Source organism: Janthinobacterium sp. TB1-E2 (genome assembly GCF_036885605.1).
Lineage (GTDB): Bacteria > Pseudomonadota > Gammaproteobacteria > Burkholderiales > Burkholderiaceae_D > Janthinobacterium > Janthinobacterium aestuarii.
This window is the reverse complement of record NZ_CP142523.1, coordinates 3500552-3613764: the sequence shown is the minus strand read 5'-3', so window position 1 is coordinate 3613764 and position 113213 is coordinate 3500552. Positions and strand designations below refer to the sequence as shown.

The window sequence follows — 113213 nt, the reverse complement described above, 5'->3', positions numbered from 1 at the left end:
CCGGGCGGCGCATCCTGCTGGTGGAAGACAATGACGATGCGCGTGAAATGACGACGGAAATGCTCAATATGCTGGGGCACACCGTGCACGGCGTGGCCAGCGCGGAAGCGGCCATGCCGCTGTTGGCCATGCCGGGCCTGGACGTGCTGGTGACGGACATCAGCCTGCCCACGATGTCCGGCCTGGAACTGGCGCGCCATGCGCGCGCACACTGGCCGCAGCTGGACGTGGTGTTTGCTTCCGGCCACGACTGGGGCGCCAGCCTGATGCAGGACGCCAGCGCCCGTTTCCTGCGCAAACCGTTTGGTCTGGAAGAGCTGGCCGGCGCACTGAAGGCGCGCCGGCTCGACGTCTACTAACTTAGAGGCTTACTCGGCTGGCGCCAGCAAGGCTTGCTGCAATTGCTTGACGGTAAATGGTTTCACCAGGAAGCGCGCTTGCGGGTCCAGCACGCCGGAATTGGCCGGTGCATGGCCGGTGGAAAATACCACTTCCAGCTGCGGATAGTCGCGCGCCGCCAGTTCGGCCAGCTCGGCGCCCGACATGCGTGGCAGGCTGATATCGGTCAGCAGCAAGTCCAGTCCCGGCGTGCACAGCAGGGGCAAGGCTTCCTCGGCCGTGCCCACGGCCAGCACCGTATGGCCGAGCATGGCCAGCAATTCGCTCGTCATGGCGCGCGCGTCCGCATTATCTTCCACCAACAGGATATGCCTTCCCTCCGGCCGCGCCGGTGTGGGTTGCGGCGGCGCCAGTTGCGCGCGGTACTGGTGCAGGGCCGTCACGTGGCGGCCATTGGCCAGCAGGTGGCGGATGCGCCGCGCCAAGTCTTCGCGCCGGTACGGTTTGCTCAACAACTCCACGCCCGGTTCCAGCCGGCCGCCCTGCATCATGGCGTCCTGCGTGTAGCCCGAGGTAAACAACACGGCCAGCTGTGGCAGCAGCACGCGGGCCTGGCGCGCCAGCGCCGTGCTGGCCACCTTGCCTGGCATCACCACGTCCGTAAACAGCAGGTCGATGGGCACGCCGCTGCCGATGACGGCCAGTGCGCTTTCGCCATCGCTGGCGCGCAGCACGACGTAACCGAGGCCGCGCAGCATGTCGACCACCGTCGTCTGCACCTGCACGTCGTCTTCCACGACGAGGATGGTTTCCTTGCCGCCCAGCACGGGGCCGTCCAGCTGCAGCGGCAGTTCCGTTTCCGCTTCCAGCGAGCGTGGCAGGTAGATGCGGAAGGTGCTGCCATGGCCAGGCAAACTGTCCACCGTCAGGTGGCCGCCGCTCTGGCGCAGGAAACCATAGGCCATGGACAGGCCCAGGCCCGTGCCTTCGCCTTCTTTCTTTGTCGTGAAGAACGGCTCGAAAATCTTGTCCAGCAGCTCGGCCGGAATGCCCGCGCCCGTATCCGAGACGGCCAGCAGCACGTAGTCGCCGGGCGCCACGTCCGCATGGCGGGCCGCGTAATCGCTGTCCAGCACGATGTTGCTCAGCTCGATGGTCAGCTGGCCCTGGCCATCCATGGCGTCGCGCGCATTGATGGCCAGGTTGAGGATGACGTTTTCCAGCTGGTGCGGGTCGACCAGGGCACGCCAGCAATCGTCGGCCAGCAGCCAGCGCGTTTCGATGGTTTCGCCCGTGGCGCGCCGCAGCAGCTCTTCCGTCGAGCGCAGCAGCTGCGCCAGGTCCGTCACCAGCGGTTTCAATGGCTGGCGCCGCGCAAAGGCCAGTAGCTGGGCCGACAGCTTGGCACCCCGTTCCACGGCGGCCGAGGCGCTGGCGATGCGCTTGGCGGCCAGCGGGTCGTCATCCAGGCTCAGCTGCAGCAGCTGAAGATTGCCCGAGATAATTTGCAGCACGTTATTGAAATCGTGGGCCACGCCGCCCGTCAACTTGCCCAGCGCTTCGAGCTTTTGCGATTGCAGCAGGGCCATCTCGCTGTGGCGCAACGATTCCTGCATGAGGCGCAAGGTGTTTTGCGCCTCTTTTTCCACGGTGACATGGCGCCCGGTGGCAAATATCAGGTCGCCTTCGGTGGCCGTCACCCACGACAGCCAGCGGTGGCCGCCATCGCGGTGCCGGTAGCGGTTTTCAAAGCTGGGCCTGGCCTCTTGCGTCACTTGCGCCAGCGCCTGGCGCGTGGCGGCCGCATCTTCGGCCAGCACGAAGTCGAAGATGCTGCGGCCCAGCATTTCCTCGGGCAGCCAGCCCAGGATGGCGCCGGCGGCCGGGTTGACGGCGGCAAAGCAGCCTTCGGCATCGATGGCCACCATCAGGTCTTGCGCGCTGCGCCACAGGCGCTCGCGCTCGCCGTTGCGCGCGGCCAGTTCCGCTTCCAGCTTCTTTTCCACGGTAATGTCGCGCGCGCTGCAATACACCTTCTCGCCCTCGGGCACGGCCACCCACGACAGCCAGTGCCAGCCGCCCAGCTTGTGGCGGTAGCGGTTTTCGAAGCGCAGCGCCGGCTGGCCCTGGTTGGCCGCATCCCAGGCCGCATAGGTGCGCGGCAAGTCGTCCGGATGGATCAGTTCAAAAAATTTCGTCGTGCGGATTTCCTCCACGGACCAGCCCAAGGTGGCTTGCCAGGCGGGGTTCGAGTGTTCGAAATAGCCGTCGAGGTTAAGCACGCCCAGCAAGTCGGGGCTGACGTTCCAGGTGCGGCCGAATTCGCGCGTGCGCTCTGCCACTTGCGTTTCCATGCTGGCAGTCAGGGCGCGCAAACGCGATTCCGCCCGGGCCCGCAAAATGGTCGACCAGACGCGTTCCGACACTTGCACGGCCAGTTCGATCTCGTCCGCATGCCACAGGCGCGCCGCGCTGCTGTGCACGACGAACAGGGCCGCCAGTTGGCCATCCTTGGCAATCGGAATGTTCAGGAAGGCACGGATGCCCAGGCGCGCGAACGCGGCCAGCGCGGCCGGCATGGCTGTGCGCGGGTCGCTTGCCACATCGCTGACGGCGAGCGCCTGGCCGGCGGCAAGCGCATCGGCCAGGCCTGCCGCGTAATCGCCGAGGAAATACTCGCCGGCGGCGCCCGGCGCCAGGCCATCGCTCCACGCATGCTGCAAGGTGGGGCACTGCAGGGTCTGGTCGATATCGAAACAGGCCACTTGCTGGGCGCCCAGGCGTTGTCCCAGCAGCTGGGCCGACAGGGAAAGAATCTCGCCCGTGTCTTGCAACAGGCGCAGCCGGCGTTCCAGTTGCAGCAAAAAGGCGACGCCGCTGGCGCCGGCCTGGCTGCGGGGGACGGGTGTGCTGGTCATGCCGGCCTCAGCTGCCGGCCAGCGGCAGGGTGACGCTGAACAGGGCGCCATTACCGGGCTGGCTTTGCAGGGTGATGGCGCCGCCATGCGCATCGACCAGCTGCTTGGTGATGAACAGGCCCAGGCCCAGTCCGCCCGTGCGGTCCTGGTGCATGACACGCTCGAACGCGTCGAAAATGCGTTCCTGGTCGCGCGCATTGATGCCGATGCCATGGTCGCGCACTTCGATGACGGCGCTGTTCTGCGTGTGCGCCAGGCTGATTTCCACGGGCTGGCCCTGGCCGTAGCGCACGGCGTTGCTGATCAGATTGACAACGATCTGTTCGACGCGGAAGGCGTCCCAGAAACCGTGGATGGGCTCGAAGGCCATCACTTCCAGCACGCTGCCCGTGGCGGCCGCATACGGGCCCAGGTCGTCTGCCACGCGCCGCACGAGGCAGGTCAGGTCGACGGCTTCGCGGCGGATCGACAGCTTGCCGCTGGTGATGCGCGACACGTCGAGCATATCGTCGATCAGGCGCACCATGCTGCGGATTTGCCGCCCGTCGCGCGCCACCATCTTGCCCAGCTTGTCCGGATCGAAAGCGGCCAGGTTGCCCCGTTCCAGGTTGACGGTGCGCATCTGCGTTTCCAGGAACAGCGTGTTCAACGGCGTGCGCAGTTCGTGCGCCACCATGGACATGAATTCGTCGCGCAGGCGCAGCGAGCGCTGCAGTTCAGCCTGCGTGGCGCGCAATTCCTTCAATAACGCTTCCTGCTGCTGGCGGCTGTGCTCGAGCGCCTGCACCTGGCGCCGTGTCTCGCTGCGCTGCTGGTGCAGGGCGACAAACACGTTGACCTTGCTTTGCACGGCATTGATGTCGAGCGGCTTGTGCAGGAAATCGACAGCGCCGCTTTCATAGCCCTGGAAGGAAAAATTCATTTCCTTGCCGGCCGCCGTGACGAAGACGATGGGGATGTGGCGCGTCTTTTCCGTGCCGCGCATCAATTGCGCCAGTTCAAAACCATCCATCTCCGGCATTTGCACGTCGAGGATGGCCAGCGCGAAATCGTGCTCGAGCAGCAGGGCCAGCGCTTCTTCGCCGGACGAGGCCTGATAGACGCTGCGGTCGCTCTCGCGTATCAGCGCGTTGAGCGCGCGCAAGTTCTCCGGCAAGTCGTCGACGATCAGCAGTTTGGTGCTTGTTTCATTCATCATGTTTCATTCCTGGCATGTGCCGTCCAGCGTAGTGGGAAGCGGCGTGCGACGGCGCACGCTTGCGGTAGAGCTTTTCAGGACCCGGCAATGGCTCGAAGTCGGGGGCAAAGCGCGTGAAATGCGTGCTTTCCTTGCTGCCCAGTCCCAGGAAGCCCCGGTGGCACAGCGAATCGTGGAACAGGCCCAGGGCCCGTTCCTGCAAGGTTTTATTAAAGTAAATCAAGACGTTACGGCACAAAATCAATTGCGTTTCAATAAACACGCTGTCCGTGGACAGGCTGTGGTCGGCAAAGTTGATCTTGTCGAGCAGACGCTGCTGGAAACGTGCCGTGGCATGCTCGACCATGTAATAGTCGGCCAGCTGGCCCAGGCCGCCCGCGGCCAGGTAGTTGGCGCCATATTCTTCAAGCCGGTGCAGCGGATAGGCGCCGCGTGCGGCCGTGGCCAGCGCTTGTGGATTGATATCGGTGGCGTAGATCGTGCTGCGTTCGAGCAAGCCTTCCTCGTGCAGCACGATGGCCAGCGACAGCGCTTCTTCCCCCGTGCAGCAGCCGGCCACCCAGATGGTCGGCGACGGGTAGGTTTTCAGCACGGGCACCACGTGTTCACGCAAGGCGCGGAAAAATGCCGGGTCGCGGAACATTTGCGTGACGGGCACGGTCAAAATCTGCAGCAGGTCGCCAAAGGCGGCCGGGTCGTCCAGCACGCGCTGCTGGAGGGCAGGCACATCTGCACAATGCAAGCGGTCTAGCGCATGATTGAGGCGGCGCCGCTGCGAGGGCAGGGAATAGTCGCGAAAATCATAGCTGTAGCGCTGGTACAGCGCTTCCATCAGCGCGTGCAGCTGCGCGTCCGTGGTGCGCTGGGACATCAGATGCGTTCCATCTTCGGCATCCACACGCGCAGCAGCGAATACAAACGATCAAGGTCGATCGGCTTGGCCAGGTAGTCGGACGCGCCCGCCTGCAGGCATTCTTCCTGGTCATTCTTCATGGCCTTGGCCGTGATGGCGATAATTGGCAGCTTGTTGTAGCGGCCATCGGCGCGGATCAGGCGCGTCGCTTCCAGGCCATCCATGCCCGGCATCATGACATCCATCAGCACGAGGTCGATATCGTCCACGCTGTTGAGCTTGCTGATGGCTTCGAAGCCGTTGCGGCCGATTTCCACCACCACGCCTCGCTGTTCCAGCGCATTCGTCAGGGCAAAGATATTGCGCACGTCGTCGTCCACGAGCAAGATCTTGCGCCCTTCAAACACGCGTTCGCGGCTGCGCACCTGCTGCAGCATGCCCTGGCGCTCGCTCGACAGTTCCGATTCCACCTTGTGCAGGAAGAGAGTGACTTCGTCGAGCAGGCGTTCGGGCGAACGGGCGCCCTTGATGATGATCGAGCGCGAATACTTCATCAGGTCCGCTTCTTCCTCGCGGCTCAGGTTGCGGCCCGTGTAGACGATGACGGGCGGGAACGAGCATAGTTCTTCATGTTCCATGCGTTCGAGCAATTCGTTGCCCTGGATATCGGGCAGCTTCAAGTCGATGATCATGCAGTCGAAAATCTGCGTTTTCAGTAATTCCAGCGCCTGCTCGCCCAGCGCCACGGCCGTGATTTCCACGTCGTCGTCGCTGATCAGGTGCACCACGCTTTCGCGCTGGCGTTCGTCGTCCTCGACCAGCAGGATGCGCTTCATCTGCTGCGTGAATTTCGATTCGAGCTTGCGGAACACTTCCTTCAGCTGCTCGCGTGTGCGCGGCTTGGTGGCGTAGCCGATGGCGCCCAGCTGCATCGCTTCCTGGATCTGGTCGTTGCCAGACACAATGTGCACGGGAATGTGGCGCGTCAGCGGGTTTTCCTTGAGCTGCTGCAAGACCAGCAAGCCCGGACGGTCCGGCAAGCCCATGTCGAGCAGGATGGCGTCGGGCAGGAATTCCTCGGCCAGGCGCAAGCCTTCATCGGCGCCGTGCGCCACCAGGCAGCGGTATTGCATTTCATGCGCGAGGTCGAACAGGATGCCGGCAAACGACGGTTCATCCTCGATCACCAGCACGGAACGCTGGCCCGTCTTGGCGGCCGGCACGCTGTCGCGGTCATCCTGGAAGGTGGGCAGCGGTACGGGCTTGGCGGCGGGCGCCGGCTTGGGCGCGGCGGCCGTGATTTTTGCAGGCGCTTGCGGCACTGCGGCCGGGGCCGGCTCCGCTTCCACGGCGCGCTCCGGCATGACGGCCGGCAGTACCAGGGTAAACGTGCTGCCCTGGCCTGGCGTGCTGGCCAGCTCGATGCTGCCGCCGAGCAAAGCGGCCAGGTCGCGCGAAATCGACAGGCCCAGTCCCGTGCCGCCATAGCGGCGGCTGGTGGTGCCGTCGGCCTGGTGGAAAGCGTCGAAAATCTTGTGCTGCTGGTCGTCGGCAATGCCGATGCCCGAATCCTGCACCTGGAAGCGCACCTGGCCATCCGCGCCGCTGCTCACGTGCAAGCTCACGGTACCCGTATCGGTAAACTTGATGGCGTTCGACAGCAGGTTTTTCAGGATTTGCTCGAGGCGCTGGCGGTCGCTGACGAGCGACGGCGGCGTATCCGGCGCTACCTTGACGCTCAGTGTCAGTTTCTTTTGCTGGGCCTGGGCGCCGAACAGCATTTTCATGCTGCTGAGCAGTTCGTCGAAAGGCACGCTTTCCGGCGTCAATTCCAGCTTGCCCGCCTCGACCTTGGAAATGTCGAGGATATCGTTGATGAGGGTGAGTAAATCGTTGCCGGCCGAATAGATGGTTTGCGCAAACGTCACTTGCTCCGGCGTCAGGTTGCCGCTGGTGTTGTCCGACAGCAGTTTCGACAGGATCAGCGAGCTGTTCAGCGGCGTGCGCAGCTCGTGCGACATGTTCGCCAGGAATTCGGACTTGTAGCGGCTGGCCCGCTGCAGCTCTTCCGCGCGCGCTTCTAGTTGCGCGTGCGCCTGGACGATGGCCATGTTTTTCTGGTCCAGCGACAGCGCCTGCACGGCCAGCTGCCCGTTCGACTGCTCGAGCGCCGCCTTTTGCTCTTCTAGGTGGGCTTGCGACTGTTCCAGCACGCGCGACTGTTCGCCCAGCTCTTCATTGGCCGTGCGCAGTTCTTCCTGCTGCACTTCCAGTTCTTCATTCAATTGCTGGGTTTCTTCGAGCACGTTTTGCAGGCGCTGGCGGTACAAGGCCGCTTCCAGCGAGGTGCCGACGTTTGCCGCAATCAGGTTCAGCCATTCCTTGGCGCGGGCGCTGACGGGATGCGTAAAGCCCAGTTCGATGACGCCGTTGACGACGCCTTCATTGTTGACGGGCGCCAGGACCAGTTCCAGCGGCGCGCCGCGGCCCAGGCTCGACGTCACGGTCAGGTAGTTCTCGGGCACTTGCTGCACATGCTTGAGGCGCTTTTCGCGTGCCGTCTCGCCCACCAGGCCTTCGCCCACCTTGAACACCTGTTTTTCCTTGACGCCCTGTTCGTTGAAACCGTACACGGCCGTGCGGCGCAGGCTGCCATCCTCGTCGACGACGTACAGGGTGGCGATGGCCACGTCGAGGCGGTGGGCGAGGAAATCGAGCACGTGGCGTCCCAGTTGCGGCAAGCCCAGCTGGCCGCTCGTGTGGGCCGCCAGTTCCGTCTGCCCCGTGCGCAGCCACGCTTGCTCCTGCAGCACGTCGTTGTCCTTGCCGCGCTGCTCGAGCGCATCGTTGTAGATATCGGACAGGCGCAGCAGTTCGCGCCGTCCCAGGTAGGCGAGCAAGCCCGACAATCCCAGGCTGAGGATGAGGAATACGACGACGGCCAGCATGGTGCGGCTTTCGGCCGTATCGGCCCGTTCCTGGCGCAGCCGCTGTTCCATGGACAGGAAGGCGAGGAATTCGCGGCGGATTTCGTCAAACTCCAGCTTGCCTTCGCCCTGGCGCACGCGCGCGAGGAATTCCTGGTTGTTGCGGCGCTGTGCGATCACGCCTTCGGCGTAATCGAGCCACTGGCCTTGCAGCGCGCGGATGCGGCGCAAGCGGTCCACCTGGATGGGGCTGTCGGACACCAGGTCCAGCAGGGTGGTCATTTCCACGGCGATCTTGGCCTTGCCCGATTTATACGGCGCCAGGAAAGTTTCATCGCCCGTCAGCAGATAGCCGCGCATGCCCGTTTCCAGGTCGACCGACAATTTCATGACTTCATTCGCGTTGCCGATCACCCGTTCGGAATGCTCGACCGAGCGCAAGGCCGAGAGCAGGTAGGCGATCAGGGCGACGAACACGAGGGCCGTGACGACCCCAATGACCAGCGGCAAGGTCACGTTGCGGGCGAGGATGCGGCGAAAGCTGAAGGAGTCGATCGGGGTCTTGGTATTCATCATGTCCGTGTAAGGCTGTCGCGAAAAAATCAATTTTAATTGAAATGCAAGATTTCTGATGGTCAAGCATAGCGTGCGCTAGCATAACAGCCTTGGGGCATTTTTCGCAGGCGCAAGGTAGTGCAATGCGGGGCAGCGCACAGATGAAGGTAGAGGAAAAATCAAGCTGGCCACGATTGAGGCAGATCAAAGAGATTGGTTGTTGACATCCTAAGATGCAAGAGGTGGCGACGTCCAAGCGGACGGCCGCCGTGTGCAAACCAGCCCATGCAGGAGGACATCATGGCTAATCAACTGATCCGTCGCGATCCGCAAAACCCGCTGGCACGTTTCGACCCGTTCAGCGACATGGAAGAATTCATGCACGACTTTTTCGCGCCCGCCTTGCGCTTGCGCGATGGCGGTTCGGCACGCATGCGTGTCGACATTTCCGAAACCGAACAAGCCTATCAGGTGCAGGCGGACATTCCCGGTGTCAACAAGGACGATATCAAAGTCTCCATCGACGGCAACCGCGTCTCCATCAGCGCCGAACTCAAGGATGAGCGAGTGACGCGCGACGGCGGCGGCAAGACCGTGCGCAGCGAACGCGAGTACGGCCAGCAGTACCGCAGTTTTGTGCTACCGCACGAGGTGGACGAGGCAGGCGCGCAGGCCCGCTATGAAAATGGCGTGCTGCTGCTGAACTTGCCGAAGAAGGAAGGCACGGGTGGGCGGCAACTGTCGATACAGTGAGCCGGGCCGGGTTTTAGCTGCGTAGGTGAGATTAGCGCAGCGCAATCCGGCAATCTTCGTGGCGGCGCCTGTCGGCTTACGCCCTGCGGGCTAAGCCGACCTACGAAAAAACGCCGGACGGTGCCGGCGTTTTTTGGGGTGTTCCGGATGGCGGGGCGCTGCCACCCCAGTTGCCTCTCTATATATATGTCAAGTTTTAGCTGCGTAGGTCAGATTAGCGCAGCGTAATCTGACAGTCTTCGTGGCGGCGCCTGTCGGCTTACGCCCTGCGGGCTAAGCCGACCTACGAAAAAACGCCGGACGGTGCCGGCGTTTTTGGGGTGTTCCGGGTGGCGGCGCGCTGCCACCCCAGTTGTCTCTCTATATATATGTCAGTTTTAGCTGCGTAGGTCAGATTAGCGCAGCGTAATCTGACAATCTTCGTGGCGGCGCCTGTCGGCTTACGCCCTGCGGGCTAAGCCGACCTACGAAAAAACGCCGGACGGTGCCGGCGTTTTTGGGGTGTTCCGGGTGGCGGCGCGCTGCCACCCGGATTGCTTCTATATATATGTCAGTCTATATGTCAGTCGCGGATTTCCAGCGCCCGGTTCAGGCTCAGCGCGGCCAGCGAGGCGACGGCACCCGACAGCAGGTAGAAGCTGACATAGGCGAGGCCGAAGTTGGCCGACAGGCCCAGCGCCACGAGCGGGGCGAAGCCGGCACCGACCAGCCAGGCCAGGTCGGACGTCAGGGCCGCGCCCGTGTAGCGGAAGCGGGCAGGAAAGTTGGCCGTCACGGCGCCGGCTGCCTGGCCGTAGGACAAGCCCAGCAGGCTGAAGCCCACGAGGATGAAGACGTCCTGGCCCGTATTGCCGCCACCCATCAGGGTTGGCACGAAGGCGCTGAAGATGGCGATCAGCACGGCCAGCACGCCAAGGGTGGTGCGGCGGCCCACTTTATCGGCCAGCACGCCGGAAATCACCACGCCGACGGCGGCCAGCACGGCGCCCAGCATCTGGATTTGCAGGAAGTCCGAGGCGGAACGCGTCTGGTAGACGGAAATCCACGACAGCGGGAACACGGTGACGAGGTGGAACAGCGCGTAGCTGGCCAGCGCGGCGAGGGCGCCGATCAGCACGTTACGGCCTTGGCCGCGGCTCATTTCAAACACGCTCACGGGCTGCAGTTCGCGTTCGTCGAGCAGACGCGCATATTCATTCGTCGACACGAGGCGCAGACGGGCAAACAGGGCCACGACGTTGATGGCGAAAGCCACATAGAAAGGATAGCGCCAGCCCCAGTCGAGGAAGTCTTCATCCGTCAGGGTGGTCAGCATGAACCAGAACAGGCCGGCGGCGATCAGGAAGCCGACCGGTGCGCCCAGCTGGCCCAGCATGGCGTACCAGCCGCGCTTGTTTTCCGGCGCGTTCAGGGCCAGCAGCGAAGGCAGGCCATCCCACGAACCGCCCAGCGCCACGCCTTGGCCGATGCGCAGCACGGACAGCCAGATGATGGCGGCAAAGCCCAGGTGGGAATACGTCGGCAGGAAAGCGATGCCGGCCGTCGACACGCCCAGCAGGAAGAGGGCGAACGTCAGCTTGGCGCTGCGTCCCATGCGGCGCTGGATCTCCATGAAGATCACGGTGCCGAACGGACGGGCGATGAAGGCGAACGAAAAGATCAGGAATGCATATAATGTACCCTCCAGGCGTTCTTCAAACGGGAAGAAGACGCGTGGAAACACCAGCACCGAGGCGATGGCGTAGACAAAGAAGTCAAAGTATTCGGAAGCGCGGCCGATGATCACGCCGACGGCGATCTCACCGGGGTCGATATGCGATTCGACCGTGCCGGCCCCGCGTGCGTCGCGCAGGGAGTGGGGGGAAAAGTCGGCGGGTACATCCCCGCTGTGTATGCGCGTGCTGGACATGATGATCGTCTCCAATATAGTTTCGAGTTCGGCCAACGCGTAACATACCCCGGGTGTCTCACGCCCGGAGTAGGACTATTCAATAGATAGCTGTAGGAAAACTCCGCAGCCACCCAGTGAAAATCCGAGCAAGGGGGTGGACAAAACGTCCAATTGCCAACGCGCTCCAGTGAGAATACAGTACCATATCTTCATCCCCTGTACTGGACTTTCCTGTATGTTTTCATTAAAAGTTCGTCGCGGACTGCTTCTTTTACCTCTCGCATTGTTGGCTGGTTGCAATACGGTGGTACTGAATGCGTCTGGTGACATCGCAGTTCAGCAAGGCAATTTGATTGTCATCTCTACATTGCTGATGCTGTTGATTATCGTTCCGGTAATCGCCCTGACCCTGCTTTTCGCATGGCGCTATAGAAAAAACAACACCGCGGCCAAATACGAGCCGGACTGGGACCACTCGACTCGCCTCGAGCTGATTATCTGGGGCGCGCCCCTGTTGATCATTATCGTGCTGGGCCTGCTGACCTGGATCAGTACCCACACCCTCGATCCTTACCGCCCATTGAGCCGTATCGACGCGAACCGTCCTATTCCTGCCAGCCACAAGCCGATGATCGTCGAAGTCGTGGCCCTGGACTGGAAATGGCTGTTCATCTACCCGGAGCAAGGCATCGCTTCCGTGAATGAACTGTACGCGCCTGTCGATCGTCCAATCCGCTTCAAGATCACCGCGTCGTCCGTCATGAACTCGTTCTTCATCCCCGCACTGGCAGGTCAGATCTACGCCATGCCGGGCATGGAAACGCAGTTGAATGCCGTCATCAACAAGCCTGGTGTCTACAAGGGCTTCTCCGCGAACTACAGCGGTGCCGGTTTCTCGGGCATGCACTTCAAGTTCCACGGTGTCAATGATGCGGACTTCGACAAATGGGTGGAATCGGCACGTGCCGGTGGCGGCGCGCTGAACCGCGACGACTACCTGTCGCTGGCCCAGCCTAGCGAACGCGATCCGGTCCGCCGCTACAGCGCCGTGCCTAACGACCTGTACAAGGCAATCCTGAACCGCACCATCGTTTCCGACGCCCTGTGCGTGACGCCGGTCCAGCCATATAAGTTGACGATGGCAAATAGCCCGGTAGCGGCCGTAACGGCAGTAGTCGCTAGCGATGCAGTGGTTGAAAAGGGCGTTCAAGCCAAGTAACAACTGCATGAATCCCGCAGCGCATTGCGCTGCAGATACTGGCGCCGTTTGCCTGGCGCCTCCCTTTTTTCTCTGAGAGTAACAATGCTAGACCATATTGATCTGACGAAGCTTATATTCGGCCGTCTGACTTGGGATGCAATTCCATTTCACGAACCTATCCTGCTGGTGACCTTTGCCATGGTTGCCCTGGGCGGTATCGCACTCGTTGCGGCACTGACGTATTTCCGCGTCTGGGGTACCCTGTGGCGCGACTGGATCACCAGTATCGACCATAAAAAAATCGGTATCATGTACATGATCCTGGGTCTTGTCATGCTGCTGCGCGGCTTTGCCGACGCGCTGATGATGCGTACCCAGCAGGCTGTCGCCTTTGGCGACAATGCCGGCTTCCTGCCACCGCATCACTACGACCAGATCTTCACCGCTCACGGCGTGATCATGATCTTCTTCGTCGCGATGCCTTTCGTGACGGGTCTGATGAACTACGTGGTGCCGCTGCAAATCGGCGCGCGCGACGTGGCTTTCCCATTCCTTAACAACTTCAGCTTCTGGATGACCACCATGGGCGCCGCCCTGGTCATGGCGTCGCTGTTCGTCGGCGAATTCGCCCGCACGGGCTGGCTGGCGTATCCACCGCTGTCGGGCATCGTCGGCAGTCCGGACGTGGGGGTAGACTATTACATCTGGTCCTTGCAGATTGCCGGGGTCGGGACGCTATTGTCCGGTGTCAACCTGATCGCCACCATCGTCAAGATGCGCGCGCCAGGCATGACCTGGATGAAAATGCCCGTCTTCACCTGGACGGCACTGTGCACCAACATCCTGATCGTCGCCGCTTTCCCGGTGCTGACGGCTGTGCTGGCCATGCTGTCGCTGGACCGCGTTGCAGGCTTTAACTTCTTCACGACGGAACTGGGCGGCAACGCCATGATGTACGTCAACCTGATCTGGATCTGGGGCCACCCAGAGGTCTACATCCTGATCCTGCCGCTGTTCGGCGTGTTCTCGGAAGTCGTCGCCACGTTCAGCAGCAAGCGTTTGTTCGGCTACGCCTCGATGGTGTACGCCACGTGCGTCATCATGATCCTGTCGTACCTGGTATGGCTGCATCACTTCTTCACCATGGGTTCGGGCGCCAGCGTCAACTCCTTCTTCGGCATCACGACGATGATCATCTCGATCCCGACGGGCGCGAAGATCTTCAACTGGCTGTTTACCATGTACCGCGGCCGCATCCGTTTTGAACTGCCCATGCTGTGGACGATCGGCTTCATGGTCACCTTCACCATCGGCGGCATGACCGGCGTATTGCTGGCCGTACCACCAGCTGACTTCGTGCTGCACAACAGCCTGTTCCTGATCGCCCACTTCCATAACGTGATTATCGGCGGCGTGGTCTTCGGTGTCTTCGCTGCGATTAACTACTGGTACCCGAAAGCCTTCGGCTACAAGCTCGATGTGTTCTGGGGCAAGTGCTCGTTCTGGTTCTGGTTCGTCGGCTTCTACCTGGCCTTCATGCCGCTGTACGTGCTGGGCCTGATGGGCGTGACCCGTCGTGTCAATCACTTCGAAGATCCATCGTTGCAAATCTGGACCATCATCGCCTGGTTTGGCGCTGTCTCGATCGCACTGGGTATCGCTTCCATGCTGATCCAGTTCTTCGTCAGCTACCGTAACCGTCACGCCCTGCGCGACGTCACCGGTGACCCATGGGGCGGCCGTACGCTGGAATGGTCGACGTCGTCGCCACCGCCAGACTATAATTTCGCCTTCACGCCACAAGTGCACGAACTCGATGCATGGACTGACATGAAGAAACACGGTTACCAGCGTCCGACGTCCGGTTTCACGAAGATCCACATGCCGAAGAACACCTGGGCTGGTTTCGTGATCGCCGCACTGTCCGCACTGGTCGGTTTTGGCCTGATCTGGCAAATGTGGCTCGTCGCCAGCATTGGCTTCGTGATCATGATGGTTACCATCATCGTCCATACCTTCAACTACAAGCGCGATTACTACATTCCTGCGGAAGAAGTGGTCCGTACCGAAGACGCTTATACTAAATTGCTGAGCAGCCATGTCTGATACCATCGCCCATAACACCGGCGCCGCTGGCGCCGCACCAAGCACGCGCAGCTACTTTGTGCGCGAGCACCACCCGGAAAACGGCAGCCTGCTGGGTTTCTGGCTCTACCTGATGAGCGATTGCCTGATCTTCGCCTGTCTGTTCGCCACGTACGCCGTGGTCGGCCGCAGCTACGCGGACGGCCCGACGGGCGCCGCGCTGTTCGACCTGCCGCTGGTGGCCGTCAACACGGCCATGCTGCTGCTGTCGTCGATCACCTACGGCTTCGCCATGCTGGCCATGCAGCGCAAGCAATTGCGCAGCACCCTGGTCTGGCTGGGCATCACGGGCCTGTTCGGCCTGGCCTTCCTGTCGCTGGAAATGTATGAATTCATTCATCTGATCCACGAAGGTGCCGGTCCGCAGCGCAGCGCGTTCCTGTCGTCGTTCTTCGCCCTGGTCGGTACCCACGGCTTGCACGTGACGTTCGGCGTGATCTGGCTCGTGACCTTGATGTTCCAGTTGAACAAGCATGGCCTGACCCCGGAAAACGGCCGCCGCATGATGTGCCTGTCGCTGTTCTGGCACTTCCTGGACGTCATCTGGATCGGCGTCTTCACCTTTGTCTACCTGATGGGAGTGCTGCCATGAGCGACCACCACACACACGGCGATAGCCACCACCATGACAACCACGATCATGGCAGCCTGAAAAGCTACACGATCGGTTTCATCCTGTCGGTGATCCTGACGGCCATTCCTTTCTGGCTGGTGATGACGAAAGCCATCACCAACTCGGGCACCATGGGCCTGGTCCTGCTGGCGTTCGCGGCTGTTCAAGTGGTGGTACACATGGTGTACTTCCTGCACATGAACACCAAGTCCGAAGGCGGCTGGAACATGATGGCGCTGATCTTCACCATCATGATCGTGGGCATTGCCATGGCCGGCTCCCTGTGGGTCATGTACCACATGAACCACAACATGATGCCGGATCTGATGCCTGAGTACATGCATACGAAAACGGCTCCATGATGAGTAATACGCGCCCAAGCAACACCGGGCGCGCCCCTGGCGCCGCATCGCAAGATGCCGCGCCAGGCCCACGCGGCATGGCTGTGCGCTACGCATTGGCCTTGCTGGCGGGGATCTTGTTTGCCGGTTTCTGTGCCTTGGGCACCTGGCAAGTCAAGCGCCTGTTCTGGAAGCTTGACCTGATCGAGCGCGTCGAACAACGCGTACATGCGCCCGCAACGGACGCACCTGGACCCGCAGCCTGGGCCAGCATCACGCAGCAAACGGATGAATACCGCCATGTGCGACTCTCCGGTACCTATCTCCCCATTTTCAATACCCTGGTGCAAGCAACGACGGCACTGGGCAGCGGTTACTGGCTGATGACGCCCTTGCGTCTGGCCGATGGCAGCACCGTGCTGGTCAACCGCGGCTTCGTGCCGAAACGCGAAGGCATCGCCGCCAGCACGCCGGCCGGCATCGTGCACGTCGACGGCTTGCTGCGCGTCAGCGAAACGGGCGGCGGTTTTCTGCGCGAAAACAGTCCTGCCACGCAGCACTGGTATTCGCGCGACGTGGCCGCCATCGGCGCCTCGCACATGCTGACCAACGTGGCGCCATATTTTGTCGACGCAAAGGCCAAATCGGAAACGGCCAGCGACGCTCCCGTCGGCGGCCTGACCGTGATTTCCTTCCACAACAACCACCTCGTGTACGCCCTGACGTGGTTCGCGCTGGCCCTGATGGTGGCCGGCATCACGTGGTGGATCGTGCGCGAAGACAAGCGCCGCCGCGCGCGCCGTCGCGCCGGCACGCAAGAGAGTGACCATGCCGGGCAGGATTGAAATCCTGCCCAACCGCGAAGTGCTAGAGCGCGGTGCGGTGGCGGCCGAGATGGAACATCCGGCCGGCCACCAGAACATGAAGCTGCTGATCCAGCTGCGCTGGCTGGCCGTGATCGGCCAGATCAGCACCATCTTCGGTGTGGGCGTGGGGCTGGGCATCGCCTTGCCCGTGCCCTACATGCTCGAAGTGCTGTCCTGCCTCATCGCCTTCAATCTGGCCAGCCTGTTGCGCTGGCACGAACGCCAGCCCGTCTCCAACACGGCGTTGTTCCTCGCGCTGCTGGTCGACGTCACCGTGCTGACGGCCCAGCTCTACCTGAGCGGCGGCATCAGCAACCCGTTTGCCTTCCTGTACTTACTGCAAGTCATCCTCAGCGCCGTCCTGCTGGAAGTGTGGTCGACGTGGATCATGGTCGCCATCACGAGCCTGTGCCTGGCCGGCCTGGCCTTGCTGCCCGGCCCCTTGATCCTGCCGATCGACCCCGAGCGGGGCTTTTCCAGCCTGTACGTGCAGGGCTTGCTGATCTGTTTCATCCTGAACGCCGCCTTGCTCGTGGTGTTCATCACGCGCATCAACCGCAACCAGCGCGCCGGCGACGCCAAGGTGGCGGACTTGCGCCAGCGCGCGGCGGAAGAAGAGCACATCATCCGCATGGGCTTGCTGGCATCGGGCGCCGCGCACGAGCTGGGCACGCCGCTGGCGACCCTGTCCGTCATCCTCGGCGACTGGCGCCGCATGCCGGAACTGAGCAAGAACAGCGAATTGCTGGAAGAAATTACGGAAATGCAGGCCCAGTTGCAGCGCTGCAAGAGCATCGTCAGCGGCATTTTATTGTCCGCGGGCGAGGCGCGCGGGGAATCTTCCGTGAAAACGACGATCAATACCTTCCTCAACGACCTAGTCGACGAGTGGCGCACCAGCCGCCCGATCCAGGATTTCGAGTACGATAACCGCATCGAGCACGACGTGCCCGTCGTCTTCGATTCAACCCTGAAACAGACCATCTGCAATGTGCTCGACAATGCGCTGGAAGCGTCGCCCGAGTGGCTGCGTTTCGAAGCGACGCGCGAAGCGGACGCCTTGCACCTGGTCATTACCGATGCGGGACCCGGCTTCGAGCCGTCGATGCTGACGCACCTGGGCAAGCCATATCAAAGCAGCAAGGGCAAGCCCGGCGGCGGCCTCGGTTTGTTCCTGGTGGTCAATGTCGCGCGTACCCTGGGCGGCACGGTGACGGCACGCAACCGGGTGCAGGGCGGGGCGGTGGTGCACCTGGCCTTGCCGCTGGCGGCCATCAAACTGGAAAGAGAAAGCGACCACCATGCAGGATGACCGTCTGTTACTGATCGTGGAAGACGATGCCGCGTTTGCCCGCACCCTGGGCCGCTCGTTCGAACGGCGCGGCTACCAGGTCATCCTGGCCACCAATTTCGACGAAGCGAGCGCCTTGCTCGAGCAGCATTGCCCCGACTATGCCGTCGTCGATTTGAAGTTGAATGGGAACACCTCGGGCCTGGCCTGCGTGCAGATGCTGCACCAGCATGACCCGGACATGCTGATCGTCGTGCTGACCGGCTACGCCAGCATCGGCACGGCCGTCGAAGCCATCAAACTGGGCGCCTGCCAGTACCTGGCGAAACCGTCGAACACGGACGACATCGAAGCGGCCTTTGGCCACGTGGCCGGCAATGCCGACATCGAACTGACGAACCGCGCTACCAACATCAAGACCCTGGAATGGGAACGCATCCACGAAATGCTGGCCGAGACGGATTTCAATATCTCGGAAACGGCCCGCCGCCTCGGCATGCACCGGCGTACATTGGCGCGCAAGCTGGAAAAGCAGCGGGTGAAATAATCACCGCGCAGCTTGTTCATTATCGAACGTCAGCTCGACAACGCTGTCATCGCTCCAATCCTGCTCCCGCAACGGTGGCGTGAACGACGAACCGCTGAAGGGCACGGGCGCGCTTTTGCCGTTGTAGCTGATGGTCGCGGCCGTGATGCGCCGTGGTTCGGAAAAGCTGTAGGTGCCCTTTTGCGACACGAAATTGCAGGGGCCGCCCAGTGCGCCCATCGCCGTGCGCATCGCAAAAGGCAAGGTGTCCTTGTCGATGGCCCAATGCACTTCGCACGCCAGCCGCAGGTCGCCCAGGCGGCGGATGGTGTCGCTGGCCGCCGCGCTCCTGACGTAGGGAATCCACCTGACCGAGCCCGCCCCGCGGTTCACGGTCAGCTCGGCCTTCTCATACAGCAGCCCCTGTTCGACGGGCAAGGTGAAGATATTGCGCTCCCCCAGCGGTATGGCCATAGCCGCGTCATCGCTTTCCAGCCGCAGCGCGATGGCGTGCATGTCGACGTCGGCACGGCGCGGCTCCAGGATGAAGCGCAGCTGCGCGCCTGGCGCCAGCGCATGTTTTTCCTCGAAGCGCTTGACGCCCTTGAGCATGGCACTGTAGGGCTTCCAGTCCGGGTCGCGGATGCCCTTTACATTGACGGACGCCGCGACATCCTGAGCGGATGGCTCCGTGGCTTGCGCCGTATCCGCCTGGGCCTGTACCGCGGCGCCGTATAAACACAGCATAAGACCAGCTATTGCACGCATATTCATCCTGTTCATTTGAATCCCAAGTAATCTCACCTTGGCAGAGTGTAGAAAAAAACACAGGCGCCAGGTGGTTTTTAAGACAGGATGTCAATCGGGATGAATGGAGTGCTTGAAATCGCGTTTATCCGGATTCACCATCAATGATCCGCAGCTTGCACGGCGGCGCCCGATGTGACCAGGACTTCATGTTCATAGGCGCCCAGATGGCCGTAATGGCCTTTGGGACTGAGATAACCGGCAATATGCACGCGCGGCTGCTCATAGCTTGAATTGGGCGCCACCAGGCCGACGTCCCGCCACGCGACGCTGCCGAAGGAGTTGAACCACCATGCGCCGGCGTCAAGGTCGAGATCAGTATGGGCCGGTTGGAAAACGCTCTTTTCAAAGCCCCGCGACCAGACGCCATCGCGCTCGATGGCACGGTAGCCATAGCCTGCCATGATGTTGGTCCGTTCGGACGGATGATCGCGCCAATAGCGTTGGCCATTCACGTAGGCATCACGCATGGCGGCCGATTGCGTCACGATGCCGCCTGAGGGATGGGTCAAGCCTTGAAAGAACCATTGCGCGTAGTCGGCTGGCGGCGTGGATGCTTGCTTGTCCGCCGCCTGTGTTTGCGCAAACGCATGGGCATATTCAAGAACGATATCGGGAATATTCGCTGCGCTCGCCTTGCCGGCAAGGGCGGTCAATATCAGGAGTGTGGAAATAGATCGCAGCATCACTTTGCACCTTTCTACTGATTAATACCTATGCCGGCGCCAGCCACTCCATCTTCTGCACCTGGATATGCGGATGGCTTTCCAGCGCTTCCCACTCCGGCAAAAAGACAAAGCCCTGTTTCCGGTAAAACGCGGCGGCGCGTGCATTTTCCGGCGCCACGTCGAGCACCAGGCGACGATGGCCATTGCCGACAGCGCATTGTTTCACGGCGTCGACCAGGCCCTGCGCCACGGCCATGCCCCGATATTCGCGATGCACCCACATGGCGATCAGGTGGCACTCGCCATTGCCGGCCACCACTTGCGCGGCCAGGCCGATGGGGTGTTCTCCGCCAAAGGCGAGGAAAAACGTGCGCTGGGGCGTGCTGGTGGCGCGCTGCTGCCAGTCGGCATCGGAAAAACCGGCGGCGCTGGCGTGGCTGGCGCCAAAGGCCGTGGGCGCGTCGAGCAGGGCGGCCAGACGCGTGGACTTCAGTGCCGGCCAATCGGCGGCGGTGGTGGTGCGTATCAGCATACTCAATTGAAGACGATCGCCGTCTTGTGCTCGATGCTGAGCCGGCATGCCTCGTACGCGGCCAGCCAGGCGACCAGTTCGCGTTCCAGGCCGTCCTCCGCGTCGATGCGCGCATTGATGCGGGCCGCTTCTTCATCGCTCAGTTCTTCGCCCAGCAGAAATATGCCCAGCGCGGGCGCGACCGTGACCAGTTCAGCGCGCAGGCTGTACGAGGAGCCCAGCATGCCACCCAGCAGCGCGTGTTCCTTATCGGCAAAAATGACTTCCTCGAAGACGAGGGGGAAATAAAAACCTTCGCAATCGGAATGGCAGATCAGGTGGCTGTCAAAGTCATCCTGCGCGGCATCGAGCACCGGATCCTCCGTTGCATCCTCGCCGTCGGCCAGTGGCGTGGCACGCCATTGCGCATCGAGGCGCGCATGGGCATACGCGCGGCGCAGCGTGTGCAGGAAGCTGTATGGAAAGGAATCGAGCATGACGCGCGAGTCCAGTTGCGGCAGCGTGGCCGGTTCGTTGTGCTGTGGCAGCCCCGCCTTTTGCAGCAGCAGATTAGCTTCTTCCAAAGCGGTGACGAGCCACTGCGCGCCTTCCGGGTCTTCTTCCTGCAGGTCGGCAAGGGCGCCGACCGAAATTGCCAATCCCATCATGAACTCCTCTAGTTGCAGCTGCGCATCAGTCTAAACCATTTGCCTTTGATCATCATTTACGATTGATCCCACACTTCGATGGTCAGCAGTTGACCGGGTTCACAGGCGGCGATGCGGTCCTGGTGCACGGTAATGCAGCCGGGCCAGCCTGTGAGCCGGTCCTGCGGAAATTCGCCATCCTGCGCTTCGGCGATGCCCGCCTGCAGCAGGGGCACGACGACGTTCGCCAGCGCCGTGTAGCGGTTGGGAAAGCCGTTCGACGACAGCTGAGTTGCCTTGCCATCGTGGCACAGCTGGGCGATCCAGTCGGCGCCGAACAGGCCCGCTTCCCACGTGGCGAGAAAAGCGTCCTTGTTGACTTTCGTCATGTCGGTCATTTGCTCCGGCGTGTCTGTCGAGATAATGGTCCACCAGCCTGACATGGGTTTTCCTTGTGAAAAGTAAAAAATTAACGGGTCATCGCGCGGCGCAGCAGGTAGCTGAGGCCATCGACGGCGGCCACCATCAGCAGCATGGCGACGATGACGGTAGCGGCGTTCTGCATCTGGAACAGCGACAGATGGTATTTCAGCATTTGCCCCAGGCCGCCAGCACCGACGACGCCGAGGATGGCGGCGGCGCGGATATTGTTTTCCCAGCGGTACAAGGTGTACGACATCATCTGCGGACCGCACTGGGGCAAGGTGGCGTACAGGAACGCCACGGCAGGACGCGCGCCATTGATGCGCAAGGTGGCGGCCGGCAAGGGCGGGCAATTCTCAAACGCATCGGCAAACAATCGGCCCAGCACGCCCATCGTGTGCAGCGCTAGCGCCAGGGTGCCCGCGAACGGGCCCAGGCCGGCGGCGATCAGCAGAATCGAAGCCCATACCAGTTCGGGAATCGAGCGCAGCACGTTGAGCACCGCGCGCGTGGCATTGCGCGCCAAGCGACCAAAGCGGCCGCTGGCGGGCAGGGCCAGCAGCGCGCCCACGAGTGCCGCGATCACCGTGCCGATGGCCGACATGGCCAGGGTCTCGAACGTGGCGACGCCCACTTTCATGAGGAAGTTCGGCGCCAGTTCGGGCGGGGCGAAGCCGTGCAGGAAGTCGGCGCTCGTGCGCACGGCGTCGGCGCTGAAGAATTCGCCCCATTTCAGGGGCAGGGTGGCGAAGCTGGCGATGACCAGCAGCAGCAAACCGGCCAGCAAGGCCCAGGTCGACCACCGCACGGGTGCAGGCGCGGGCATCGCGCCGAAATTCGGATGCTTCATGCCAGCCTCCGGCGCAGCATGGCGGACACGGCGTCGGCGCCCGCCACCAGCAGCACGAACACCATCAGCATGGTGGCCAGTTCACTGCCCGCCATCATCTTCATCGATTCATCCATGCGCTGGCCCAGGCCGCCCGCGCCGACAAAACCCATGACGACGGAGCCGCGGATCGCGCATTCCCAGCGGTAAATCGTGTATGACACCAGTTCGGCGGCCGATTCGGGCAGGGCGCCGTACAGCAAGGCTTGTAATCTGCCGCTGCCATTGTGGAGCAGGGCGTTGCAGGCGGACGCATCCGACGATTCAAGGATTTCCGCATACACCTTGCCCAGCATGCCGCAATAGGTGAGGGCAATGGCGATCACGCCCGCCGTCGGTCCCAAGCCGACGATGCGCACTAATAATAGAGCCCAGACCAGTTCCGGCACGCTGCGCAGCAACACCAGCAGCGCACGGACTGCGTGGCGCACGCTGGCAGCCAGCGGCGACACTCGGCCTGAACCGATGCGCGAAATCGACAGGCGCTCCGTCACCAGCAGGGTCAATGGAATGGCGCCCAGCATGGCCAGCGCCATGCCGGCCGTGGCCATGGCTATGGTTTCCCAGCTGGAAATAGCTACCAGTTGCAGGAATTCCAGCGAGTGGGCGGGCGGCACGAAGCTGGCGATGAATTGCCAGGTGGCGGCCAGGCTTTGCGCATCCCATAAGATCCACGGCTTGAATTCGGCCTGCACCAGCATCGGCCACAGCACGAGCAGCACGACGGCAGCGCCGGTCAGGCGGCCGCGCCAGGCGGGGTCGCGCGGCATGGCGCTGCTCTTCAGCAAAGGGGCCTCGCGGCGTCCAGATTTGTTTCCACGGCCTCGAATTGCAGCGCGTGGTCGGCCTTGTTGCGGTACAGCGCTGCGATCATCGCGTCGCTGACCTTGGCGCCAGGCAAGTCGAAGACAATCTCGCCATCGCGCAGGGCGACGATGCGCGTAAAGCAGGCGCGGGCGATTTCCACCTGGTGCAGGCTGCAGATCAGGGTAGCGTTGCGTTCCGTCGCTTCGGCCTGCAGCACATGGATCGTCTGCAAAGCCAGTGTGGGATCGAGCGCGGACAAGGGTTCGTCGACAAGGAACACTTCCGCGTTCGACACGAGCGCGCGGGCCATACCGCAGCGCTGGCGTTCGCCGCCGGACAGGCGGTCGACACGCGCATACAGTTTGTCTTGCAAGTTGAATTTACCGAGCGCTTCCCACGCGGTGCGCGGGTCGATGGGCGCCAGCAGCGAGCGGATGGCCGTCCACAAACTCCATTGCGGCAAGCGGCCCGCCAGCACGGCGTTGACGACGCGCTGGCGCGGCGGCAGCGGCGGCGTCTGCGGCGCCAGGAACAGGCGCGCGCGCAAGCGGTGGCGCTCGGCGCTGGCGACTTGCCAGGGGGAAGTGCCAAGAATGTTCAATGTACCCGATTCCGGGCGCAGCGCGCAGGCCAGGGTGTGCAGCAAGCTGGTCTTGCCAGCGCCGGAAGGGCCGATCAGGGCGATCTGTTCACCTTGGGCCACGTCCAGGCTGAGTTCGCGCAGGGCCAGCGCATTGCCGGGCGCGCCCGCGTGGTGGACGCTGACCTTGTGAAGTTGGAATGTCATGCGATGTTTCGGTTTTTTTTGGGGCGGTGTCGGATTACGCGGCTGCGCCGCTAATCCGACCTACGCCATACAACGGACAGCGTAGGTCGGATTAGTCCGCAGGACGTAATCCGACAGGTTCGGCAATAAAGTTACTTCAACAGCTTCGCATCGCGCGCGGCCGCTTCGATATCCGTGTAGTTTTCGGCCTTGGTCGGGATGAACTTGGTGGCGCGCTGCAATTCGAGGATTTCCTTGCCTTCGGCCGTCGATGGGTCCAGCGCCAGGAAGGCGTCCGTCAGTTTCTTGCGCACGGCGGGGTTCATGTCGGCGCGCACGCTCCAGTTGTAATCGTAGTAGCCTGGTGTCGTGTAGAACACGCGTACCTTGCTTGGGTCGACCTTTTTCGCTTCGACCAGTTTTTCCCACACGGAGATATTCAAGGTGCCCGCATCGACCTTGCCGCCGGCCACTGCCGCCACGGTGGCGTCATGCGCGCCGGAAAACGCGATGCGCTTCATGTCCGTGTCCGGGTTGATCTTGGCGGCCAGCAAGTAGTAGCGCGGCATCAAATGGCCCGAGGTCGACGATTCCGAACCGAACGTGAAATTCTTGCCTTTCAGGTCCGACAATTGATTGATGTCCTTGCTGGTGGTCACAAAAACCGAGCGGAATTTCGTGTCTTCCTCGCGCTGTACCAGCGGCACGATCTTGCCGCCGCTGCGCACGTTCGCTTGCACGAAAGTAAAACCGCCGAACCAGACCATGTCGAGCTTGTTATTGATCAAGCCTTCCACGGACGCCGCGTAATCGGTGACGGGCGTAAATTCAACCTTCATGCCCAGCTTTTTCTCCAGGTAGCTGCCCAGCGGCTTGAACTTTCGCTGAAGTTCCGTCGGCGCTTCGTCGGGGATGGCGGACACGCGCAACACTTGCTGCGCTTGCGCCAGGCCGCTGTGGATGGCCAGGGTGGCGGCGACGGTGGCCAGGATGGCGGGGAATTTCGAGAATGTGGTCATGGGACTGCCTTTAAAAAATTATTCATTAAAATACGGAAACCCCGGTCGTGCCTTCCTGCATCTCGCCGATGACGACGGCGTCGCCAAAACCTTCTGCGCGGAAAATCGCCAGCACTTGCTCGACGGCTTCCGGCGCGCAGGCCACCAGCAGGGGGCCGGCCGTTTGCGGGTCCGTCAGAATGGCCCTGTCGATGGCGCTCAGGCTGTCGGCCAGCGCCACTTGCGCGCCGTAGCCTTGCCAGTTGCGGCCGGAGGCGCCCGTGATGTTGCCGTTTTGCGCCAGTTGTTGCACTTGCGGCAGCAGCGGCACATCATTCATGGCGATACGCGCCTGCAACTTGGCGCCGCGCGCCAGTTCCAGGGTATGGCCCAGCAAGCCGAAGCCCGTCACGTCCGTCAGCGCATGCACGCCATCGAGCAGGGCCAGCTTCTTGCCCGGGGTATTCAATTTGGTGGTGTTGTCGATCAGGGAAGCGTAACCGCCCGCATCGAGCGCATTCTTCTTCAGCGCGGCCGACAAGATGCCCACGCCGATCGGCTTGCCCAGTACCAGTTTGTCGCCGGCGCGCGCGCCCGCATTGCGTTTTACCTGCGACGGGTGGACCAGGCCCAGCACGACGAGGCCATAGATCGGCTCGACGGAATCGATGGTGTGGCCGCCCGCGATGGGGATGCCGGCCTGGGCGCAGATGGTTTCGCCCCCTTTCAAGATGAGGCCGATGGTTTCCACGGGCAGCTTGTTGATCGGCATGCCGACCAGGGCTAAGGCCATGATGGGCGTGCCGCCCATGGCGTACACGTCGGAAATGGCGTTGGTGGCGGCGATGCGGCCGAAGTCGAACGGATCATCAACGATAGGCATGAAGAAATCCGTCGTGGCGATCAGCGCCTGCTCGTCGTTGAGCTGGTAGACGGCCGCGTCATCCGAGGTTTCTATGCCGACCAGCAATTCCTTCGGCAGGGGAAAGCCGCCGCTGCCCTTTAAAATGTCGGCCAGCACGCCCGGCGCAATTTTGCAGCCGCAGCCGCCGCCATGGGCAAATTCGGTCAATCGGATCGGTGTATTAGGTGTTGCTGCGCTATCGGACATGGTCTTCATCCTGCTGAAATAGGTAATTGGGTGGCAAGCCAGGCATCACGCGGCGCTGGCGGTACGGTTGCCGCCGACGATAGCACATAATGCACGCGCGGCTTGCTCAAAGGCATGTTCTGAAATGTCGGGCAGCACCAGCGGCGTCGCCTGGGCGTAGCGGCTGAAGTTGCGGGCGATCGACTGGCGGTAGACGGGGTCGTAATGCTGGACCAGCAATTCTTCCACCAGCTCGGCCATGCGGCCCGAGGTGGCCAGTTGCTGCCAGTGGGCAATTTTTTCCTTGCCATGCAGCTGCGTCAGCAGGGCCAGCTGCACGTTCAGGCGGGCCGGGTCGCCGACGAAATGCGCATAGTCCTGCATCAGCAATTGCACGCGCTGGTCCGTGGCCAGGAGCACGTCCGTGCAATCGGCCGCGCGCATCTTGTCCATCAGCGCATCGGGCACGCGCAAACGGCCCACTTTCTTGCTTTCCGATTCGATGAACACGGGCAGTTGCGGGTCGAAAGTGCGCAGTTGCTGCCATAGCGCGCTTTCAAACGCTTTTTGCGATGGCTGGTCTTCCTCGGGCAAGCCGCCCAGCACGGAACCGCGGTGGGCCGCCAATTGCTCCAGGTCGATCACTTGCGCGCCTTGCGTGTCCAGCACTTGCAGCAAGCGGCTCTTGCCGCTGCCCGTGGGGCCGCACAGCACATTGATGAAGTCGAAGCGCTCGGGCAGGGTGGCCAGCTCGGCGTTCACGTGGCGCCGGTAATCCTTGTAGCCGCCCTCGAGCTGCGTGACGGGCCAGCCGATGCGCGCGAGGATGTGCGCCATGGCGCCGCTGCGGTTGCCGCCGCGCCAGCAATAGACGAGCGGTTTCCAGTGCTGCGGATGACCGAGCAAACCGTCTTCGATATGCCGCGCAATATTCTTCGCCACCAGCGCCGCGCCCAGCTTCTTCGCTTCAAACGCGCTCGTCTGCTTGTATAAGGTGCCCACGCGCACGCGCTGTTCGTCGTCGAGCACGGGCAGGTTGATGGCGCCCGGCAAGTGGTCTTCCGCGAACTCGGACGGGCTGCGCACATCGATGATGGCATCGAACTCGCTCAAGCGGGGCAGGATGTCGCTGAAAGGCTGAACTGCGGGGTATTTCATCGTGGCGCGGGTGCTGGCAAGGGGAAAGACGTATTATCCCCGATAAACGCCCGTGCCGTCAGTCCCTGCAAGCAATGGACCTCAGGCGGCTCAAGCCGCATCCGTGCCCAGGGTGGCCAGTTCCGTGCTGGCGGCCGTCGCCATCAGGGCAATGACGACCGCGGCGTCGCCCGCGTCCAGGTCGCCGCTGACCTCGAGCAAGTCGCTGACGAGAAAATTGACGGCATTGCGCACGTCTGAAATGCTGGCGGCGAGGCCCTGGCAATCCGCGCCCAGTTGCTGGCACGCCGCCTTCATGCCATTGAAGGCGCCGATCTGGCCGTTCAAGCCGCCGATCTGGCCTTGCAGGTCGCTGACATCGGACTTCCATTTCAAGTACAGGCCCAGCGCCACGGCCAGGCCGACGAGGCCGAACGGACCTAGCGCCAGCAGATAGTAATAGCGCTTCTGCGCCGCATCGAGTTCGCTTTGCGCGTCGCCCAGTTGCCCCTGCAAGGCCGTGACCTGGCTTTGCAAGCCCGCTTCGACACCGGCAAGCTGGTTGAAATAGCCCATCAATTGCGCCGTTTGCGCCGTCAGCGTGCCGGCCGTGCCATTGGCCGTGCCCTGCAGCTGCCGTGCCTGCTGCTGCAGGGCCGACATCGCCGCCTTGATATCGGGCAGCGGCGCCTGCGCCGACAGCATGCTTTGCACTTGCGCCAGCTGCGGCGTTGCCGCCTGGACGAAGGCGGCAACAGCCTGTTGCAGCGTTCGCGTCTGCATCACCATGGGCTGGATCAAGGCATTGCATCCGGCCTGGATCTGCTGGGCAGCTGGCGGCAAGCCACCAAGGGCCGCGATCTGCTGTTGCGCGGCCAGCAGGTTGGCGAGGGTTTGCGTCAGCAGGCCGGCCATGGCGCTCACGCCGCTGCGGCAACGGCCGCTTCGCCCACCGTCTGGCCCTTGGGCGCGACGATGCTCGTGACGCCCGTCATCTGGCCCTTGATGGTGGTGATGTCCGTGGTGACGGCTTGCATTTCCGTGTTGGCGGCCGTCAGGAACAGGGTGCGGATGGTGTCCGTGTTTTGTATGCCTTGCTGCAGGTCGCTGATCAGGCTGCCCAGGTCGCTGCTGAGGAATTCCCACGCGTTTTCCATCTGCGTGGCCGATTGCACGGCCGCCTGCACCTGGTTCGACAGGCTGGCATAGCCGCTGCTGATGCCGGTGGCCAGCTTGACTTCGGCCGTCAGCGACGCTTCCTGTCCCAGCAGGGTCGCCTTTTCATCGTTGAGGTTTTTCAGGGTGATGGCCGACGCCACTTCGCCGCCTATACCGGCGGCCACGACGGCAACACCGGCCACCACGAGCGGCGTCGACGTGCCTGCCGTGACGAAATCGGCCACGCCGCCGACGACGACCATGAAGGTGCCGCCCACGATGGCCAGCCCGCTCAGCACGGTGCCGGCAATGGCGCCGTCGATCTGTCCCTGGATGGTACCGAGCTGGCTGTTGATGGAGCTGAGCACGCCATTGTCGCCATTCACGGCCGCGTTCAAGTCGCTGACGGTGGTGGAAAACGAGGCGGAATCCGTGGTCAGGTTGTCGTGCAAGGTCTGCAGGGCGCTGACGACGCCATTCGCGGCCGTCTGGTATTGCTGGGATTGCTGTTGCAGCGCCGTCAGGGTAGCGATCCATTGCGCCTCCGTCGAGCCGGTTGGCAAGGCCGTCAGCACGGCGTTGTTGAGCGCGTAGTAATTGCCGATATTGGCGATGTTGGCAATGATCGTGGGCTGTATCACATTCAGGTAGGCCGTGGCGTGGGTTTGCGCCTGGCCCAGGCCATCGTTGATTTGCGACTGGTATTTCAGCAAATTGGCGTCGCCCGAAAAATCCACGCTGGGCTGCTCGTTGATGCTGTTGGCGTAGGTTTGTATCAGCAGTGCTTGTGAACATTGCGCTTTGTTGGCGGTGCTGATGCCTTGTGCGGCCTGGTTTTGATTCGACATGCGCGGCTCCTGGTCGGATGGTTCATTGTGTGAGCGGTCGGATAAACAAGCGGTGGCGCACCGTTCAGGAAGCGCCTGTCATGGCTTGCTCCAGCGGCGCCAGGCTGGCGGCCAGCAGCTGCCACGCCGTGTTGGCGTAATCGAGCTGACCGCCCAGCGTTTCGGCGTCGGTGCTGCTGGCCATGCCGGCGACGGCATCGGCAAAGGCGGCCAGACCGGCGCTGATGCCCGTCGCTGGCGGTGCTTGCGGCGACTGGCCCCAGTCCTCGGCCAGTACCTGGGCCGTGTCGAGTGCGTTGTGAAAGGCGCTGCTGAACTGGCTGTTCTGTACCTGCACCACCTTGGCCACGGCCACCAGCGCATCGGCGCCGGCCAACTGCTGGTAGGCGCTGGCCAGCCGGGCATTGTTGGCGTTCAGGGCCGCGCGGGCCTGGGCCGTCTCGGCCACGCCCTGTTCCGCCGCATCGATGCCTTGCACCACGAAGTCGCCCGATGGCGCGGTCTTTCCATCACCCTGGGCATCGCTGATGGTGGTCATGGTCTTGACGATCAATTCCGTGACGGCAGCGCCCGTCTTGTTGGCGCCGGCGACGATATCGGCGATATTCGTGTTGATGGCGGCTTTCAGCTGGTCGATGCTGGCCGATGACGCGCTGGCGGCGGCGCCGAGGGCGGCGATGGTGGCGGACAGCGCCGTATTGAAGCCCGCGTTGAGCGGCGCCAGTTCGCCGGCGATGACGCGCATGTCGCCCGTCAGCGCCTGGGCTTGCTGGTTGATGTGCCCCGATTGCACGGCCAGTTGCCGGTAGACCTGCGCGATGTCGGCGCGTGTGCCGGCATCCAGCGCCGCTTGCGCCAGCCGGGGCCGTTGCAGCTGGTAGGCGGCGTTCCATAGCGCGGCAAAGGCCGTCGCCTGGCTCAGCAAACCGATGTAGGCGGGCAAGATGCGGTCGCCGGCGGTCATCGCGCGGCTCTTCATTTGCGACTGGAACTGGCTGACCTGGTAGGCCAGGCCGGCATCGACTTGGGCATCAAGGTCGAGATTGGCCTGCTGCTCCAGCAGATCGGCGGCCGTCTGCGTGAACAGGAACTGGTCGCTGGCGGAAAAATAGTCGACTTGCAGGGCCTGCGGCCCTGGATTGGATGTGCTTGCCATAGGGTTTCCGGGATGGTGGGCGAACGGGACTCCGCACACTATCGCCCAACCCGCACTTGCCGCTTTGACCTGTCGCAATCGCGCCGAGGGAACCCTAGCCCAATAACCTGCCCAGCAGCGGCGCCAGCAGCACCGTCACGACACCGGAAAAAATCATCGTCAGGCTGGCCACGGCGCCTTCTTCCGTGCCGACCCGGCGCGCCACGGACAGGCCAAAGCCGTGCGCGGCGGCGCCATACGGGGCGCCACGGGCGATGCGCATGCGCAAGGGCAGCAGTTTCAGCAGCGGTTTGCCCAGCATCAGGCCGAACAGGCCCGTCATGACGACGAAGATGCCCGTCAGCTGGGCCGAGCCGCCCATATGGCGCGACGCTTCCAGCGCGAACGGCGTCGATACGGAACGGGCCAGCAGGCTGCGCGCCATGTCGCCATGCACGCCCAGCAAGCGGTCCAGCAGCAGGGTGGCGGCGACCGACGCGACGATGCCGGCGCAGCTGCCCAGCGACAGGGCCAGCCAGTGCTTGCGGATCAGCTTGCGCTCCTGGAAGATCGGGAGCGCGAAGGCGATGGTGGCCGGTCCCAGCAGCCACGGCAGCCAGTGCGTCTCGCTGAAATACGTGGCGAACGGCGTCGAGGTGGCCTGCACGATGACGATCAGTAACGCCGAGGTGCAGATGGCGGGCGTGAGCAAGAAGTGCGGATGGCGGCGATGCAGCGCCTGGTTGGCGTAGAACAGCACCAGGGTCAGCAGCAAGAACAGCAGGGACAGGAGCACGGTATTCATGCCTGCGCCCTCGCTGCGCGCTGGCGCAGCAGTTTGTGCAGGCGCAACTTGCGTTCATAGCGGCACACCCATTCCACGGTGAAGGCCGTGGCCAGCATCACGCTGGCAAAGCCCAAACCGATATTTACGAACAGCATTACACCCTGTGACTTCAACAGCTGAGTAAATTGCACCACGGACACGACCAGCGGGATAAAGAACAGCAGCATATTGGCCAGCAGCCAGTTCGCGCCCAGTTCGATGGCGGCAGGCCGCACCCAGCCCGCCAGCAGCAAGGCCACCAGCACGAACAGGCCCACGACGCCGCCGGAAAACGGCAGGTGCAGGGCGGAGGCGGCCCCGTCGGCCAGCCACCAGGCGGCGATCAAGATGCCCACTTGCCACACGGTCTGCGCGGGCTGGCGCCAGGCAGGGACGGAGAGTGGGGCGGTGGTGGAATAAGGGACGGCTTTCACGGCAGGCTTTCTAGCGGCAGGGGAAAGGTTTCATTGTAGGGACCCCGCATCAAAAGATAAAATGACTTAAACTCATGATTATCATTCGAGTTTGGAATGCATCATGGATATCCGCTCCTTGCGCTACTTCGTCGAAGTCGTCGAGCAAGCCAATTTTACGCGCGCGGCCGCCAGGCTGCACGTGACGCAACCCACCGTCAGCAAGATGGTCGCCCAGCTGGAACAGTCGCTGGACCTGGCCTTGCTGGACCGGGCCGGTAAACGTTTTACCCTGACGGACGCGGGCAAGGTGGTGCTGTCGCGCGCGCATGAATTGCTGGCCCTGCACGCGGAACTGAAAGTGGAATTGCGCGACCTGCAGCAGCTGGAACGGGGGGAACTGAGAGTCGGCGTGTCGCCGCAAACGCACTCGACCCTGGCGCCGTGGCTGGCCGAGTACCACCAGCGCTATCCGGGCATCGAGCTGAAGATGTACGAAAGCGGCACGCAAGCGATCGAGCGCGACTTGCGCACCGGCACGGTAGAACTGGGCACCATGCTCGATTACCCGGGCAATGCGGCCACCTGGCAGGATTTCGAAGCCTTGCCCCTCGTGCGCTCGCCGCTGTGCCTGCTGGCCGCGCCCGGCTCGCCGTGGCAGGGGCGCGCTTCCGTGGCCCTGGCCGAGCTGGCCGACAGTCCCTTCATATTCTACGGCGCCGCGTTTGCCCTGAACGACATCGTGCTAGATGCTTGCCAGCGGGCCGGTTTCGCCCCGCGCATCACGGGCCGCAGCGGCCAGTGGGATTTTATTGCCTCGCTGGTACAGCTGGGCGTGGGCATCTGCCTGCTGCCGAAGATGTATTGCGATACCCTGGATCAAACGCAATTTACAGTCATTCCCCTCGATGGCCCGCCCGTGGAGTGGAATCTGATGCTGGCCTGGCGCCGCGGAGGGCGGCTGTCGTTTGCCGCCCGGGCCTGGCTCGAGCTCGTCAGGGCGCGCATGGCGCAGCCCGGGCGATTACAATAGCCGCTCGCCAACCACCGCCAAGCATATGAAGAACACAGGTAAAACCAGACTGAAACGCACGGCAGGCTCGCTGCTGCTCGGATTGTTATGCACGGTGGGACTGATGAGCGAAATGGGCTATGCCCAGGCCGCCATTCCTGTGTATGGCTATTTCGTCAAGAATACCTATCCGCACGACCCTCAGGCATTTACCCAGGGTTTGCTGTTCAAGGATGGCCATCTGTATGAAAGCACAGGCCAGAACGGCCAGTCTTCCTTGCGCAAGGTGGAACTGGCGACGGGCAAGGTGCTGCAGAAAAGCATGCTCGACAAAAAAGTGTTTGGCGAAGGCATCACGGACGTGGGCGATGAAATCCTGGGCCTGACCTGGGTGTCGAAGACCGGCTATGTGTTCGACCATAAAACCTTCAAGCTCAAGCGCACCTTCAGCTACCAGGGCGAAGGCTGGGGCCTGGCCAGCGATGGCAAGTTCGTCTACATGAGCGACGGCAGCTCCGCCATCCGCGTGCTCAATCCGAAAACCCTGGCCGAGGTGCGCCGCTTCGAGGTGAAGGCGGAAGGCCGTGCCATCGAGCGCCTGAACGAACTGGAAATAGTCGACGGCGAGCTGTACGCCAATGTATGGGGCGCGGACGTGATCGCCCGCATCGATCCGGCCAGCGGTAAAGTTGTCGGCTGGATCGACCTGACAGGCTTGCTGCCGCCGGAACAGCGGGGCACGGCCAATCCCGATGCCGTGCTCAACGGTATCGCCTGGGATGCACGGGGCAAACGCTTGTTTGTCACGGGCAAACTGTGGCCGAAGCTGTTCGAGATCGAGCTGATCGAAATCCAGCGCCGTTGATGTTTCCAATTGGGCAGTGTTGCTGGCGAGGAATCGTTTAGAATTCTGATTCTTCGCCCAGTGCGACCTTTACAGGATGCCATGCTGTCCCTCTCTTTATGCCGCCTGGCGGCCGCCGCCAGCCTGCTTGCCGCCATCTGGCCCGCCGCACAGGCGCAGACGCCCAACATGCCGGTGGTCAGGCAATACGGCGACTTTGCCGTCACGAATGGCCGTTACGACGCTCTCGTCACCTTGTCTTTCCGCCGGCACGGCTACTGGCCCGGCGGCGCGCGCGAAGTGGTGGAAGTGCGGCCCATCAAGGCCACGCGCGAAGGCCAGCCCATGCTGCTGGCCTTTACCAAGGGCTATACGGGCCAGGGCACGATACTGATCGGCGTGCAGAATGGCGAACCGCTGATGCGCCCCATCAGTCCCTTGCAGCGCGACAACATGGTGCGCACGGAACGCGACCCTGAATGGGGCGTGCCGCAGCCTGGTCGTCCCGAAGTGCTGCTGTTTTCCCGCGACGGCCGCGCGCTCGATACGGGCACGGGCGAACTGCTGTGGTTTGACGTGCCGGGCAACGTCAGCGGCGACTACCCGCATGCCATGCTGGTCTCTGTCTCGCCCGACGGGCGGCGCGGCGCTTATCTGACGAATGCGCTGACGAAGGTGGGGATCATCGTCGCCACGCGCGACGACGGCGTCGCCGGCGTGCTGGCCTTGCCGCCCGATACCTATCAACGGTGGTTGAAACCCTTGTCGGAGACCGCTTCCGCGCAGGCGAGCGCCGCCATCAAGGCGGGCAAGGGCCGCACGGATTCGATCCGCATCCGGCGCGAGCTGGAACTGGCCTGGTTCGGCCAGCAATTTGAATGGAAACAAGGCAAGAACGGCTTGCAAGTGACGGGGCTGGGCCTCATTTCCGCGCCGCCGGAAGGAAAACAGCCATGACAATATCTCAACTGATCGCCGGCTGCTGCGCCGCCTCCTTGCTGGCCGGCTGCGTGCACGGCGAAACGTTCCCCAAGGATTATCTGGCGCAAGACATCGACAAGCAACAAGCTTTGCTGGAACTCGACGTGGTCTTCGGCAAAGAGCCCGATGACAAGCTGACGTCGCGCACGACGGCGCGCAATACCGTCGAGTACACGGGCGCGCCGCACATCGTCGTGCCGTTTTACCAGAAGGGACTCGGCTTCGATCAGGGGTTTGCCGGCACCTATATCTTTGGCGTCGTGTATCCGGTTGCCAAGGTCGAGACGGCCACGGCCAGCAGCCGCGTCTTTGGCCAGAAACTGGATGGCCAGCAGGCGGGCAACCCGCGCTACCGCTTCCGCGTGCCGGGCAAGGCGCAGTGGAACAGCAATGAAACCTTCATGCTGAGCTTTGAGCGCAAGGGCCGCCGCGAAGAAATCACTTTCCGCTTCAGCAACGAGCAAAGCTGCTCATCCGCCTTCCTGGCCACCACGCCACACTATGGTTTTCCCATCAAGGTCGTCGCCACGTTCAAGGACAACAAAGGCTGCCTGAAAGTGTGCGACAGCCGCGAGCAGTGGCCCGGCTTTTGCGCCTTCCAGCCGCCGCCGGCCGCCTGACTATCACCATGCAAGCCACGCGCCGGCGCCTGCCGGTGCGGCGCTTATACACGCACAGCTTTTGCCGATTCTATTCAATTGTCATCGAATGGGCGCTGAAAACGCCTATTTTCACGGTGTAAGGCGGTCTGCATTGACCCTTGATCAGCGCATAAATCTTGCCGCAAAAGTATCTTTCCCAGGCGTATGATTTCTTGCCGTAATCAGCGCGCGCAGATGGCGCGGTGCGGCCCGATATCCGAAACGCATCCTTCCTGTGGAGAGACAGAATGAAAATGCCCGTTTTAGGAAGCACCCAGCCCGCCATCAGCAACCGTCCGCTCGACATGCTGGCCACCGATACGGCGGCCGTGCGCGCCATCGCCCAGGCGGCCGTCAGCGTGGAACTGTTCACCATTCCCCTGTACATGGCCACCATGTATTCGATCCAGGGCACGCACCAGATCAACTCGAAAGGCATCACGTATTACGAAGGCCGCCAGTGGCCGGGCATGGGCACGACAGCCCGTCCCGAACTGGCCGAGCAGAAAGCCTTCAATATCATCTTCAGCGTCTTCATCCAGGAAATGCTGCACCTGCAGATGGCTGCCAACCTGGCCACGGCCATCGGTACGGCGCCATGCTTCACGGGGTCGGAGCTGCAATCGCAGGAACATGGCTGGACCTGCTACGGCGAGCACTGCACCGTGATCCCGCACATCGTCGACTTGCAGGACACATCCGGCTATCGCCACGTGCGCGTCAACCTGGAAGAACTGAACGACAACCAGTGCGACCTGTTCCTCGCCATCGAGCAACCGGAACAGCAGGCCCGCGCGCAACTGGCCGAGTTCGACAGCCAGGACCACACGAAATACTTCCCGGAAGTGCCCCTGCCGGGCTGGACGCCGGGCAAGCACGTGCACGATCTGCCCCTGTTCGGCACCATCGGCTACATGTACGAATGCTATGCGCGCTACATCAGCATCGAATACACGGATGGCCAGACCCTGTGGCAAAAACTGTTCGTCAACGGCTCGGTGCAGCAAGACATGTTCAACAGCCGGGTCCAGGGCCATGCGCGGGCGGAATTTCCCTGCTTCGACACCTGCTTCGGCCCGCAGGACCAGGATAGCGGCCAGACGGGCTCGTTCAACAAGGCCATCGACATGATGGCGGCCATCACGGACCAGGGCGAGGGCAGCGAAGCGGCCATCCAGCGCTACCGGCGCGACGCGGCGCAGCGCCTGATGGCCGTGCAGCCCGACTACCGCGAAGACCTGGCCGCTTTGCAGTGCGATTACCCGTCCTACGCGAACAACGGCAAGGACGCCGAATCGCGCGACGCGCAGGCGCGCCACGACAGCGCCCCGTTCGATCATTACGAGCGCTTCGGCCAAGTCAAGTCCATGCTGCCCGTGAAGACCTGGGCCGGCTGGCACAGGGACGGCCAGCGCTGGAGCGAAGCCATGCTGACCAACGAACGCTACAATCCGGCCACCGCACCGAAGAACATCCCCGCGCCGGCCGACGTGGCGGGCGCCCTGAACCGCCTGAAGGATACCAGCGGCACCTTGGGAATGCTGAGCACGGTGGCAACGGGCGCCATCTACGGCATCACTTCCGTGCTGGACCAGTACTGGCTGAACCAGCAACTGGACTTCCCGTATCCGTCGATGGTGGGCGCGGGCGACCGCATGGCCATCTGCTGGGCCGTGCTGGGCCAGGCGCCGAACCTGGCGACGGGTGTGCCGCTGGCCGACAAGAGCGTGCTGTACCACGCCTGCCAGGGCATGCACCTCGAGGGCGAAGCGTCGTCCACCTGCGCCGCGCTGGCCGTCTACCATACGTGCCGCGGCTCCAACGGCTGCCACGCCCAAGGCGGCTGCGGCTTTGCCCAGGCCGACACGGGCGGCTCGTCCTGCGGCCATTCGGTCAAGGCCGCCGCGTCGCCGGGCACGCCGTGCTATGTGCCGCCACCTCCACCGGCGGACGATAAAGTCTACAGCGCGCCCAGCGACAACAAATGCGCGAGCTTCGGCGGCTGCGCCGTGCCGATTTCGGCCTCGCAGCTGTATCCGAACACCACGGGCAAGGAACCGCCCGAGCCCGCCACCATGACCCTGTACGATTTCGGCCCCGCGCCCGAGCACCGCAGCAAGCCGCTGGGCCAGACCATGAGCTTTACGCTGGGCGACAACGTCTACGACAAGGCCTGGGAAGCCTACGGCAAGGTGATGGCGGCGCGCGGCACGCCGGTGGGAGCGCCGCCGGCGCCCACCGACCTGCGCCTGGCCTTGCCGCCGTCGACCTGATGCGGGGCATCCTGCACGAGGCGCGGCCGCGCCTGGGCTTGCCGAACCTGGGCCTGGGCGTGGGGCTGCGCCCGCCGCACTACGAGCACATCCTGCGCCACGGGCCGCAGGTGGACTGGTTCGAGATCATCAGCGAAAATTTCATCGACAACCACGGCTATGCGCGCCACGTGCTCGAGCAGGTGGCGGCGCAGGTGCCCATCGTCATGCATGGCGTGTCGCTGTCGATCGGCAGCAGCGATCCCCTAAGCCTGGCCTACCTGCGCAAGCTGCGCCAGCTGGCCGCCGAGATCCGGCCCATGTGGATTTCCGACCACCTGTGCTGGACGGGCGCCGCCTCGCTCAACAGCCACGACCTGCTGCCGCTGCCGCTGGACGAGGCCAGCCTGCGCCACGTGGGCGCGCGCGTGCGGCAGGTGCAGGAATTCCTCGGCCGGCCCCTGATCCTGGAAAACCCCAGCACCTACGTGGAGTTTGCCCAGTCCAGCATGCCGGAATGGGAATTCCTGGGGCGCCTGGCCGAGGACACGGGCTGCGGGCTATTGCTCGACGTCAATAATGTTCACGTCAGTGCGCATAACCACGGCTATGACGCGGCCGCCTACATCCGCCAGCTGCCGCACGACCACATCGTGCAGATCCACCTGGCCGGGCCGACCGTCTGCGGCGCGATGCTGATCGATACCCACGATGCGCCCGTGCCGGCCGCCGTCTGGCGCCTGTACGCGCTGGCGCAGCAGCTGACGGGCGGCGTGTCGGCCCTGCTGGAATGGGATGCGGAGATTCCCCCGTATCCGCAACTGCTGCTTGAACTGGACAAGGCGCGCGCGGCGGTGCGGGGCGAATTTACGGACGCCGCGCCAGCCAAGGTTGCCGCCGCCGTCTCCACGCCGCTGGGCTTTCACCTGGAGGCGGCCCATGCACGGTAATGGCGCGCCGCTGGCGCAATTGCAGGCGTGGTTCCTGACGGCCATGACGGCGCCCGGCGGCGCCGTGCACGGCGCGCAGCTGGCCAGCGAGCGCCACGGCCTGACGCAGGAGCAAGTGCTAAAACGGGCGCGGGGCGGGCCGGCGCCGCTGCACATCCATGCGGACGGCTACGTGCAGCGCCTGCTCGAATGCCTGCAGGCCGACTATCCCGTCTTGCGCAAGGTCATGGGCGACGAGCTGTTCGCGTTCTTTGCCCGCGCCTATGTGTGGCGCCACCCGTCCGCTTCGCCCACCTTGTATGACCTGGGCGGCGGCTTCGCGGACTTTCTCGCCGCCAGCCAGCGCGGCGCCGGGGCACAGGGAGACGCCTTGCGCTTTGCCGTCGAACTGGCGCAGCTGGAGCGGGCGCGCAGCGAGGCCGGCAGGGCGCCGGGGCTGGAAAAACTGGCGCCATCCCTGCTGCCTTCCGGCTTGGAATTGATGCTGGGAATGGCGCCGGTCTGGCGCCTGGCGCCGTGCACGCGGCTGCTGGCCCTGTCGTTCCCCCTGTGTGCTTTCTGGCAGCAGGCGCAAGCGGCGCCCGACGGCGCCGTGCCGGCCCAGCCCGTGGCCGCTCCCGCCTTTGTCGCCATCTCGCGCCTGCATTACAGGCTTGCCATGCAGGAGTTGCCGCCGTGGCAGTTCTACTGCCTGCAAGCGCTGGCCGACGGCGCGCCGCTGGCGCAATGCGCGCGGCAGGCGGCGCAGTCCAGTGGCAGGGCACCGGACGAAGTGCTGGCCGACACGATGCTGTGGCTGCCAATGGCGGCCGCGGCGGGGCTGGTCACCACCGAAGCGTGAGCGGACGGCGGCGCACGCAAAAAAGGCCGATGAAAATCGGCCTCGATGGTCAGTACAAGTATTGCCTAACGGTAAAACGCTTCGACTTTGCCCTTGAGCTTGATCTGCAGCGGACGGCCGCGGCGGTCGAGCGACTTGGTGGAAGCGACCTTGATCCAGCGTTCGCTGATGCAATATTCTTCCACGTCAAGACGTTCCTTGTCGTTGAAGCGGATGCCGACGTCGTTCTCGAACACGGCTGCAACGTGATAAGGGCTGCTAGGGTCGATCGACAGGCGATCGGGCAATGGGGGTAAGGTGGTGGTATCGTTCATGGCCGTCATTATCGCCCAGAATGCGGTTACAGACAACGGCCTTTCGCGTGCTGGCTATCTGGCCGGACGCGAAATGGCGGGTTCGGCCGTGTGCGTGGAGGGTGACGGTAGTGATGAGGAACCGTGCTGCGTTCCCGTCGGGTCGGCCAGCTGAATGGTCGTGCCGTGCTGCCAGGCATCGGCACCGTCCATGATGGCTGGCGCGGGGATATCGGCCCGCTGGCGGCGTTTTTCGGCCGAATCGATGCGGAAACGGCGGTCGCGCGCGGCAACCATGGCGGCGTCGGCCTGGCCATCGTTTGTGAATCCCATCATCAGTTGCGGCACGCCCAAGGGCAAGGTCTTGTGTACATCCGTGTGCCAGGTATGCCAGGTCTTGCCATACGTGGCGACGAGTTTTTGCATCAAGGCCTTCTCGGCCACGGCGGGAATGCCGGGGGCGATCAGCTGGCCTGATTTGACTTCATGCACATGGCTGTGCCACAGCGCTTTTTCCGCCGCGGGCAAACCTTCGTACAGCCTGGCGCTGACGATGTATTCGACGCCCATCAGCTTGGCATCCTTGACATTGCCATCGTAGATCACGCACTGGATCAGCTCTTCATTGACGATGGCGCAATAATGGTGCGCTTCCATCTGGCCGCGCAGATTGCCATTGTAGAAATGAAAACCGTCAAGATAGGCGTTCAGCGCCGCAATCGGCGGCCGCGCTTGCAATGCGTCGGCACCCGCGTCCAGCACGCGCGTGGAGACCCCGGCCGGTGCGCCCGGAGCCTCCACGTTTGATGCCGTATTCCTGGCGCCGCAGGCGGCAAGGCCCATGGCCAGCCCGGCGCACAGCATGGCCGTCAGTGCTTTCATGTTGAGAAGGCGCCTCTGGCCATGTCCCCGGGATCAGGATTTGTCGTCATTCTTGTGGCTTTGACGTCCCGCTTCCACGTGCTGCTCATGCGTGCCGCCGCGCGTGCCGGTGCCGGAACCCGATTGCTGGCCCGACTGTTGGCCCGATTGCTGCGAGCCCGATTGCTTGTCGCCGTCATTCTTGTGGCTTTGGCGGCCCGCCTCGACATGCTGCTCGTGCGTGCCGCCCTGGGTGCCGCCCGACGATTGGCGGGTGCCGGACTGTTTGTCCGACTGCTGGCTGCCCGATTGGCCCGATTGCTGTTTGTCCGATTGGCCGCCCGATTTGTCGTTGCTGTTCGAAGTCATGGTCATGTCCCCTATGGTTGGTTTGCGTAATCATCCGGTTCAACATTGGCTGCACCGTTGAGACCATTCTCGCTGCCTGCGTCGGGCTTAGCCATAGGGACACGACTTGTCGCCACGTAGGAAAACTCCGTGGTGGATGACAACCATTTCTAGATTGCTACTAGAGATGCCGCGTTTCCTGCGGCGGCGCATTCCACTCGTCATGCCGGCCATCGACAAAGGTGACGGGCACTTGCGCCAGTTCGGCCGCCGAGGCGTCATCGAGGCAGTTGACGCCGATGCCGACGAACGGGCCGCTGCGGGGCGAATCGCCGCAGCCAAACGGGCGCACGCCGCAATGGCGGCAAAAATAATGGCGCTCGCGGCGAGCGCCGAAACGGTATTCGCTCAGCTCGCCTTCACCGGCCAGCAGGCGAAAATCCGCGGGCGGGACCAGGCTGGCCCAGCAGCGGATTTTCAGGCAGTAGGAACAGTTGCAGCGCAGGCTGGGGGCCGCCAGGTCGATCTCGGCCGCAAAGCGCACGGCGCCGCAGTGGCAACTGCCATGGTAGGTTTTTTTCATCTGGCCCACTTTACAGGGTTGCCGTACTGTCATGCAACTGCTGGAATTGCGACAGCTGCTGCTGCATCAACCGCGCATACTGGCCGCCCGCGCGCAGCAGCTCGGCGTGCGTGCCTTGCTGGCAAATCCTGCCCTTGTCCATGACGATGATGCGGTCCGCTTTCACAATCGTCGAAAAGCGGTGGGCGATGATGATGGTGGTGCATCCTTGCATCAGGGTATCGAGCGCGAGCTGCACCTGCTGTTCGCTGGCGGCGTCGAGCGCGCTCGTCGCTTCGTCCAGGATGAGGATTTTCGGCGCGCGCAGGATGGCGCGGGCAATCGCGATGCGCTGCTTCTGTCCGCCGGACAATTGCACGCCCCGTTCGCCCACGAGGGTCTCGTAGCCGTCCGGAAAGGCCGCAATGAAATCATGGGCATGCGCCAGGCGCGCCGCCGCCACCATCGCTTCGCGCGCCACTACCCGGTCCGGCACGGCAAAGGCGATATTGTCGGCGATGCTGCCGGAAAACAGGGCCGGTTCCTGCTCCACCACGGCCATCTGGCGCCGCAGCTGCGTTACGCCCAGCACGTGCGCATCGATGCCGTCGAACTGCAGGCTGCCCGCGTCTATCTGATAGTGGCCCAGCACCAGGCTGGCGATGGTGGACTTGCCCGCGCCCGAAGCGCCGACGAGGGCGATTTTTTCGCCCGCGCGGATGGACAGGCTGACGCCGTCGAGGGCCGTCACCTGCGTGCGTTCGGGGTAGGAAAAACGTACGTCGCGCAGCGCGATATGGCCGGCCAGCGGCGGCTGCGGCGCCGCCTCGGGCACGGCGCGGTGGCTGCGCAGGATCTCGAAGATGCGGTCGGTCGAGCCCATTGTGCGCATCCACGTGTTCCAGAATTCGCTGATGGAGCCGGCCGTGTCCGTTACCATGCTGGCATAGATGACGAAGGCCGTCAGCTCGCCCACGCTCAAGCGGCCCTGGCCGATCAGGTGGGCGCCGAAGCACAAGGTGGTCAGCAGGGCAACGAAGGCGAGCAAGCCTTGCGCGCCCTGGAACACGGCCAGCAGCCGCGTGCCGGCCAAGGACACGCCCAGCAGCTCGCGCATCGCTTGCGCGTAGCGGGCCATGGCGCCGCCTTGCTGGTTGAACGCCTGCACCAGGCGCGCATGGGCAAAGTATTCCTGCGCCACCTTGCCGCTGGCGGCCAGGGTGGCGGAAATGGCCCGCGCGCGCTGCCGGTAATTACTGCCTGATAACTTGCCCAGATACAGGCTGATGGGAATGAACAGGGCCAGCGGCAAGCTCAACATGGGCGACAGATGCAGCAGCATGGCGATGCCGCCCAAAAAGACACACAGCGAGCGCAAGGCATTGGCCGCGCCGATCGTCAGGCTTTCATGCAGGGCCGACACGTCGGACGTGAGTCGGCTGTTCAGCTCGCCGCCATGGTGCTTGTCGAAAAAGGCGATGGGCTGGTTGATTACCACGTCGAACAGGCGCCGGCGCACGCCCATGACGATCATGTGGCCGCCCGATTGCAGCAGATAGAAGCGGGCGGCAGAGGCCAGCGCATACAGCAGGCTGAAGGCCAGCATGGCGCCCACCATGCCCGGCGTGACGCCGCGCCGCGTCAGTTCCGCCACGTTATCGATGAAATACGCGATGGCTTGCGGAAAGGCCAGCTGCGCACCCACGGTGAGGGCCATGCACAGCAGGCCGGCGGCGATGCGCCAGCGCACCGGGTACAGCAGGCGCAGGCGTTCCAGATGGGGGCCGATGTTTACATGGTTCATGCGGCGCGCTCCTGCGACGGTTCGGCGTTCAATTGTTCGGCCAGGGCCAGCCAGTCTTCATCGCCGATCAGGCCGGCCGCTTCCACCGTGCCCTCGTGATTGACGAACACATAGGAAGGCGAACTCATCAGCGGGTTCACGCACCGGTAATCGCGTAGCGTCAGCCGCGCCGTGGCTTCCCGCAAGATGCTACTGGGCAAAAAGGCGCGCAGCCGGCGGGCCGGTTCTTCACTGATCAGCCACAGGGCCAGGCCGGCGTCCCGCGCCAGCGGCAGCAGCTGTTCGATACCAGCCAGCTTTTCCGCGCATTTCGGACAACGGCTGGCCAAAAACAGCAGCACGGCCGCCTGGCCCGCGGCACCCGGCTGGAAACGCGCGCCGCCAGCCAGGGGACGGGCTTGCACTGCCGGCAAGGGCTCGCCCGGCACCAGCGCCGTGGGCGCGATGCGTTCGCGGCGGCTGGCGCGCAGCACGGCCAGGGTCAGCCAGATATTGCCGGCGACGGCAAAGGCCAGCGCTGCCAGCACAAGTTGCAAGGTCGTATCATCCATCAGCCTGCCTTTGCCAACGTGGCGATGTCGTGCAGGGAAATCACGGCCACGCAGACGATGGCCGCCAGTCCGGCGGCCAGGACCGAGGTGGCGACGGGCAAGGATGCCGTCTGCTCGGATGCGAAATAGGCGCCGTTGATGCCGACCGCCAGCACGTTGCGCAGCAGGTCGTATTGCGAGACGGGCCGCGCCGCTTCGCCAAAGCAGCTGCAGCGCACCACGCTGTGCGTAAAGTAGCGCCAGGCCAGGACGGCCGTGAGGGTACTCAGCAGCAGCAGTGACAGCAGCATGGGCAGCTGCGTGCCGCCCGCCAGCAGCCAGCCGGCCAGCAGCAGTTCCGCCGCCACCAGGGCCGGTGCGGCAACAGTGGCTACAGCGGGCGCCACGCCGAACGAGGTGGCCAGGTTGCGGCGAAATTCCCCGTAGCTGCGCAGCTTGCCCACGCTGGCCGCCAGCAACAGCAAGGCGATGACATAGCGTGCGATATCGGACAAAAAGGGGAGTGCTGTCAGCATTGCGTGCTCCACAGCGGCGCAAAGCCGCCCGGACGCTGGCGCCGCAGCTGCACGCCGTCGCGCGACGCCAGCAGGGCATCGTTCCACGGCTCGTCGGGCGCGCTGCGCAAGGCGCCGCCTATGCTCGCCTGCAATTGCGTCGAGATGGCCCAGCCCAGCCGTTCGGCGTGGGCATCGCGCGCCATGTTTAAGCCCAGCTTGGCCAATTCCTCGCGCGTCAAGGCATAGTTGTGCGAGTGGTAGCCCGTCACCAGTTGTGCGACGATGGCGCGCCGGGCCTCGGGTGTGGCATCAGGCAATTGCCAGGCCAGCAATTCCTCGCCGATCTGCGCCAGCTCCAGGGTGGTGCGGTAAAAAGCCGTCAGGGAAGGGGGAAAGATGCTGCCGCACAGCAAGGACAGCGATTGCTGGCGCGCCTCGCTGGCATCCACGCCGAACCACTGCTGCGCCATGTCGCCGAAGACCTTGATGTCCAGGCTGGACATGGAGCCGCCGTCGGCGCCATCGAGCTGCGGGTCGATGGGCGAGAACAGGGCCAGGTCGCTGGCGATGATCTCATCGGCGCCCAGGGTCAGCAGGGTGGCGGCCGACTGGCAGTGGAAGGGCACGATAAAGCTCAGGTGGCGCGCATGCTGGCGCAGCAGAAGGGCGATGCGCCGCGCCGCGTTGACGATGCCGCCACGGCTGTGCAGCACCACGTCGAGGCGCGCCACGGACCCGATGCCTTGGCACAGCTCGTACAGGGCGGGCAGCAGCTCCATGTCCAGGTGCGAGGCGGCCAGGACGATGGCGCGGCTGTCGCGCGCCTGCTCCAGTTCGCGTAGCCGGAGAGGGATCTGGCTCAGGTCTGGCTGCGGCATACGGCTCCTTCGATCAGGGTTGTGGCCACGCTTTCCAGCATGGTCAAGGCAGGCACCAGTTGTTGCACATACAAAAATTGACCAACAGGGTTGTTTTCCAGGAAAACGTACTCGCCGTCGGGCGTGACGATGAGATCGAGCGCGCCATACTCGAGGCCATAGCTGTGCACGAAAGCGAGGCAGCGCTGCTGTATTTCCGCTGGCAAGGTGCATGCTTCATAGCGGATGGGGGCTGACATATCGCGCGAATCGATGGCCGTGCGCGCATCATCCTGGGAATACAGACGCGCGGCAAACAGTTGCTTGCCGATCACGGTGATGCGCAGTTCGTATTGCTTGGCGATATATTCCTGGAACTGGCAGCTCAGTTCGCTGACCGCGTCCAGGCTGTCCAGCATGGCATCGTCGACAATGGTGGTGCCGATGCCGGCGCTGACCCTGTCAACGTCCTCGACGGCTTCGGCAGCCAGGCTGGGCGTGGACATGGATTTGAAAATGATGGGGCCGCCGACGGTGGCGCGGAAAGCGCGCACGTCGTCGGGTACGTTGGTAATCACGGTGGCGGGCACGCGAAAACCCATGCGCGCGGCCCGCGCCAGCTGTTCACCTTTCCATTGGGCGCCGCGCAGGGCCAGCGGATGGCTGAGCCAGTAGCAATCGAGACTGTACAGCACGCTGAAGATCGCTTGCTCCGTTTCCAGCTGGGCGTAGGCGCGTTCCTGCGGCGTCAGGTCGGCGCTGGCGTAGGCATAGTCGGCCGGTTTGCGCAGCCAGACGGCGCCCACTTGCTGCAAATCTATCCAGTCGCCATCGGGCAAGCGGCGCAGGCGCGCGCTGGCGCGGCCGTCCAGCAGGCGCTGGCACAGCTGGTAATCGCGGGGAAAGGCGTCGAGATCGATACGGAAGGGGGTATGGCCGCGCTCGGCGAGGATGGCTTCGACCAGGTCGGCGTGCAGATCGCCGCTATGGCTGATAATCAATACCTTTTTATGCATTCAGGGGCCTGCGGGGAAGGAAAGTAAAAGGCCTTGCCGTGGCAAGGCCTTCAGTTGGCTAGGGTATCAGCAATACACGCCCGTATCGTTTGGGGAAAAACGCGAACTGTCGCGCAGATTGTAATCTTCCGGATCGCCGTAATACGTGCAGCCGGCCACGGCTACGCCATCGCGCACCTGCCATGGTTGCTTGACTTCCTTGTCTGCTTCTTTCTCCGCCAGTTTGAAAGCAAACAGCTTGGTTTGATTCTGTTTTTGCATTGTCATCCTCTTGTCGTGGTTAAGTGCCGCTTATTGAGTATCCAGTGGCGCCGGTTTTTAAATGCCGGATTTTAAAATTCTTCGTCGATAAAGAATCAGTTAATGTTGGTATTTATTATGAATGCCGCGCGCAGAAATATACTGCGCCGCAATTGGCGCCAATTCATCAAGTCGGGATTGGAATAAAACCCCGCCAAGGGCGAGGTTCCAGGGTGCTGCGAAGATCAGCAATACTGGCCGCTGTCGTTCGGCCTGAGGCGGGAAGAGTCACGATATTGATCATTCGTGCCCACGGCGGTGCAACCGGCCACGGCGACGCCGTCGCGCACTTTCCAGGCGGTGGCGGGCGCCGCCTGTTTCTGTACCTGTTTTTCAGCCAGTTTGAATGCGAACAATTTGGTTTGATTTTGCATTGTACTATCCTCTTGTGATGGTTAAGTACTGCTTGCGCTGTATGCCATGGTATATGGCCATTCGATATTAGCGCCGAAATAAATAAGCGTCAATTGAAAATCAATCGTATTCGAGATTATCTTTTAGGAATACTCACAAAATATCACGCGGTCCATTTATATTATTGCAGTGCGATAAACAATAAGCATGGAATTTTAAATGAGCGGAAAGCCGTTTGATTATGGATGGCAAACGGATAGCCTAGGCGCGCGGCCACGCACTATAATGGCGCCTGTTGAATGGACAAGGCAGGAGCCACATGATGGAAATGGCAGTTACCGACAGCCTGCGTCAGCTGGCATATGCGCAAGCCGCGGCCTTCGTGCAGACGCTCGACGGGCGCGATCCTGTTGCGCTGCAACGCGACTGGGGCCTGTCGCCGGCCGTGGCCGACGAGGTCTTCGAGATGCTCGACAGCTATTTTGCGGCGAGCCAAGCATTGTCCCTGCCGCCGCTGGCGCAAGCCTTCGTGCCGGGCAAGGGTGGTCGTCCCGGCGTCGACGTGTATGCCACCGACGCTGGAGCGCTGGGCCTGGAGTGCCGGCTGCTGGCCGATGGCAAGCCGGGCGAAGCGATCCTGCACCTGGAAATGTCCGGTCACGATGGCGCGCTGCGCCTCCACTACCAATATATCGGATCCTGAAGACCCTATGACTGAACTGATCAGCGAAAAACAGCAGCGCATCTGCGACAAATTCGGCCTGCCGGCGCAAGCGCCCGAACCCATGGTGGCCCTGGCCATCGGCAGCCTGGCGCAGTCGCCCATCTACGGCACGCGCATCGAGCTGCCGGAAAATGGCACGATCAGCTGGTTTATCCATTGCGGTGAACACGACGACGCCAGCGGCTTTTACCAGCCCCTGCATGCGGAACACCTGCACGAGATGCTGCCGCAGGTGGTCGATTACCTGGCCTTGCCCAGCGGTGCCAAGTTCATTCTCGACCGGGAAGGGTACGAGGATGTGTGGCTGGACGAGTAACTTTCTTACTGGCAAGATTATCGTTGACGTTGACAAATAGGTATGGGATGCTGCAGTTCCGTTTTCTCTTGCCGAAAGCCGCATCGTGAAGCCATGCCTGCCATCCGTCCTGCTCGTCATGGCGCTTGCCGCCGTTCCCGCCAGCCATGCGCAGGCGTCCCTCGCTGAACACGATGTTGCCGCCTTCGTGCGCAGCGAAATGCAGGAGCGCCAGATTCCCGGTTTGCAACTGGCCGTGATACAGCATGGCAAGGTTGTGTTGAAGCGCAACTTCGGCCTGGCCAGTCTGCAATACGAGGTGCCCGTGACGGACACGAGCCTGTTTTCCATCAACTCGGCAACGAAAGCGTTTGCGGGCGTGGCCGTGATGCAGCTGGTGCAAGAGGGCAAGATCGACCTGGCCGCACCGGTCGGCCAGTACCTGACAGACTTGCCTGTCGCCTGGCAAGCCGTGACGGTGACCCAATTACTCAACCATACCTCGGGCTTGCCCGACGTGCTGGACCAGCGTAGCGGCAAGCTCGTGGGGCCGCAGCCGGACGATGCCGATGCGGCGTGGACCGCCGTGCAGGCACTGGCCGTGGAAGCTCCGCCTGGCCAGCGCTACCGCTACAACCAGACCAATTACGTCTTGCTGGCGCATTTGGTCGAGCGGCTAGGCGGCCAGCCCTTTACTACTTTTATCCAGCGCCGGCAGTTCGACGTGGCGGGCATGCGGCACAGCGGCTTTGGCGACGCGAAGGATGTGGTCGCCAACAAGGCCAGTTCCTACGTGCTGGAACGGGGCGGCAAGGGCTACCGCAACGTGATCGAAGACTTTCCCGTGTTCATGCGCGCCGGGGCCGGCATCAACAGCAATGCGGGCGAACTGGCCAACTGGCTCATCGCGCTGCAGTCGGGACGCTTGCTGGCGCCCGCCGGTGTGGAGCGGCTGTGGCAGCCGACCAGCTTGAATGACGGCAAGCCGGCGCCGTGGGCGCTGGGCTGGCCCACCATCGGCCGCGATGGCCACCGCGCCGTGGCCGGCATCGGCGGTGGCCGCTCGGCCTTTTATGTGTATCCGAACGATGGCCTGGCCGTCATTATCCTCAGCAACCTGGCCGGCGGCCAGCCGGAACAGCTGATCGATACCGTCGCCGGCTTCTATCTTCCCGCCCTGCGCCAGCAGCGCGGCGGCGCGTATGCCGCGCACTTGCTGCGCAAGCAGGCGGCCAGCGCCGGTTTCGACGGGCTGGACAAGAAACTGGCGGCCATCCTGCGCCAGCACGGCTTGCCGGAACCCACGGAAGACGACTTGAACGCCTGGGGCTACCGCCTGCTGGGGCGGCAGCAGCCGAAACAGGCCGTGGCCGTCTTCCAGCTGGGTGTGCAACTGTACCCGCAAGGGGCGAATGGCCACGACAGCCTGGCCGAAGCGTACGAGGCGGACGGCGCCACGGCGCTGGCCGTCACGCATTACCGCCGTTCGCTGGAACTGGACCCGGGCAACACGCACGCCGTGGCGCGCCTGCGCGTGCTGGGTGCCAATTAGCGGGCTGCCTGGCCGTGCTCGGCCCCGTGCATGGCCAGGTAAGCGGCCAGGTTGTCATCGGCGATGCCCAGGGCGCGCAAGACTTCCCTGGTGAAGGTGACAGGCGCCGTGCCCGGTGCCGTGATGACGCGCTGGTCGGCCACGGCCCACGGCACGTCCTGGTACAGGGCCGCGCCCGCATAGCCTGTATCCATCAGGTTCTCGGCCGAATTCGAGGTGTGGCGCACGATGTCGAGCACGCCAGCCTGCGCCAGCACGCGCGTGCCGTCGCAAATGCCGGCCAGCACCACGCCCTTATCGCGGGCCGCGCGCAGCAGCGGGCCCAGGTCGGGCGCCTTGCCGCTTTGCCAGAAGCTGCCGCCACACACCATCAGCAAGTCGAGTTCGTCGAGCACGATTTCTTCGAGCGCCAGTTGCGGCGTGACCAGCATGCCGCCGGACGAGGTGACGGGCAAGCCGCCCGGCGTGGCGAACTGCGTGTAAAAGCCGTAGTACAGCCGCGCCGTGGAATTGAGCAGGGCGGTTTCCCAATCGGCAAAGTTCTCGGTCAGAATGGTGATGGCACGTGTCATGAAAAGTCCTGTCGCAGATGGAGATATCAATAGTACTGGCTTGCTAGCCAGCGGGTGCCGAAATCATAATAAAAAGTACTGACAATTTCTGTCAGGAGCGCGCAGGAAATGATGGCACAAGTTGATGGCACAAGTTGCAATGAAAAAGCCCGGCGCCGCCGCGGGAAGCGGCGGGGCCGGGCCCCTGTATTTGCTACGAGTTTGCTGCCGATTACTTCTCGGCGAACGCGCGCTCGACAACGAAGTCGCCAGGCGTCGAGGTATTGCCTTCCTTGAAGCCACGCGCTTCCAGCATTTCCTTCAGGTCGCGCAGCATGTCCGAGCTGCCGCAGATCATCACGCGGTCTTCGGCAGGGTTCAATGCCGGCACGCCCAGGTCTTCGGCCAGCTTGCCGTTTTCGATCAGTTCCGTGATGCGGCCCATGTTGCGGAAGTCTTCGCGCGTCACGGTCGGATAGTAGCGCAGCTTGTCGCTGACCATTTCGCCCAGGAACTCATGCTTGGGCAAATGCTCTTCCAGCAAGTCGTGGTAAGCCAGTTCATCGACCTGGCGCACGCCGTGCACGAGGATCAGCTGGTCGAAACGCTCGTAGATGTCCGGATCGCGCACGATGCTGAGGAAAGGCGCCAGGCCCGTACCCGTCGACAGCATGTACAGGCGCTTGCCTGGCAGCAGGTAATCGGACACCAGGGTACCCGTCGGCTTGCGGCCGACGATGACGGTGTCGCCCACTTGCAAATGCTGCAAACGCGACGTCAATGGACCGCCCGGCACCTTGATGCTGAAAAATTCCAGATGGTCTTCGTAATTGGCGCTGGCGATACTGTAGGCGCGCAGCAATGGCTTGCCGTCGACGCGCAGGCCGATCATGGTGAAATGGCCATTCGAGAAACGCAGCGACGGGTCGCGCGTGGTGGTAAAGGAGAACAGGGTATCCGTCCAGTGGTGCACGCTTAAAACGCGCTCTTCATTCATCGAACTCATAGTATTTGTTGGCTGGTCAAAAAAATGGTTAGTTGCTGGCAACTGCTGGCAAAAGTGAAACCCTGTGTAGGCCCAGACGCTATTGTACCGGCCTCCACACGAAATTGTTACCGTCTATCGCCGCCAATGCTGCCGCACACGGTGCCAACATTATAGTGCGAATGGCAAGGCGGGGCTGGAATTGGCCCGGAAACGGGCCGTGGACATGCGCTCTCTTGACCTGGCTCAGTTTTTTGCAGGGCGCGTCAAGACGCGGCCCGGCGCTGCCAGAACGGCGCATCGCGCCAGCGCTGCTCGGCGCCGTAGAAGCCGCGCCGCATCTGCAGATAGGTTTCAAACGCGGCGAAGACGCTGCGCCGGTAACCGGCCGCCATGCCCCGCTCGTCGGCCAGGAACGCTTCCGCCACCCGCGCCGCATGGATGCCGGAAGCCATGGCCTGGCCGATGCCCAGCGACGAGATCGGGTCGAAGCAGGCGGCCGCGTCGCCCGCCGCCGTCCAGTTTTCATCGGCCGGCAGCGACGCCACCCGGCTGTGGATGGCGTAATGGCGCAGCGCGCTCGGCGGGGGCAGGCGCGCGAGGATATCGCCCACATGGCGCGTGCCCATGCCGGCCTCGCGCCAGGGCGCCGCTTCCTTCAGCCGCAGGCGCTTGAGGATGTCGGCATCCGTGATGAAGGCCAGCGCCACGCGCTCGCCCGGCAGGGGCGCGGCGTAATACCAGCCATGTTCCGTCGTTTCCACCAGGGTGCGGTGCGGCAGGAATTGCGGCTCGTCCAGCTGATAATAGGCGTACAGCGCCACCAGCGAGTCTTCCGTGTGGATCGGACGCTTGCGCTGGCGCACGATGGCCGCCTGCTTGCCGCTGCAATCGATCAGGTAGCGGGCCGTCAGGTCCGTTTCCTGCCCCTCGCTCGCCACGCGCAGACGCCACGGGTCGCCGTGTTCGAGCTGTACCAGTTGCGCCGGACGCAGCAACGCCACGCCCGCCAGGCGCGCCTGTTCGAGCAGGATGGCGTCATATTGTCGGCGGTCCAGGTGCAAGCCGTGGCCGTGGCTGCTGAAGACGGCCTCGCGCGACATCAGCTCCGCGCTGCCCCACGCGGCCGCATGGGAAAACGCGGGCAGCTGGGCGCCGTCCAGCAGGTCGCGGCCGACGCCCAGGAAGTCCAGCATCGAAAAGATGGACGACGATACCGTTTCGCCGGCCCGGTAATCGTCGAACAGCTGCTTTTCCAGCAAGGCGATGCGCAAGCCCGTGTAGCGGGCCAGGGTCAGGGCGGCGGCAGTGCCGGCGGCACCGCCGCCGACAATGACGACGTCGTAGTCGCGCGATGACGACGTGCTTGGCGTGACACTCAATGGGAAAACCGGCGCCGGTTGGCAGGCTGGATTTTCTTCGGCGTGTCGTGCACGGCCACTTGCGCGCCGCCGCTGGCAAACAGTTGCGATGCCTTCTCGGGCGCCGTCTGCGGATCCTCGTCCTTGAGGAACCACGCGGGCAGGTAGTTCGAATCGTCGCCCGTGATGAAGCTGCTGGCATTGCCGACCCCGACGCTGGCGGCCACGAACTTGGCGTGATTGCGCTCCTTTTCCACAAAATACGGGTACTGGCGGCCCGACTCGGCATCCTGGTTCTGGTTCACGATGAAACCGAGGTAGTGCCATGAGCTGATCATCTGCGAAAAACTGTTCATGCCGCGGCTGTACATCACCTGCATGCCGGCCGGCACGCCGGCAAGCGCCTGTTCTTCCTTGGTGGTGGCGCCATTGATCACGTTCCACGGGCTTTGCGGCGGCCACCAGTAGGCGTAATAGGTGGGCGGTACGGGGATGAGCGTGTCGGGATTCTTGACGAGGTCCGGATTGTCGAAGTTGATCATCTGCACGGAACAGTCATAGAAGTCGGCCTGCCACGGGATGGCCATGCGCTTGGTCAGGTCGCCCGGTTCGCAGCCGGTGCCGACGGTCGGGTCGTTCCAGTCCAGCGGTTCGCACTCGTCGCGGCCCGCCGACAGGCCGTTTTTTGCGTAATCGGCATCCACGCGGTGCAGGATGGCGTACGGTTTCGCATAGATGATGGGATTGCGCACGCTCCACGTCACTTCGATGCCGGGGCACATGGGTTCGCCCACGCAATTGCCGATGGCCGCCTGATCGAGCGGGTCGATGCCGGGCAAGGCCAGGCCCGGCGCATCGGCGGCGAATTTGCCGGCCGCCCATTGCTGCAGGGCAAAGTATTGTGTATCCGTCAGTACGGAAAACTTGCTGATGACGTTGTTGCGCACGGAATTGCTGCCCGAATTCAAGGGCACGAGAGGAATGCCGGCGGCGGGGTTCTCCGTGGTGGCTTCGCTGAACAATTGTCCGCCCTGGCCACCGGTGAATCCGGGCGCCTGTTCCTCCGTGCCGGGCTGGATGGCCGACGGCTTCCTGAAATAGCTGAAGAATTTTTCGCGCTGCGGCCGGTTCGCTTCCGACGCATCGGCCACGTCGAAGTTGGGACGGATGAAGGCCGTCATCGACGGCACCGTCGCCACCCACTGGTAATCGCCTATCCTGGCGAGGAAGGGCTGAATGTCCTGCCCGTAATTGACGACGTAGTCGGGGTTCCAGCCATCGCTGCCGCTCCAGCGGGCCGTGTCGTAGGCCTCGGGCAGCGCGTTCTTGTATTTGATGGCCATGTCGGCCACGACGTCATCCCAGGTGGAAATATTCACCAGCTCGGGCGCGAACTTCGGCGAGCCGATAACCACCCACGCTTTCAGTTCCACGGACGGGCTGCCATCCGTGAAATGGATGGTCGCGCTGACGGGGCCATCGCCCACGTCGTCATTCCACGTATCGCCGCCGCCAAAGCCCGTGATGCTTTCGGAGCCGCCCGCGCGGCCATAGGCGCCGATCACCAGCAGGTTGCCGCGTGAATCCGTGCGCATTTCACCGAGCGTGCGCACCGGATAGCCTTGCGTGATGGCGTGCGGATCGGGGAAGGACACGTGCGCATAGGAACCGGCGCCATCCTTGTCGAAATGGGCCTTGCCCAGCGGCGCATCGAGTGTGCGCGGTCCCGGATCGACGATCAGTTTTTGCCGTGCCTCATCTCCCTTGACGGTGTCATTGCGCAGATTGGTCCAGGACGTGGGCGTCAGATTCCAGGCGGGCGGCGTCTTTTCCCAGGTTTCATAGCTGTTGTATGGGCCGAACATCAGGTCGCCCAGCAGGGGAATGAAGTTCCACCACGCTGCCTTCTTGTTTGCCACGTGCACCGTCCACTCGATCTTGGCAATGTTCGGGTCCTGCAGGTCGACGAGGACTTTTTCGCCGGGACGTCCCGCCACGGACTTGTAGATGCGGAAGCTGGCTGCCTGGCGCCGCACGCGGCCGGCCGCATCCTTGAATTGGGCAACGCGGACCGGCTTGCCATCAACAAGCAGCGGATCGTTGTTGCTGTCGACTTCGATCGGCAGCCCGCCGATCGTTTCCGGCGCCAGATAAAACGAATCATGGCTGTTGCCCACGCGGGCAACGCCGATCGATGGATGTATCGAGTACTGTTCCGTGCTATTCATCAAGTTTTCCCCTGAAAGGTTGGCAATCCTGGTGGCATATCTGGCGGCAGCTACGGGGAAAGATACAGAGAAAAATTGACAAAAAAGTCACCCATTGTCACTGCTCAACAATATTTACCGGCACTCTGATACCGCTCAAGTCAACGATTCGGAAATTTCCTGGCACGCGCAGGCGTAACGGAGCAGGGTAGTGGCGCATGAGCTTGTATGATGTTGCTAAAAAGAATTATCACCAATCCACGCGGGCGACCGCCCGCCAGGATGCCTGTCCAGCAAAGGAAATCATGATGTATAAAACAGTGCGCGACCTGTTCCTGCATTTCAAGGAAGCCGTCCCATTCCGCCTCGTCCCCGCCCTGATCTGCACGGCCTTGCTGGTGAGCATGCTATTGCTGCCGGCACCCGATGGCTTGACGCCCAAGGCCTGGGGCCTGGTAGCGATTTTCCTCACCACGATTCTGGCGATCATCCTGAAAGTCATGCCGATCGGCGTGATGGCCATGATGGCCATCGTCATCGTTTCGCTGTCGCAAGTGACGTCGACCTCGTCCAAGGGCGCCATTACGGATGCGCTCAGCAGTTTTTCGAATCCCTTGATCTGGCTGATCGTCGTGGCGATCCTGATTTCGCGCGGCCTGAAAAAGACGGGGCTGGGCAGCCGTATCGGCCTGCTGTTCATCTCGCTGCTGGGCAAGCGCACCATGGGCATTGGCTACGGCCTGGCCATCTGCGAACTGGTGCTGGCGCCCTTTACGCCCAGTAACACGGCGCGCGGCGGCGGCATCGTCCACCCCGTCATGAAATCGATCGCCAACGCCTTCGATTCCGACCCGGCCAAGGGCACGGAAAAGAAGGTCGGCACCTACCTGGCCCTCGTCAACTACCACGCCAACCCGATCACCTCGGCCATGTTCCTCACGGCGACGGCGCCCAACCCGCTCGTGGTCGACTTCGTGGCCAAGGCCAGCGGCCAGAGTTTCCACCTGACGTGGACCACCTGGGCCCTGTGCATGCTGCTGCCGGGCCTGGTCTGTCTGCTGGTGATGCCCCTGATTATCTACTGGCTGTCGCCGCCGGAACTCAAAGCCACACCCGACGCCGTCACCTATGCCAAGGCGGAATTGAAAGGCATGGGCCCGCTGTCGCCGTCGGAAAAAGTCATGCTTGGCACCTTCGCCCTGTTGCTGCTGCTCTGGGCCAACGTGCCGGCCATGCTGTTCGGCCCCGCGTTTTCGCTCGATGCGACGGTGGTCGCCTTTGTCGGCTTGTTCGTGCTGATCATTACCGGCACCATCGACTGGGATGACGTGCTGTCGGAAAAGAGCGCCTGGGACACTCTCGTGTGGTTCGGCGCGCTCGTCATGATGGCCGAGCAGCTGAACAAGACGGGCGTGATCGCCTGGTTCTCGGCCGGCATGAAGGCGGCCATCGTTGCCAGCGGCATGGACTGGCTGCCGATCGCCGGCGTGCTCGTGCTGGTGTTTGTCTTCTCGCACTACTTCTTCGCCAGCACGACGGCCCACATCAGCGCCATGCTGCTGGCCTTCCTGACGGTGGGCCTGCACCTGATCCCGGCCGAATACCACGTGCCGTTCATGCTGATGATGACGGCCGGCTCGGCCATCATGATGACCCTGACGCACTACGCGACGGGCACTTCGCCCATCATCTTCGGCAGCGGCTTCGTGACGATGGGCAACTGGTGGAAAGTTGGCTTCATCATGTGCGTGATCGAATTGCTGATCTTTGCCGTCGTCGGCACGACGTGGTGGAAGGTGCTGGGCTACTGGTAATGCCAGCGGACAGCGGCCAGCCGCCCCGTCAGGGCAGCTGGCCGCGCACGATGTGCAGCAGATACTCGCGCGCGGCGGCCCGTTCCATGCCTTTTTCCATCAGCGGCGGCAACAGCCGTTCAAACAGCTGGCGCCGCTGCAGCGATGCCTCGGAGGTGTCGCGCCGGTCGGAAAAGAAATCCATCAGGGTCGAGCCGCACAGGCAATTGCGGTAGACCTCGACGATGGCCACGTTGTTGTCGTCGAAGCTTTGTTTCAGCCCCGAGACGTTCTGGCGCATCGATTGCGTCTGCAAAATGAAATCGTCCGCCGTGGCGAATTCGCGCCCGCAACAGGCGCAATGCTTGGGGAAGGCGGCTTCGGCCAGCGCGCGCAAGCCTTCGAAGAACAGCTGATCCTGCATGGCGGCTCCTGGTGGCGCGCTAGGCGGCACGGTTGCTGATCTCGATACCATGCGGACCGACCGGTGGCCGCTGGACGCCCGATTCGAAGCGCACGAAGGCTTCGCGCAAATGGTCTTTCAGCAGGGTTTCATCCCATGGCTTGGTGATGAACTTGTACACCGAGCCTTCATTGATGGCCGCCGTGACCGAATGCAGTTCCGGGTAGCCGGACAGCATCACGCGCACGATTTCCGGATAGATACCCTTGATGCGGCGCAAGAGCTCGTTGCCGGACATGCCCGGCATGCGCGCATCCGTGAGGATCACGCCCACGGCATGGGCGGCCACCAGTTCCAAGGCTTCCTGCGGCTTGCTGGTGCTGAGTATCTGGTAACCCTCCTTGCGCAGCGAGCGGCGCAGGGCGGACAGGATGTGCTCTTCGTCGTCCACCAGCAGCAGCACGCGCTGCGGCGTTTCGGCATGGCAGCTGTCGGGCGGCAAATGGGTGCCCGCATGCAACATCAGATCCATCTCGGCGCCGGGCAGCGGGCGGCTGAAATAATAGCCCTGCATGGCGTCGCACTGGTTGGTATTGAGAAATCCCAATTGTCCCTCCGTTTCCACGCCCTCGGCCACCGTCGTCATGTGCAGCGACTTGGCCATGGCGATGATGGAGCGGGTCAGCGATGCGCCATCCACGCTGTCGGTCACGTCGCGGATGAACGATTGGTCGATCTTGACGACGTCGATGGGGAACTGCTTGAGGTAGGAAAGGCTCGAATAGCCGGTGCCGAAGTCGTCCAGCGACAGGGTCACGCCGATTTCCTTCAATTCTTCCAGCGCCTTCACCACGAGGTCGCGGTTCTGCATCAGCACGCTTTCCGTCAGCTCCAGCTCCAGGCAGTGGGCCGGCACGCCGCTGTCGGCCAGCACTTCGCGCACCAGTTGCGGCATGTCGACCTGGCGGAACTGGCGCGCCGACACGTTGACGGCTATCGTCAGGTGCGTAAAGCCGTAGGCATGCCAGACGCCCAGCTGCGCGCACGCCGTGCGCAGCACCCATTCGCCGATGGGCACGATCATGCCCGTTTCCTCGGCCAGGGGGATGAAGCGGTCCGGCGGCACCAGGCCGATGCCGTCGCGGCGCCAGCGCAGCAGCGCTTCCATGCCATAGATCTTGCCGCTGGTAAGGTCGACCTTGGGCTGGTAGTGCAATTCCAGCTCGCCCAGCGCCAGCGCCTGGTGCAGCGCGTGTTCGATTTCGGCCCGCTCTTCCACCAGCACGCCCATCTTGTGATTGTAGAACTGGTAGCCGTTGCGGCCCTTGTCCTTGGCGCTGTAGAGGGCCGCATCGGCCGTCTTGAGCAGCATGTCGCCGCTGTCGCCGTCGGATGGAAACACGCTGGCGCCGATGCTGGTGCTCACGTGCAGGGTATGTTCGCCCAGGACGAAAGGATCGGCGAACACCGCCAGCACCTTTTTCACGATCTGTTCGGCCGTCTCGATGTCGGGCAGGTCGGTCAGCAGGATGACGAACTCGTCGCCGCCCTGGCGGGCCACGGTGTCGCCCTCGCGCACGGCCAGCTTCAGCCTGCGGGCCACTTCCCGCAGCAGCGCGTCGCCCACGGGGTGGCCATAGCTGTCGTTGACGAACTTGAAACGGTCGAGGTCCATCATCAGGGTGGCCAGGTGCAAGCGGGTGCGGCGGGCATGGGCGATGGCCTGGCCGATGCGGTCGTTCAGCAATTGCCTGTTGGGCAAGTCCGTCAGCGCGTCGTGGTTGGCCAGGTATTCAATGCGCAATTCCTGCAGCTTGCGGTCCGTGATGTCCTGCACGGTACCGCGCATCAAGAGCACTTCGCGGCCTTCGCGCACGGCTTCGGCCTGGTGAAAGACGATGCACTCGCCGCCGTCCGGCCGCAGCACCTTGTGTTCGAGGCCATAGCTGGTGCCGCTCGCATGCAGCTCCATGAAGGCATCGAGCAGCAGGGGCCGCTGGTCTTCCGGCAGGCACTGCAGCAGGCGGTCGAAGCTGGTGGGGCCCGCATCGGCATCCAGGCCCAGAATGCGCAACAGCTCCGGCGACCAGTAGCCGTCGCCGCCGGCGACCCGGTATTCCCAGTTGCCGAGGCGGGCCAGCGCCTGCGCGTGGTTGAGGCTTTCCTGGATACGGCTCAGTTCGGTGAGGGCGCTGCTGGCCCGCAGCAGGTAGCGCAGCCGATGCGCCAGCAGCCGCCATTGCATGGGCTTGGAAATGAAATCGCTGGCGCCCGCTTCCAGCGCCTGCTTGATGGAGTCGTCGTCGTCGTTGCCGGTCAGCACGACGATGGGCACGTGCGCGCCGCCGGGCAGACGGCGCAGCTGCTGGCAGCATTCGAAGCCGCTCATGCCGGGCATGGCGACGTCGAGCAGGATCAGGTCGGGCACGCCGCGCTGGAAGGCGGCCAGCGCTTCCAGGCCGCTGGCCGCTTCCTCGATGCGGAAGCCTTCCGGCTCCAGCGCTTCCGTCACGAGGATGCGCGTCATGGTGTCGTCGTCGACCACCAGGACCAGTGCTTGCGGGGGCAGTGCGGTATTCATATGGCTTCCTTCTCAATGGCCAGGGCGGCGAGGACACGGTCGAGCTCTTGCTGGATGCCGCGGATATGGTGCAGTGCGCTGCCGACGTCATTGCCGCGCGCGTATTGTTCGATTTCACGGCAGGTGGCCGACAAGCCCAGCGCGCCCACGTTGGCGCAGCTCGACTTGAGCGTATGCGCCGCCAGCTGCAGGGCCGCGGCATCGCTGGCCTCGGCCGCCACTTCCAGCTGGCCCAGCAGGCGCGGGGCGTCGCTGTAGAACAGGTCGATGATGCGGCCCAGCACGTCGGGACGGCCGGGACGCCGCATGGCGCGCAGGTTTTGCAGGGCGGCCGCGTCGAGGATGGCGGCTGATTCCACCGGCGCCACCTCCGTGGTTACTGTAGGCGTTTCCGCTGCGGCCGGCGCGGCAGGCGACGGACGCCAGCGGGCCAGGACTTCCAGCAGGGCGGCGCGCGTGTACGGCTTGGCCAGGTAGTCGTCCATGCCCGCGTCCAGGCACAGTTCGCGGTCGCCGAGGATGGCGTTGGCCGTCAGGGCAATGATGGGCGTGCGGCCTCGGCCTTGCTCGCTTTCCATGCGGCGCAAGCGCCGGGTCGCTTCAAAACCATCCATTTCCGGCATCTGGCAATCCATCAGGATCACGTCGAACGGGTAGCGCTCCCACAGGGCCAGCGCGCGCGCGCCGTTGTCGGCCGGCGTCGCTTCGTAGCCGCTGTCTTCCAGCATGGCCAGGGCGATTTCCTGGTTGATCGCGTTGTCTTCCACCAGCAGCATGCGCAGCGGCGCCTGGCCTGCGGCCGCGCTTTCCGCTGGAGCGGGCAGGGCAGGCATGGCAGCACTCGTTGGCGCCAGGGTGCCGTAGCCGCAGACAGCTTCGATGCAGTGGCGCAGTTCCATCGCCCGCACGGGCTTGGTCAGGCAGTATTCCAAGCCCAGCGCCGTCAGCTGGCGCAGCTCGGCCGAGGCGTCCAGCGAACTGAGCATGATAATTTTCAGGGCCGCCATGCCGGCGTCGGCCTTGATCGCGCGCACCAGCTCGGCGCCATCCATGACGGGCATGCGCATATCGATGATGGCCAGGTCGAACGGGCGCCCGCCGCGCAGCGCGGCTTGCAGCAGGTCCAGCGCTTCGGCGCCGTCGGCGGCGCTGGCGGCGGCCATCTGCCACTCGATCGCATGCTGCAGCAGGATGCTGCGGTTGGTGGCATGGTCGTCCACGATCAGCACGTTCAAGGCGGCCAGCGACACGCGCGGCGGCGCCGCCGGCGGCGCGTCTTCTGGCGCCACGATGCCCACGGCGATGGTGACGGCGAAGCTGGAACCCTGGCCCGCCACGGATTTCAGCACGATGTTGCCATCCATCATTTCCGCCAGCTGCTTGATGATGGCCAGGCCCAGTCCCGTGCCGCCGTATTTGCGCGAAGTGGTGCTGTCGGCCTGGCGGAACGGCTGGAAGACGGCCGCTGCCGCTTCCGGCGTCATGCCGATGCCCGTGTCGCGCACTTCCAGACGGATCTGGCCGGCGGCGGGGCAGCTGACATCGACGGAAATCTCGCCCCGTTCCGTGAACTTGGTGGCGTTATTGAGCAGGTTGGTGAGGATCTGGCGCAGCCGCACGGGGTCGCCGCGCACGTGCTGCGGCACGTCGGAGGCGATGCGGCAGGTAAATTCGATGGCCTTGCGCTGGATGCCGTTGGCAAACAGCGCCACCACATCGTCGATCACCTGGCGCAGGTCGAACGGGATATGTTCGAGCACCAGCTTGCCCGCCTCGATCTTGGAAAAGTCGAGGATGTCGTCGATGATGCTCAGCAGGCTTTCGCCCGAGCGGTGCACCGTGTGCACGAAACGCTGCTGCTTGGGGCTCAGTTCCGTACGCTGCAGCAATTCCGTCATGCCCAGCACGCCATTCATCGGTGTGCGGATCTCGTGGCTCATCTTGGCCAGGAATTCCGACTTGGCGCGGTTGGCGGCGTCGGCCTCGGCCTTGGCCTGCTTGAGCGCCAGGTCGCGCTGTTCCACGTGCTCGAGCATGCCGTTGAAGCCCTTGATCAATTGCCCCAGTTCATCGCTGCCATGCTGCGCCACGCGCACCGACAGCGCCTTGCCGCCGCGGATATGGGCAATCGCATGGGACAGGTGCGCCAGCGGCCTGGCGATAGACGCGCTGATCAGCCCCGTGATGGCCACGCAGGCCAGCAGCAGCACCAGCGCGATGCCGAGGATCAGCATGAAGGCATGGCGCACGCCATCGCGCACCTGGGTCACGGCGTCCTGCTGCTGCCCCGTGATGCGCGCCACCTGCTGCGCGGAATGGGCGGCCTGTTCGCGTTCGAAGGCCCGTACGTGGTCGATGGCCTCGCCCAGCGCCGCCTGGCTGTCCAGCACGCTGCCCTTGGCTTGCACCAGCCGCTGTCCCGACCGTTCCACCGCGTCCAGGTAGGTGTCGACGCTGCGCGTTTCGGCCAGCAAGCCCAGCTGGCCTATGCTTTGCAGCAAGGTCTGCATGGTGCCCATGTCGCGGTGCAGTGCGCCGATGTGCAGCGCGATATCGGCGCCCAGGCGCGTGACGTCGCCGGCGGCCGTGGCGAGCATGACTTCGCCCACGTCGATGCTGATGGCGTCGACGGCCAGGTTGATTTCGCCGCTGGCGTCCTCGATGCGGGCCGAGGTGCGCATGTAGCGGTTGGCCTGCGCCAACCGGTCGCGTCCGATGGCCAGCTGCAGTTCGATGGGATCGAGTTCCTCGGCCAGGCGCAGGAGAGCGGTGGCCAGGGTGGCGCTGACTTGCTCCTTGAGCGCGGCATAGTGCACCTGCTGCGCCGCGCTGGCGCCGGCCTCGGCCAGCAGCCCTGCGCGCAAGGCCAGCAAGCCGGCGGCGGGATCGAGCATCTGGCGCGCCGTGGCCAGCAGTGTCGTTCGCAGCGCCTGCTGGGCGGGGCTGATGTCGCGCTCGCCGCTTCCGTCCAGATGCGCGACGGCCGCCGTCAGCCGTTCGCGCAGGGGCGCGATGCGGAAGCGGTTCTTCACGGCCTCCGTTTCGGCCAGCGCAATCTGCATGTCGAGGATGCTCTTGCGCAAGTCGGTCAGGTAGCGCGCGTTCTCGTTCAGGCGCTGGCTTTGCAGCTGCACTTCGGCTGCCGTGGCCTGGGCCTGGCTGTCGACCAGGCGGATCTTGCCGCGCGCGGCCTTGGCGGCGGCCTTGATCTGCGCCAGGACCTGGCCCATCTCCATCGCCTGCGCCTTGTAGTAGGCCTCGTTTTCCAGGCGCTTGCGCACGGCGACGCGCATGCGCTGGAATTCCTGTTCGAAGGCCGCGTGATAGCGGGCCGCCTGCGGCTCGCCGTGGCGCCGCAATTCATTGCGGATGCTCTCGGCGGCCTGGATATTGGCGACGATCTTGTCCGACACCTGTTCCAGCTGCGCCAGGTCTTGCGCCTTGCCCAGCTCGAAAAAATCCGAGGCCATGTCCTGCACGGTATAGCGCAGGCGCAACACGTCCGTGTACAGCGGCACGGTCCGGTCGGTCAAGCCATGCACATGGGTTTCGATGCCTTTCACCAGCAGCAGGCTGGCCGCCGCCATGGCCGCCACGCCCGCCAGCAGGACGCTGGTACTGATGATCAGCTTGGTCCTGATTTTCATGCCTGGCTCCAGGGCGGGCTGGAAAAGTGGGCGCGCATCACTTCGCGCCAGGCCCCGGGTCCGCCGGCACGATCTTGCCGTCGGCGATGCGGGTCAGGAAGACGGCTGTCGACGCCTGGTGGTTGTCGGGCCGCAGCGTCACCCGCATGCCGCCCAGATCGAGGCGGTCGAACGTTTCGAAGCTCTGGATCAGGCGCTCGCGCGTGAGGTCCGCGCCCGTGCGGCGCAGCGCCGCCACCATCAGGGTGGCCGAGATGCAGCCTTCGAAACTGACGAAAGACAGCGTGGCCGCCGGCACATGTTTGGCCAGCAGCGCGGCGCAGTCGGCGGCGATCGGCAACTGGCGGTCGTCCGGCAAGGGCACTACCTGCGAAATGACGATGTTGTTGCCTTCCGTGCCCAGCAGTTGCAGCAGGCTGTCCGTGCCGACAAACGATACCGTGGACAGGGCCGCCTTCAACCCGGCCTGGCTGGCTTCGCGCACGAACGCCGCCACCGGCGTGTAGGGGCCGGCCATGACCACCGCTTGCAGGTCGTGTCCGATCAGGGCCGCCAGTCCCGCCTTGACGGCCGTGGTGCCGCGCTGGAACGAACCCTTGGCGACGAGTTCCAGGCCGCGCCGTTGCAGGGCCCGCACGGTGCCGTCGAGCACGGCGTTGCCGAAACCGTCATCCTGGTACAGCACGCCAAAGCGCTTGACGCCCCGGCTGGCGAAATACTGCACCAGGGCATCGGACTCATCGTCATAACTGGCGCGGAAGTTGATGATTTCATGCACCACGGGGCGGCGCAAGGTCATCGCGCCCGTAAACGCGCCCACCAGCGGCACCTTCATTTCCTGGACGATCGGTATGACGGCGTTGGTCGTGGGCGTGCCCACGTTGCCGAACAGCGCGAACACCTGTTTTTCCTCGACCAGCCTGAGCGTTTCGCTGATGGCGCGGTCCGGATCGTAGCCGTCATCGGCGACCACCAGCTCGATGCTGCGGCCATCGATGCCGCCGCGCTGGTTCGCTTCCTGGAACACGGCCGTTGCGCCGTCGAGCATGGCTTTCCCCAGCCCCGAGGCGGCGCCCGTTTGCGCATTGACCATGCCCAGACGGATGTGCGTCTCGGTGACGCCCGGTTCGGCGGCGTGGACCACGCCGGCCACGAGGGTGATAGCGAGCCAGCAGCATTCCGGGAAAACGCGCATGAGCTACCTTTATGGAGATTGACCGGTATCAATTGGCACAGGGTTGACAACGAGTATGGAGCAAATTGCCAACGCAAAACTCACACATAGTCACAGTCATGGTCACGGCGCGGAAAGCAGGCCAGATACGCCTTAGGACACGGGCAGCTGCACCACCACCTTGCCCCGTGCACGGCCCTGCGCCAGGTAAGCCAGCGCCTGTTTCGCCTCAAGAAAAGGAAACACACTGTCGATGACGGGGCGGATGGTTCCCGCCTCGATCAGGGCGGCGATCTGCGCCAGCTGGCCGCCGTCGGGACGCACGAAGTGGAAGGCATAGCTGGCGCCGCGCCGCCGCGCCAGGCCGATGATCTTGCGGCTGAGCAAACCAAACACCAGTTTCAGCACCACGTTCATGCCGCGCGCGCGGGCAAAGGCGGCGTCCGGCGGGCCGACCAGCGAAACGACGCGGCTGCCGGGCTTGACGATGTGCAAGGCTTTTTCCAGGCCGTCGCCGCGCACCGTGCCCAGCACGGCGTCGTAATCGCGCAGCACGTCCTCGAACGGCTGTTTCTTGTAGTCGATGATGTCATCGGCGCCCAGGCCGCGCACCAGTTCCACGTTCGCCGTGCTGGTGGTCGTGCCCACGCGGGCGCCCAGGTGCTTGGCGAGCTGGATGGCGAACGTGCCGATGCCGCCGGAACCGGCCGGGATGAACACTTTCTGGCCCGGCTTCAGTTGCATGCGTTCATGCATCGCTTGCCACGCCGTCAGGCCAACCATGGGAATCGACGCCGCCTGCACGAAATCGAGGTTGGCCGGTTTCAGCGCGGCCGCCTGTTCGGGCACGATGGCAAATTCGGCCAGACTGCCGTGCGGCGTGTCGAAAATGCTCGCATACACGGCGTCGCCCACTGTAAAGCGCGTGACGCCGCTGCCCACGGCCACGACCACGCCGGCCAGGTCGCTGCCCAAGGTGGCCGGCAAGCGCGTTTTCAAGATCGGCTTGAAGTCGCCCTTGGGGATCAGGTTGTCGATGGGGTTCAGGCCCACGGCGTGCACCCGCACCAGCAATTCGCCGGGGCCGGGCGTGGGGCGGGGCAGTTCCGCAAACGCCGCATAATCGAGGCCGCCGTATTGTTTGAGTTGCAAAGCTTGCATGATGTTCTCTCTGTATGCTGAAAAGGCGCCGGCGCTCAGGCCAGGCGCAGGTCCTTGCGCAAGCCGGCGTCCATCAGCGCGGCCGGCATGAAACGGCGCATCAGGCGCAAGCGCGCCGCCAGCGGCCCGGCCGTGTAGCGCAGCTTGGGCTTGCTTGCCTGCGCCGCCGCCAGGATGGTGTCGGCCACGACGGCCGGATCGTCGGCGCCGGCCATCAGCGTCTGCAGCCGGCTTGTGATGGCCGCGCTCACTTGCCGGTAGGCGGACAGCGGCGTATCAGGCGCCAGCAGATTGGCTTCGAACGTGGTTTTCGTGTAGGCCGGTTCGATGACGCTGGCGCGGATGCCCCAGCCCCGCACTTCATGGTCGAGCGATTCAGTGTAGCCCTCGATCGCGTGCTTGGTGGCGGAATACAGCGCGCCGTAAGGCATGGGCAAAAAGCCCAGGACGGAACCGATATTGAGGATGCGCCCGCCGCCCTGGGCCCGCATGTGCGGCAGCACGGCCAGGGTCATGCGCAGCACGCCATAGAAATTCGTGTCGAAGATGGCTTGCGCCTGCGCCACGCTGCTTTCCTCGGCGCCACCCGGGGCCACGCCGAAACCGGCGTTATTCACCAGCAGGTCGATGCGGCCTTCGCGCTGTATCAGCTCGGCCACGGCGGCAGCGACGGACGCATCGCTGGTGACGTCGAGCGCCAGCATCGCATGGCCGGCTGCGGCCGCTTGTCCGCCGCGGCGGCTGGTGCCGTACACCGTGTAGCCCGCTTGCGCCAGGCGCTGGGCCGTGGCCGCGCCGATGCCGGACGAGGCGCCGGTGACGAGGGCAATCTTCTTGTTGTTCATGGCAATTCCTTCAGTGGTTGACAGCGTTGGATATGGAATATGACGATCATCATATTGTTGTTTCAAAAAAAGCCTGGGACGGATCAAGGTCCCGGGCAGGGCAATTAGCTGGGTGTTTGAAACTGCGCCAGGGTGGCCGCGCACAGCGCCTCCGACAGGGCAGGCTCGTCCACGGCGCGCGCGAGAATGGTGGTGCCGATCATGGCGCACACGGTCGCCATGGCCTGCGCATGCGCTTCGGGCTGGCCCCAGTTCGGCAACTGGCGTGCGAACAGGTCGATCATTTCCTTGATGTGGATGGTGGCGGCGCGCCGCACCTCGGGCGCCTGGCGCGGCATTTCCGAGCCCAGCGCCGACACGGGGCAGCCCACCTCGATGGCGGCGATGTGTTCGGGTGACAGATACGCGGCCAGCATGGCCTGCAGCGCCTGGCCAGGCGGGGCGGCGGCCGCCACCCGGGCCGCCAGCGCCACCGCTTCGGCGCCCGCACGGTCGCCCGCTTCGGCCAGCAGCGCGTCGCGCGAAGCGAAGTGCGCATAGAAGCCGCCGTGCGTCAGGCCCGCTTCCTTCATGATGTCGGCCACGCCCGTGCCCGCATAGCCGCTGCGGCGGATGGCGCGCGTGGCCACCTCGACGATGCGTTCGTGGGTGGCTTCCTTGCGGCTTTGCGCCGCCGGTTTGTTCGGTGAGTTCTGCATGACGGTCATCATATCGCAGTTTTCAACAGCGTGCACGCGAGGCGCTCAGAACAGCCCGGCCGTCCAGTCGGTGAACGCCCGCATCGCCGGGGAGAGAAAGCGCTGATGCGGGTAGAGCAGCGATACGGGCACGGGCGCCGGCCGCATGTCGGCCAGCACCTCGACCAGTGCCCCTGCCTGCAACTGGTCGCTTACGAGGATCTCGGCCAGCTGCATCAAGCCATGGCCGGCCAGGCCCAGCTCGATGTACAGCCCCGTCTCGTTGACGGCGACCGTGCCGGGGAGGGGAACGGCGATGCTGGTGCCGTCTTCGATGAAATGCAGGTCGCTGCCGCGCCGCATGGTGCTGGAAAAGTAGTGGACGGCCCGGTGTCCCGGCAAATCCTCGAGGGTTGCGGGAACACCGTGTTCGGCCAGGTAGGACGGCGCCGCGCAGGTGATCCAGCGCAGCTCGCCCAGGCGGCGCGCGACCAGGGTCGAGTCTTCCAGGCTGCCGGTGCGGATCACGCAATCGACGCCTTCCTGTATCAAGTCCACCTGGCGGTCATTGACGCCGATCATCAGGTAGATGTCGGGGTAGCGCTGCTGGAATTGCGCCAGCTGCGGCAGGATCACGGCATGGGCAATGCCGCCAGGCATATCCACGCGCAAACGTCCCTGCGGGCGATCGCTAGCGCCTTGCAAGCTCGCTTCGGTATCGGCGATCAGATCGAGGATCTCGCGGCAGCGGTGGAAGTAGCGCTCGCCTTCCGGTGTCAGGCTGAGGTTTCTGGTGGAACGGTTCAGCAGGCGCGTCTGCAAATGCTTTTCCAGCCGCTTGATGATGGCGGTCACCGACGATGCGGGTAAAGCCAGGGTCTGCGCCGCGCGCACGAAACTCCTGCTCTCGACCACGCGAAGGAATACCTGCATTGCTTGTACGCGGTCCATGTCTTGTCTTCGTAGCAGTAGGGGAAACGGCACTATAACCCAACATTATTCGGATTTTCTGCATGCTGAAAACACACGGCGCCACTTTTTCCCCGTGCTTGCCTGCACTAGACTGCGTGCAACTCATTCGCTATAGCAGGAATCAAGCATGTCTGAACAAGATCAACTACTGGGGCCACTGGCTCCGGCACCCCGCAAGATGCTGATCAAAGGCGCCACCATCATCAGCATGGATGGCAATGTCGGCAATGTCCCCAAAGGCGACATCCTGATGGCCGACGGCGTCATTGCCGCCATCGGCCAGCATCTGCAGGCCGATGGCGCCGAAGTGATCGATGCCGCGCAGATGATCGCCATTCCCGGCATGGTCGACACCCATCGCCATGCCTGGGAAGGCCAGCTGCGCCGCATCAACCCGAATGCGGCGACGCTCGAGGACTACTGCAACGCCACGCATTTCTCGTTCGCCAAATACTACCGGCCCCGCGACATTTACGTGGGCAACCTGCTCACGGCCCTGGGCGCCATCGATGCCGGCATCACGACCGTGATCGACAACTCGCACAACAGCCGCACGGGGGCGCACGCCGACGCGGCGGTCGAAGCGCTGCTCGATGCGGGCATCCGCGCCGTGCACGCCTCGGGGGCGCCCGTCTCGGGCGACTGGGACAAGGCGCATTGGCCAGGCAACCTGGCACGCCTTCAGGAAAAATACTTCAGCGATCCCGACAGCCTGGTGACGCTGGCCATGATGGCGCAGCTGGAACCGCAGCAGTGGGCCGTCGCCCGTAATTTGGGTATTCCCATCGTGACCGAGTTTTTTGGCGCTGGCATGGCGGCCGAGCTGGAAGGCTTGCACCGGCAGGGGCTGCTCGGCAGCGACAACATCTTCAATCACTGCACCTGCCTGCCGGAATCGGGCTGGCGCATCTTGCGCGAGGCGGGCGTGCGCGTCAATGTATGCCCGCGTTCGGATGCCCACTACGGTATCGAGGATGGCATGAACGCCTGGCAGGCGGCGCACCAGCACGGCATACGCCCCGGCCTCAGTGTCGACAACGAGACTTCGTATAGCGGCGACATGTTCATGGAAATGCGCGTGGCGTTCTACCTGCAGCGGGTGATGGGGCATCGCCAGGGGCATCGCCAGGGACATCGCCATGCGGCGGCGCCCACCGATGCCTTCCGCTTGCTCGAGGCCGCCACGATCGACGGCGCCGCGGTGGCGGGGCTGGAACAGCGCATCGGGAGTTTGAGGCCAGGCAAGCAGGCCGACCTGGTGCTGATACGCACCGGCGACCTCAATGTATATCCTGTCAACAACGCCATCGGTACCGTCGTGCATGCGGCTGAGCGCAGCAATATCGATACCGTCATCATTGGCGGGCGCGTGCGCAAACGCGGTGGCGTCGTGCTGGGCGTGGATCAGGCAAAACTGCGCGCCGCGATCGACGAATCGTGTGGCCACCTGTTCAGTGCCGCCGATTATCAGCCCGATCTGTTTGCCCAGTCGTTCGCACCCCTACACCAGGCGTAGGCAGCGCCACGTACGCTTTGCCTACGCCGCTATTTCAGGATCAGGCCAGTTTGCGCTTGCCTGCCGAAACGCGGTTCCAGCCATAGCCGGCGATGATGATGGCCACGATGGCTGCCTGCGCGAGCAGGGTTTCCATGGTCGGCAGGATGCCCAGCAAGTCGATGCGCATGAAATCGACGGGGGTGACGCCGACCCAGCCCGCTTCCTGCAGCGCGGCCACGCCTTTGCCCATCAAAATCACGGCCAGCACGGCCACGAAGGCGGACGTCCACGAGAAGAACTTGCCGATCGGCATGCGGGCGCTCGTGCGCAGCAAGGCCCAGGCGATCACGACCAGCAGCACGATGGCCACGAGGAAGCCGCCCAGCAGGGCGCCGCCATTGCCGTCCGCCGCCAGGGCGGAATAGAACAGCACGGTTTCAAAGACTTCGCGGTAGACGGCGATGAAGGCCAGGGCGAACAGGCCCCAGGCGGAGCGCCGGCTCATCGCGGCTGTGAGTTTCTCGTGCAGGTATTCCTGCCAGCGCCCGGCGCTGCTCTTCTGGTGCATCCACAAGCCCACGCTGAGCAGGACCAGGGCCGCGAATACGGAACCGAGACCTTCGCTCACTTCCCGGCTGGCGCCGCTGATGGTGACCAGGTACGTCGCCGCCACCCACGTCAGGCCGCCCGCCACCAGGGCGCTGGCCCAGCCCGCATGCACGTAGGCCAGCACGTCGTGGCGCTTGGCCTTGCGCAGGAAGGCGATGATGCCGATCACGATCAGCAGCGCTTCCACGCCTTCGCGCAGCAAGATCGTCAGGGCGCCGATAAAGGTCGTCATCGGGTCCGCCTTGGCGTCGCCCAGCTCCGCTTCCACGTGGGTAAACAGTTGCTGCAGTTTTTCACCGGCCGCTTCGGCATCGGTCACCGTGCCCTTGGCCACGGCGGAACGGTAGGCCAGCATGGCGTTTTCCACGGCCAGCAGCAGGGATTTGTTGCGCGCGCCGACCATCGGTTCGATCGGCTCGAAACCATCGAGGTAGGCTGACAGGCCCAGGCGCGTGGCGCCCGCGCGGTCGCCCGCGTGCATGGCGGCCAGACTTTCGGCCAGGCGCAGACGCGACAGGGCCAGGCCGGCCGGCTTGTGCGCTTCGGCCTTGTCGGCATGGCTGCGCAGATACGCCGTCAGCGCTTTGGCTTCGTCCGCGCCCAGCTTGGCGGCAACGGCTTCCTGCGTCAGGGTCGTCACGGCGGCCAGGTCCGCATACAGTTTCTTGGCCCGTGGATCGTCCTGCCACAGCTTTTCGCCGTGCGCGCCGGCCGCCGCATCGTGCGACATGCCGCCGATATAGAAAGCCAGGTCCCAGCGCTCGTTTTCGGACAGTTGGCCGAAACTGGCCATCGACGTACCGGCCACGCCTTGCGAAATGACCTGGTACAGCGCCATCAGACTGCGCGACTGCGCCCGTTCGCCATCCGTGAAGGCGATCGGTTTCGGTTCCAGGCTGGCCGCCAGCGGACCGTCGCCGCCGCCGGCCACACCGTGGCAAGAAGCGCACTGGGCCGCATACAGGGCCGCGCCGCGCGCCAGGTTCGGCAGCACTTTCGGCGCCACGGGTATCGGGTAGGCGGCGATCAGCAAGCCGTTCGCATGGTGCGCCAGGCGCTTGACTTCCACGCCGTCCGCCTTGGCGACGACGGCCGCGCGCAGGTCGGCGATGGCGGCGGCAATGGCCGCTTGCGAAGCGTGGGCGGGCAGGGCGGCGATCTGCGTCGTCGCGTTGTCCGTGAAATCGAGCATTTCCGCGTATTCGGCTTCGCTGACCACCTTGCCGTGTTCGACGGCGCCGCTGTAATCGACGGCAACGTAGTCAATCAATTGCCACAACTGCTTGGCGCCAGCGCCGGGATCGGTCGTTTGCGCCTGCGCGCCGCCGGCCAGCAACAGGCTGGCGGCCACGAGTGGATAACACACGAGCCATTTCTTCATAGAACTGAACATGATTCTCATTCTCATTTGTCGTTAACCCGGCGACTATAGGACAGACCGTGCGGGGTGTCAACGGCGCACGGACCTTGTCCTGGACGATAGTGCGGACCAGGCGCCGGGAGGCGGCAGAGAATGGGACGGCGGAAAACGCGTGCTACTGGCCAGATGCCGGCTTCGCGTACAGGCCCCTGGCCAGGCCATTGTCCGCATCGTCGACTTTCAGGCCGCCCTCGACGACACGCAGGGCCAGCTTCTGGAATGCCTGGCCCCTGAGCCATTGGGGATCGGTGACGGCGAACGCGGCGATGCGCTCCTGCGCGCGCTCCGCTGGCACGGCCAGCCATTGATAGTCGGCTTTCGAGCCCTGGCGGCGCAAGCCCGCCCGCACCCAGCGTTCCGACGCCGGCATGCGGACGATGGCGTCGCCGTTCGCCACGCTGACAGCCGTGGCCGTCTTGCCGCTTTGCGCTTCGAATTTCACTTCCACGCCGGCCATCGGTCCCAGCCGTGGAAAACCGACGATGGCCACCCACAATCCCGCTTCGGCCGCTTTCTGAATGCGCATTTCCGATTCCTCGAACACGCGGAACTGCGGTTCCTTGCCGCCATTGCCCGCCACCAGGGTGACTACGTCGCCCGAAGCGCGCCACTCGCCGCTCGCTTGCTGGTCGGTATTGCCATAACTGAGCATCCATTCGAAGGTGCCGTCCTTTTTCAACAGCAGTTCGGAGCCCGTTTCCATGACGCCTTGCAGATAATAGTGGCCAGGCAGTGACGACGCGGCTGGCTCGGCCGCGCTGGCCCAGCTGGCCGAAATGGAGAAGGCGAGGGCGGCGCAGGCCAGCAGGCGCGAGAGGGATTGCTTCATCGGTGTGTCCTTGTTGTATTTTTATGATAAGCCATCATAACAACGGCAATTAAATTGCCGTCGCACGACACACCGGAATGCTGGCGTCGCGTTTACTTCGCGCTGAAATCGAGCACGACGCGCGCGGCAACCTTGCCGTGTTCCAGGCGGCTGAAGATCTCGTTGATGGCCGATAGCGGCTGCAATTCCACGTCGGCCTTGACCTTGCCCGTGGCGGCAAAGGCGAGCGCCTCGGCCATGTCCTGGCGCGTGCCCACAAAAGAGCCGCGTATCGTCACGCAATTGGCGACGACGTCGAACAGCGGCGTCGGGAAGTCGCCTGGCGGCAAGCCGACGAGCACGCAGGTGCCGCGCTTGCGCGTCATCGCCACGCCTTGCTGGAAGGCGTCGAGCGACGGCGCCGTGATCAGCACGCCGTGGGCGCCGCCCCCGGTCGCTTCGCGCAAGGCCGCGACGGGGTCGCCCTGGCGCGCATTGATGGTCACTTCGGCGCCGAGGGCGCGCGCGTGCTCCAGCTTGCCGTCATCGATGTCGACGGCCGCCACGCGCAAGCCCATGGCCAGCGCATATTCGATGGCCAGGTGACCGAGTCCGCCGATGCCGGACACGGCCAGCCATTCGCCCGGCCGCGCGCCCGTTTCCTTGATGCCCTTGTAGCTGGTCACGCCGGCGCAGATGATGGGAGCGGCCTGCACGGCGGACAGTCCCGCCGGGATATGCGCGACGTAGCGCGGGTCGGCCAGGATGTATTCGGCAAAGCCGCCATTCTTGGTGTAGCCGCCGAACTGCGCTTCGGCGCACACGGTTTCCCAGGCCGCCAGGCAATGTTCGCAATGGCCGCAAGCCGAATAGAGCCAGGGCACGCCGACCCGGTCGCCCAGCTGCACCTCGGTCACGCCCGTGCCCACGGCCACCACCAGGCCGATGCCTTCGTGGCCGGGGATGAACGGCGGCGACGGCTTGACGGGCCAGTCGCCGCGCGCCGCATGCAAGTCCGTGTGGCAAACGCCGCACGCTTCCGTCTTGACGAGGATCTGGCCGGGACCGGGCACCGGCACGGGCACCTCGCGCAGCACCAGCGGCTGGCCCAGTTGCTCGACAACGGCGGCTTTCATGGTAGTGGGTGTCATGGTATTCCTTATGAAGTGGGTAGGGCGTAGAGCAGGGCGCAAGCCATGATTTGCTGAACAGAAGCTTGCGAATGATCATATTCTGCTGCACACGATACAAAAATTGATTGATCTACATCAACATACTGAGCGGGAAGCCAGCCACCTTGAAGGACGATTCAGTCCGCTGCTGTCGCGTTGAAGGAAAGCCGGGCCTGAGGTATAATGACAACTCGGCGTGTGCTGCGTGCGCCCGGGGCTACCCCGAATACGGAGAACGACATTTTCGTTTTCCGTGAGGTTTTATGATGCGCGCAGCGTTCCATCTCTATTGGCGTCAACTGATTGAAGCACCGCTTTCCGCGGGCGCTGTCTTTTCCCTTTCCCACTCCTCGTCTACGCCTGCCCGGCCTGCTTGTGCTTGCGCTTGTATTGGCACTTCTTCCGTCATTGATCTCGCCGAGCGTGCTTGCGCCCGGACGGCCTGGCGCGTCGTGGACATCCATTCGTTCAAGGAGCATACGGCATGAGCACCACTGCATCCCCGAAACACCATTCCGTTCTACAGCGCTTTCTCGCCAGCGACGCGGCGGGCGGGATCCTGCTGATGGCAGCGGCCGTTGCCGCCCTGATTATCGCCAACAGTCCGCTGGCCGGCGTCTACCAGCATTTTCTGCATTGGCAAACAGGTCCCGTGCTCAGCGACAAACTGGGCCCGATGACAACCCACCTCTGGGTCAACGACGGGCTGATGGCGGTCTTTTTCCTCCTGGTCGGGCTCGAGATCAAACGGGAACTGGTCGATGGCCGGCTCTCGACGTGGGAGCAGCGACGCCTGCCGGCATTGCCGGCACTGCTGGGGATGGCATTCCCGGCCGCAATCTACGTTTTACTCACTGCGAAACAGCCCTTGCTGATGAATGGCTGGGCGATACCTGCCGCGACGGACATCGCGTTCGCCATGGGAGTGCTGGCGCTGCTTGGACGCCATGCCCCCTTGTCCTTGAAATTGCTGCTTGTTTCAGTGGCCATTATCGATGACATGGGCGCCGTCGCCATCATCGCCGTTTTCTATACCGCCTCCATCAATGCCGGCGCACTTGCCGCCGCGGCCGCCATCGTCGTGGTGTTATTTGCCTTGAACAAGCTTCGCGTGATGAAACTATGGCCGTATCTGATCGGCCTGGCCCTGCTATGGTATGTCACGCTGCTCTCCGGCGTGCACGCAACGATCGCCGGCGTGGTGGGCGCCTTCCTGATCCCCTACATTCCATCCCCAGGCACGCCGGATGCGCCTGATTCGCCCCTGCACCGGCTCGAACACGCCTTGCATCCATGGGTCGGTTTCCTGATCGTCCCGGTATTCGGTTTCGTCAACGCTGGCGTCTCGTTCGCCGGACTCTCGCCATCAGCCATGTGGGCGCCGCTCCCGCTTGGCATTGCCGCAGGTCTTTTCCTCGGCAAGCAACTGGGCGTGTTCGCTGGTGTCATGCTGGCGGTCAAGAGTGGACTTGCTGGCAAGCCACGCGGCAGCACCTGGCTGCAAATTTATGCGGTCTCGATGCTTTGCGGTATCGGTTTTACGATGAGCCTGTTCATCAGTGGGCTGGCATTTCCTGGCCATCCAGCGTATGTCGAGGAAGCCAAGATCGGCATCCTGCTTGGCTCTCTCCTGTCGGCCATCGTTGCTTGCCTGATTCTGCGTTTTGCCCCGAAGGCAAAAGACCAGTGTGAGCATGAAAGTGTGCAGGCAGACGAAATTCGTCGCGATGGCGATGTTGTGACAATGTAATGCGGCGCTTCGTCGAGGCCTGCACTTGGTCTCGACGGATCCCATGTCAAACAGTCTTTCCAGGTACCAAGTACGCAGAAAAACAGGTTTACATCAATTTCATGTTTCGATTATTATGGAATTATAGAATTAATTATCGCCGCGTTGGCCGGCACTACGCCTGAGCTAATCAAGAAAGGATTTACCATGAATAACTTGCCCAACATCAGCGACGCCCACCTCGATACGCCGACCCTCGATAAACTTGCGCCGCCGACGGTGGCCACGCATCCACCGCGCATCCTCTTGCTGTATGGCTCGCTGCGTGAACGCTCGTTCAGCCGCTTGCTGACCCTGGAGGCGGAGCGGCTGCTCCAGCATTTCGGCGCCGAGACGCGGGTGTTCGACCCGCATGGCTTGCCCATGGTCGACAGCGTCAGTCCCGACCATCCCAAGGTGCAGGAGCTGCGCGAACTGTCGCTGTGGTCGGAAGGCCAGGTCTGGTGCAGCCCGGAACGCCATGGCGCCGTGACGGGCGTGTTCAAGTCGCAGATCGACTGGCTGCCGCTGGAAATGGGCAGCGTGCGCCCGACGCAGGGGCGGACCCTGGCAGTGATGCAAGTGTCGGGCGGCTCGCAATCGTTCAACGCCGTCAACGGCTTGCGCGTGCTGGGCCGCTGGATGCGCATGGTGACGATCCCGAACCAGTCATCCGTTGCCAAGGCATACCAGGAGTTCGACGACAACGACCGCATGAAGCCGTCGCCATACTACGACCGCCTGGTCGACGTCATGGAAGAACTGTATAAATTCACCCTGGTGGTGCGCGACCGCTCCGATTACCTGACCAGCCGCTACAGCGAGCGCAAGGAGTCCATGCCGCTTGACGTGCGCGCCCTTGCCACGGCGGCCATGGATCACGAAACGCCGGGCGAGTAGGTTGTTAATGGCCTGTTTGTTAATGACCTGTCAATAATGGCTTCGGCGCATACAGCGCGCCTTGAAATTCCGGCACGTATTCATATTTCATCATCTTCCCCAGCTTCAATGACTTGATATAGGTGGAGAAGCTGCCGTCGCCCAGCTTCAGGTCGACCGCATCCGCGCTCGTGCTCGATGCATGACTGAGCTGGCGGGAAATGGCATAACCATACGTGAGTTTCCCGGTGCCATCCTTGTTGGTGAAGCTGTTGCTCACCACATCGGCCGTGTGCGACAGGTCGCCCAGTTTTTTGCCTGCAAAAACAAAATCGAGCTTGCCCGTTGCGCTATCGATGACTTCAAAGGAAACGCTTGCGTCCGTTTCCTTCACCTCGATACCGGTCAGCCACTTGGGCAGATTGTAGCCAACCACGCCACGCACCCTGGCCAGTTCCGTGTTGACGGGAAGCTTGAGCACATAGCCCCAGAAATCCTTGGACAGCGATTGGCCCAGCAAGGTGAACGGGCCAAAGCTGGCGCTGCCCGGCTTGCTGGTGACAATCGCCAATGAAATTTCATTGTAGCTGTCGTTGTCGCAATACTCATACGCATAGGCCGTCAATGCCACCGCGCCCCGGCCTGGCCACACTTGCAGCGGCTGGACTTGCTTCAGTATGTCTGCCGGCATCAGCTCCTTCAAGCGCGCGAGGTCGGCCGTAAATACGGCCGTGATCTTGCGGTTCCTGTAATAGAAGTTCGGCGAATACGAGTCAAAGCCGATGGACACCTTTTCTTTTTGCATCTCCTTGAACCAGCTCAGGTCAAGCTCCGGCGCTTCCGCTGCGATGACGGACAAAGGCGGATTCGAGCGAAAGCGGTGATACAGGCCGCCAGCGGCCACCGGGACGGCATGTCCCGCGATATCAATGATGAGCTGCCTGTTTTCGACAGCGTGTTCCGCCCGGGACGGGCTTGTGGCAATACTCAATACCAATGCGGATACCGCCGCGGCGATTTTCATGTTCATTGCTTTCACCTTCCATGTTTGATTGGGAAAAACTCCATTAAAAGCCGCTATGCATCCGGCGGCGATACTGCCGGTTCCGGATGGTGGTGTCCCATTGCTGTATCAATAGCGCCAGCGCAGGTGCCACGTTGGGCCGGGTATGCTTGCCCTGGCTCAGGCGCCGCAGCTGATACTTGACCATCGCCATATAGGCGATGGACGACAGCACCTTGTTTTTCCAGGTGATGGCCCGGAGCAAGGGGCTTGCCGATTGATCGGAACGCCATGCTTCAGGCAGTTGCGGGTCGAGCGCCAAGGCCGTTCCCATGCCCGCCATGGCAATGCCGCTGTCCAGCACTTGTTGCACCACCTGGTAGCGGCGTATGCCGCCCGTCACCATGATGGGCATGCTGGCCACCGTGGCGATATCCTTGGCGAACTCGAGGAAATAGGCTTCGCGGGCCAGGGTGCGGCCGTCGCGGGTCTGGCCGTGCATGGCAGGGGCTTCATAACTGCCGCCGGACAATTCAATCAGGTCGACACCCAGGGTATTGAGCATGGAAACGACCTGCTTGGCGTCATCCGAACTGAAGCCGCCTTTCTGGAAATCCGCCGAATTGAGCTTCACGGCAACGGCAAAGCCTTTGCCCACGGCTTGCCGCACCTCCTTGACGACGTCGACCAGCAGCCGCGCCCGGTTTCCCAGCGAACCGCCCCAGCGGTCGGTGCGCTGGTTGGTCAGAGGGGAGAGGAACTGGCTGATCAGGTAGCCGTGCGCGGCATGGATTTGCACGCCCGTAAAGCCAAAGCGCTCCGCCAGCCGGGCGCTGTTGACAAAGCGCTGCTTCACGTCGGCAATGTCGGCCTCCGTCATTGCGCGCGGCGCCGAAAATTGCTTTGAAAAGTTGCCCAGGTCCATGGGCACAACTGACGGTGCGATGGTTTCCTGTCCCAGGGCGGCGGGCATCTGGCGCCCTGGATGGTTGATCTGCATCCAGACCTGCGCGCCGCGTGACCGGGCGGTGCGCGACCATTGCTCGAAGCGGGCGCCAAATTCGTCAGACTCAAGCACCACGCCGCCGGGTCCCGTCATGGCGCGGCGGTCGATCATCACGTTTCCGGTGATCATCAGACCTACGCCACCGTCCGCCCACGACTGGTACAGGCGTATCAGCTCGTCCGAAGGCGCGTGGTCCTTGTCGGCCATGTTCTCTTCCATGGCGGCTTTGGCAAGACGGTTCGGAATGACTGTCCCGTTGGGTAATGTCAGTGCGGTAAAGGGTTTCATGCTGATCTCCAAGGTTGCGATAGCCCCACGATAAGCTTTAAGCTAACTTGAAGGTCAAGCCCTGAATCGAAAAAGTTGCAATCTCCCTTGCGCCATCACCCGCCGCTTGACATTCAAGCTGGCTTCAAGCTTATAGTTGAGCATGGCGTCGTGATGACACAGACAGGCACGCACAAAAAATCAGCGGGGAAATGATGAAAATTGGCGAATTGGCCAAGCGCAGCGGCTTGGCGGCCTCCACGATTCGGTTCTACGAATCCAGGGGCCTGTTGAAAGCCGTGAGCCGGCAATCGAATGGCTACCGCGACTATCCTCTGGAAGCGGTGGCGGTACTGTCCATTATCAGCGACGCGCAGCAGGCGGGCTTTTCCCTGGACGAAATCAAGCAAGTCTTGCCCGAGGATAGCTCATCATGGAAACATGATGAGCTGATGGCCGCACTGAAAAAGAAGATTGCCGATATCGAATCGCTGGAAGTGCGACTGGCGCAGAACAAGGCCCATCTTTTATCCCTGATTCAACTGATCAATGCAAAACCGGACGATGTGGACTGCAAGGACAATGCAGCCAGGGTCATGGAAAGCATGGGCATAGGCAGTAAAAATTAAACCAAGGAAAGATAGTCAAGCCCGCGGCAAGCGCATCGACAAATCAGAAATCGACGGCGGCCGACAATTGCATGGTGCGGGGCGCCGACTGCGAAACGGTGCCATACGAGGCCACGCCGGCCCAGTAATGGCGGTCGAAGGCGTTCATCAAGCCGGCGCGCAAGGTCGTCGCCTTGCCGGCGATGGCCGTGCGGTAGCGCAAGCCCAGGTCGACCTTGGTCCACGACGGCACCGATTGCAGATTCGTCTGATCCACAAACTGCTTGCTCGTGTAGCTGACGGCGCCCGTGGCCGTCAGGCCCGGCCAGTGCGGCAGATCCCATTCGCCGCCCAGGTTGGCCATCGACGTCGGCACGCCCACGGGGCGCTTGCCCATGGTGGCGGCGTTGTTGGTCTTCACCAGGCGCCCGTCGAGCAGGGTAATGCCGGCCAGCAGGCGCACGGTCTTGCTGGCGGCGCCGGACAGGTTCAGCTCGAGGCCCCTGTTGCGCTGCTCGCTATCCATGCTGTAGACCTTGCCATACAGCTGGCCGCTGGGCTTGGTCACCTGAAACACGGCCAGGGTCGCCAGCACGACGCCGAAATCGGCCTTCGTGCCCACTTCATACTGCTTGCTCTTGTAGGGCGCGAAGACCTGGCCCGCGTTGTCGGCGATGTTCGGGGCGATATCGCCCTTGCTCAGGCCCTCGATATAGTTCGCATACAGCGACACGTGGCGCAGCGGCTTGACAACGATGCCGGCCAGCGGCGTCAATGCACCTTGCTTGTAGTGCGTGGTCAGCGCGCCGCTGGTGGCGTGGTAGTTTTTCGATTCGACCAGCTGGCGGCGCACGCCCAGGGTCAGCTGCACGCGCTGGTCCAGCATGTCCAGCGTATCGGCCACGGCCAGGCTGGAGAGGGTGGACGCGGACAGCTTCGGCACGCGAGCCGGTGCGGCAATACCGGGGTCGGGCACGGCCACGGGATGGTAGATGTTTGAGGTGATGAGCTTGCCTGAATTGCTCACGCTGCCAAACTCGTCGCGGTAGACATTGCCCATCACGACCAGCGCATGCTCGACGCCGCCCGTGCGAAAGCGCGTGCGCACGCCCGTGTCGCCACTGGCGCGCCGCACGCGGAATTTCCAGTTCATGGGCGTGACCGTCATGTCGCCGGCCGCGCTGGTGATCGTCGGCGTCTGGTCCGAATAGCGTGACACGTCGGAGCGCGTGCCGCCCACATCGGCGAACACGGTCACCTTGTCGTTCACATCGTATTCGAGCTTGCCCAAGGTGGCCAGGTCGTTGGACTTCCACCAGCCCCAGGACTGGGCGATGTTGCGCCGGCCATCAGGCGCTTCCGGCACGGGCAGGCGCGCGGCCACGAGGAAAGGGCGCGTGGGCGCGTCGATCCACTGGTATTGCTCGATCACGTCGAGCGAGGCGCGCAGCCGCTGGCCCTGGTAGTCGAGGGCGACGGCCGCCACTTCCGCGCGCGAGGTCTGGTGGTCGAGTGGCGTATGGCCCTGGCGGTGCAAGCCGTTGAAGCGGATGCCGAAACGCCGCTCCTCGCCGAAACGGCGGCTGACGTCGATCGCGGCGCCAGCCTGCGAGCCCGAGCCGTAATCGAGCGTCAATCGCGTCAGGTCGCGCGGCAGCGAGCGTTTCGGCACGGCATTGACGACACCGCCCACGCCGCCATTCGGCGACATCCCGTACAGCAAGGCGGCCGGCCCCTTGAGCACCTCGACGCTTTGCAGGTATTCCGTAAACAAATGGTAATTGGGCGACACGCCATACACGCCGTCGAACGCCACTTCACTCAGATTGCCCTCGTTGAGGGGAAAACCGCGGATGAAAAATGAATCCGTGACGCCGCCGATCTGGCCCGTGAAGCGGGTGGAAGGATCGCCACCCAGCACCTCGGCCAGAGTCAGCGCCTGCTGGTCCAGCATGCGCTGGCTCGTGTAGCTGTTGACGCTGAACGGCGTATCAAGCAAGTCTTTTTCCCCCAGCAAGCCAGCCCGCGCGCTCTTGGCAATCTGCCCGCCGGCATCCGCTTCGGTCTGGCCGGTAACGACCACGGTGGCGAGCGGGTTGGGCGCGCTGGACGTTGCTTGCGCGTAGACGGACGGTGGCACGCTGGCAATGAGCAGGCCGGCGAGAATCAGACGGGCGGCGAGGGGATGATGGGCTGGGAATGGGGTAGGGCGTGAGGATGGCATCGATGGCATGGGCGCAAGGTTATAAGAAGAAAAACTGTGCGCACTATACTATAAATGAGAATCATTACGTTCTATATTTGCTGGCATGAGGTGCTCTGAATGCTGGTCGAGAAGCCGATTCGGCTTCGCTTTGCAAGGATCAGCAATTTCCGTTTGATCTGCCGGCGTCTCCCTTCATGGGGGCATAGGCAGTGTGCCTCGTCTCGGTGCCGCCATAATAGGTGTGGCGGATTGGGCTGGTTCATCGGAGAGCCGACCTGCAGACGCGCGACAAAGTCTGGAAGGCATTTTGTCGAAACATGAAACTGTCCATGCCCGGTTGGCGATATATATCCCGTTCAATACACCACGGATGGATTAGTTCAGCCACACCAGCTTAATGGCTGCAGCCATACATAAGAACACTATGCACCATAGGACAATCGGCCCTGATGCACCCTTAAATTTGAATCCTAAGCCTTCAAATTCGATCGGACCGGATGTGTTCTCAAGAACCATCACTAGACACAGTGCAGCCAACGGTAGCCCAATTGTCGCTGGAATTTGTTCCAGTGCCTTCGAGTAGAGTGCCTGATCAGTCAGCATTGTGACGGCCCCACCGAGTACGAAGGTACCGGCGAAGAATATGCCACCGAGAAGCGCAGCCCACTGAGCAACACGTTGTATTGTTGAGCCCATATTCTTGCCTCATCTTTATCTGTTGGTGTCACGCCTCTGTCAATGCAGCAGGCCAGTCCGTCTGTCCAAATTAGAATTTATCCACATAGCCTTGACCCGTGCTGATTTCCACCAAAAAAAAGCTGATGTGGCGGCCCCCGTCCCGACCATTTTTACAATGGTCATATTGGAGTCCAGCTTGCTGTTCTTCTAGGCCAAGTCACGTCCGCGCCCCCACACCGTTTCGGCTTTGGTGTGGCCGGGGCACACAAGATTGAGGTGATTTTAGCACGTGAGTGTATTTCGATACCTAGGTAGAAATTTCAATTTTCTTGACTGATTTTTGAAAGTTTGTTTGCTTTTCCGCAAGACTGAGCATACAGTGGTAACGCTGATATTTTTCGACTTCGCATTAAGCTATTTCCGTTTAACAACCTCTTGATCTATTAACTTTCTATATATTATGACCAATCAGTCTAATGAAATAAATTCAGAAAATGGGGCTGCAATACTGGGCGCCTTATCATTGACAGTTGTGAAAAAATGGAACGATAAAGACCAAGAAAAGGTTAATCGCTTCATTGAGGAGTGGGTTCGTATGCTGCATGACGAGCTTCGTGAAAAAGAAGCTACAATTTTGGAAATAATGGCAAGAATTGATTTGCACGACGAAAGAATTTCAAATCGAGTAGAAAGTCGAGAATATCAAAGCTTGGTCAGAAAAACTTTCCGGGAGTGGGCCGGTGCTGAAAGTGAGGCCAAGAGAGTTTGGATACGTAACATTTTATCAAATTCAGCAACATCAGCCCAGGCTAGTGACGACGTTGTTCGGTTATTTATCGATTGGATCGGATCTTATTCAGAATTACACTTTGAAGTTATTGCAAACATTTACCGTTCCGGAGGTCGAGGTACATCACGGGGGGCAATTTGGACTTCACTTGGCAGACCCAATGTGCGTGAAGACTCCGCAGATGCCGATCTCTATAAATTACTTTTCCGAGATTTGACGACTGGTGGAATTATGCGCCAGCATAGAGAAACGGATTACAACGGGAATTTCTTGGCAAAGCAACCAGTTAAACGTAGCCCCGCTGGAAGTACTAAAACATTAATGTCGGCATTCGATATGTCTGAACTGTACGAACTTACCGAGCTTGGCTCACAATTTGTCCACTATGCGATGTCTGAACTTCCTTTGAAGGTTGAGTATCGTTATAACCCAGATGATGATAATTAAAATGGAATGATATATGATTTTTGTCTCTCACAACTATAACGATAAAGCAATTGTTGAACGATTTGCCGTGGCGCTTAGTGAATCTTTCGGCCAAGAGAAAGTTTTTTATGATTCCTGGTCAATTCAACCAGGAGACGGAATTATTGACAGAATGAATTCCGGATTGTCGAGCTGTAAATTTTTCCTTTTCTTCGTTACTAAACATAGCCTAAACAGCAAGATGGTTCAATTAGAATGGCAGAATGCCCTTATGGCTAAGGCAAAGAACGGAATTAAATTCATACCTATCAGAGTTGACAATAGTGAAATGCCTATTCTGCTTATGCAGAGTTTATATATTGATTTGTATAGTGCTGGAATTGACGCCTCAATTCGTCAAGCAGTTGATGTGATATCGGGGAAGAGCACCTACTCTCCAATTGAATTATTTTCGAATTTGCATTCACATGCAACTCAATCTAATGGTTTGTGCATATTGAATATTGAGGCAAAAAGTTTTATGGAGCCAATATCCAGTTTTCTTCTTGTTTTCAATAATAATATTGATGAATTTGAATTCGATATTCCAGATGAGTGCGCCTATAATTCCAGTGAGTCGTACTCCATAAAGATTGACGAACAGACGTCTGGTCAGGCTAAAGCACTTGGGCTTGATCGTGCCATTGTTCCTGGGCATTCATTAAATATAACAATAAAAATTCCTATTGATGTAGTAATGGACTTACGTTCTATTTTGCATGAGAGAACAAAGGGGAGTTGGGCGCCTATTCCACTTACTTGGAATTAGTATCTTTGGTTGCAATATTTTTATAAATTAAATCTGTGCACGCAGCAACAATTAAACGGAACATCAGGAAATTAATTATGGCAAAAATTTTTGTTTCATACAGTCGAAAAGATAGGTCGTACGTTGAGCAGATTGTTGACCAGTTAAAACTCAATGGTCACGAAATTGTTGTTGATGTTGATTCTATTTCTGCCGGTCAAAATTGGCAACAGACGCTGGCAGAAGGGCTGAAAATTTCAGATGTGTTTATTGCTTTCATTTCATCAAATTCAGTTACATCGCAGAACGTATTAATTGAAATAGGTGCAGCAAGAGCTTATGCGAGCGAATCAGATAGAATGTTAGTTATTCCAATTGTAATTGATGAGGTTCAAGTTCCGCCCGCTATTCAAAGTTTGCTTTATATTGGCGCATTAGAATTTAATATTGCAGAGGTAGTGGGGAAAGTAGAAGAGGCAATTGCTAGGTTTGTGGGTAGGAAGGCGGCTGAGGAGGAGAAGAAAGTAGCTTTATCACAGCGCATGGAGAAAAATGCTGCTGAGTATATTAACGAAGCTATGATTTTGCTAGAACGATTAGAAAAGAGGAATAGATATATAGGTTTTGTTTGGTACGTAGCAGGTTTCTTATCTCTTATTGCTGGTATTTTTTTTGGAATAATAAGTGTGATTGGTGCCAACTCTACTAATGATAGGGCGTGGCCCGACCTTTTGTTCCTTGGATTAAAGGGGTTAGTGATCGTTGGTCTGCTTTGTGCTTGTTCAAAATACGCCTTCAGTCTTGGACGATCGTATGTCAGCGAGTCTCTTAAAAGTGCGGATCGGATACATGCGATTTCCTTTGGACGATTTTTCCTTAGAGTTTACGGAGAGAATGCAAGCTGGCCTGAGGTAAAAGAAGTTTTTCAACACTGGAACATTGATAGAGGGACAAACCTCAATAGTCCCTCTGTGGCTGATTTCGATCCAAAATTCCTTGAGGCTGTAGTGGAGGTGGCGAAGGCAGTGAGTATTCGTGGGCCTGAGAAGAGCTGAAGTTAGCAGAACACTTGAGAAGCAGACCATTGATTTTTCCGGTTTCTCAAGTACTAACTTAGGGTAGAACACAGCAACTATTAGTATCGTCCACTTCCGTCCATAATTTGACATAATATAAATTATGCGAAGTTATGGGTGGATTCGTCAAATCCCTCATTTTGCAACTTGTACAATCGCAAATGCGATTTCAGCCTTCTACGCACCGCTGTGGCGCTATGGCTTTTTGCACGGTTCCTTCGCGCCTCACTGCACCGCCCAGCTCGAACACAGCCGTACGTTCCCCGATCTTTGGTATTGGCTGTTCCAGTTCGCTTCCGGCTGCTGCTTTGCGTCGCGCTTCGCAGATCGTCCAGCACGCCCGTCGGCCTGTCCACGCGTGCCACTACGGCTGCGGCTCCCAAACAAACACGGTTGCGCGGCGTGCTCTGGCGTATTCGGCTGGCGATGTGGCCAGGCTGCCTGCGCCGGTAATTTCAATGCTCCAGCGTTTCGCCGGCGCGTGCGTGGCCAGGCATAGCGCTGCCGATGCCGCGCGTTGCAGGCTGAGCGCGTTGTTGGCGGCCGGCGTGCCGCGCTCGTCGGCGGCGCCGGCAATCTGCACGCGCTGGGCGCTTGGGGACGCTTTTGTCACGTTCGCGGCGAGCCGTGCGCATTCTTCCTGCCTGGGTGTCGAACTGCCCGTCGCGAAGCTGATTTCGGCTGCCAACGTCCATTTTCCGGAGCCGCCGGCGACGATGCGCGCGCCGCGCTCGTTCTGGCGTTTGATCTCCTGGGCAAGGTCGGCCACGGCGGCGGACAGGCGATCGACGGTCTGCGGGTCTGGCGGGATGAACACCTGGTCTGTCGGCGGCGTCGTGATGTGCCCGCATTTGATGGCCGACGGGCCCATGCAATCTTGCCGCAAGTCCCCTGCCGCCACCTTGGCGTCCAACACGTCGTCGCGCCGGGCGCCGTTGGCGACGGCGGCGTCGAGAACCGGTGCGGCGCTGCCCGGTTTGCCCACGGCCTTGAACATCGCGTTCAAGACGCTGGCTTTTTGTTCCAGCGCCGTTTGATAGGTGTCATAGTCGATCGAACCGCTCCAGAAGCCGACGCAAGCCGAATAGCCTTCCTGGACCTTCTCCCTGACCAGTGGCGCAAACGCAACGGGTTTGATGGAATAGGAACCGGCCAGATAGATGCCGGTCTTGCCTAGCGGTACCTCGAGCAGTGTCTTGCAGCCATCTTCAAACGCGGCGCGCAAGCCTTGGCACATGTTTTCTGCCAACGGATGCACGGCCGGTTCGATGCCGCAGCGGCCCTCGTGCTGGAAACCCGCATACAGCGCGAGGGCCGCCGGGATGATTACCTCCAGATAGGGACTCATTATTTGGCGACCGGGCCGGCGGCCACGGCGCTGTCGCCGCCGGACACCGTGCATGTGACGGCCGGCGCATTCTTGCTGGCGTCGCGCGCGTTGACCAGGCGCTGGCCGCCCGCCTCGTAAATCTGCTCGAGCATCAGGCGCAGCGCCTGGGCTTCGTCATACTTTCCCATGCCCAGACCGATGACAATCGCGCGCGTCTGGTCGAGCGCTGGCCGGATGGCGACGGAAAAATCGTCCCTGGTCAAACACACCTTGGCAGCCGAACTCACTGTTTTCGTTCCGCTTGCCGAGCTTCCTTTTTTCCACTCCACATCCACTTCCTTGATGTGCAGGAAATCATAGTAAGGAATCGCAGCAACAAGCACGACGGAATCAATCTCATGGCGCTTGTTTGAAAAGCTGGCGTTGACGGCCGCTTTGTGCGCCTTTTTTTGCTCGGACAAGCGCGCCAGCTGCTGCTCGTACTGCGCCGCATCGTAGGCGGGCCAGGCATTGATGCCTTTGGAAATCTCCTCCATATATCGCTCATGTACCTGCGTCATGGCCGCCTGGTCAGGCCGCGCGACAACTTCTTCCAGGATGCACAGACGCTGCGCGAACAGGGTTTTGACGAGGGCTTCGTCACCGACGCCCGTTGAACTCCACTTGGACGTGATGGGGTTCATTTCCTTGCCCTCGATGACAGCCTTGAGCTGGAACGCCAGCCGGCCGTCCTTTCCCGTGAGGCCAGGACAACTGCCTTGCGCGTCGCCGACCAGCTTTTTTTGCTGGGGAGTCAACTCGGGAGTCAAACTTGCACAACCGGCAAGCATGGCGCTTGCGGCGATGGCACAAAGCCACAAGATCAGCGGGCGCAGTGTTTTCATTCTTATCCCCTGTGTTGAGGCAATAACAATATGCGCTACGATACGCCGAAGATGAGCGTGGAAATACGTTTATTGTCACAATGAAAATCTACGACAATTGTCACCGTGCCCCGGGCAGACGCTGACCCAGCCGCTTTGCATGGCGTCCACCTCCCTTCCCCGCCCTGCTCCCGGTGCCAATCCTGGCACCATACCAGCGCGCCGGAAAACAGCCACTGGTATGGCCCGCATCGCCGGTCTACTGGGGAAAGATGGAAACTGGTATTGTGATCTTGCGCAAATAATAAAACCAGTTGACTACCACCTGCAATGCTTGCACTCTGAAAAATCGGACGGTGTCCAGCCGGCCGGCAAAAAAATACACAAGGAGACGCAATGAACCGGACAGTCATGAATACCCTCATCATTACCCTCTTCGGGGGAACGTTGGCAGCCTGCGGCGGAGGCAGCGAAGGATCCAGCGCAGGCGCCAGCCAGCTGCTGGCCGGCGCCACGCAAGCGGTCGCCTGCTACGCGCCGTGGAACAGCGGCACGGCGTACAACGGTGGCGGCCAGGCCAGCTACAACAACGTCAATTACACGGCCAACTGGTGGACGCAAGGCAATAACCCGTCGACCAGCAGCGGCGGCGCCGGCAGCGGCCAGCCCTGGACGGCGGTGGGAGACTGCGGCACGCCGACGCCGACTCCTACCCCAACACCGACTCCCACGCCTACCCCAACACCTACGCCGACTCCCACTCCGACACCTACGCCAACTCCGACACCTACTCCAACTCCAACTCCAACTCCAACACCGACGCCTACCCCCACGGGCCTGGCGAAACATGCGCTGATCGGCTACTGGCACAACTTCACCAACCCCAGCGGCGCCACCTATCCGATCAGCCAGGTCAGCGACGATTGGGACGTGATCGTCGTCTCGTTCGGCGACAACGCGGGCGGCGGCAATGTCAGCCTGACCATCGATCCGGGCGCCGGCACGGAAGCGCAATTCATTGCCGACGTGGCCGCCAAGCGTGCCAAGGGCAAGAAAGTCATCCTGTCGCTGGGCGGGCAGAACGGCTCCGTTTCCGTCGGCAACACGGCCGAAGCGACGAATTTCACCAACAGCCTGTACGCCATCATCACCAAATATGGCTTCGACGGCATCGACCTGGACCTGGAAAACGGCGTGGCGCAAGGCGCGGCCATCCAGACCTATCTGCCGATCGCCGTGAAAAACCTGAAAGCCAAGGTCGGCAGCAGTTTTTACCTGTCGATGGCGCCGGAATGGGTGTACGTGGAAGGTGGTTACACCAGTTACGGCAGCATCTGGGGCGCCTACATTCCCATCATCAACGCCCTGCGCTCGGAGCTGACGGTGCTGCACCCGCAGTACTACAACAATGGCGATATCTATACGCCGTACGCCACGGGTCCCATCAAGGCCGGCTCGGCCGACCAGCTGGTGGCCACGGCGCGCATGCTGATCGAAGGTTTCAATTACGGCAGCAATACCTTTGCCGGCCTGCGTCCGGACCAGGTGGGCTTCGGCGTGCCGTCAGGGCGCAGCTCGGCCGGCTCGGGTTTCACGACGAATGCCGACGTCAGCAACGCCCTCAATTGCCTGACGCGTCTGCTCAACTGCGGCACCATCAAGCCGTTGCAGGCGTATCCGGACTTCCGTGGCGTGATGACGTGGTCGATCAACTGGGACCGCCACGACAACTATAATTTTTCCGTGCCGACGAAGACCGTGCTGAAGACCTTGCCGTAACGGAGCATACAGGCCGGACGAGCACTATCCTCCGCCGGCCTGCATACTATATAGATAGGCGTGCTTACGCTACGGACTGGTACACGAGACGGTCCGGGTCGCCAATCAGGCGGTCCAACACGCGGTCGCGCCAGCTTGGCTTGCCGTCATGGGCAAGCACATGGCGGGCATAGGCGCAAAAGCAGGCAGCGTCGAGATGCCCGGCGCGAGGAATACCGATACCGCCAAAACGTCGGTCCAGCACGAAGAACCGCAGGCGCCAGCTGATGTCCGTCGCGCCGGCCACATCGGTTCTTTGCCTGTCTTCACGCGTGACGGCCACGGAAATGAGCTGCGCATGGCGTTGCTGCAGCTGGCAGAACAGGCGCCAGGCCTGCATGTCCGGCTCATAGCGGCAGGTCGACACGCCCTGCACCAGCGGATAGCGGCCGGTGCGGCGCGCAATGCGGTCGCAAGCGAACTTCGCCAGCACCGTGCGGTGATTGCCGCCGCCGTCCGTGTACCAATCGTGGCCATCGATGGAACTGAGCACGATGCCATTGTCCAGTTCGCCGTTGAAATAGTAGTCCGGATTGCGTTCATATTGAGCAAAAACGGCGCGCATCTTGCCCGGTTTGTATTGCGGTGCCAGCGCCGCATCGCGCCATGATTGCCCGGCATAGTGTTCCGACTGCCCGACGACGCTGCGCATGTCCATGAGAGCGTTGCGCCGCCGGTACTCGCGCACGACGAAATCGTCGAGGCTGGCGCCGTGTTGCGCAGGAAAGACGTCGCGCCACTCGGCAATCACTTGCTGCGACCAGGGCTGTGGCGTGGTCAGTACATCATCAAAAAGGGTGGGCATGCTGTTCTCCAGAAACCCCAGCACATGCTGGTTTACCGTATAGGCAGCAAATACGTGTTTTTGGATGGGATCAGGCAGATATCATTCAATTTCATATTTCGATAGTCTGTAGCTATTGAACCGTTTGAAATATTTTGCTTCCTTTTGTAAATGAGAATCGTTACTATCCAAATCAAGGATAAGCGAATTCAACAGAAAGGAGCCTCCCTTGTTTACAGCCATCAAAACATTCAGCCAGGTTTGCACGCATATGTCGATCGCCTTCGGCCTCGCCTATTTGCTCACGGGCTCCCTGGCGCTCGGTGGCTTGGCAGCAATCATCGAGCCGGTCATCAACGTAGCACTGCTGCCGTGGCATGAAAAAGCCTGGCATGCGATCCGCCGCCGCTACGCCGCCAGCCGCCTGGGCTTTGCCGCACTGGCCGGTGAAAAGCTCAGCCAGACGGCCCTGCACATGAGCGTGGCTTTCGGCGTCATGTACTGGGCCACCGGTTCCATGGCGTTTGGCGGCTTGCTGGCCGTGGTCGAGCCGATCTGCAACGTGATCGTCCTGCCCTTCCACGACCGGCTGTGGGAAAAAGCCCGCTTTCGCCTGGAAAGCCGCAGCGCGGCGCCGCTGGCGACGCTGCCCACCTGATATTTTTCACCCAAGAACAAGGACTGGGGTCGAACCCGGCGGGTCCGACCCCGGCTTCTTGCCGCGGGCCAAAGCCGATATGGCGGCAGGTTTCAGCCGCCTTCATGGCATGCTTACACCTTGCCCGCCCACACGGGAGGCCTTTTTTGCACCCACGGCGCCGCCCGCTCCAGCTGTCCCGCCAGCCGCAGCAAGATTCCATCGTTCGCATAACCGGCCATGAACTGCATGCCGATCGGCAAACCGTCTGCGGACTGCGCCAGCGGCACGGACATGGCCGGCAAGCCCGCCACGTTCGCCAGCGGCGTGTACGGCGAATGCTCGAACAGGCGCGCCGTCCAGCCAAGGCCGTCAAGTTTTTCCTCCTTTTCGCCATAGCGGCCCAGCTGCCACGGCACATCCGGCATGGTGGGCGTCAGCAGCACGTCGTACTGGCCGAACAAGGCGCCGGCCTGGCGCGTGACGGTATTGCGCACGTCGAGGGCGGCCACGAAATCGACTGCCGAGACCGTCTTGCCATGGCGGTAGCAGGCCAGGGTCGCCGGTTCCAGTGTGTCGAGCGACACGGCGCGCCCGCTTTCCTGCGCCAAGGCGTCTATCCACGGCACCAGGTTGGCGCACCAGATGCTGGCGTTCGCCTGCACGAACGCTTCCCACGACACGCCCAGCGCGGGCGGGACTTCTTCCACGTGGTGGCCCAGGCTTTCCAGCAGGCGCACGGTCGTGTCCAGCGCGGCATCGATGGTGGGCACGGGATGGGCGCCATTGCACGCGGCGCGCTGCACGGCGATGCGCAGCTTGCCCGGCGCCACGCTCACTTGCGACAGCCAGCTGTGGCCGGGCGCAGCCGTTACATATGGCTCGCCCGGCAGCACACCCTGCACGCAATCAAGCAAGGCGGCGCTGTCGCGCACGGTGCGGCTCACGCCCAGCTGCACGCCCAGGCCGCTGAAAATTTCATCCATGGCGGGGCCGTTCGAGACCCGGCCTCGGCTCGGCTTCAAGCCGAACAACCCCGTCGACGCGGCAGGCACGCGGATGGATCCGGCCGCATCCGTCGCATGTGCCAGCGGCACGATGCCGGCCGCGACGGCCGCCGCAGCGCCACCGCTGGAACCGCCCGCGCTCAATGCCACGTTCCAGGGATTGCGCGTGGCGCCGTAGAGCACGGGTTCCGTGGTGGTGGCAAAGGCCATTTCCGGCGTGCTCGTGCGGCCAAAGGTGATTAGCCCCGCCTGGCGGAACTGCGTCATCAGGTGGGAATCCAGCGCGGCGACGTGGCCGGCGCCCAGGCGGCTGCCCGCTTCGCTGAGTTTGCCCGCCATGGTGACGGCCACATCCTTGATCAAAAATGGCACGCCGGCGAACGGCGCCGTGTGGTCGATGTGCGTGAAATCGGCTGGCCACAACTCGACCACGGCGTTGATGTGCGGGTTGACGGCGGCGCAGGCGCGCACGGCCGCATCGTGCAATTCAGCCGCAGAGACGGCGCCATCGCGCAGCAGCTGGGACAGCCCTAAACCATCAAAGCTCGTATATTCATGGAGTTGCATCAGTTAGTTCCTGTAAAAGATGAAGAGTGAGAATCACAGGAACTACTGTAGGGCTTGCGCTATCATAGTGGAAATGAATAGTTGATATACAAGGTATAGTCATGAACAATCTACATAAGTTGGATTTGCACAAGCTGGACTTGAACCTGCTGCTGACCCTGAATGCCTTGCTGATCGAGCGCAACGTGACGCGGGCGGCCGCGCGGCTGCACCTGAGCCAGCCATCCGTCAGCGTGCAGCTGGGCAAGTTGCGCGCGGCTTTCGACGATCCGCTGCTGCTGCCCGGTCCGCGCGGCATGCTGCCCACGGCGCGGGCGCTGGCCCTGTTTGCACCGTTGCAAGCCGTGCTGGCCCAGCTGGAGCAAGTCTTGCAGCCGGAACAGGCGTTCGACCCGGCCACGGCCGAGGTGCGCTGGAACCTGGCGGCGGCCGACGCCACCGAATATGCGATCCTGCTGCCCATGCTGCCCGCCCTGCGCGCGCAGGCGCCGTTGTCGCGCATGGCCGTGTTCGAGGCCGTGCCGGCGCGCATGGCGCAAGACCTGGAAAATGGCCAGGTCGACCTGGGCTTTCTGGCACAGGAAGAAGCGCCACCCGGCTTGCGCCACCGCACCTTGTTTACCGAACACTACGTGCTGGCGGGCCGCCGCGACCATCCGCTGCTGCAAACAGCTCCCGACCTCGATCAATTTTGCACGCTGGAATTCATCGTCGTCTCGCCCAACGGCGGCGGTTTCCGCAGCAATGTCGATACGGCGCTGGAATTGCTGGGCCGGACGCGCAAGGTGGTGCTGTCCGTGCCGCATTTCCTCATCGTCCCGCCCTTGCTGGCGGCGTCCGACATGGTGGCCCTGCTGCCGTCGCGCCTGCTGAAAAACGCGCTGGGCGGCCTGCGCACGTGGGAGCCGCCCGTCAGCCTTCCCGATTACGAGATGGCCATGGTTTGGCACGAGCGCATGCACCTGGACCCGGCGCACCGCTGGTTGCGCGAACGCATCATGGCCTTCTGAACCCTAGGCTGCCTTCGGTTTGAGCATGCCTTCCACGATACCCAGCACGGTCTGGCGCGGCAGCAAGCGCGGCAGCCACGCCAGCAGCCGGTTCGGCCTGCCCGCCACATGGCTGCTGCGGCCCTGGTCCAGCGCGCGCAGCGCTTCATCGACGACGGCTTGCGGATCCATGCGCTTGCCCACGGCCGCTTCGGGCGCGGCCACGACGTCGAAGAAGGCCGTCTCCGTGGCGCCCGGGCACAGGGCCAGCACGCGCACGCCGCGGCTGCGGTTTTCCGCCCACAGCGCTTCCGAGAACGACAGCACGAAAGCCTTGCTGGCGCCATACACGGCCATGTAGGGATCGGGCTGCAGCGCCGCCGTGGAGGCCACGTTGATGATGGCGCCCCGCCCTTTTGTCAGCATGTGCGGCAAGGCGCAGTGCGTCATTTCCATGAGCGCCGTGCAATTGACGGTCACTTCAGCCGCCTGGCGCGCCAGGTCGATGCTTTCGAAGCGGCCATGCGTGGCGAATCCCGCGTTATTGATCAGTACGTCGGGCGCCATGCCCAGCGACCAGGCTTGCGCATAAGCTTGTTCAGCGGCACCGGGCTGGCTCAAGTCGGCCACCAGCGCATGGGCGCGGATGCCATGGCGCTGGGAAAGTTCCTTCGCCAAGTTATCGAGCACGGCACCGGAACGGGCCAGCAGCAGCAAATGGGCGCCGCGCGCGGCCAGGGTTTCCGCAAAGACGCGGCCGATGCCGGACGAGGCGCCAGTGATCAGCACGGTCTGGTTGGTGAAATTGAAAGCGGTCATGGCAGTGGTGTGGAGTAGATGAAGTTTTCAATGTAAACTGTAGACTTTAGTCCACGGTCAAGCGTGGAATGCAAAAAAGTGCACATGGCTGCGTTGCATAGGCTTGCCATGCACATTTTTCGCGTCCCACAAATTAGTAGAAAGTCAAAAAACCATGCGTATCGGAGAAATCACCCGCCTGACAGGCGTCAGCAAGGACACGGTCCGCTTCTACGAGCGCCAGGGATTGCTGGATGAAGCGCCGCAGCCGGGCCTGACGAATAACTACAAGGAATATTCGGCGCAAGCCTTGCGGCGCATCGAGCTGATCGGCCACGCCAAGGCGCTGGGCTTTACCTTGAAGGAAATCGCCGACGTGATTGCCGTCTGGCAGGAAAACGCGCTCGATGCGCAGACCAAACGAGCTATGCTGGAAACGAAAATTGCCCAGATCGACGACAAGGCCCGCTCGATGGCCGTGCTGCGCGCGGGCCTCGTCGATGCGCTGGCCAAGGTGGAGACGGGCTGCAACGATGTGGCGCCAGTGGAATACAAGAATAAATACAAGGACAATCAATGAGCAACTATTACACGCGCTACCGCCACCTGGCGATCGAGGACGCCAAGCCAGCCCCCACGGCGCGGCAGATCGCCGCCATCGAGGCCTTGCTGGAAGCGCCCTTGCCGGCGGCCTTCCTGGCGTTCTTGAAAGTGGCCAACGGCGCCTGTTTTGACTACACCTGTGATGTGCCGGACGGCAATGGCGGCGTAGAAAAAATGGGCTTCAATACCTTCTTCAGCGCCGATGAAGGCGATTTCTGCGATGAAACACTGGTCGGCGAAATCCGCGCCGCGCGCAAGCACACGGACATGCCCGTGCGCATCCTGCCGTTCGCCCGCGATGGCGGCAATTCCATGGTCTACCTGGACCTGACGGACGAAGGCGGCGGCCGCGTGCTGGCCTATGTGCAGGAATTGCCGGACTGGACGGGCAAGCGCGCCCACGGCCTGATGGAACTGGCGCCATCGTTCGACGCCTGGCTGGACAGCCTGTACATCGACCGAGACACGGTGCTCGATGAACTCGAACACAGCGTTTCGGAACCATCGCACCTGGACGCGATGGCAGAATGGCTCGATATCGGCATGCCCGCCTGGCGCCGCGATGCGGGCATCACCGCTTTGTTTGCGCTGAAACAAGTCGAATTGTGCGCTAACGAACAGGACTAGTCCTACGGACATAATCGCGACTGTCCTATGGGTGTGCGCAGGCTGCTGGCTTAACATTGTCATCAGCTTGTAGAAAAAACCACACCAGAAAGGATTTGCCATGCCTATCCCTACCACCAGTTCCCGCACGCCCTCCCTGAAAAGCGTGGCCATCGGCGCCGCCGTGGCCTTATTGAGCGGTATCGCCATCAACAGCATCGCCGCTGCCGCACCGGGCGCGTACGACAAGCAATTCCTCAGCAAGGCCGCTGATGCGGGCAGCACGGAAATTGCCGCAAGCAAAGTAGCGCAAAGCAAGAGCACCAATGCGGAAGTGAAGAAATTCGCCGATGCCATGGTCACCGACCACACGAAAGTGGCTGACGAGCTGAAACAGCTGGCCAGCAGCAAGCAGATCGAGGTCAGCGACCAGCCCGGCAAGAAACACCAGGCGCAGATCGACAAGCTGAGCCGCCTGGAAGGTGCGCAGTTCGACAAGGAATATGCAGCCACCATCGGCGTGGCGGCGCACAAGGATGCCGTGAAGCTGTTTACGGATGCTAGCCAAAAGGCCAGCGATCCCGAGATCAAGGCCTTTGCCGCGAAGACCTTGCCAGCGTTGCAACATCACCTGGAAATGGCGAATACCTTGCATGCGGCAGTGGGCAAATAGCCAAGTTGACGGCAATTAGCGGGGACATGCTTGCTGTACGTGCCGTACGGCAAGCATGTCTGCTCTTGACATACAATGCGGCAACTTCGTTTTCGGCCATGCCATGACCTCATGCAGCTACTCAAGAAAACCGGCCTGATCGCCGCCGCCTTCCTGCTCATCTTCCTGCTGGCAGGCTGGCTCTTCATCAAAGTCAGCGCGGCGCGCAATGCCACCGTGTATGCACAGCAGTGGAACGACCAGGGCACGTGCGTGATCAAGACCTATGTGCCGCACTACGGCAACGGCGTGCCGCAGAACATCGTGCGCGCGCTGAGCACGTCCACCTTCTTCCGCGTCTACCACAAGGATGGCACCTTGCTGGAAAGCACGGAATGGGTGCTCGACATGCATGAAGACGGCATCCTCGACCATGCACGCTGGGGCCAGAACCAGAACCGCGCCATCTACCCGACGGACCTCGGTGATGAAGGCTGGACCTTGCCCGAATGCGCGTGAACGGTAAGTAATCATGCAAGAAGCAAAACAAAATGGCCTGCGCGGCCCCTGGGTTGACGTGCCATATGAACCCGCGCTCTATCATTTCCTCGGTCCCTTCGACGTGTATGACCGCGAACACACCCTGGGCGTGGAACTCGCCACCTGGAACATGAACGATCCAGCCCAGCGCGCGGCGCTGATACGCCGCGACATCACGTCCCAATACAAGGAACTCAGCTACCGCCACCGCCATGCGCTGGTGGCCGTGCTGGCGCAGGCGTTGCAAGACCCCGCTTTCGATTTCCAGGCCATCCTCGAGCACGACCCCGAGAGCACATACGCCCTGCCCGCCTTGTGGGATGAAATGGACGATCCGCGTGCCTTTTTCGCCGACATTTACCGGCTGGTGCAGCAGGACTGGCGCGACGACCTGGCGCGCGCTGCGGCGGAAGACCCGGTCAGCTGGTAGCGCGGCGCCGCCGCCACACTATCGATACGATAGCTTCCCGCCGCTTTTTCCCTCTGTCAACGCGATTGCGGCCACCTGCACGCGACGTTGCAAAAACGCCCCACTCAAAAAAATACTGTTGCACCAGCGCATGTCTGCTGGCATCGCGCTACTATGAAACGTCGGCACTTCGATAGGCGCCGCCTCACCGCACCGGTTCCCCGCCGGCTTTCCCCTGCCGCAATGTGAAGGAGATTCTCATGCCCAAGTTCACCCCTGCAATTTGCCTGTCGGCCATGCTTGCCGCCGCGATGCTGCCCGGTATCGCCAGCGCTGCCGAAGGCGGCGCCACGCGCGCCGACGCCGAAGCGATGGTCAAGAAAGGCGTGGCCTATATCAAGAGCGCCGGCGACGCCAAGGCGTATGGCGAGATCACGGCCAAGTCACCCCAATTCATCCTGCACGACCTGTACCTGGTCGTCTATAAACTCGACGGTACGGTCGCCGCGCATGGCGCCAATCCGAAAATGGTCGGCAAGAACTTGCTCGAGCTGAAGGATATCGATGGCAAGGCCTTCGTCAAGGAACGAGTCGACCTGGCCAAGAGCAAGGGGACGTTCTGGCAGGAATACAAATTCACGAACCCGGAAACCAAGAAGATCGAGCCAAAGGTGATGTACTGCGAAAAGCTGGCCGATTCCGTCGTCTGCGGCGGCATCTACCTGTAGCCGGCCGCCGCGCGGCCAGCGCCGGGATGGCACGCCGATCTCTCAACGAACTTTTCAACGCTACGGGCCTCAATGAAAATCGCACAGAAGATGTTGATCGTCCCGGTGGTCGCGCTGGCTTGCCTGCTGGCCATGGGTGCCTTGTCCTACTTCGCCATGCAGCAGAATGAGCAGCGCATGCGCGAACTGAAAGACGTCACCCTGACGGCCGAACGGCTTGCTAACCAGCAAGCTATTGCCCTGGGCCAGGTACATGCCGACGTGTATGCGAAGATCGCCATCGCGGCCAGCCTGTCCGAAGAGCAGTTCAAGCAATTCGGCGCGCAAACGGATGGCCAGTTGAACGCCATCGCGCAAGGATTGAAGGAGCTGCAGAAATTCTCGGGCGCCGCCACGGAAGCGGGCCAGGCCTTGCCCGGTGTCGAGCGCTACCGTGCCAGCGTGGCGCAGGCGCTGGATCTGGCGTCCATGGACCCGAATACGGGCGTGGCCGCGATGCAAAATGCCGCCGGACACTACCAGCAAGTGCGCGGGCAGCTGCGCCAGGTACTGCTCAACCTCGACCAGCGCACGGTTGTGGCCTTGCAGGAAACAAAAAATGCGGGCCAACGCGCCGGCTGGCTGTCGCTGGGCACCATGGCTGTTGGCTTTGCCTTGCTGGCCCTGATCGCCACATGGGTGGCGCGCTCCGTGGTCGGGCCCATCGATGACGCCTGCCGCGCCGCTGAAAGCCTGGCCGCCGGCGACCTGACCACGCGCATCGAAGCCCGGGGCGACGACGAGGTGGGCAAGCTGACCCGGGCCCTGGCCACCGTACTGAAGAACTGGAACACTTTATTGGGCGATATACGCCAGGCGGGCTCTACCATCACGGTGGAAGCCAGTGAAATCGCGCTGGGCAATGCGGACTTGTCGGCCCGTACCGAGTCGCAGGCCCATTCCTTGCAAGAAACGGCGTCGTCCATGCATGCCTTGACGGATACCGTGCGCGAAAACGCCAGCCACGCACACCAGGCCAACCAGATGGTACTGTCGACGTCGAACGTGGCGCTCGAGGGCGGGCGCGTCGTGGGCCAGGTAGTCGAGACGATGGGTTCGATCAAGGCCAGTTCCGGACGCATCGTCGACATCATCGCCGTTATCGACGGCATCGCGTTCCAGACGAATATCCTCGCCTTGAACGCGGCAGTGGAAGCGGCGCGCGCGGGCGAACAGGGGCGCGGTTTTGCCGTCGTCGCCACCGAGGTGCGTGGCCTGGCGCAGCGTTCAGCCACGGCGGCACGCGAAATCAAGCAGCTGATCGAGGATTCCGTGGCCAGGATAGAAACGGGCAGCGAGCTGGCCGACAGCGCCGGGCGCACCATGGGAGATATCGTCGCCTCCGTCCAGCAGGTGACGGAAATCATGAACGACATCACGGCGGCCAGCCAGCGCCAGAGCAAGGGCATCGAGGAAGTCAACAATGCCATCACGGAAATGGACGAATTGACCCAGCGCAATGCCGCCCTCGTCGAACAATCGGCCGCCGCCGCGCAAAGCATGCAAGACCAGGCGCATGACTTGCTGCGCGTGGTTGACGCCTTCCGCCTGGGCGATGGCGGCCCGCCGTTGCTGCCCCGTCAGTAACGTTGCGGCATGGCAGCCTTGGCGCAGGCCAGCATTTTCCTGCCCGCCTCGGCCAGCGCGGGGTCCAGGTCCGTCTGCAAGGCGCTACCCCGGCTGTTCTGATCCTCGTAACTGCCCAGCATGGCAGCATACAGCGAGGCCTGGTCCTGCTTGCGCCAGGTGGCGCTAGGCAAATTGCCGGGGGTGACAGGTATGCCGGCGCTGAAGTAGCCATACAGGCCGCCCACCTGTTTCTTGTGCAACCATTCCATCAATTGCACGATGCGGTACTGTTCCAGCAAGCTCAGTGCGTGAACATTGACGCTGGACAAGGCGTAATACAGTTCCAATCGGGCCATCCAGTTGCCTTTTTCGCCGGCCGCCACCAGCGCATCCCAGGCGGGGCCGGCGCGTACCTTGCGCACATCGCCCGGCAATGCCATCCACGCTTCAACAAAGGCCTGGTCCGGCACGGGGCCATAGTCAGCGGGCGCGCGGCAGACGAACTGGCGCGCATCGGGCCCGCCATCCTTGAGCGCGTTGCTAATCTGCCCGGCCACCTTGTCGCCGATGCCCAGCAGGCGCTTGCCATAGCTTTCCAGGGTCCAGCTCGAAGGCAAGCGTCCCAGCCAAGCCAGATCATCGTCGTTGGCGCGGGCCTGCACCGCATAAGCGGCGATCCTGGCCTGCATCGTGACTTCTTTCTGCTGCTCCGCCAGCTTGCGCGCTTCTTGCTCTTCATCATAGCGGCTTGTGGTCTTGGCCAGTTGCATGCATTGCTGGAAGGCGTCCGGCGCCCCCTGCCAACACTGGGCGGGGACCTTCAGCTGCCAGCGCATGCTGACGGTTTTCAGAATATACGTGTCTTCGCCCTCCTCGCCTTTGACATAGGCGCGGCCGTCGGCCTTCGTTACGCCTTTCGCCAGCTGCTTGCCGCCAGCCGTGCTCCACGTATACGGGTCATCGTCCTGCGGCACGCCGGGCGCGGCGTACAGGGTCAGGTAGTGGACGGCTGCCGCAGGCGTATCGGCGGCATGGCTGAGCGGCGACAGCAGGGATAAAGCCAGTAAAGTTCTTCCAGGTGTCAGTTTCAACATGCAGCAATCGTCAATGAAGTTCGGTATGGCAGGCGCAGTCGTGGCCGCTGGCCGCTTCGGACAGGTTTTGCAGGATCGCGCAGTCTTGCGACGGCTGCGGCTGGTCGCACTGGTGGCGCAGGGTCACCAATTGCTGCTGCAATATCTGCAAATTCGCCATCTGTTCGGCAATGCGCAAGATATGGTGGTCGAGCAATTCATTGACGCTTTGGCACCCTTCTGCCGGATTATTCTTGAATTCCAGCAAGGCGCGGATATCGGTCAAGCCGATCTGCAGGGAGCGGCAATGGCGGATGAATTGCAGCCGTTCCTGGTGTTCTTCGCGGTATTCGCGGTAGCCGGCGCTGTTGCGGCCCGGTTCCTGCAGCAAGCCCGCCTTTTCATAATAACGCACGGTTTCCACGTCACAATCTGTCCGTTTGGCCAGTTCTCCGATACGCATGGCATCCCCTTTCATTCTTTCGCGCAAATTGCGCTTGACCCTGTAGCGGCTACAGGGTTTCTAATGGAAGCATACACGAAACCGGAAGGACGATGCGATGCCACACGATAGCCACGATCACGACCACACCCATGCGCACGACCATGAGCACAAGCACGACCATCAGCACAAGCATGAGCACAAGCATGACCATGCGCCCAAGGCGGTCAGCTGCTGTTCCAGCCAGCATGCGTGCTCGTCCACGCCAGCCGCCCCGTCTGGCCCGGCCCTCCCCAGCACCGCCATTGCCGGCGCGAACACGGCCAAATACCGCATCGCGAACATGGATTGCCCCACGGAAGAACGGCTGATCCGCAACAAGCTAAGCAATATGGCCGGCGTCGTGGGCCTCGATTTCAACCTGATGAACCGCGTGCTCGACGTGCACCACACCCTGCCCTCGCTGGCCACGGTGGAAGCGGCCCTGCACGGCATCGGCATGCAGGCCATTCCCATGGAAGCGAACGCCACCGTCGCGCGGGATCCGAACGAAGGCAGCCTGAGCGGCCTGCAAAAAGGCTTGCTGGTCGTCTCCGGCCTCGCTGCAGCGGCCGCCGAAGCGCTGGCGTGGACCACGCATGAAGACAGTTCGCCCCTCGTCATCGCCCTGGCCCTGCTGTCGATCGCCACGGGCGGCTGGCCGACCCTGAAAAAGGGCTGGATTGCCCTGAAAACATTCACGCTGAACATCAATTTCTTGATGAGCCTGGCGGTTTTCGGCGCCGTCGCCATTGGCCAGTGGCCGGAAGCGGCCATGGTCATCTTCCTGTTCGCCATCGCCGAACTGATCGAGGGCTTGTCCCTGAACCGCGCACGCAACGCCGTGCACAGCCTGATGCAGCTGGCGCCCGATACGGCGACAGTGGCCGACGCCAGTGGCGCCTGGCAGCAAGTATCCGTCGCCACGGTGGCCATCGGTGCCTTGATGCGCGTTAAGCCGGGCGAACGCATCGCGCTCGATGGCGTGGTGGCCAGCGGCGAATCGTCCGTCAACCAGGCGCCGATCACGGGTGAAAGCATGCCCGTGGACAAGGCCGTGGGTGACGTCGTGTATGCGGGCACCATCAATGAACGGGGCTTGCTCGACGTCACCGTGACGGCCAACAGCGGCAACAGCACCCTGGCGAAAATCGTCAAGGTGATCGAGGAAACCCAGGGCAAACAGGCGCCCACGCAGCGCTTTGTCGACAATTTCGCCCGTTACTACACGCCGGCCGTCGTCGTCTTCGCCATCCTCGTGGCCGTGCTGCCGCCACTGCTGCTGGGCCAGCCATTCATGGCCTGGGTGTATAAAGCGCTGGTGATGCTGGTGATCGCCTGCCCTTGCGCGCTCGTCATTTCCACGCCAGTGACCGTCGTCAGCGGCCTGACGGCGGCCGCGCGGCGCGGCATTCTGGTCAAAGGCGGGCAATTCCTGGAAACGGGCTACCGGATCAAGGCCATCGCCGTCGACAAGACAGGTACCTTGACCATGGGCAAACCAGCGGTCACGGACGTGGTGGCGCTCGATGGCGGCAGCCGCGACACCATCCTGCTGCTGGCTGCCAGCCTTGATGCGAACTCGGCCCACCCCCTGGCTGCCGCCATCGTCAAGGCCGGCCCGCCCGCCAGCAGCCACTTGCCCGTGACCCAGTTTGCCGCCCTGCATGGACGCGGCGTGCAAGGCACGATCAATGGCCAGACGTATTACCTGGGCAATGCGCGTCTGATGACGGAATTGAAGATACTGACTCCGGCACTGCAAGCCATTTTGGTCGGGCTGGAACAGCAGGCATACACAGCCATGGTGCTGGCCACCTCAGCCGGTGCGCTGGGCGTGATCGCCGTGGCCGACGTGCTGCGCCCGACTGCGGCGTCCGCCATCGCCAAGTTGGATGCGCTGGGCGTCACCACCGTGATGCTGACGGGAGACAATGCGCTGACGGCGCAGCGCATCGGCGCCGAAGTCGGTGTCAGCCTGGTCAAGGCGGAGTTGCTGCCGGAAAACAAACTCGATGAAATCAAGGCCTTGCAGCAGCAGTTCGGCGTGGTCGCCATGCTCGGTGATGGCGTCAACGACGCTCCGGCCCTGGCGCAGGCCGACATCGGCTTTGCCATGGGCGCGGCCGGCAGCGACACGGCCATCGAAACGGCGGACGTGGCCCTGATGGATGATGAACTGGGCAAATTGCCTGAATTTATCAGCCTGAGCCAGCGCACACGCAGCATCCTCGTGCAAAACATCAGCTTTGCCATCGGCATCAAGGCCGTCTTCTTCGGCCTGGCCCTGGCCAGCATGGCGACCTTGTGGATGGCCGTGTTCGCCGACGTGGGCGCCAGTCTGCTCGTGGTGGCGAACGGCCTGCGCTTGCTGCGCAAGAGCCAGCAAGCATAGTCCCTAACAGAAATATTTCCATCTGGACAATTGCTGTAAAAAACGCTACTTTGGCGCTTGATCTCCACCGCCGCCAAAGTAGCCGATGACCTTCCTGCCCCGCCTGACCCTGCTGTCTACCTTGCTTGCCAACACCTGCCTGCATGCCGAACCCCTGGTTTTCACGCCCTGCTCCGATACGGCCGCTCCCGGCAGCCTGTGCTCGGGCTTGAACGTGCCCGGCAGCTACGATGCCCAGGGTCGTGCCATCGGCGACGCGGATGCCATGCACGTCTTCGTGCGCAAATTTGCTGCCGATGTGCCTGCCGGCAAGCCGGCCAAAGGCACTCTGTGGCTGGTGGCGGGCGGTCCCGGCGAATCGGGCGCCGCGTTCTACAGCTTGCTGCCCACCTTGCGCCGCAGCTTTCTCGGCTTTGAATTCCTGATTCCCGACCACCGGGGCACGGGCCATTCTTCGCGCCTGTGCAAGGTGGAGGAATCCGAACAAAGTCCCGGCGGCCGCGCCCTGGCCGGGGCCGAATGGGGCAGCTGTTTTGCCGGCATCAACCTCGTGCCGGAATACGCGGGCCAGTTTTCCATCACCATGGCGGCGCGCGACTTGAAAGCCCTGATCGAAGGCGAACAGGGCAAGAAGAAGCCGCCCGTGTATATATACAGTGTGTCGTATGGCACGCAGCTGGTCTTGCGCACCTTGCAGCTGGGGCCGCTGCCCGTCCAGGGCGTCATCCTCGACTCCTTGGTGCCGCCGCAAACGGATGCGCGCTGGGACTTGAGCCAGCGCTCGCACGTGGTCAACACGGTCGGCATGCAGGTACTGGCCCGCTGCGATGCGGATGCGGCTTGTCACGCGGCATTGGGCGAGCCGGCTGCCACCTTGTACCGCCGCGTGCTGGACAAGGCGCAAGCGGACCCGGCCCTGCTGGCGACCATTCCCGGCAAGAACCTGAAAAACTTCCTTGGCGGCATGCTTGACGTGCCTGCCGCGCGCGCACGCATCCCGTATCTGCTGCAAGACCTGGACCGGGGCGGCGAAGCGGAACTGGCGTCCGTGCGCGCCACGTTGGCGGACGCGGCGGCCAGCCTGGGCAGCTATCCCCAGTCGCCGCTGTCGATTCCGCTGGTCAATATCATCAGCAATTCGGAAAACAATCTGCAGCCGTCGTTGCGGCCCGGCTGGACGGCCGCGGACATCGCCCGAGACGAGGCGGATTTGCTGTTTACCAGTCCCCTGCCCCGCATCCTGCTGGGCGGCGGCTTGCCCACCTACCCGCGCGACGCCTATTTCGGTGTCTTGCCGGAGAAAATGCCGACAACTTTGGTACTGCAGGGAACGCTGGACCCGAAGACGCCATACGCGGGCGCGCAGGCGCAAGTGCGGGCTTTGACACTGAGCAAGGCTGGCAAGGTGGCCCTGTCCACCGTGCAGAACGCCCCGCATTTCATTTTATGGACGGCGCCCGCCTGCTTTGAACAGGCCAGCACCCGTTTTATTGCCGGCAAACCGGCGCAGGATTGCACCCTGTAATACCCAAAACGATATAAAAGAGGACGATATGCGCATCACGAGCCTGGCATTGCTGCTGTTATCTTGTTGCGGCGTGGCGCAAGCGGCACCGCCCGCCTCCCCGTCCATCTGCGCCTCGCCCGCACAGTCCATCCGCGAACAAGGCTATGTGCCCATCAATGGCATCGAACAATGGATCACGGTCACAGGCGCCGCCTGCGGCAATCCCGTGATCCTGTTCATTCATGGCGGCCCCGGCAATGCGTTGAGTCCGTATGCGGACGCCATCTACGCCGGCTGGGAACGCCACTACACCCTGGTGCAATGGGACCAGCGCGGCGCCGGCATGACGTATGCGAAACAGCAACCGGCGGAAGATGTGCCCTTGACGGTGGAACAGATGCGTGACGACGGCATCGCCGTGGCCCGCCATATTGAACAGCATCTGGGCCAGCAGAAAGTCATTTTGATGGGCAGTTCCTGGGGATCGATACTGGGCGTGCACATGGCCAAGGCGCGCCCCGACCTGTTCCATGTGTATATCGGCACGGCGCAGGTGGTCAATGCGCGGGACAATGAAACGGGCATGTACCGGGAAGTGATGGCGCTGGCGCAAGCGGCTGGCGATACCACCACGGTGGACAAGCTGACGGCGCTCGGTGCGCCGCCGTGGCGCGATCCGCGCAACTTCGGCATCTTGCGCCGCTTCGACCGCAAATATGAAGGATTGGCAACGGATCCGCCGCCGAAACACTGGTGGCAGCCGGCGCCGTTCTATGCCACGCCGCAAGCCCTGGCGGCGGCCGAGGCCGCCGATGACTATTCCTACATCCAGTTTATCGGCCTGCGCGGCGACGGCATGTTCGCCAAGGTCAACCTGCCCGCGCTGGGCACGCGCTTTGACTTGCCCGTGTTTTTCATCATGGGCGAAGCGGACTTGCTGACCTCGCCCGCCATCGCGCGTACCTACTTCGACAGCATCACGGCGCCGGCCAAGGATTTTACCTTGGTGAAACGCGCCGGACACGACCCCAACCAGGCCGTGCTCAACGCCCAATGGACGGTCTTGCGCGACAAGGTGGCGCCGCTGCTGCAGTAAGCAAGCCTTCAGTGGCGTGCGCGGCGATGCAGTTCCGCCTGCTGCGCGGCGTGCAGCGCCTGGATGAATGCGGCATCCCCCCCGGCACAGGTGCTGGCCGTGCAGCCGCCCAGGTCCTCGGCAATGCGAAAACCTTCGCCCAGGCTGCTGGCATTGCCGCGGCCGCCATGCCCGCGCGCTGCGCTGCGCAGTACCTGGCGCGAGGACGAATAGCTGCCGCCCCGCGTGATGAAATAGTCACCTTCCGCCTCGCAACCGCTGCGCCAGGCCGCCCCGTCGACGGGCGCACCCCGGTAGTCGGGATGCTGGCAATCGGCCACCCATTCCGCCACGTTGCCCATCATGTCGTGCAAGCCGTAGCCGTTGGGCGCATACATGCCCACGACGGCCGTGTACTCGGTGCCGTCATCGCAATCGGTGACCAGCATATCGAGGCCGTGATCGCGCTGCGCAGCCGCCTTGAAACGCCGGTCCTTCATGTTGGCGTACTTGCATAATTGTTCAGGCGCATCTCCGGACGAGTATTTCGTGCGGGTGCCGGCGCGCGCCGCGTATTCCCATTCCGCCTCGCTGGGCAGGCGGAATGGGCGCCCCGTTTCCCGCGCCAGCCATTGCACATAGGCCGCGGCATCGTCCCAGCTCACGCACATGACGGGGTGATAGTCCGTTGGCGCATGCGCAGGGGCGTCCCAGCCCGACGCCTTGAGCGCGATGCCGTCAGTGCGGTCGAATTCCCAGCATTCGCCAGCCGCCCGATAGCCGCTGGCGGCAACGAATTGCCGGAACTGCGCCACCGTCGTCTCGTATTTTGCAAGTCGGAATGCGGCCACGCGCACCTCGTGGGGCGGCCCCTCGGCCGGATTATGGCTGCCGTCACCGATACGCGGCTCCGTGCTGCCCATGGTAAACACGCCGGCGGGAATACTGGCCATGGGCGGGAGGAAGGGGGCGGCAGCTGCCTGGGCGCTGCAAAAGATGGCGCAGGCAACGATAAGTATGCTGTGCTTCATGTGGCTCCTGTAATCGGTGGGTGAGAACACAGATTGACAGCCGGGCCAGCGGATGGCCGCACGCATGCGACGAATCGACAATGGGGCCGATGAATGGCAAGCCATGTTCTGGTCAATCAGGCAACGGGCCGCTACACTATGCCCATGATCAGAAAAACGACTTTGCTACAGGGCTGGCGTTCACTTTGGGAACTGCGCCCCCGGCACGATGTGTCCACCCTGACCCGCCTGCTGGTCGTTTCCCTGATCGGTGTCGCCCTGGCATTGGTCCTGATGACCATCGTCGCCATCTTCGGCCGGGTCGACCGGCCGCTCTGGTGGTGGGCATCACTGCTGCCGAACATCGGCATCTGCCTGTGCATCGTGCATACCCTGTTTGGCGTGCTGCGCCTGGCCGGGCGCTGCCTGCCGGCGCCGCTGGTCGAGCGCATGTCGAACGTGCGCGACCTGCGCGCCGGCATGGTGCTGGGCGCGCTGTCCCTGGCGGCCATCATCCTGGGCATGAGCATCGGCTTTACCATCGTGCCAATACTGGTCGGTTTCAAGCTGTGGGGCATGTTCGTCTCGCTGCCCGCCGCGCTGACCAAGTTTGCCGTGTTCATCCTGTTTGTGATGGCGGCTAACTGGGCCTGGTGGCATTCGCGCCTGCGCCAGCAGCAGCTGCAAAGCGAGGTGACGGATGCGCGCCTGCGCTTGCTGCAGGGACAGATCGAGTCGCACCTGTTGTTCAATACCTTGGCCAACATCCAGAGCCTGATGGACTACGACCCGCCGCGCGCGAAACGCATGCTGGAAACGTTTTCCGGCTACCTGCGCGCCAGCCTGTCGCAGCTGCGCCAGGGCGACAGCACGCTGGAAGCGGAACTCGACATGGCGAGCCAGTATCTGTGCTTGATGCAGATCCGCATGGAGGAGCGCCTGCGTTTCCGCATCGACGCCAGCGCGCAAGCGCGCCTGGCCAGCCTGCCCACGCTGATGCTGCAGCCGCTGGTCGAGAACGCCGTCCAGCACGGACTGGCGCCCAAGCTGGACGGCGGCAGCGTCGTCGTGCATGCCGAGGTACGCGCGGGCCGCCTGGAAATCCGCGTGCTTGACGATGGCGTGGGCTTGACGGCCCCAGGCAAGCCACCGCGTCCGGGCAGCGGCATGGCGCTGGCCAATCTGCGCTCGCGCCTGCAGGCTCAGTTCGGCGCCGCCGCCAGGCTGAGCCTGCGTGAGCGCGAGAGCGGGCCTGGCGTCGAAGCCGTGCTGGAGCTGCCGTACCTGGGTGCCGGCTCCACAGTGCCGGCGGTCGCATGACGCGCGCCCTGATCGCGGACGATGAACCGCACCTGGCGCTCTACCTGCGCGACCAGCTGCTGGCCCTGTGGCCGGACTTGCAGATCATCCACATGGCGCGCAACGGCGTCGAGGCCGCTACCTGCATCGCCGAGCTGGAACCCGATATCGCCTTTCTCGATATCCAGATGCCGGGACTGACCGGGCTGGAGGTAGCACAAGGTATCGAAGGCCCAACCCGCGTGGTATTCGTCACCGCCTACGACGAATTTGCCCTGCAAGCCTTCGACCACGCGGCGCTCGATTACGTATTGAAACCCGTCACCACCGAACGGCTGGCTCGCACCGTGGCGCGCCTGCGTGCGACGCCGGTCTTGCCCCACGCCGGTGCGGCCATGGCGCAGACGCTGCGGCAACTGACGGCCGCACCCGGCCAGGCCCGCCCCCGGCTGCGCTACATACTTGCGTCCCGTGGCGAGCGCACGCACCACCTCGACGTGGCAAAGGTGCGCTTTTTCCATGCCGACGACAAGTACACGGTTGTCGCCAGCGTGGATGGTGAATTCCTGATCCGCACGCCCATCACGGAACTGGCGGCCCAGCTTGATCCTGAGCTATTCTGGCAAGTCCACCGCTCCACCCTGGTCAACCTGGCCTGGCTGGAAGGCACGCGCCGCGACGACGCCAGCCGTCTGTTCCTGCGCATGCGCGACCACGCTGGCGAGCTGCCCGTGAGCCGCGCCTTCGTCCACCTGTTCCGGGCCATGTAGCTTCGGCCACCAAGTAGCGCTGACGTCGCCGGAGGTCGTCCTGGCGTCGATCCGGCAAGTCTTGCCATCAGGCAACTACGGGGCCGAGGAGCGAAAATGCAATTGGCCCACCGTTTGCGCGGCGAGCCAGTATCCAGTTCAATATTGTCGGGGCGAAGGCCCCGTCCATCAAACCGCCCGGCGCGCCCGCAGGTGCAGGTGGCGGATGGTGGCAGCAGCCGCCATCAGGATGGCCGAAGCCGTGGCCAGCACGACAATAAATGCCTTGTCGAAGGCCGAGCGGGCCAGGTCCGACACTTGCAGGCCCAGTTCGGCCGGCAATTGCTCGGCGGCCAGCAACGCTGCATCAAGCGTGTCATGCGCATTCGGCAACAGGCCCGCGCTTTCCGGTATCACCAGGGTGGCGCTGTAGACGGCCGACAAGATGGTGCCCAGCACCGTCACGCCGATCACGGCGCCCAGCTCATACGACACTTCCTCAATCGACGCGGCCATGCCCGCTTGCTGGGGAGCCACGTTCAGCATCACGGCGCTGGACGCGGCCGTCATGACGGCGCCCAGGCCCAGACCCAGGATTACCAGGCTGGCCACTTGCGCCGAAACGGCGGCGTCATGCAGCACCAGATACGACGCCATACCGATACCGGACAGCAGCAGCGAACCCCACAGTACCTTGGCCTTGTCGGCGCGAGGCAGCATGAAACCCGTCAACGGCCCGGCAAACACGGATGCCAGCGGCAGCGGCAACAGCAGCAGACCCGCTTCCAGCGGCGACAGTTCCCGCACCAGCTGCATGTGCTGGCTCAGCGCCAGTTCCATGCCGATCAGCGCGGCGGACGCCACCATGGCGGCGGCCACGGCGCTGGAAAACGGCAGTTCGCGGAACAGGGCGAAATCGATCAGCGGCTTGGCTTGCCGCTTCTGGCGACGCACGAATTTGAGCATGAAGAAGGCGCCCACGGCGAAAGCAAGGGCAGCCAGCGCATACGACGGCTGCGACTTGCCCAGCTCCTTGATCGCATACACGCCACCAAGCAGGCCCATCATGATTTGCAGCGAGCCCACCAGATCCCACGGTTTGTCGCGGTTACCGGCCCGTTTCGGCAGGACGACAGCGGCAAGCACCAGGGTCAGCAGCACGATGGGCACGTTGATGAGGAACACGGAACCCCACCAGAAATGCTCCATCAGGAAACCGCCGAGCACGGGACCGAACGCGGCACCACCCGAGGCAATCGCCGCCCATACGCCGATGGCAAACGAGCGCTCGCGGTTGTCCGTAAAGGTCAGGCGGATGATGGACAAGGTGGCCGGCATCATCAGCGCAGCGCCGATGGCCAGCAGGATGCGCGAAAAAATCAACAGTTCGGGCGCGGGCGAAAACGCGGCGCACAGCGATGCGATGCCGAACACGGCCAGGCCGGCAAGGAAAACGGGTTTGTGGCTCAGACGGTCACCGAGGGTGCCGAAGCCGGGCAACAGACCGGAGACGACCAGCGCGTAGACGTTGATGATCCACAGTTTTTGCGAGGAGGAGGCCTGCAAGTCGCGCGTCAGCGCGGGCAAGGCTGTGTAGAGCACGGTCATGTCGACCACGATGAGGAACAAGGCGCTGGAGACGATGGTCAGCGTCAGCCATTTTTTCATTGGATGCATAAACAACTCATGGATTTAGTGTAACTTTTAACAACTATCGGTATGGATAAAGCGGGTGCTGCGCAAATATTTACGTTCCAGGCTGCCACGGGCCTGGGCTTGTCGGGGGCGGCGGGCGTCAGCCACGGTCGCCATCCTTGTCATCCACAGCAGCCGTTATTGCCGGTACGTCGAGTTCGCGCAGCATGACGACGGACACTTGCTTGAAACCACGGCCCTGGAAGAATTTTTGCGCCGTCAGGTTGTGCGCGCCGCATTCGAGGAACAGACGGGCGATGCCGTGGCTGTGCAGCTCGCTTGCCACCCATTCCACCAGCTGGCTGCCGATGCCGCTGCTGCGCACGGAGGGCAGCAAGACCAGGTCATCGAGCGCGGCGAACGATTTCGAGGCGCGCTGGCGCGTGTCGATGGAGACCAACGCCATGCCGACGATGGCCTCGCCTGACGTGGCGACGGCCAGCAGGGTCGAATCGCCATGCGCCCAGTCGTGCGACAGGGCGGCGTGGATTTCGCCGCGTATGACCTCAGGCAAGTCCGCGCGCCAATTGCCGGGCGCATCGGCGCGTTCGCCCTGCAGTTCCGAATGGGAGATATAGTCGGCGCTGACGTTGTCGAGGTAGAGCTTGCACAAGGTGTCTTCGGCGGTGGCGTCGTGGCACCAGCTGAAGCTGATGGCGGGTGAATTGGCTTGAGCGTTTTTCATGGCGGATCTCGTGTTGTTGAAAATCTAAAGACATTTTATGTCGCCCCTGAATGGCATTCAAGTTAAAATCCATCTGTAAAACAGATAGGTGGATGCCATGCAATGGACTTTGGAACAAATGCGCTACTTTGAAGCGGCCGTCGCGGCCGGTTCTTTCTCGGGCGCGGCGCGCCGGCTGGGCCGCGCGCAATCGGTGGTCAGTACCTCGATCGGACTGCTGGAAGCGGAATTCGGCGTGGAACTGTTCGACCGCTCGCGCCGCAGCGCCGTGCTGACGGAAGCGGGCAAGGTGATGCACCTGGAAGCATGCGAACTGCTGCGCCAGGCCGAGCGATTGCAGCTGCGCGCCCAACTGCTAAGCGCCGCTCCCGAAGCCCAGCTGACCCTGGCCCTGGACGAAGCCCTGCCCTACCTGGCCATCGGCACCCTGGTCAAGGAACTGGCGGCGCGCTACCCGGCCCTGGAACTCGTGATGCTCAACGCCACGGCGTCGGAAGTGGCGCAATACGTGGAACAGCAGCAAGCCGACGTGGCCTTCCACTTCGACCGCGGCCCGATCTCCCCCGTCCTGGAACAGCAGCACATCGGCAGCGTGGCGCAAGGCGTGTTCGTGGCAAAAGGCCACGCCATGGCCCACGGCCAGGAAGTGAGCCGCAACGAGCTGACCCGCTACCGCCAGCTGATCATGGATTCCGAGCTCAACCGCGAACACGCGTTCAGCCCCGCCGTCTGGTTTTCCGACAGCTTCTACAGTATTGCCGAGATGGTCGCGGACGGGCTAGGCTGGGCGATTCTCCCCTTGAACATCGCCAATTACGACAATTACAAGGGCTATCTGCAGGAAGTGCCCTGCCCTGCGCTGGCCTTGTCGCGGCTGCCCGTGCGGCGGCTGTCGATCCATGGGAAAAAGCTGAGCGAGACGAGTTTGTGGTTGACGGACAGGTTGGCGGAGTTGCTGGCGGATGGGCCGCGGGGGTGAATGTATGTAAGTCAATGTGGAAACGCTTGGGTTTTTAACGCTCAATAGAAGCCAGCTCCTGATAGCTGATCCGGTACGACAAGGAACCTGAGTTAAAGGCCGAGGTATGACACAATGATTTGAACTTGAATGATTGAAAACGGCCATATTAAATGACCAGGAAAAAATGACTATTAACACCAAACTGAAAAAACTCGAAGATAAAGCCATGGCCAAAGGCGAGTATGCGGTCGCCGCAGCCGCAGCCCATCTGTTACAAGATATAGTCTGCGTGGACAAGCAGATTAACCTGGTTGGGGCGATGCACGAAGTTGGCTACCTGCAAAATTCGTTTTCTCCATACCGGAAAGAATTCAGAGCTGATGAATCGGCATGGATAGAACGCTGTTTAAGCAGACTTGTCACTGCTGACCATGACTATTGGGCGCTTGCATCGCTTCTGGGCTGCAATGGTCCAACGACCGTCAGCATCGCCATTGGCCTGGGTTTCAAATCCGCCGCAACAAGGCTCTACGAACGTTTTGACAAACCCAAGGTCCATGTCAATACTTTATATTTGACAGCCAATGGAAAAGTGCTGCATCCAGTACTGGAAATCGGCTATGACACAGCTGAAATGAAAAATGTCGACGTGGGAAGAGCGCGGGCGCTTAGTTTGGAAAATGCACAATGGCAACTAGGTGATTGTTTGGGCGTAGGTGCACTGTCACTTTCCATGCAGGCCAAACTTCCGCATGGCGCATGGAGGTCGGTATGGACGGCTTTTGAAACATGGGATGCATAATGACATGATGAAATGCAAGACATTCAATGCATGGCTGGAAATGGCGCAAGATGATGAAGTGCTCATTGATCCCGACGATATCAATCACGAAGCGATAAACAATATGTGGAGCTTTTCGCCCACGGACGAGGAAACGCCGCAGATCCATGCGGCCGATATCGTCGAGTTCATTGGTGAGGTGATCGCGGCGCGCCGCAGCGCAGTCAAAGGCGAGGACATGCTGTTCTATTGCTGGCACGATGCGCAATGCCGGCAGTTGCGCTTCAGCCTGGTGTCGCGCTCGCATGGGCGGTTGCCGTTTCGCTGCGAGTTGCACGAAACGCAGGATCTGGCGCTGATCGCCGACCGCGTGGTGAACGGGGACTGGCGCAACGAACATTATATGCAAGCCCCGTCGGAGCAAGGCGATGAGCACCAGCAAGCTCCGTTCGTCCTGCCCGTGTTTGTCGTGCCTGTGCCCCAGGAATCAGCACGCCAGGAAGCGCGCGGGCCGGCAAGCCTCCAGGGCTGACCTTGGCTGGCCAGTGACGATTTCCTCGCTGGCAAGCTGGCCCACGATGGCCGCCAGCACGACGCCTGGATGCATGGCGCACACGTACGCGCCTCCCACCTGCGGCAAATAGCCGATGATGGGCACGCCGTCAAAGGGCATGGGGCGCAGGCCGATGCAGGCGAATGCCGGCGCGATGGACTCGGCGCCCGCAAGTTCGTTGCGGATCGCGCTGGCCGTGCGCTGCGCCATGGCGGCGGGCTGGTTGTCCGGCGCGTCGTCCACATAGTCTTCCGCCGCCAGCATGGTGCCATCCTCGGCCTGCCGCACTTCCATTGCATGACTGGAAATAATGCCGCGCACCAAGCCGGGCGGCGCCTGGTAGCGCATGAAAATGGCGGGCGAGGCGTGGATGGGCAGACTGGCGCCCAGCATCTCTGCCAGTGCGGCAGTCGCTGTGCCTGCCGCCAGCACGACCACGTCCGCTTCGATGAGGCCAGCGGCCGTTTCCACGCCAGTCACCTTCGCACTCTGGACGGCAAAACCCAGCACGGGCGTGTGCGTGCGGATGGTCGCACCTAACGCCCTGGCCGCTGCCAGCATGGCGTGTGTGGCGGCA

General features: G+C 62.5%; 106 protein-coding genes (2 of these 106 running past the window's edge). 45 read left to right on the top strand and 61 right to left on the bottom strand.

The window, feature by feature from the left end:
* Nucleotides 1-359: the final stretch of a PAS domain-containing protein gene (locus OPV09_RS16035; protein ID WP_338678747.1), read on the top strand. It extends 2842 nt beyond the left edge of the window; the window shows 359 of its 3201 coding nt (coding positions 2843-3201); its start codon lies off the left edge, out of view; the stop codon is at nucleotides 357-359.
* A 9-nt stretch (nucleotides 360-368) separates the two neighbouring features.
* On the opposite strand, the gene OPV09_RS16030 is transcribed toward OPV09_RS16035, so the two are convergent.
* Genes OPV09_RS16030 through OPV09_RS16015 form a run of 4 tightly spaced genes read right to left on the bottom strand, consistent with a single transcriptional unit; the run spans nucleotide 369 to nucleotide 8808 of the window.
* The gene (locus OPV09_RS16030; RefSeq protein ID WP_338678746.1) at nucleotides 369-3257 is read right to left on the bottom strand and encodes a hybrid sensor histidine kinase/response regulator; all 2889 of its coding nucleotides are present in this window, start codon (nucleotides 3255-3257) and stop codon (nucleotides 369-371) included.
* 7 nt (nucleotides 3258-3264) lie between these two features.
* Nucleotides 3265-4455 (bottom strand): hybrid sensor histidine kinase/response regulator, encoded by a 1191-nt coding sequence (locus tag OPV09_RS16025; protein WP_338678745.1) that lies wholly within the window; start codon nucleotides 4453-4455, stop codon nucleotides 3265-3267.
* The gene (locus OPV09_RS16020) at nucleotides 4445-5326 is read right to left on the bottom strand and encodes a CheR family methyltransferase (protein ID WP_219328994.1); all 882 of its coding nucleotides are present in this window, start codon (nucleotides 5324-5326) and stop codon (nucleotides 4445-4447) included. Before OPV09_RS16020 ends, OPV09_RS16025 begins: the two co-directional genes overlap by 11 nt.
* Nucleotides 5326-8808 (bottom strand): response regulator, encoded by a 3483-nt coding sequence (locus OPV09_RS16015; RefSeq protein ID WP_338678744.1) that lies wholly within the window; start codon nucleotides 8806-8808, stop codon nucleotides 5326-5328. Before OPV09_RS16015 ends, OPV09_RS16020 begins: the two co-directional genes overlap by 1 nt.
* Before the next feature lie 282 nt (nucleotides 8809-9090).
* Between OPV09_RS16015 and OPV09_RS16010 the strand changes: the two genes are divergently transcribed.
* Nucleotides 9091-9543, top strand: a complete 453-nt coding sequence (locus tag OPV09_RS16010; RefSeq protein WP_338678743.1) for an Hsp20/alpha crystallin family protein — start codon at nucleotides 9091-9093, stop codon at nucleotides 9541-9543.
* Between the two features lie 562 nt (nucleotides 9544-10105).
* Here the strand turns inward: OPV09_RS16010 and OPV09_RS16005 are convergent.
* Nucleotides 10106-11452 (bottom strand): MFS transporter, encoded by a 1347-nt coding sequence (locus OPV09_RS16005; protein WP_034748049.1) that lies wholly within the window; start codon nucleotides 11450-11452, stop codon nucleotides 10106-10108.
* A gap of 217 nt (nucleotides 11453-11669) precedes the next feature.
* On the opposite strand from OPV09_RS16005, the gene cyoA reads away from it, so the two are divergent.
* From cyoA to OPV09_RS15970, 7 genes are all read left to right on the top strand, one after another.
* Entirely contained in the window at nucleotides 11670-12653 is a 984-nt protein-coding gene (cyoA, locus tag OPV09_RS16000; protein ID WP_338678742.1) for a ubiquinol oxidase subunit II, read from the top strand.
* Nucleotides 12654-12737: 84 nt separating this feature from the next.
* A complete protein-coding gene (gene cyoB / locus OPV09_RS15995) occupies nucleotides 12738-14741 on the top strand; it encodes a cytochrome o ubiquinol oxidase subunit I (protein ID WP_034748052.1) in 2004 nt (667 codons plus the stop codon).
* Nucleotides 14734-15372, top strand: coding sequence for a cytochrome o ubiquinol oxidase subunit III (gene cyoC / locus OPV09_RS15990; RefSeq protein WP_034788486.1), 639 nt, complete (start codon nucleotides 14734-14736; stop codon nucleotides 15370-15372). Before cyoB ends, cyoC begins: the two co-directional genes overlap by 8 nt.
* Nucleotides 15369-15755, top strand: a complete 387-nt coding sequence (cyoD, locus tag OPV09_RS15985) for a cytochrome o ubiquinol oxidase subunit IV (RefSeq protein WP_034748058.1) — start codon at nucleotides 15369-15371, stop codon at nucleotides 15753-15755. The genes cyoC and cyoD overlap by 4 nt, the downstream gene beginning before the upstream one ends.
* Entirely contained in the window at nucleotides 15752-16579 is an 828-nt protein-coding gene (locus OPV09_RS15980) for an SURF1 family protein (protein WP_128141423.1), read from the top strand. The genes cyoD and OPV09_RS15980 overlap by 4 nt, the downstream gene beginning before the upstream one ends.
* Complete coding sequence (locus tag OPV09_RS15975) at nucleotides 16563-17912, top strand: ATP-binding protein (RefSeq protein ID WP_034788477.1); 1350 nt, start codon at nucleotides 16563-16565, stop codon at nucleotides 17910-17912. Before OPV09_RS15980 ends, OPV09_RS15975 begins: the two co-directional genes overlap by 17 nt.
* Nucleotides 17902-18438, top strand: a complete 537-nt coding sequence (locus OPV09_RS15970; protein ID WP_034748067.1) for a response regulator transcription factor — start codon at nucleotides 17902-17904, stop codon at nucleotides 18436-18438. The genes OPV09_RS15975 and OPV09_RS15970 overlap by 11 nt, the downstream gene beginning before the upstream one ends.
* Here the strand turns inward: OPV09_RS15970 and OPV09_RS15965 are convergent, their stop codons facing one another.
* The 16 genes from OPV09_RS15965 to OPV09_RS15890 form a co-directional block, all read right to left on the bottom strand.
* Nucleotides 18439-19164 (bottom strand): hypothetical protein, encoded by a 726-nt coding sequence (locus OPV09_RS15965; RefSeq protein ID WP_338678741.1) that lies wholly within the window; start codon nucleotides 19162-19164, stop codon nucleotides 18439-18441.
* 161 nt (nucleotides 19165-19325) lie between these two features.
* Nucleotides 19326-19910: a hypothetical protein gene (locus OPV09_RS15960; protein ID WP_338678740.1), complete on the bottom strand. Its 585-nt coding sequence runs from the start codon at nucleotides 19908-19910 to the stop codon at nucleotides 19326-19328.
* 28 nt (nucleotides 19911-19938) lie between these two features.
* Nucleotides 19939-20424, bottom strand: a complete 486-nt coding sequence (locus tag OPV09_RS15955) for a GNAT family N-acetyltransferase (protein WP_338678739.1) — start codon at nucleotides 20422-20424, stop codon at nucleotides 19939-19941.
* 2 nt (nucleotides 20425-20426) lie between these two features.
* Complete coding sequence (locus tag OPV09_RS15950) at nucleotides 20427-21071, bottom strand: hypothetical protein (RefSeq protein ID WP_254798398.1); 645 nt, start codon at nucleotides 21069-21071, stop codon at nucleotides 20427-20429.
* Nucleotides 21072-21127: 56 nt separating this feature from the next.
* Nucleotides 21128-21493, bottom strand: a complete 366-nt coding sequence (locus OPV09_RS15945; protein WP_072453569.1) for a hypothetical protein — start codon at nucleotides 21491-21493, stop codon at nucleotides 21128-21130.
* Nucleotides 21494-21519: 26 nt separating this feature from the next.
* On the bottom strand, nucleotides 21520-22323 hold the full coding sequence (gene phnE / locus OPV09_RS15940) for a phosphonate ABC transporter, permease protein PhnE (RefSeq protein WP_072453570.1): 804 nt from the start codon (nucleotides 22321-22323) through the stop codon (nucleotides 21520-21522).
* On the bottom strand, nucleotides 22320-23132 hold the full coding sequence (locus OPV09_RS15935; protein WP_072454139.1) for a PhnE/PtxC family ABC transporter permease: 813 nt from the start codon (nucleotides 23130-23132) through the stop codon (nucleotides 22320-22322). Before OPV09_RS15935 ends, phnE begins: the two co-directional genes overlap by 4 nt.
* Before the next feature lie 11 nt (nucleotides 23133-23143).
* On the bottom strand, nucleotides 23144-23956 hold the full coding sequence (locus tag OPV09_RS15930) for a phosphonate ABC transporter ATP-binding protein (protein ID WP_072453571.1): 813 nt from the start codon (nucleotides 23954-23956) through the stop codon (nucleotides 23144-23146).
* A 131-nt stretch (nucleotides 23957-24087) separates the two neighbouring features.
* Nucleotides 24088-24954 (bottom strand): putative selenate ABC transporter substrate-binding protein, encoded by an 867-nt coding sequence (locus tag OPV09_RS15925; RefSeq protein ID WP_072453572.1) that lies wholly within the window; start codon nucleotides 24952-24954, stop codon nucleotides 24088-24090.
* Between the two features lie 25 nt (nucleotides 24955-24979).
* Nucleotides 24980-26044 carry a selenide, water dikinase SelD gene (selD, locus tag OPV09_RS15920; RefSeq protein ID WP_072454140.1) on the bottom strand — a complete coding sequence of 355 codons (1065 nt, stop codon included), beginning with the start codon at nucleotides 26042-26044 and terminating at the stop codon, nucleotides 24980-24982.
* Between the two features lie 45 nt (nucleotides 26045-26089).
* Nucleotides 26090-27181 carry a tRNA 2-selenouridine(34) synthase MnmH gene (mnmH, locus tag OPV09_RS15915; protein WP_072453573.1) on the bottom strand — a complete coding sequence of 364 codons (1092 nt, stop codon included), beginning with the start codon at nucleotides 27179-27181 and terminating at the stop codon, nucleotides 26090-26092.
* A gap of 90 nt (nucleotides 27182-27271) precedes the next feature.
* Nucleotides 27272-28084, bottom strand: a complete 813-nt coding sequence (locus tag OPV09_RS15910) for a hypothetical protein (RefSeq protein ID WP_072453574.1) — start codon at nucleotides 28082-28084, stop codon at nucleotides 27272-27274.
* Nucleotides 28081-29166, bottom strand: coding sequence for an HBL/NHE enterotoxin family protein (locus OPV09_RS15905; RefSeq protein WP_072453575.1), 1086 nt, complete (start codon nucleotides 29164-29166; stop codon nucleotides 28081-28083). Before OPV09_RS15905 ends, OPV09_RS15910 begins: the two co-directional genes overlap by 4 nt.
* 64 nt (nucleotides 29167-29230) lie before the next feature.
* Nucleotides 29231-30322, bottom strand: a complete 1092-nt coding sequence (locus tag OPV09_RS15900; RefSeq protein WP_072453576.1) for an HBL/NHE enterotoxin family protein — start codon at nucleotides 30320-30322, stop codon at nucleotides 29231-29233.
* Nucleotides 30323-30416: 94 nt separating this feature from the next.
* Nucleotides 30417-31106 (bottom strand): LrgB family protein, encoded by a 690-nt coding sequence (locus tag OPV09_RS15895; RefSeq protein WP_072453577.1) that lies wholly within the window; start codon nucleotides 31104-31106, stop codon nucleotides 30417-30419.
* The gene (locus tag OPV09_RS15890) at nucleotides 31103-31561 is read right to left on the bottom strand and encodes a CidA/LrgA family protein (RefSeq protein ID WP_081368025.1); all 459 of its coding nucleotides are present in this window, start codon (nucleotides 31559-31561) and stop codon (nucleotides 31103-31105) included. The genes OPV09_RS15895 and OPV09_RS15890 overlap by 4 nt, the downstream gene beginning before the upstream one ends.
* A 103-nt stretch (nucleotides 31562-31664) precedes the next feature.
* Here OPV09_RS15890 and OPV09_RS15885 point away from each other — a divergent pair, with 103 nt between their 5' ends.
* The 7 genes from OPV09_RS15885 to OPV09_RS15855 all read left to right on the top strand — a co-directional run bounded on the left by OPV09_RS15885 (nucleotide 31665) and on the right by OPV09_RS15855 (nucleotide 39061).
* Complete coding sequence (locus tag OPV09_RS15885; protein ID WP_072453578.1) at nucleotides 31665-32573, top strand: LysR family transcriptional regulator; 909 nt, start codon at nucleotides 31665-31667, stop codon at nucleotides 32571-32573.
* A 25-nt stretch (nucleotides 32574-32598) separates the two neighbouring features.
* Entirely contained in the window at nucleotides 32599-33417 is an 819-nt protein-coding gene (locus OPV09_RS15880; protein ID WP_217653633.1) for a glutaminyl-peptide cyclotransferase, read from the top strand.
* An 81-nt stretch (nucleotides 33418-33498) separates the two neighbouring features.
* The gene (locus tag OPV09_RS15875; RefSeq protein ID WP_139248261.1) at nucleotides 33499-34353 is read left to right on the top strand and encodes a hypothetical protein; all 855 of its coding nucleotides are present in this window, start codon (nucleotides 33499-33501) and stop codon (nucleotides 34351-34353) included.
* Nucleotides 34350-34997 carry a hypothetical protein gene (locus OPV09_RS15870; protein WP_072453579.1) on the top strand — a complete coding sequence of 216 codons (648 nt, stop codon included), beginning with the start codon at nucleotides 34350-34352 and terminating at the stop codon, nucleotides 34995-34997. The genes OPV09_RS15875 and OPV09_RS15870 overlap by 4 nt, the downstream gene beginning before the upstream one ends.
* Nucleotides 34998-35266: 269 nt before the next feature.
* A complete protein-coding gene (locus OPV09_RS15865; protein ID WP_072453580.1) occupies nucleotides 35267-37291 on the top strand; it encodes a ferritin-like domain-containing protein in 2025 nt (674 codons plus the stop codon).
* A complete protein-coding gene (locus tag OPV09_RS15860; RefSeq protein ID WP_072453581.1) occupies nucleotides 37291-38220 on the top strand; it encodes a DUF692 domain-containing protein in 930 nt (309 codons plus the stop codon). Before OPV09_RS15865 ends, OPV09_RS15860 begins: the two co-directional genes overlap by 1 nt.
* Nucleotides 38210-39061, top strand: coding sequence for a DNA-binding domain-containing protein (locus OPV09_RS15855; RefSeq protein ID WP_072453582.1), 852 nt, complete (start codon nucleotides 38210-38212; stop codon nucleotides 39059-39061). The genes OPV09_RS15860 and OPV09_RS15855 overlap by 11 nt, the downstream gene beginning before the upstream one ends.
* A 65-nt stretch (nucleotides 39062-39126) precedes the next feature.
* Here the strand turns inward: OPV09_RS15855 and OPV09_RS15850 are convergent, their stop codons facing one another.
* The 11 genes from OPV09_RS15850 to OPV09_RS15800 form a co-directional block, all read right to left on the bottom strand.
* Nucleotides 39127-39375, bottom strand: a complete 249-nt coding sequence (locus OPV09_RS15850) for a DUF3297 family protein (protein WP_010398340.1) — start codon at nucleotides 39373-39375, stop codon at nucleotides 39127-39129.
* Nucleotides 39376-39429: 54 nt separating this feature from the next.
* Nucleotides 39430-40236, bottom strand: a complete 807-nt coding sequence (locus OPV09_RS15845; RefSeq protein WP_081368026.1) for an OBAP family protein — start codon at nucleotides 40234-40236, stop codon at nucleotides 39430-39432.
* 33 nt (nucleotides 40237-40269) lie between these two features.
* On the bottom strand, nucleotides 40270-40584 hold the full coding sequence (locus OPV09_RS15840) for a hypothetical protein (protein WP_051990946.1): 315 nt from the start codon (nucleotides 40582-40584) through the stop codon (nucleotides 40270-40272).
* Nucleotides 40585-40744: 160 nt separating this feature from the next.
* Nucleotides 40745-41146 (bottom strand): GFA family protein, encoded by a 402-nt coding sequence (locus OPV09_RS15835; RefSeq protein ID WP_034748607.1) that lies wholly within the window; start codon nucleotides 41144-41146, stop codon nucleotides 40745-40747.
* Nucleotides 41147-41156: 10 nt separating this feature from the next.
* Nucleotides 41157-42929: an ABC transporter ATP-binding protein gene (locus OPV09_RS15830; protein ID WP_338678738.1), complete on the bottom strand. Its 1773-nt coding sequence runs from the start codon at nucleotides 42927-42929 to the stop codon at nucleotides 41157-41159.
* A complete protein-coding gene (locus OPV09_RS15825) occupies nucleotides 42926-43480 on the bottom strand; it encodes a redoxin domain-containing protein (RefSeq protein ID WP_219329026.1) in 555 nt (184 codons plus the stop codon). The genes OPV09_RS15830 and OPV09_RS15825 overlap by 4 nt, the downstream gene beginning before the upstream one ends.
* On the bottom strand, nucleotides 43480-43995 hold the full coding sequence (locus tag OPV09_RS15820) for a MauE/DoxX family redox-associated membrane protein (protein WP_338678737.1): 516 nt from the start codon (nucleotides 43993-43995) through the stop codon (nucleotides 43480-43482). The genes OPV09_RS15825 and OPV09_RS15820 overlap by 1 nt, the downstream gene beginning before the upstream one ends.
* Nucleotides 43989-44855 (bottom strand): SDH family Clp fold serine proteinase, encoded by an 867-nt coding sequence (locus OPV09_RS15815; protein WP_338678736.1) that lies wholly within the window; start codon nucleotides 44853-44855, stop codon nucleotides 43989-43991. Before OPV09_RS15815 ends, OPV09_RS15820 begins: the two co-directional genes overlap by 7 nt.
* Complete coding sequence (locus OPV09_RS15810) at nucleotides 44837-45850, bottom strand: ATP-grasp domain-containing protein (RefSeq protein WP_338678735.1); 1014 nt, start codon at nucleotides 45848-45850, stop codon at nucleotides 44837-44839. The genes OPV09_RS15815 and OPV09_RS15810 overlap by 19 nt, the downstream gene beginning before the upstream one ends.
* Before the next feature lie 66 nt (nucleotides 45851-45916).
* Entirely contained in the window at nucleotides 45917-46111 is a 195-nt protein-coding gene (locus OPV09_RS15805) for a hypothetical protein (protein WP_034748139.1), read from the bottom strand.
* A 224-nt stretch (nucleotides 46112-46335) separates the two neighbouring features.
* Nucleotides 46336-46524, bottom strand: coding sequence for a hypothetical protein (locus OPV09_RS15800; RefSeq protein WP_070302394.1), 189 nt, complete (start codon nucleotides 46522-46524; stop codon nucleotides 46336-46338).
* A gap of 299 nt (nucleotides 46525-46823) precedes the next feature.
* Here OPV09_RS15800 and OPV09_RS15795 point away from each other — a divergent pair, with 299 nt between their 5' ends.
* The 3 genes from OPV09_RS15795 to OPV09_RS15785 all read left to right on the top strand — a co-directional run bounded on the left by OPV09_RS15795 (nucleotide 46824) and on the right by OPV09_RS15785 (nucleotide 49075).
* Nucleotides 46824-47207: a hypothetical protein gene (locus tag OPV09_RS15795; RefSeq protein WP_338678734.1), complete on the top strand. Its 384-nt coding sequence runs from the start codon at nucleotides 46824-46826 to the stop codon at nucleotides 47205-47207.
* A 7-nt stretch (nucleotides 47208-47214) separates the two neighbouring features.
* A complete protein-coding gene (locus tag OPV09_RS15790; protein ID WP_338678733.1) occupies nucleotides 47215-47544 on the top strand; it encodes an immunity protein Imm33 domain-containing protein in 330 nt (109 codons plus the stop codon).
* A gap of 85 nt (nucleotides 47545-47629) precedes the next feature.
* Nucleotides 47630-49075, top strand: a complete 1446-nt coding sequence (locus OPV09_RS15785) for a serine hydrolase domain-containing protein (RefSeq protein WP_338678732.1) — start codon at nucleotides 47630-47632, stop codon at nucleotides 49073-49075.
* Here OPV09_RS15785 and OPV09_RS15780 read toward each other — a convergent pair.
* The 4 genes from OPV09_RS15780 to lodA form a co-directional block, all read right to left on the bottom strand.
* Nucleotides 49072-49647, bottom strand: a complete 576-nt coding sequence (locus tag OPV09_RS15780; RefSeq protein WP_338678731.1) for a type 1 glutamine amidotransferase family protein — start codon at nucleotides 49645-49647, stop codon at nucleotides 49072-49074. The genes OPV09_RS15785 and OPV09_RS15780 overlap by 4 nt on opposite strands.
* A 211-nt stretch (nucleotides 49648-49858) precedes the next feature.
* Nucleotides 49859-50632, bottom strand: a complete 774-nt coding sequence (locus OPV09_RS15775; RefSeq protein WP_034748152.1) for a ferredoxin--NADP reductase — start codon at nucleotides 50630-50632, stop codon at nucleotides 49859-49861.
* A gap of 245 nt (nucleotides 50633-50877) precedes the next feature.
* Complete coding sequence (locus OPV09_RS15770; protein WP_338678730.1) at nucleotides 50878-51993, bottom strand: tryptophan 7-halogenase; 1116 nt, start codon at nucleotides 51991-51993, stop codon at nucleotides 50878-50880.
* Nucleotides 51990-54200, bottom strand: a complete 2211-nt coding sequence (lodA, locus tag OPV09_RS15765; protein WP_338678729.1) for a CTQ-dependent lysine 6-oxidase LodA — start codon at nucleotides 54198-54200, stop codon at nucleotides 51990-51992. Before lodA ends, OPV09_RS15770 begins: the two co-directional genes overlap by 4 nt.
* Before the next feature lie 287 nt (nucleotides 54201-54487).
* Between lodA and OPV09_RS15760 the strand changes: the two genes are divergently transcribed.
* Nucleotides 54488-55993 (top strand): anion permease, encoded by a 1506-nt coding sequence (locus tag OPV09_RS15760; RefSeq protein ID WP_034748161.1) that lies wholly within the window; start codon nucleotides 54488-54490, stop codon nucleotides 55991-55993.
* 28 nt (nucleotides 55994-56021) lie between these two features.
* On the opposite strand, the gene OPV09_RS15755 is transcribed toward OPV09_RS15760, so the two are convergent.
* The 8 genes from OPV09_RS15755 to OPV09_RS15720 form a co-directional block, all read right to left on the bottom strand.
* Nucleotides 56022-56396 carry a hypothetical protein gene (locus tag OPV09_RS15755; protein ID WP_070302402.1) on the bottom strand — a complete coding sequence of 125 codons (375 nt, stop codon included), beginning with the start codon at nucleotides 56394-56396 and terminating at the stop codon, nucleotides 56022-56024.
* Between the two features lie 19 nt (nucleotides 56397-56415).
* Nucleotides 56416-58956, bottom strand: coding sequence for an EAL domain-containing protein (locus tag OPV09_RS15750; protein WP_338678728.1), 2541 nt, complete (start codon nucleotides 58954-58956; stop codon nucleotides 56416-56418).
* Nucleotides 58953-62603 carry a response regulator gene (locus OPV09_RS15745; RefSeq protein WP_338678727.1) on the bottom strand — a complete coding sequence of 1217 codons (3651 nt, stop codon included), beginning with the start codon at nucleotides 62601-62603 and terminating at the stop codon, nucleotides 58953-58955. Before OPV09_RS15745 ends, OPV09_RS15750 begins: the two co-directional genes overlap by 4 nt.
* A 37-nt stretch (nucleotides 62604-62640) precedes the next feature.
* Entirely contained in the window at nucleotides 62641-63798 is a 1158-nt protein-coding gene (locus OPV09_RS15740) for an ABC transporter substrate-binding protein (protein ID WP_338678726.1), read from the bottom strand.
* Between the two features lie 132 nt (nucleotides 63799-63930).
* Nucleotides 63931-64938: an NADP-dependent oxidoreductase gene (locus tag OPV09_RS15735; protein ID WP_338678725.1), complete on the bottom strand. Its 1008-nt coding sequence runs from the start codon at nucleotides 64936-64938 to the stop codon at nucleotides 63931-63933.
* Nucleotides 64939-64973: 35 nt separating this feature from the next.
* The gene (locus OPV09_RS15730; protein WP_338678724.1) at nucleotides 64974-65783 is read right to left on the bottom strand and encodes an oxidoreductase; all 810 of its coding nucleotides are present in this window, start codon (nucleotides 65781-65783) and stop codon (nucleotides 64974-64976) included.
* A 104-nt stretch (nucleotides 65784-65887) separates the two neighbouring features.
* Nucleotides 65888-66493, bottom strand: coding sequence for a TetR/AcrR family transcriptional regulator (locus OPV09_RS15725; protein WP_425323993.1), 606 nt, complete (start codon nucleotides 66491-66493; stop codon nucleotides 65888-65890).
* Between the two features lie 33 nt (nucleotides 66494-66526).
* On the bottom strand, nucleotides 66527-67411 hold the full coding sequence (locus tag OPV09_RS15720) for a LysR family transcriptional regulator (protein ID WP_338678723.1): 885 nt from the start codon (nucleotides 67409-67411) through the stop codon (nucleotides 66527-66529).
* A 148-nt stretch (nucleotides 67412-67559) separates the two neighbouring features.
* Between OPV09_RS15720 and OPV09_RS15715 the strand changes: the two genes are divergently transcribed.
* Nucleotides 67560-68948 carry an amidohydrolase family protein gene (locus OPV09_RS15715; RefSeq protein WP_338678722.1) on the top strand — a complete coding sequence of 463 codons (1389 nt, stop codon included), beginning with the start codon at nucleotides 67560-67562 and terminating at the stop codon, nucleotides 68946-68948.
* 40 nt (nucleotides 68949-68988) lie between these two features.
* Here OPV09_RS15715 and OPV09_RS15710 read toward each other — a convergent pair whose 3' ends face one another.
* The 3 genes from OPV09_RS15710 to OPV09_RS15700 all read right to left on the bottom strand — a co-directional run bounded on the left by OPV09_RS15710 (nucleotide 68989) and on the right by OPV09_RS15700 (nucleotide 72918).
* Nucleotides 68989-70932: a cytochrome c/FTR1 family iron permease gene (locus OPV09_RS15710; RefSeq protein WP_338678721.1), complete on the bottom strand. Its 1944-nt coding sequence runs from the start codon at nucleotides 70930-70932 to the stop codon at nucleotides 68989-68991.
* A gap of 142 nt (nucleotides 70933-71074) precedes the next feature.
* Nucleotides 71075-71788: a hypothetical protein gene (locus OPV09_RS15705; RefSeq protein ID WP_338678720.1), complete on the bottom strand. Its 714-nt coding sequence runs from the start codon at nucleotides 71786-71788 to the stop codon at nucleotides 71075-71077.
* Nucleotides 71789-71880: 92 nt separating this feature from the next.
* Nucleotides 71881-72918, bottom strand: coding sequence for a zinc-dependent alcohol dehydrogenase (locus OPV09_RS15700; RefSeq protein ID WP_034748193.1), 1038 nt, complete (start codon nucleotides 72916-72918; stop codon nucleotides 71881-71883).
* Between the two features lie 505 nt (nucleotides 72919-73423).
* On the opposite strand from OPV09_RS15700, the gene nhaA reads away from it, so the two are divergent.
* Entirely contained in the window at nucleotides 73424-74689 is a 1266-nt protein-coding gene (gene nhaA / locus OPV09_RS15695) for a Na+/H+ antiporter NhaA (RefSeq protein ID WP_338678719.1), read from the top strand.
* Between the two features lie 186 nt (nucleotides 74690-74875).
* A complete protein-coding gene (gene arsH / locus OPV09_RS15690; protein WP_338678718.1) occupies nucleotides 74876-75607 on the top strand; it encodes an arsenical resistance protein ArsH in 732 nt (243 codons plus the stop codon).
* A 19-nt stretch (nucleotides 75608-75626) separates the two neighbouring features.
* Here the strand turns inward: arsH and OPV09_RS15685 are convergent, their stop codons facing one another.
* Nucleotides 75627-76445 carry an acetoacetate decarboxylase (ADC) gene (locus tag OPV09_RS15685; RefSeq protein WP_338678717.1) on the bottom strand — a complete coding sequence of 273 codons (819 nt, stop codon included), beginning with the start codon at nucleotides 76443-76445 and terminating at the stop codon, nucleotides 75627-75629.
* A gap of 208 nt (nucleotides 76446-76653) precedes the next feature.
* Nucleotides 76654-77883: an NADH:flavin oxidoreductase/NADH oxidase family protein gene (locus OPV09_RS15680; RefSeq protein ID WP_338678716.1), complete on the bottom strand. Its 1230-nt coding sequence runs from the start codon at nucleotides 77881-77883 to the stop codon at nucleotides 76654-76656.
* Between the two features lie 191 nt (nucleotides 77884-78074).
* Here OPV09_RS15680 and OPV09_RS15675 point away from each other — a divergent pair, with 191 nt between their 5' ends.
* Nucleotides 78075-78491, top strand: a complete 417-nt coding sequence (locus OPV09_RS15675; RefSeq protein ID WP_338678715.1) for a MerR family transcriptional regulator — start codon at nucleotides 78075-78077, stop codon at nucleotides 78489-78491.
* 43 nt (nucleotides 78492-78534) lie between these two features.
* On the opposite strand, the gene OPV09_RS15670 is transcribed toward OPV09_RS15675, so the two are convergent.
* Nucleotides 78535-80694 carry a TonB-dependent siderophore receptor gene (locus OPV09_RS15670; protein WP_338678714.1) on the bottom strand — a complete coding sequence of 720 codons (2160 nt, stop codon included), beginning with the start codon at nucleotides 80692-80694 and terminating at the stop codon, nucleotides 78535-78537.
* A 1120-nt stretch (nucleotides 80695-81814) separates the two neighbouring features.
* Between OPV09_RS15670 and OPV09_RS15665 the strand changes: the two genes are divergently transcribed.
* From OPV09_RS15665 to OPV09_RS15655, 3 genes are all read left to right on the top strand, one after another.
* Nucleotides 81815-82591, top strand: a complete 777-nt coding sequence (locus tag OPV09_RS15665; protein WP_219329056.1) for a hypothetical protein — start codon at nucleotides 81815-81817, stop codon at nucleotides 82589-82591.
* 13 nt (nucleotides 82592-82604) lie between these two features.
* On the top strand, nucleotides 82605-83378 hold the full coding sequence (locus tag OPV09_RS15660; protein WP_219329057.1) for a toll/interleukin-1 receptor domain-containing protein: 774 nt from the start codon (nucleotides 82605-82607) through the stop codon (nucleotides 83376-83378).
* Between the two features lie 77 nt (nucleotides 83379-83455).
* On the top strand, nucleotides 83456-84412 hold the full coding sequence (locus tag OPV09_RS15655) for a toll/interleukin-1 receptor domain-containing protein (protein WP_338678713.1): 957 nt from the start codon (nucleotides 83456-83458) through the stop codon (nucleotides 84410-84412).
* 385 nt (nucleotides 84413-84797) lie between these two features.
* Here the strand turns inward: OPV09_RS15655 and OPV09_RS15650 are convergent, their stop codons facing one another.
* Both OPV09_RS15650 and OPV09_RS15645 read right to left on the bottom strand, forming a co-directional pair.
* The gene (locus OPV09_RS15650) at nucleotides 84798-85781 is read right to left on the bottom strand and encodes an OmpA family protein (RefSeq protein ID WP_338678712.1); all 984 of its coding nucleotides are present in this window, start codon (nucleotides 85779-85781) and stop codon (nucleotides 84798-84800) included.
* Nucleotides 85781-86647 carry a hypothetical protein gene (locus tag OPV09_RS15645; protein ID WP_338678711.1) on the bottom strand — a complete coding sequence of 289 codons (867 nt, stop codon included), beginning with the start codon at nucleotides 86645-86647 and terminating at the stop codon, nucleotides 85781-85783. Before OPV09_RS15645 ends, OPV09_RS15650 begins: the two co-directional genes overlap by 1 nt.
* 390 nt (nucleotides 86648-87037) lie before the next feature.
* On the opposite strand from OPV09_RS15645, the gene OPV09_RS15640 reads away from it, so the two are divergent.
* Nucleotides 87038-88405: a chitinase gene (locus tag OPV09_RS15640; RefSeq protein WP_338678710.1), complete on the top strand. Its 1368-nt coding sequence runs from the start codon at nucleotides 87038-87040 to the stop codon at nucleotides 88403-88405.
* 64 nt (nucleotides 88406-88469) lie between these two features.
* On the opposite strand, the gene OPV09_RS15635 is transcribed toward OPV09_RS15640, so the two are convergent.
* The gene (locus OPV09_RS15635; RefSeq protein WP_338678709.1) at nucleotides 88470-89249 is read right to left on the bottom strand and encodes a hypothetical protein; all 780 of its coding nucleotides are present in this window, start codon (nucleotides 89247-89249) and stop codon (nucleotides 88470-88472) included.
* Nucleotides 89250-89457: 208 nt separating this feature from the next.
* Here OPV09_RS15635 and OPV09_RS15630 point away from each other — a divergent pair, with 208 nt between their 5' ends.
* Nucleotides 89458-89886, top strand: coding sequence for a DUF2061 domain-containing protein (locus tag OPV09_RS15630; protein ID WP_338678708.1), 429 nt, complete (start codon nucleotides 89458-89460; stop codon nucleotides 89884-89886).
* Between the two features lie 113 nt (nucleotides 89887-89999).
* Here the strand turns inward: OPV09_RS15630 and OPV09_RS15625 are convergent, their stop codons facing one another.
* Nucleotides 90000-91439 (bottom strand): amidase, encoded by a 1440-nt coding sequence (locus OPV09_RS15625; RefSeq protein ID WP_338678707.1) that lies wholly within the window; start codon nucleotides 91437-91439, stop codon nucleotides 90000-90002.
* 101 nt (nucleotides 91440-91540) lie between these two features.
* Here OPV09_RS15625 and OPV09_RS15620 point away from each other — a divergent pair, with 101 nt between their 5' ends.
* Nucleotides 91541-92449 (top strand): LysR family transcriptional regulator, encoded by a 909-nt coding sequence (locus tag OPV09_RS15620; RefSeq protein ID WP_338678706.1) that lies wholly within the window; start codon nucleotides 91541-91543, stop codon nucleotides 92447-92449.
* A 3-nt stretch (nucleotides 92450-92452) separates the two neighbouring features.
* Here OPV09_RS15620 and OPV09_RS15615 read toward each other — a convergent pair whose 3' ends face one another.
* On the bottom strand, nucleotides 92453-93247 hold the full coding sequence (locus OPV09_RS15615; protein ID WP_338678705.1) for an SDR family oxidoreductase: 795 nt from the start codon (nucleotides 93245-93247) through the stop codon (nucleotides 92453-92455).
* 154 nt (nucleotides 93248-93401) lie between these two features.
* Here OPV09_RS15615 and OPV09_RS15610 point away from each other — a divergent pair, with 154 nt between their 5' ends.
* The 7 genes from OPV09_RS15610 (at nucleotide 93402) to OPV09_RS15580 (ending at nucleotide 98390) form a co-directional block, all read left to right on the top strand.
* Nucleotides 93402-93806, top strand: coding sequence for a MerR family transcriptional regulator (locus OPV09_RS15610; protein WP_051990904.1), 405 nt, complete (start codon nucleotides 93402-93404; stop codon nucleotides 93804-93806).
* On the top strand, nucleotides 93803-94456 hold the full coding sequence (locus OPV09_RS15605) for an SMI1/KNR4 family protein (protein ID WP_070301692.1): 654 nt from the start codon (nucleotides 93803-93805) through the stop codon (nucleotides 94454-94456). The genes OPV09_RS15610 and OPV09_RS15605 overlap by 4 nt, the downstream gene beginning before the upstream one ends.
* Nucleotides 94457-94556: 100 nt before the next feature.
* On the top strand, nucleotides 94557-95108 hold the full coding sequence (locus OPV09_RS15600; protein WP_070301693.1) for a DUF4142 domain-containing protein: 552 nt from the start codon (nucleotides 94557-94559) through the stop codon (nucleotides 95106-95108).
* A 111-nt stretch (nucleotides 95109-95219) separates the two neighbouring features.
* On the top strand, nucleotides 95220-95606 hold the full coding sequence (locus tag OPV09_RS15595; RefSeq protein WP_070301694.1) for a hypothetical protein: 387 nt from the start codon (nucleotides 95220-95222) through the stop codon (nucleotides 95604-95606).
* Nucleotides 95607-95619: 13 nt separating this feature from the next.
* On the top strand, nucleotides 95620-96057 hold the full coding sequence (locus tag OPV09_RS15590; protein WP_338678704.1) for a hypothetical protein: 438 nt from the start codon (nucleotides 95620-95622) through the stop codon (nucleotides 96055-96057).
* Nucleotides 96058-96296: 239 nt separating this feature from the next.
* On the top strand, nucleotides 96297-96764 hold the full coding sequence (locus OPV09_RS15585; RefSeq protein WP_338678703.1) for a cache domain-containing protein: 468 nt from the start codon (nucleotides 96297-96299) through the stop codon (nucleotides 96762-96764).
* A 72-nt stretch (nucleotides 96765-96836) separates the two neighbouring features.
* On the top strand, nucleotides 96837-98390 hold the full coding sequence (locus OPV09_RS15580) for a methyl-accepting chemotaxis protein (protein WP_254798405.1): 1554 nt from the start codon (nucleotides 96837-96839) through the stop codon (nucleotides 98388-98390).
* On the opposite strand, the gene OPV09_RS15575 is transcribed toward OPV09_RS15580, so the two are convergent.
* Both OPV09_RS15575 and cadR read right to left on the bottom strand, forming a co-directional pair.
* The gene (locus OPV09_RS15575; RefSeq protein ID WP_338678702.1) at nucleotides 98384-99466 is read right to left on the bottom strand and encodes a hypothetical protein; all 1083 of its coding nucleotides are present in this window, start codon (nucleotides 99464-99466) and stop codon (nucleotides 98384-98386) included. The two genes, OPV09_RS15580 and OPV09_RS15575, sit on opposite strands and share 7 nt — an antisense overlap.
* Before the next feature lie 10 nt (nucleotides 99467-99476).
* A complete protein-coding gene (gene cadR / locus OPV09_RS15570; protein WP_034748257.1) occupies nucleotides 99477-99908 on the bottom strand; it encodes a Cd(II)/Pb(II)-responsive transcriptional regulator in 432 nt (143 codons plus the stop codon).
* Between the two features lie 97 nt (nucleotides 99909-100005).
* On the opposite strand from cadR, the gene OPV09_RS15565 reads away from it, so the two are divergent.
* The 3 genes from OPV09_RS15565 to OPV09_RS15555 all read left to right on the top strand — a co-directional run bounded on the left by OPV09_RS15565 (nucleotide 100006) and on the right by OPV09_RS15555 (nucleotide 104924).
* The gene (locus OPV09_RS15565) at nucleotides 100006-102321 is read left to right on the top strand and encodes a heavy metal translocating P-type ATPase (RefSeq protein ID WP_338678701.1); all 2316 of its coding nucleotides are present in this window, start codon (nucleotides 100006-100008) and stop codon (nucleotides 102319-102321) included.
* Nucleotides 102322-102406: 85 nt separating this feature from the next.
* Nucleotides 102407-103846: an alpha/beta fold hydrolase gene (locus tag OPV09_RS15560; protein WP_338678700.1), complete on the top strand. Its 1440-nt coding sequence runs from the start codon at nucleotides 102407-102409 to the stop codon at nucleotides 103844-103846.
* 28 nt (nucleotides 103847-103874) lie between these two features.
* Entirely contained in the window at nucleotides 103875-104924 is a 1050-nt protein-coding gene (locus OPV09_RS15555) for an alpha/beta hydrolase (protein ID WP_338678699.1), read from the top strand.
* A gap of 8 nt (nucleotides 104925-104932) precedes the next feature.
* Here OPV09_RS15555 and OPV09_RS15550 read toward each other — a convergent pair whose 3' ends face one another.
* Entirely contained in the window at nucleotides 104933-105934 is a 1002-nt protein-coding gene (locus OPV09_RS15550; protein ID WP_219329073.1) for a formylglycine-generating enzyme family protein, read from the bottom strand.
* A gap of 210 nt (nucleotides 105935-106144) precedes the next feature.
* On the opposite strand from OPV09_RS15550, the gene OPV09_RS15545 reads away from it, so the two are divergent.
* Together OPV09_RS15545 and OPV09_RS15540 are read left to right on the top strand one after the other, a co-directional pair.
* Nucleotides 106145-107233, top strand: coding sequence for a sensor histidine kinase (locus tag OPV09_RS15545; RefSeq protein WP_219329074.1), 1089 nt, complete (start codon nucleotides 106145-106147; stop codon nucleotides 107231-107233).
* Nucleotides 107230-107982, top strand: coding sequence for a LytR/AlgR family response regulator transcription factor (locus OPV09_RS15540; RefSeq protein WP_219329075.1), 753 nt, complete (start codon nucleotides 107230-107232; stop codon nucleotides 107980-107982). The genes OPV09_RS15545 and OPV09_RS15540 overlap by 4 nt, the downstream gene beginning before the upstream one ends.
* A 168-nt stretch (nucleotides 107983-108150) precedes the next feature.
* Here OPV09_RS15540 and OPV09_RS15535 read toward each other — a convergent pair whose 3' ends face one another.
* Together OPV09_RS15535 and OPV09_RS15530 are read right to left on the bottom strand one after the other, a co-directional pair.
* On the bottom strand, nucleotides 108151-109629 hold the full coding sequence (locus tag OPV09_RS15535) for an MFS transporter (RefSeq protein ID WP_425324054.1): 1479 nt from the start codon (nucleotides 109627-109629) through the stop codon (nucleotides 108151-108153).
* 127 nt (nucleotides 109630-109756) lie between these two features.
* On the bottom strand, nucleotides 109757-110341 hold the full coding sequence (locus OPV09_RS15530) for a GNAT family N-acetyltransferase (RefSeq protein ID WP_338678697.1): 585 nt from the start codon (nucleotides 110339-110341) through the stop codon (nucleotides 109757-109759).
* Nucleotides 110342-110438: 97 nt separating this feature from the next.
* Between OPV09_RS15530 and OPV09_RS15525 the strand changes: the two genes are divergently transcribed.
* The 3 genes from OPV09_RS15525 to OPV09_RS15515 all read left to right on the top strand — a co-directional run bounded on the left by OPV09_RS15525 (nucleotide 110439) and on the right by OPV09_RS15515 (nucleotide 112615).
* Nucleotides 110439-111320 (top strand): LysR family transcriptional regulator, encoded by an 882-nt coding sequence (locus OPV09_RS15525; RefSeq protein WP_034748268.1) that lies wholly within the window; start codon nucleotides 110439-110441, stop codon nucleotides 111318-111320.
* A 166-nt stretch (nucleotides 111321-111486) separates the two neighbouring features.
* A complete protein-coding gene (locus OPV09_RS15520; protein ID WP_338678696.1) occupies nucleotides 111487-112104 on the top strand; it encodes a hypothetical protein in 618 nt (205 codons plus the stop codon).
* 4 nt (nucleotides 112105-112108) lie between these two features.
* Nucleotides 112109-112615: a hypothetical protein gene (locus OPV09_RS15515; protein ID WP_338678695.1), complete on the top strand. Its 507-nt coding sequence runs from the start codon at nucleotides 112109-112111 to the stop codon at nucleotides 112613-112615.
* Here the strand turns inward: OPV09_RS15515 and OPV09_RS15510 are convergent.
* Nucleotides 112571-113213: the 3' portion of an FAD-binding oxidoreductase gene (locus tag OPV09_RS15510; RefSeq protein WP_338678694.1), read on the bottom strand. It continues 413 nt past the right edge of the window; the window shows 643 of its 1056 coding nt (coding positions 414-1056); the start codon falls outside the window, past its right edge; the stop codon is at nucleotides 112571-112573. The two genes, OPV09_RS15515 and OPV09_RS15510, sit on opposite strands and share 45 nt — an antisense overlap.

Excerpts from the sequence above, each read along its gene's own strand:
- OPV09_RS16030 (WP_338678746.1), bottom strand. The coding sequence starts at position 3,257 with ATGACCAGCACACCCGTCCCCCGCAGCCAGGCCGGCGCCAGCGGCGTC.
- OPV09_RS16025 (WP_338678745.1), bottom strand. The coding sequence starts at position 4,455 with ATGATGAATGAAACAAGCACCAAACTGCTGATCGTCGACGACTTGCCG.
- OPV09_RS16020 (WP_219328994.1), bottom strand. The coding sequence starts at position 5,326 with ATGTCCCAGCGCACCACGGACGCGCAGCTGCACGCGCTGATGGAAGCG.
- OPV09_RS16015 (WP_338678744.1), bottom strand. The coding sequence starts at position 8,808 with ATGAATACCAAGACCCCGATCGACTCCTTCAGCTTTCGCCGCATCCTC.
- OPV09_RS16010 (WP_338678743.1), top strand. The coding sequence starts at position 9,091 with ATGGCTAATCAACTGATCCGTCGCGATCCGCAAAACCCGCTGGCACGT.
- OPV09_RS16005 (WP_034748049.1), bottom strand. The coding sequence starts at position 11,452 with ATGTCCAGCACGCGCATACACAGCGGGGATGTACCCGCCGACTTTTCC.
- cyoA (WP_338678742.1), top strand. The coding sequence starts at position 11,670 with ATGTTTTCATTAAAAGTTCGTCGCGGACTGCTTCTTTTACCTCTCGCA.
- cyoB (WP_034748052.1), top strand. The coding sequence starts at position 12,738 with ATGCTAGACCATATTGATCTGACGAAGCTTATATTCGGCCGTCTGACT.
- cyoC (WP_034788486.1), top strand. The coding sequence starts at position 14,734 with ATGTCTGATACCATCGCCCATAACACCGGCGCCGCTGGCGCCGCACCA.
- cyoD (WP_034748058.1), top strand. The coding sequence starts at position 15,369 with ATGAGCGACCACCACACACACGGCGATAGCCACCACCATGACAACCAC.
- OPV09_RS15980 (WP_128141423.1), top strand. The coding sequence starts at position 15,752 with ATGATGAGTAATACGCGCCCAAGCAACACCGGGCGCGCCCCTGGCGCC.
- OPV09_RS15975 (WP_034788477.1), top strand. The coding sequence starts at position 16,563 with ATGCCGGGCAGGATTGAAATCCTGCCCAACCGCGAAGTGCTAGAGCGC.
- OPV09_RS15970 (WP_034748067.1), top strand. The coding sequence starts at position 17,902 with ATGCAGGATGACCGTCTGTTACTGATCGTGGAAGACGATGCCGCGTTT.
- OPV09_RS15965 (WP_338678741.1), bottom strand. The coding sequence starts at position 19,164 with ATGCTGTGTTTATACGGCGCCGCGGTACAGGCCCAGGCGGATACGGCG.
- OPV09_RS15960 (WP_338678740.1), bottom strand. The coding sequence starts at position 19,910 with ATGCTGCGATCTATTTCCACACTCCTGATATTGACCGCCCTTGCCGGC.
- OPV09_RS15955 (WP_338678739.1), bottom strand. The coding sequence starts at position 20,424 with ATGCTGATACGCACCACCACCGCCGCCGATTGGCCGGCACTGAAGTCC.
- OPV09_RS15950 (WP_254798398.1), bottom strand. The coding sequence starts at position 21,071 with ATGATGGGATTGGCAATTTCGGTCGGCGCCCTTGCCGACCTGCAGGAA.
- OPV09_RS15945 (WP_072453569.1), bottom strand. The coding sequence starts at position 21,493 with ATGTCAGGCTGGTGGACCATTATCTCGACAGACACGCCGGAGCAAATG.
- phnE (WP_072453570.1), bottom strand. The coding sequence starts at position 22,323 with ATGAAGCATCCGAATTTCGGCGCGATGCCCGCGCCTGCACCCGTGCGG.
- OPV09_RS15935 (WP_072454139.1), bottom strand. The coding sequence starts at position 23,132 with ATGCCGCGCGACCCCGCCTGGCGCGGCCGCCTGACCGGCGCTGCCGTC.
- OPV09_RS15930 (WP_072453571.1), bottom strand. The coding sequence starts at position 23,956 with ATGACATTCCAACTTCACAAGGTCAGCGTCCACCACGCGGGCGCGCCC.
- OPV09_RS15925 (WP_072453572.1), bottom strand. The coding sequence starts at position 24,954 with ATGACCACATTCTCGAAATTCCCCGCCATCCTGGCCACCGTCGCCGCC.
- selD (WP_072454140.1), bottom strand. The coding sequence starts at position 26,044 with ATGTCCGATAGCGCAGCAACACCTAATACACCGATCCGATTGACCGAA.
- mnmH (WP_072453573.1), bottom strand. The coding sequence starts at position 27,181 with ATGAAATACCCCGCAGTTCAGCCTTTCAGCGACATCCTGCCCCGCTTG.
- OPV09_RS15905 (WP_072453575.1), bottom strand. The coding sequence starts at position 29,166 with ATGTCGAATCAAAACCAGGCCGCACAAGGCATCAGCACCGCCAACAAA.
- OPV09_RS15900 (WP_072453576.1), bottom strand. The coding sequence starts at position 30,322 with ATGGCAAGCACATCCAATCCAGGGCCGCAGGCCCTGCAAGTCGACTAT.
- OPV09_RS15895 (WP_072453577.1), bottom strand. The coding sequence starts at position 31,106 with ATGAATACCGTGCTCCTGTCCCTGCTGTTCTTGCTGCTGACCCTGGTG.
- OPV09_RS15885 (WP_072453578.1), top strand. The coding sequence starts at position 31,665 with ATGGATATCCGCTCCTTGCGCTACTTCGTCGAAGTCGTCGAGCAAGCC.
- OPV09_RS15880 (WP_217653633.1), top strand. The coding sequence starts at position 32,599 with ATGAAGAACACAGGTAAAACCAGACTGAAACGCACGGCAGGCTCGCTG.
- OPV09_RS15875 (WP_139248261.1), top strand. The coding sequence starts at position 33,499 with ATGCTGTCCCTCTCTTTATGCCGCCTGGCGGCCGCCGCCAGCCTGCTT.
- OPV09_RS15870 (WP_072453579.1), top strand. The coding sequence starts at position 34,350 with ATGACAATATCTCAACTGATCGCCGGCTGCTGCGCCGCCTCCTTGCTG.
- OPV09_RS15865 (WP_072453580.1), top strand. The coding sequence starts at position 35,267 with ATGAAAATGCCCGTTTTAGGAAGCACCCAGCCCGCCATCAGCAACCGT.
- OPV09_RS15860 (WP_072453581.1), top strand. The coding sequence starts at position 37,291 with ATGCGGGGCATCCTGCACGAGGCGCGGCCGCGCCTGGGCTTGCCGAAC.
- OPV09_RS15855 (WP_072453582.1), top strand. The coding sequence starts at position 38,210 with ATGCACGGTAATGGCGCGCCGCTGGCGCAATTGCAGGCGTGGTTCCTG.
- OPV09_RS15850 (WP_010398340.1), bottom strand. The coding sequence starts at position 39,375 with ATGAACGATACCACCACCTTACCCCCATTGCCCGATCGCCTGTCGATC.
- OPV09_RS15845 (WP_081368026.1), bottom strand. The coding sequence starts at position 40,236 with ATGAAAGCACTGACGGCCATGCTGTGCGCCGGGCTGGCCATGGGCCTT.
- OPV09_RS15840 (WP_051990946.1), bottom strand. The coding sequence starts at position 40,584 with ATGACTTCGAACAGCAACGACAAATCGGGCGGCCAATCGGACAAACAG.
- OPV09_RS15835 (WP_034748607.1), bottom strand. The coding sequence starts at position 41,146 with ATGAAAAAAACCTACCATGGCAGTTGCCACTGCGGCGCCGTGCGCTTT.
- OPV09_RS15830 (WP_338678738.1), bottom strand. The coding sequence starts at position 42,929 with ATGAACCATGTAAACATCGGCCCCCATCTGGAACGCCTGCGCCTGCTG.
- OPV09_RS15825 (WP_219329026.1), bottom strand. The coding sequence starts at position 43,480 with ATGGATGATACGACCTTGCAACTTGTGCTGGCAGCGCTGGCCTTTGCC.
- OPV09_RS15820 (WP_338678737.1), bottom strand. The coding sequence starts at position 43,995 with ATGCTGACAGCACTCCCCTTTTTGTCCGATATCGCACGCTATGTCATC.
- OPV09_RS15815 (WP_338678736.1), bottom strand. The coding sequence starts at position 44,855 with ATGCCGCAGCCAGACCTGAGCCAGATCCCTCTCCGGCTACGCGAACTG.
- OPV09_RS15810 (WP_338678735.1), bottom strand. The coding sequence starts at position 45,850 with ATGCATAAAAAGGTATTGATTATCAGCCATAGCGGCGATCTGCACGCC.
- OPV09_RS15805 (WP_034748139.1), bottom strand. The coding sequence starts at position 46,111 with ATGCAAAAACAGAATCAAACCAAGCTGTTTGCTTTCAAACTGGCGGAG.
- OPV09_RS15800 (WP_070302394.1), bottom strand. The coding sequence starts at position 46,524 with ATGCAAAATCAAACCAAATTGTTCGCATTCAAACTGGCTGAAAAACAG.
- OPV09_RS15795 (WP_338678734.1), top strand. The coding sequence starts at position 46,824 with ATGATGGAAATGGCAGTTACCGACAGCCTGCGTCAGCTGGCATATGCG.
- OPV09_RS15790 (WP_338678733.1), top strand. The coding sequence starts at position 47,215 with ATGACTGAACTGATCAGCGAAAAACAGCAGCGCATCTGCGACAAATTC.
- OPV09_RS15780 (WP_338678731.1), bottom strand. The coding sequence starts at position 49,647 with ATGACACGTGCCATCACCATTCTGACCGAGAACTTTGCCGATTGGGAA.
- OPV09_RS15775 (WP_034748152.1), bottom strand. The coding sequence starts at position 50,632 with ATGAGTTCGATGAATGAAGAGCGCGTTTTAAGCGTGCACCACTGGACG.
- lodA (WP_338678729.1), bottom strand. The coding sequence starts at position 54,200 with ATGAATAGCACGGAACAGTACTCGATACATCCATCGATCGGCGTTGCC.
- OPV09_RS15760 (WP_034748161.1), top strand. The coding sequence starts at position 54,488 with ATGTATAAAACAGTGCGCGACCTGTTCCTGCATTTCAAGGAAGCCGTC.
- OPV09_RS15755 (WP_070302402.1), bottom strand. The coding sequence starts at position 56,396 with ATGCAGGATCAGCTGTTCTTCGAAGGCTTGCGCGCGCTGGCCGAAGCC.
- OPV09_RS15750 (WP_338678728.1), bottom strand. The coding sequence starts at position 58,956 with ATGAATACCGCACTGCCCCCGCAAGCACTGGTCCTGGTGGTCGACGAC.
- OPV09_RS15745 (WP_338678727.1), bottom strand. The coding sequence starts at position 62,603 with ATGAAAATCAGGACCAAGCTGATCATCAGTACCAGCGTCCTGCTGGCG.
- OPV09_RS15740 (WP_338678726.1), bottom strand. The coding sequence starts at position 63,798 with ATGCGCGTTTTCCCGGAATGCTGCTGGCTCGCTATCACCCTCGTGGCC.
- OPV09_RS15735 (WP_338678725.1), bottom strand. The coding sequence starts at position 64,938 with ATGCAAGCTTTGCAACTCAAACAATACGGCGGCCTCGATTATGCGGCG.
- OPV09_RS15730 (WP_338678724.1), bottom strand. The coding sequence starts at position 65,783 with ATGAACAACAAGAAGATTGCCCTCGTCACCGGCGCCTCGTCCGGCATC.
- OPV09_RS15725 (WP_425323993.1), bottom strand. The coding sequence starts at position 66,493 with ATGATGACCGTCATGCAGAACTCACCGAACAAACCGGCGGCGCAAAGC.
- OPV09_RS15720 (WP_338678723.1), bottom strand. The coding sequence starts at position 67,411 with ATGGACCGCGTACAAGCAATGCAGGTATTCCTTCGCGTGGTCGAGAGC.
- OPV09_RS15715 (WP_338678722.1), top strand. The coding sequence starts at position 67,560 with ATGTCTGAACAAGATCAACTACTGGGGCCACTGGCTCCGGCACCCCGC.
- OPV09_RS15710 (WP_338678721.1), bottom strand. The coding sequence starts at position 70,932 with ATGTTCAGTTCTATGAAGAAATGGCTCGTGTGTTATCCACTCGTGGCC.
- OPV09_RS15705 (WP_338678720.1), bottom strand. The coding sequence starts at position 71,788 with ATGAAGCAATCCCTCTCGCGCCTGCTGGCCTGCGCCGCCCTCGCCTTC.
- OPV09_RS15700 (WP_034748193.1), bottom strand. The coding sequence starts at position 72,918 with ATGACACCCACTACCATGAAAGCCGCCGTTGTCGAGCAACTGGGCCAG.
- nhaA (WP_338678719.1), top strand. The coding sequence starts at position 73,424 with ATGAGCACCACTGCATCCCCGAAACACCATTCCGTTCTACAGCGCTTT.
- arsH (WP_338678718.1), top strand. The coding sequence starts at position 74,876 with ATGAATAACTTGCCCAACATCAGCGACGCCCACCTCGATACGCCGACC.
- OPV09_RS15680 (WP_338678716.1), bottom strand. The coding sequence starts at position 77,883 with ATGAAACCCTTTACCGCACTGACATTACCCAACGGGACAGTCATTCCG.
- OPV09_RS15675 (WP_338678715.1), top strand. The coding sequence starts at position 78,075 with ATGATGAAAATTGGCGAATTGGCCAAGCGCAGCGGCTTGGCGGCCTCC.
- OPV09_RS15670 (WP_338678714.1), bottom strand. The coding sequence starts at position 80,694 with ATGCCATCCTCACGCCCTACCCCATTCCCAGCCCATCATCCCCTCGCC.
- OPV09_RS15665 (WP_219329056.1), top strand. The coding sequence starts at position 81,815 with ATGACCAATCAGTCTAATGAAATAAATTCAGAAAATGGGGCTGCAATA.
- OPV09_RS15660 (WP_219329057.1), top strand. The coding sequence starts at position 82,605 with ATGATTTTTGTCTCTCACAACTATAACGATAAAGCAATTGTTGAACGA.
- OPV09_RS15655 (WP_338678713.1), top strand. The coding sequence starts at position 83,456 with ATGGCAAAAATTTTTGTTTCATACAGTCGAAAAGATAGGTCGTACGTT.
- OPV09_RS15650 (WP_338678712.1), bottom strand. The coding sequence starts at position 85,781 with ATGAGTCCCTATCTGGAGGTAATCATCCCGGCGGCCCTCGCGCTGTAT.
- OPV09_RS15645 (WP_338678711.1), bottom strand. The coding sequence starts at position 86,647 with ATGAAAACACTGCGCCCGCTGATCTTGTGGCTTTGTGCCATCGCCGCA.
- OPV09_RS15640 (WP_338678710.1), top strand. The coding sequence starts at position 87,038 with ATGAATACCCTCATCATTACCCTCTTCGGGGGAACGTTGGCAGCCTGC.
- OPV09_RS15635 (WP_338678709.1), bottom strand. The coding sequence starts at position 89,249 with ATGCCCACCCTTTTTGATGATGTACTGACCACGCCACAGCCCTGGTCG.
- OPV09_RS15625 (WP_338678707.1), bottom strand. The coding sequence starts at position 91,439 with ATGCAACTCCATGAATATACGAGCTTTGATGGTTTAGGGCTGTCCCAG.
- OPV09_RS15620 (WP_338678706.1), top strand. The coding sequence starts at position 91,541 with ATGAACAATCTACATAAGTTGGATTTGCACAAGCTGGACTTGAACCTG.
- OPV09_RS15615 (WP_338678705.1), bottom strand. The coding sequence starts at position 93,247 with ATGACCGCTTTCAATTTCACCAACCAGACCGTGCTGATCACTGGCGCC.
- OPV09_RS15610 (WP_051990904.1), top strand. The coding sequence starts at position 93,402 with ATGCGTATCGGAGAAATCACCCGCCTGACAGGCGTCAGCAAGGACACG.
- OPV09_RS15605 (WP_070301692.1), top strand. The coding sequence starts at position 93,803 with ATGAGCAACTATTACACGCGCTACCGCCACCTGGCGATCGAGGACGCC.
- OPV09_RS15600 (WP_070301693.1), top strand. The coding sequence starts at position 94,557 with ATGCCTATCCCTACCACCAGTTCCCGCACGCCCTCCCTGAAAAGCGTG.
- OPV09_RS15595 (WP_070301694.1), top strand. The coding sequence starts at position 95,220 with ATGCAGCTACTCAAGAAAACCGGCCTGATCGCCGCCGCCTTCCTGCTC.
- OPV09_RS15590 (WP_338678704.1), top strand. The coding sequence starts at position 95,620 with ATGCAAGAAGCAAAACAAAATGGCCTGCGCGGCCCCTGGGTTGACGTG.
- OPV09_RS15585 (WP_338678703.1), top strand. The coding sequence starts at position 96,297 with ATGCCCAAGTTCACCCCTGCAATTTGCCTGTCGGCCATGCTTGCCGCC.
- OPV09_RS15580 (WP_254798405.1), top strand. The coding sequence starts at position 96,837 with ATGAAAATCGCACAGAAGATGTTGATCGTCCCGGTGGTCGCGCTGGCT.
- OPV09_RS15575 (WP_338678702.1), bottom strand. The coding sequence starts at position 99,466 with ATGTTGAAACTGACACCTGGAAGAACTTTACTGGCTTTATCCCTGCTG.
- cadR (WP_034748257.1), bottom strand. The coding sequence starts at position 99,908 with ATGCGTATCGGAGAACTGGCCAAACGGACAGATTGTGACGTGGAAACC.
- OPV09_RS15565 (WP_338678701.1), top strand. The coding sequence starts at position 100,006 with ATGCCACACGATAGCCACGATCACGACCACACCCATGCGCACGACCAT.
- OPV09_RS15560 (WP_338678700.1), top strand. The coding sequence starts at position 102,407 with ATGACCTTCCTGCCCCGCCTGACCCTGCTGTCTACCTTGCTTGCCAAC.
- OPV09_RS15555 (WP_338678699.1), top strand. The coding sequence starts at position 103,875 with ATGCGCATCACGAGCCTGGCATTGCTGCTGTTATCTTGTTGCGGCGTG.
- OPV09_RS15550 (WP_219329073.1), bottom strand. The coding sequence starts at position 105,934 with ATGAAGCACAGCATACTTATCGTTGCCTGCGCCATCTTTTGCAGCGCC.
- OPV09_RS15540 (WP_219329075.1), top strand. The coding sequence starts at position 107,230 with ATGACGCGCGCCCTGATCGCGGACGATGAACCGCACCTGGCGCTCTAC.
- OPV09_RS15535 (WP_425324054.1), bottom strand. The coding sequence starts at position 109,629 with ATGAAAAAATGGCTGACGCTGACCATCGTCTCCAGCGCCTTGTTCCTC.
- OPV09_RS15530 (WP_338678697.1), bottom strand. The coding sequence starts at position 110,341 with ATGAAAAACGCTCAAGCCAATTCACCCGCCATCAGCTTCAGCTGGTGC.
- OPV09_RS15525 (WP_034748268.1), top strand. The coding sequence starts at position 110,439 with ATGCAATGGACTTTGGAACAAATGCGCTACTTTGAAGCGGCCGTCGCG.
- OPV09_RS15520 (WP_338678696.1), top strand. The coding sequence starts at position 111,487 with ATGACTATTAACACCAAACTGAAAAAACTCGAAGATAAAGCCATGGCC.
- OPV09_RS15515 (WP_338678695.1), top strand. The coding sequence starts at position 112,109 with ATGATGAAATGCAAGACATTCAATGCATGGCTGGAAATGGCGCAAGAT.